106 protein-coding genes and 1 pseudogene (1 of these 107 only partly in view) are annotated in these 113,362 nt (G+C 62.1%); 48 read left to right on the top strand and 59 right to left on the bottom strand.

Annotated elements, in window-relative coordinates:
* Positions 1-111: 111 nt before the first annotated feature.
* Both MF4836_RS11215 and pdxR read right to left on the bottom strand, forming a co-directional pair.
* On the bottom strand, positions 112-1,323 hold the full coding sequence (locus tag MF4836_RS11215) for a YeeE/YedE family protein (protein ID WP_078470393.1): 1,212 nt from the start codon (positions 1,321-1,323) through the stop codon (positions 112-114).
* A 40-nt stretch (positions 1,324-1,363) separates the two neighbouring features.
* Entirely contained in the window at positions 1,364-2,914 is a 1,551-nt protein-coding gene (pdxR, locus tag MF4836_RS11210) for a MocR-like pyridoxine biosynthesis transcription factor PdxR (RefSeq protein ID WP_078470392.1), read from the bottom strand.
* A 104-nt stretch (positions 2,915-3,018) separates the two neighbouring features.
* On the opposite strand from pdxR, the gene MF4836_RS11205 reads away from it, so the two are divergent.
* The 3 genes from MF4836_RS11205 to MF4836_RS11195 are packed head-to-tail and all read left to right on the top strand — an operon-like array spanning position 3,019 to position 4,783.
* On the top strand, positions 3,019-3,654 hold the full coding sequence (locus MF4836_RS11205; protein WP_078470391.1) for an FMN-binding negative transcriptional regulator: 636 nt from the start codon (positions 3,019-3,021) through the stop codon (positions 3,652-3,654).
* Positions 3,651-4,097 (top strand): GNAT family N-acetyltransferase, encoded by a 447-nt coding sequence (locus tag MF4836_RS11200; RefSeq protein ID WP_078470390.1) that lies wholly within the window; start codon positions 3,651-3,653, stop codon positions 4,095-4,097. Before MF4836_RS11205 ends, MF4836_RS11200 begins: the two co-directional genes overlap by 4 nt.
* A 17-nt stretch (positions 4,098-4,114) precedes the next feature.
* Positions 4,115-4,783 (top strand): GNAT family N-acetyltransferase, encoded by a 669-nt coding sequence (locus MF4836_RS11195; RefSeq protein ID WP_078470389.1) that lies wholly within the window; start codon positions 4,115-4,117, stop codon positions 4,781-4,783.
* A gap of 155 nt (positions 4,784-4,938) precedes the next feature.
* Here the strand turns inward: MF4836_RS11195 and MF4836_RS11190 are convergent, their stop codons facing one another.
* Positions 4,939-5,838: a homocysteine S-methyltransferase family protein gene (locus MF4836_RS11190; RefSeq protein ID WP_078470388.1), complete on the bottom strand. Its 900-nt coding sequence runs from the start codon at positions 5,836-5,838 to the stop codon at positions 4,939-4,941.
* A gap of 109 nt (positions 5,839-5,947) precedes the next feature.
* Here MF4836_RS11190 and MF4836_RS11185 point away from each other — a divergent pair, with 109 nt between their 5' ends.
* Together MF4836_RS11185 and MF4836_RS11180 are read left to right on the top strand one after the other, a co-directional pair.
* Positions 5,948-6,769, top strand: coding sequence for an ABC transporter substrate-binding protein (locus tag MF4836_RS11185; RefSeq protein ID WP_078470387.1), 822 nt, complete (start codon positions 5,948-5,950; stop codon positions 6,767-6,769).
* Positions 6,766-7,596, top strand: a complete 831-nt coding sequence (locus MF4836_RS11180; protein ID WP_078470386.1) for an amino acid ABC transporter permease — start codon at positions 6,766-6,768, stop codon at positions 7,594-7,596. The genes MF4836_RS11185 and MF4836_RS11180 overlap by 4 nt, the downstream gene beginning before the upstream one ends.
* A gap of 97 nt (positions 7,597-7,693) precedes the next feature.
* Here the strand turns inward: MF4836_RS11180 and oadA are convergent, their stop codons facing one another.
* A complete protein-coding gene (oadA, locus tag MF4836_RS11175; RefSeq protein ID WP_078470385.1) occupies positions 7,694-9,502 on the bottom strand; it encodes a sodium-extruding oxaloacetate decarboxylase subunit alpha in 1,809 nt (602 codons plus the stop codon).
* A gap of 102 nt (positions 9,503-9,604) precedes the next feature.
* Positions 9,605-11,020 carry an acetyl-CoA carboxylase biotin carboxylase subunit gene (locus MF4836_RS11170; RefSeq protein ID WP_020294870.1) on the bottom strand — a complete coding sequence of 472 codons (1,416 nt, stop codon included), beginning with the start codon at positions 11,018-11,020 and terminating at the stop codon, positions 9,605-9,607.
* Between the two features lie 190 nt (positions 11,021-11,210).
* Here MF4836_RS11170 and MF4836_RS11165 point away from each other — a divergent pair, with 190 nt between their 5' ends.
* Entirely contained in the window at positions 11,211-12,173 is a 963-nt protein-coding gene (locus tag MF4836_RS11165; RefSeq protein WP_078470384.1) for a LysR family transcriptional regulator, read from the top strand.
* On the opposite strand, the gene MF4836_RS11160 is transcribed toward MF4836_RS11165, so the two are convergent.
* From MF4836_RS11160 to MF4836_RS11150, 3 genes are all read right to left on the bottom strand, one after another.
* Positions 12,115-12,327, bottom strand: coding sequence for a PA3496 family putative envelope integrity protein (locus MF4836_RS11160; RefSeq protein WP_078470383.1), 213 nt, complete (start codon positions 12,325-12,327; stop codon positions 12,115-12,117). The genes MF4836_RS11165 and MF4836_RS11160 overlap by 59 nt on opposite strands.
* A gap of 142 nt (positions 12,328-12,469) precedes the next feature.
* Entirely contained in the window at positions 12,470-13,336 is an 867-nt protein-coding gene (gene hexR, locus MF4836_RS11155; RefSeq protein WP_003177007.1) for a transcriptional regulator HexR, read from the bottom strand.
* A gap of 172 nt (positions 13,337-13,508) precedes the next feature.
* Positions 13,509-16,376, bottom strand: a complete 2,868-nt coding sequence (locus MF4836_RS11150; RefSeq protein ID WP_078470382.1) for a GGDEF domain-containing phosphodiesterase — start codon at positions 16,374-16,376, stop codon at positions 13,509-13,511.
* A gap of 246 nt (positions 16,377-16,622) precedes the next feature.
* On the opposite strand from MF4836_RS11150, the gene uvrD reads away from it, so the two are divergent.
* The 4 genes from uvrD (at position 16,623) to MF4836_RS11130 (ending at position 20,938) form a co-directional block, all read left to right on the top strand.
* The gene (uvrD, locus tag MF4836_RS11145; RefSeq protein ID WP_078470381.1) at positions 16,623-18,806 is read left to right on the top strand and encodes a DNA helicase II; all 2,184 of its coding nucleotides are present in this window, start codon (positions 16,623-16,625) and stop codon (positions 18,804-18,806) included.
* A 100-nt stretch (positions 18,807-18,906) separates the two neighbouring features.
* Positions 18,907-19,347, top strand: coding sequence for an EamA family transporter (locus tag MF4836_RS11140; protein ID WP_078470380.1), 441 nt, complete (start codon positions 18,907-18,909; stop codon positions 19,345-19,347).
* A gap of 176 nt (positions 19,348-19,523) precedes the next feature.
* Complete coding sequence (locus tag MF4836_RS11135) at positions 19,524-20,393, top strand: Tim44 domain-containing protein (protein WP_078470379.1); 870 nt, start codon at positions 19,524-19,526, stop codon at positions 20,391-20,393.
* A gap of 137 nt (positions 20,394-20,530) precedes the next feature.
* Positions 20,531-20,938, top strand: coding sequence for an SMI1/KNR4 family protein (locus tag MF4836_RS11130; RefSeq protein ID WP_020294877.1), 408 nt, complete (start codon positions 20,531-20,533; stop codon positions 20,936-20,938).
* A 114-nt stretch (positions 20,939-21,052) separates the two neighbouring features.
* Here the strand turns inward: MF4836_RS11130 and MF4836_RS11125 are convergent, their stop codons facing one another.
* Positions 21,053-22,816: a cation:proton antiporter gene (locus MF4836_RS11125; protein WP_078470378.1), complete on the bottom strand. Its 1,764-nt coding sequence runs from the start codon at positions 22,814-22,816 to the stop codon at positions 21,053-21,055.
* A gap of 294 nt (positions 22,817-23,110) precedes the next feature.
* Here MF4836_RS11125 and MF4836_RS11120 point away from each other — a divergent pair, with 294 nt between their 5' ends.
* A complete protein-coding gene (locus MF4836_RS11120; protein WP_020294879.1) occupies positions 23,111-23,596 on the top strand; it encodes an acyl-CoA thioesterase in 486 nt (161 codons plus the stop codon).
* A 255-nt stretch (positions 23,597-23,851) separates the two neighbouring features.
* Positions 23,852-25,264, top strand: coding sequence for an APC family permease (locus MF4836_RS11115; protein ID WP_078470377.1), 1,413 nt, complete (start codon positions 23,852-23,854; stop codon positions 25,262-25,264).
* A 45-nt stretch (positions 25,265-25,309) separates the two neighbouring features.
* On the opposite strand, the gene pdxY is transcribed toward MF4836_RS11115, so the two are convergent.
* Positions 25,310-26,182, bottom strand: a complete 873-nt coding sequence (gene pdxY, locus MF4836_RS11110; protein WP_078470376.1) for a pyridoxal kinase PdxY — start codon at positions 26,180-26,182, stop codon at positions 25,310-25,312.
* 118 nt (positions 26,183-26,300) lie between these two features.
* Between pdxY and MF4836_RS11105 the strand changes: the two genes are divergently transcribed.
* Positions 26,301-26,693 carry a DUF3301 domain-containing protein gene (locus MF4836_RS11105; protein WP_020294882.1) on the top strand — a complete coding sequence of 131 codons (393 nt, stop codon included), beginning with the start codon at positions 26,301-26,303 and terminating at the stop codon, positions 26,691-26,693.
* 44 nt (positions 26,694-26,737) lie between these two features.
* On the opposite strand, the gene MF4836_RS11100 is transcribed toward MF4836_RS11105, so the two are convergent.
* The 4 genes from MF4836_RS11100 to dksA all read right to left on the bottom strand — a co-directional run bounded on the left by MF4836_RS11100 (position 26,738) and on the right by dksA (position 30,157).
* Positions 26,738-27,700, bottom strand: coding sequence for a CobW family GTP-binding protein (locus tag MF4836_RS11100; RefSeq protein WP_078470375.1), 963 nt, complete (start codon positions 27,698-27,700; stop codon positions 26,738-26,740).
* 146 nt (positions 27,701-27,846) lie between these two features.
* Entirely contained in the window at positions 27,847-28,509 is a 663-nt protein-coding gene (locus MF4836_RS11095) for a DUF1826 domain-containing protein (RefSeq protein WP_078470374.1), read from the bottom strand.
* Positions 28,509-29,717 carry a zinc metallochaperone GTPase ZigA gene (gene zigA, locus MF4836_RS11090; RefSeq protein WP_078470373.1) on the bottom strand — a complete coding sequence of 403 codons (1,209 nt, stop codon included), beginning with the start codon at positions 29,715-29,717 and terminating at the stop codon, positions 28,509-28,511. Before zigA ends, MF4836_RS11095 begins: the two co-directional genes overlap by 1 nt.
* Positions 29,718-29,752: 35 nt before the next feature.
* Entirely contained in the window at positions 29,753-30,157 is a 405-nt protein-coding gene (gene dksA / locus MF4836_RS11085) for an RNA polymerase-binding protein DksA (protein ID WP_078470579.1), read from the bottom strand.
* A 119-nt stretch (positions 30,158-30,276) separates the two neighbouring features.
* Between dksA and MF4836_RS11080 the strand changes: the two genes are divergently transcribed.
* Positions 30,277-30,657 carry a glutamine synthetase gene (locus tag MF4836_RS11080; RefSeq protein ID WP_078470372.1) on the top strand — a complete coding sequence of 127 codons (381 nt, stop codon included), beginning with the start codon at positions 30,277-30,279 and terminating at the stop codon, positions 30,655-30,657.
* Between the two features lie 13 nt (positions 30,658-30,670).
* On the opposite strand, the gene MF4836_RS11075 is transcribed toward MF4836_RS11080, so the two are convergent.
* Complete coding sequence (locus tag MF4836_RS11075) at positions 30,671-31,891, bottom strand: N-acetylmuramoyl-L-alanine amidase (RefSeq protein WP_043228421.1); 1,221 nt, start codon at positions 31,889-31,891, stop codon at positions 30,671-30,673.
* A 130-nt stretch (positions 31,892-32,021) separates the two neighbouring features.
* Between MF4836_RS11075 and folE2 the strand changes: the two genes are divergently transcribed.
* The 8 genes from folE2 to thrS are packed head-to-tail and all read left to right on the top strand — an operon-like array spanning position 32,022 to position 39,618.
* A complete protein-coding gene (gene folE2, locus MF4836_RS11070) occupies positions 32,022-32,918 on the top strand; it encodes a GTP cyclohydrolase FolE2 (RefSeq protein ID WP_078470371.1) in 897 nt (298 codons plus the stop codon).
* Positions 32,915-33,583: a metal ABC transporter ATP-binding protein gene (locus tag MF4836_RS11065; RefSeq protein WP_078470370.1), complete on the top strand. Its 669-nt coding sequence runs from the start codon at positions 32,915-32,917 to the stop codon at positions 33,581-33,583. The genes folE2 and MF4836_RS11065 overlap by 4 nt, the downstream gene beginning before the upstream one ends.
* Positions 33,583-34,446 carry a metal ABC transporter permease gene (locus MF4836_RS11060; protein WP_078470369.1) on the top strand — a complete coding sequence of 288 codons (864 nt, stop codon included), beginning with the start codon at positions 33,583-33,585 and terminating at the stop codon, positions 34,444-34,446. The genes MF4836_RS11065 and MF4836_RS11060 overlap by 1 nt, the downstream gene beginning before the upstream one ends.
* Before the next feature lie 11 nt (positions 34,447-34,457).
* Positions 34,458-35,336: a metal ABC transporter substrate-binding protein gene (locus tag MF4836_RS11055; protein WP_078470368.1), complete on the top strand. Its 879-nt coding sequence runs from the start codon at positions 34,458-34,460 to the stop codon at positions 35,334-35,336.
* Positions 35,333-35,770, top strand: coding sequence for a phosphoribosyl-AMP cyclohydrolase (gene hisI, locus MF4836_RS11050; RefSeq protein WP_078470367.1), 438 nt, complete (start codon positions 35,333-35,335; stop codon positions 35,768-35,770). The genes MF4836_RS11055 and hisI overlap by 4 nt, the downstream gene beginning before the upstream one ends.
* The gene (locus MF4836_RS11045) at positions 35,767-36,327 is read left to right on the top strand and encodes a gamma carbonic anhydrase family protein (protein WP_078470366.1); all 561 of its coding nucleotides are present in this window, start codon (positions 35,767-35,769) and stop codon (positions 36,325-36,327) included. Before hisI ends, MF4836_RS11045 begins: the two co-directional genes overlap by 4 nt.
* Before the next feature lie 2 nt (positions 36,328-36,329).
* Complete coding sequence (locus MF4836_RS11040) at positions 36,330-37,667, top strand: dihydroorotase (protein WP_078470365.1); 1,338 nt, start codon at positions 36,330-36,332, stop codon at positions 37,665-37,667.
* Positions 37,668-37,722: 55 nt separating this feature from the next.
* Complete coding sequence (gene thrS, locus MF4836_RS11035; RefSeq protein ID WP_078470364.1) at positions 37,723-39,618, top strand: threonine--tRNA ligase; 1,896 nt, start codon at positions 37,723-37,725, stop codon at positions 39,616-39,618.
* Positions 39,619-39,700: 82 nt separating this feature from the next.
* Here the strand turns inward: thrS and MF4836_RS11030 are convergent, their stop codons facing one another.
* Complete coding sequence (locus MF4836_RS11030) at positions 39,701-40,222, bottom strand: DUF3617 domain-containing protein (RefSeq protein WP_020294897.1); 522 nt, start codon at positions 40,220-40,222, stop codon at positions 39,701-39,703.
* 131 nt (positions 40,223-40,353) lie between these two features.
* On the opposite strand from MF4836_RS11030, the gene cls reads away from it, so the two are divergent.
* Positions 40,354-41,793 (top strand): cardiolipin synthase, encoded by a 1,440-nt coding sequence (gene cls, locus MF4836_RS11025; RefSeq protein WP_078470363.1) that lies wholly within the window; start codon positions 40,354-40,356, stop codon positions 41,791-41,793.
* A gap of 3 nt (positions 41,794-41,796) precedes the next feature.
* Here the strand turns inward: cls and cfaB are convergent, their stop codons facing one another.
* The 5 genes from cfaB to hflK (MF4836_RS11000) all read right to left on the bottom strand — a co-directional run bounded on the left by cfaB (position 41,797) and on the right by hflK (MF4836_RS11000) (position 49,172).
* Positions 41,797-42,984, bottom strand: coding sequence for a C17 cyclopropane fatty acid synthase CfaB (gene cfaB, locus MF4836_RS11020; protein WP_078470362.1), 1,188 nt, complete (start codon positions 42,982-42,984; stop codon positions 41,797-41,799).
* 218 nt (positions 42,985-43,202) lie between these two features.
* A complete protein-coding gene (locus MF4836_RS11015; protein ID WP_078470361.1) occupies positions 43,203-45,107 on the bottom strand; it encodes a cation-translocating P-type ATPase in 1,905 nt (634 codons plus the stop codon).
* Positions 45,104-46,165 carry a protease modulator HflK gene (gene hflK, locus MF4836_RS11010; RefSeq protein ID WP_078470360.1) on the bottom strand — a complete coding sequence of 354 codons (1,062 nt, stop codon included), beginning with the start codon at positions 46,163-46,165 and terminating at the stop codon, positions 45,104-45,106. Before hflK (MF4836_RS11010) ends, MF4836_RS11015 begins: the two co-directional genes overlap by 4 nt.
* Positions 46,162-47,211 carry a protease modulator HflC gene (gene hflC / locus MF4836_RS11005; protein WP_078470359.1) on the bottom strand — a complete coding sequence of 350 codons (1,050 nt, stop codon included), beginning with the start codon at positions 47,209-47,211 and terminating at the stop codon, positions 46,162-46,164. Before hflC ends, hflK (MF4836_RS11010) begins: the two co-directional genes overlap by 4 nt.
* Positions 47,208-49,172 carry a protease modulator HflK gene (gene hflK, locus MF4836_RS11000; RefSeq protein ID WP_078470358.1) on the bottom strand — a complete coding sequence of 655 codons (1,965 nt, stop codon included), beginning with the start codon at positions 49,170-49,172 and terminating at the stop codon, positions 47,208-47,210. Before hflK (MF4836_RS11000) ends, hflC begins: the two co-directional genes overlap by 4 nt.
* Before the next feature lie 252 nt (positions 49,173-49,424).
* Here hflK (MF4836_RS11000) and MF4836_RS10995 point away from each other — a divergent pair, with 252 nt between their 5' ends.
* From MF4836_RS10995 to lpdA, 7 genes are all read left to right on the top strand, one after another.
* Positions 49,425-50,048, top strand: a complete 624-nt coding sequence (locus MF4836_RS10995; protein WP_078470357.1) for a CDP-alcohol phosphatidyltransferase family protein — start codon at positions 49,425-49,427, stop codon at positions 50,046-50,048.
* A gap of 10 nt (positions 50,049-50,058) precedes the next feature.
* A complete protein-coding gene (locus MF4836_RS10990; RefSeq protein ID WP_078470356.1) occupies positions 50,059-51,816 on the top strand; it encodes a bifunctional alpha/beta hydrolase/class I SAM-dependent methyltransferase in 1,758 nt (585 codons plus the stop codon).
* Complete coding sequence (locus MF4836_RS10985; protein ID WP_078470355.1) at positions 51,816-53,159, top strand: phosphatase PAP2/dual specificity phosphatase family protein; 1,344 nt, start codon at positions 51,816-51,818, stop codon at positions 53,157-53,159. The genes MF4836_RS10990 and MF4836_RS10985 overlap by 1 nt, the downstream gene beginning before the upstream one ends.
* Positions 53,149-53,604, top strand: a complete 456-nt coding sequence (locus tag MF4836_RS10980; RefSeq protein WP_078470354.1) for a hypothetical protein — start codon at positions 53,149-53,151, stop codon at positions 53,602-53,604. The genes MF4836_RS10985 and MF4836_RS10980 overlap by 11 nt, the downstream gene beginning before the upstream one ends.
* Before the next feature lie 9 nt (positions 53,605-53,613).
* The gene (locus MF4836_RS10975) at positions 53,614-54,234 is read left to right on the top strand and encodes a lysophospholipid acyltransferase family protein (RefSeq protein ID WP_020294909.1); all 621 of its coding nucleotides are present in this window, start codon (positions 53,614-53,616) and stop codon (positions 54,232-54,234) included.
* A 1-nt stretch (position 54,235) separates the two neighbouring features.
* Positions 54,236-55,168, top strand: a complete 933-nt coding sequence (locus MF4836_RS10970) for a phosphatidate cytidylyltransferase (RefSeq protein WP_020294910.1) — start codon at positions 54,236-54,238, stop codon at positions 55,166-55,168.
* Positions 55,169-55,363: 195 nt separating this feature from the next.
* Positions 55,364-56,764, top strand: coding sequence for a dihydrolipoyl dehydrogenase (gene lpdA, locus MF4836_RS10965; RefSeq protein ID WP_078470353.1), 1,401 nt, complete (start codon positions 55,364-55,366; stop codon positions 56,762-56,764).
* 39 nt (positions 56,765-56,803) lie between these two features.
* Here lpdA and MF4836_RS10960 read toward each other — a convergent pair whose 3' ends face one another.
* The 7 genes and pseudogenes from MF4836_RS10960 to MF4836_RS10930 form a co-directional block, all read right to left on the bottom strand.
* Positions 56,804-58,933, bottom strand: coding sequence for a hypothetical protein (locus tag MF4836_RS10960; protein WP_078470352.1), 2,130 nt, complete (start codon positions 58,931-58,933; stop codon positions 56,804-56,806).
* Positions 58,920-60,119: a DUF3142 domain-containing protein gene (locus MF4836_RS10955; RefSeq protein WP_078470351.1), complete on the bottom strand. Its 1,200-nt coding sequence runs from the start codon at positions 60,117-60,119 to the stop codon at positions 58,920-58,922. The genes MF4836_RS10960 and MF4836_RS10955 overlap by 14 nt, the downstream gene beginning before the upstream one ends.
* Before the next feature lie 125 nt (positions 60,120-60,244).
* A pseudogene (locus MF4836_RS10950) lies at positions 60,245-61,141 on the bottom strand (pyridoxamine 5'-phosphate oxidase family protein); the annotation flags it as partial.
* Positions 61,142-61,208: 67 nt separating this feature from the next.
* A complete protein-coding gene (locus MF4836_RS10945; RefSeq protein WP_078470349.1) occupies positions 61,209-61,838 on the bottom strand; it encodes a glutathione S-transferase family protein in 630 nt (209 codons plus the stop codon).
* 131 nt (positions 61,839-61,969) lie between these two features.
* Complete coding sequence (locus tag MF4836_RS10940; protein WP_078470348.1) at positions 61,970-62,872, bottom strand: LysR family transcriptional regulator; 903 nt, start codon at positions 62,870-62,872, stop codon at positions 61,970-61,972.
* A 27-nt stretch (positions 62,873-62,899) separates the two neighbouring features.
* The gene (locus MF4836_RS10935; RefSeq protein ID WP_078470347.1) at positions 62,900-63,223 is read right to left on the bottom strand and encodes a hypothetical protein; all 324 of its coding nucleotides are present in this window, start codon (positions 63,221-63,223) and stop codon (positions 62,900-62,902) included.
* Complete coding sequence (locus tag MF4836_RS10930) at positions 63,224-65,428, bottom strand: OsmC domain/YcaO domain-containing protein (RefSeq protein WP_078470346.1); 2,205 nt, start codon at positions 65,426-65,428, stop codon at positions 63,224-63,226. It abuts the gene before it with no gap.
* A 581-nt stretch (positions 65,429-66,009) separates the two neighbouring features.
* On the opposite strand from MF4836_RS10930, the gene MF4836_RS10925 reads away from it, so the two are divergent.
* Positions 66,010-66,921, top strand: a complete 912-nt coding sequence (locus tag MF4836_RS10925; protein ID WP_078470345.1) for a bifunctional GNAT family N-acetyltransferase/nucleoside diphosphate kinase regulator — start codon at positions 66,010-66,012, stop codon at positions 66,919-66,921.
* A 134-nt stretch (positions 66,922-67,055) separates the two neighbouring features.
* Here the strand turns inward: MF4836_RS10925 and glmS are convergent, their stop codons facing one another.
* From glmS to rpmH, 21 genes are all read right to left on the bottom strand, one after another.
* The gene (glmS, locus tag MF4836_RS10920) at positions 67,056-68,888 is read right to left on the bottom strand and encodes a glutamine--fructose-6-phosphate transaminase (isomerizing) (protein WP_078470344.1); all 1,833 of its coding nucleotides are present in this window, start codon (positions 68,886-68,888) and stop codon (positions 67,056-67,058) included.
* A 10-nt stretch (positions 68,889-68,898) separates the two neighbouring features.
* Positions 68,899-69,666: a DeoR/GlpR family DNA-binding transcription regulator gene (locus tag MF4836_RS10915; protein WP_020294921.1), complete on the bottom strand. Its 768-nt coding sequence runs from the start codon at positions 69,664-69,666 to the stop codon at positions 68,899-68,901.
* A 238-nt stretch (positions 69,667-69,904) separates the two neighbouring features.
* On the bottom strand, positions 69,905-71,272 hold the full coding sequence (gene glmU, locus MF4836_RS10910) for a bifunctional UDP-N-acetylglucosamine diphosphorylase/glucosamine-1-phosphate N-acetyltransferase GlmU (protein ID WP_078470343.1): 1,368 nt from the start codon (positions 71,270-71,272) through the stop codon (positions 69,905-69,907).
* Positions 71,273-71,386: 114 nt separating this feature from the next.
* Entirely contained in the window at positions 71,387-71,812 is a 426-nt protein-coding gene (locus tag MF4836_RS10905) for a F0F1 ATP synthase subunit epsilon (RefSeq protein ID WP_078470342.1), read from the bottom strand.
* A 45-nt stretch (positions 71,813-71,857) separates the two neighbouring features.
* Positions 71,858-73,234, bottom strand: a complete 1,377-nt coding sequence (gene atpD, locus MF4836_RS10900) for a F0F1 ATP synthase subunit beta (protein ID WP_020294925.1) — start codon at positions 73,232-73,234, stop codon at positions 71,858-71,860.
* A gap of 27 nt (positions 73,235-73,261) precedes the next feature.
* Entirely contained in the window at positions 73,262-74,122 is an 861-nt protein-coding gene (gene atpG / locus MF4836_RS10895) for a F0F1 ATP synthase subunit gamma (protein ID WP_020294926.1), read from the bottom strand.
* A gap of 50 nt (positions 74,123-74,172) precedes the next feature.
* Complete coding sequence (gene atpA / locus MF4836_RS10890; RefSeq protein WP_020294927.1) at positions 74,173-75,717, bottom strand: F0F1 ATP synthase subunit alpha; 1,545 nt, start codon at positions 75,715-75,717, stop codon at positions 74,173-74,175.
* Positions 75,718-75,738: 21 nt separating this feature from the next.
* A complete protein-coding gene (locus MF4836_RS10885) occupies positions 75,739-76,275 on the bottom strand; it encodes a F0F1 ATP synthase subunit delta (RefSeq protein ID WP_020294928.1) in 537 nt (178 codons plus the stop codon).
* A 12-nt stretch (positions 76,276-76,287) separates the two neighbouring features.
* A complete protein-coding gene (locus MF4836_RS10880) occupies positions 76,288-76,758 on the bottom strand; it encodes a F0F1 ATP synthase subunit B (RefSeq protein WP_020294929.1) in 471 nt (156 codons plus the stop codon).
* A gap of 57 nt (positions 76,759-76,815) precedes the next feature.
* A complete protein-coding gene (atpE, locus tag MF4836_RS10875; RefSeq protein ID WP_002555987.1) occupies positions 76,816-77,073 on the bottom strand; it encodes a F0F1 ATP synthase subunit C in 258 nt (85 codons plus the stop codon).
* 130 nt (positions 77,074-77,203) lie between these two features.
* On the bottom strand, positions 77,204-78,076 hold the full coding sequence (atpB, locus tag MF4836_RS10870; protein ID WP_078470341.1) for a F0F1 ATP synthase subunit A: 873 nt from the start codon (positions 78,074-78,076) through the stop codon (positions 77,204-77,206).
* A gap of 16 nt (positions 78,077-78,092) precedes the next feature.
* Complete coding sequence (locus MF4836_RS10865) at positions 78,093-78,500, bottom strand: F0F1 ATP synthase subunit I (protein WP_020294932.1); 408 nt, start codon at positions 78,498-78,500, stop codon at positions 78,093-78,095.
* Positions 78,501-78,648: 148 nt separating this feature from the next.
* Positions 78,649-79,521, bottom strand: coding sequence for a ParB/RepB/Spo0J family partition protein (locus MF4836_RS10860; protein WP_020294933.1), 873 nt, complete (start codon positions 79,519-79,521; stop codon positions 78,649-78,651).
* Positions 79,522-79,530: 9 nt separating this feature from the next.
* Positions 79,531-80,328, bottom strand: coding sequence for a ParA family protein (locus tag MF4836_RS10855; protein WP_020294934.1), 798 nt, complete (start codon positions 80,326-80,328; stop codon positions 79,531-79,533).
* Between the two features lie 18 nt (positions 80,329-80,346).
* On the bottom strand, positions 80,347-80,982 hold the full coding sequence (gene rsmG, locus MF4836_RS10850) for a 16S rRNA (guanine(527)-N(7))-methyltransferase RsmG (protein ID WP_177326747.1): 636 nt from the start codon (positions 80,980-80,982) through the stop codon (positions 80,347-80,349).
* Positions 80,983-80,987: 5 nt separating this feature from the next.
* The gene (gene mnmG, locus MF4836_RS10845; protein WP_078470340.1) at positions 80,988-82,880 is read right to left on the bottom strand and encodes a tRNA uridine-5-carboxymethylaminomethyl(34) synthesis enzyme MnmG; all 1,893 of its coding nucleotides are present in this window, start codon (positions 82,878-82,880) and stop codon (positions 80,988-80,990) included.
* A 550-nt stretch (positions 82,881-83,430) separates the two neighbouring features.
* Positions 83,431-84,801: a tRNA uridine-5-carboxymethylaminomethyl(34) synthesis GTPase MnmE gene (mnmE, locus tag MF4836_RS10835; protein WP_078470339.1), complete on the bottom strand. Its 1,371-nt coding sequence runs from the start codon at positions 84,799-84,801 to the stop codon at positions 83,431-83,433.
* Between the two features lie 79 nt (positions 84,802-84,880).
* Entirely contained in the window at positions 84,881-86,584 is a 1,704-nt protein-coding gene (yidC, locus tag MF4836_RS10830) for a membrane protein insertase YidC (protein WP_078470338.1), read from the bottom strand.
* A gap of 2 nt (positions 86,585-86,586) precedes the next feature.
* Positions 86,587-86,832: a membrane protein insertion efficiency factor YidD gene (gene yidD, locus MF4836_RS10825; protein ID WP_010465488.1), complete on the bottom strand. Its 246-nt coding sequence runs from the start codon at positions 86,830-86,832 to the stop codon at positions 86,587-86,589.
* Complete coding sequence (gene rnpA, locus MF4836_RS10820; RefSeq protein ID WP_020294939.1) at positions 86,825-87,226, bottom strand: ribonuclease P protein component; 402 nt, start codon at positions 87,224-87,226, stop codon at positions 86,825-86,827. Before rnpA ends, yidD begins: the two co-directional genes overlap by 8 nt.
* 16 nt (positions 87,227-87,242) lie before the next feature.
* Entirely contained in the window at positions 87,243-87,377 is a 135-nt protein-coding gene (rpmH, locus tag MF4836_RS10815; RefSeq protein ID WP_003213577.1) for a 50S ribosomal protein L34, read from the bottom strand.
* A gap of 565 nt (positions 87,378-87,942) precedes the next feature.
* On the opposite strand from rpmH, the gene dnaA reads away from it, so the two are divergent.
* The 11 genes from dnaA (at position 87,943) to MF4836_RS10760 (ending at position 97,306) form a co-directional block, all read left to right on the top strand.
* A complete protein-coding gene (gene dnaA, locus MF4836_RS10810; protein WP_043228446.1) occupies positions 87,943-89,454 on the top strand; it encodes a chromosomal replication initiator protein DnaA in 1,512 nt (503 codons plus the stop codon).
* Positions 89,455-89,492: 38 nt separating this feature from the next.
* Positions 89,493-90,596: a DNA polymerase III subunit beta gene (gene dnaN, locus MF4836_RS10805; RefSeq protein ID WP_020294941.1), complete on the top strand. Its 1,104-nt coding sequence runs from the start codon at positions 89,493-89,495 to the stop codon at positions 90,594-90,596.
* A 20-nt stretch (positions 90,597-90,616) separates the two neighbouring features.
* Positions 90,617-91,720 carry a DNA replication/repair protein RecF gene (gene recF, locus MF4836_RS10800; RefSeq protein WP_020294942.1) on the top strand — a complete coding sequence of 368 codons (1,104 nt, stop codon included), beginning with the start codon at positions 90,617-90,619 and terminating at the stop codon, positions 91,718-91,720.
* Between the two features lie 4 nt (positions 91,721-91,724).
* Positions 91,725-94,142 (top strand): DNA topoisomerase (ATP-hydrolyzing) subunit B, encoded by a 2,418-nt coding sequence (gene gyrB, locus MF4836_RS10795; RefSeq protein ID WP_020294943.1) that lies wholly within the window; start codon positions 91,725-91,727, stop codon positions 94,140-94,142.
* A 122-nt stretch (positions 94,143-94,264) separates the two neighbouring features.
* Positions 94,265-94,669 (top strand): Imm1 family immunity protein, encoded by a 405-nt coding sequence (locus tag MF4836_RS10790; RefSeq protein ID WP_078470336.1) that lies wholly within the window; start codon positions 94,265-94,267, stop codon positions 94,667-94,669.
* A 22-nt stretch (positions 94,670-94,691) separates the two neighbouring features.
* A complete protein-coding gene (locus MF4836_RS35505) occupies positions 94,692-95,168 on the top strand; it encodes a hypothetical protein (RefSeq protein ID WP_078470335.1) in 477 nt (158 codons plus the stop codon).
* A 6-nt stretch (positions 95,169-95,174) separates the two neighbouring features.
* Positions 95,175-95,687, top strand: a complete 513-nt coding sequence (locus MF4836_RS10780; protein ID WP_078470334.1) for a DUF4265 domain-containing protein — start codon at positions 95,175-95,177, stop codon at positions 95,685-95,687.
* The gene (locus tag MF4836_RS10775) at positions 95,684-96,067 is read left to right on the top strand and encodes an Imm10 family immunity protein (protein WP_078470333.1); all 384 of its coding nucleotides are present in this window, start codon (positions 95,684-95,686) and stop codon (positions 96,065-96,067) included. The genes MF4836_RS10780 and MF4836_RS10775 overlap by 4 nt, the downstream gene beginning before the upstream one ends.
* Positions 96,068-96,123: 56 nt before the next feature.
* Positions 96,124-96,609 carry a DUF4265 domain-containing protein gene (locus tag MF4836_RS10770; RefSeq protein ID WP_078470332.1) on the top strand — a complete coding sequence of 162 codons (486 nt, stop codon included), beginning with the start codon at positions 96,124-96,126 and terminating at the stop codon, positions 96,607-96,609.
* A gap of 23 nt (positions 96,610-96,632) precedes the next feature.
* Entirely contained in the window at positions 96,633-96,974 is a 342-nt protein-coding gene (locus MF4836_RS10765; protein WP_078470331.1) for a hypothetical protein, read from the top strand.
* Positions 96,975-96,985: 11 nt separating this feature from the next.
* A complete protein-coding gene (locus MF4836_RS10760; protein ID WP_178102932.1) occupies positions 96,986-97,306 on the top strand; it encodes an immunity protein Imm33 domain-containing protein in 321 nt (106 codons plus the stop codon).
* 27 nt (positions 97,307-97,333) lie between these two features.
* Here MF4836_RS10760 and MF4836_RS10755 read toward each other — a convergent pair whose 3' ends face one another.
* On the bottom strand, positions 97,334-98,062 hold the full coding sequence (locus MF4836_RS10755; RefSeq protein WP_078470329.1) for a response regulator transcription factor: 729 nt from the start codon (positions 98,060-98,062) through the stop codon (positions 97,334-97,336).
* A gap of 228 nt (positions 98,063-98,290) precedes the next feature.
* On the opposite strand from MF4836_RS10755, the gene MF4836_RS10750 reads away from it, so the two are divergent.
* The 3 genes from MF4836_RS10750 (at position 98,291) to MF4836_RS10740 (ending at position 102,339) form a co-directional block, all read left to right on the top strand.
* Complete coding sequence (locus tag MF4836_RS10750; protein ID WP_078470328.1) at positions 98,291-98,572, top strand: hypothetical protein; 282 nt, start codon at positions 98,291-98,293, stop codon at positions 98,570-98,572.
* Positions 98,573-99,006: 434 nt separating this feature from the next.
* Entirely contained in the window at positions 99,007-100,017 is a 1,011-nt protein-coding gene (locus MF4836_RS10745) for a FecR family protein (RefSeq protein WP_078470327.1), read from the top strand.
* An 18-nt stretch (positions 100,018-100,035) separates the two neighbouring features.
* On the top strand, positions 100,036-102,339 hold the full coding sequence (locus tag MF4836_RS10740; protein ID WP_078470326.1) for a CHASE2 domain-containing protein: 2,304 nt from the start codon (positions 100,036-100,038) through the stop codon (positions 102,337-102,339).
* A 231-nt stretch (positions 102,340-102,570) separates the two neighbouring features.
* On the opposite strand, the gene MF4836_RS10735 is transcribed toward MF4836_RS10740, so the two are convergent.
* The 4 genes from MF4836_RS10735 to glyQ all read right to left on the bottom strand — a co-directional run bounded on the left by MF4836_RS10735 (position 102,571) and on the right by glyQ (position 106,975).
* On the bottom strand, positions 102,571-103,341 hold the full coding sequence (locus tag MF4836_RS10735) for a lysophospholipid acyltransferase family protein (protein ID WP_078470325.1): 771 nt from the start codon (positions 103,339-103,341) through the stop codon (positions 102,571-102,573).
* Between the two features lie 82 nt (positions 103,342-103,423).
* On the bottom strand, positions 103,424-103,957 hold the full coding sequence (gene gmhB, locus MF4836_RS10730) for a D-glycero-beta-D-manno-heptose 1,7-bisphosphate 7-phosphatase (protein WP_078470324.1): 534 nt from the start codon (positions 103,955-103,957) through the stop codon (positions 103,424-103,426).
* Between the two features lie 10 nt (positions 103,958-103,967).
* Positions 103,968-106,025 carry a glycine--tRNA ligase subunit beta gene (glyS, locus tag MF4836_RS10725; RefSeq protein WP_078470323.1) on the bottom strand — a complete coding sequence of 686 codons (2,058 nt, stop codon included), beginning with the start codon at positions 106,023-106,025 and terminating at the stop codon, positions 103,968-103,970.
* Positions 106,022-106,975, bottom strand: coding sequence for a glycine--tRNA ligase subunit alpha (gene glyQ / locus MF4836_RS10720; RefSeq protein WP_003213601.1), 954 nt, complete (start codon positions 106,973-106,975; stop codon positions 106,022-106,024). The genes glyS and glyQ overlap by 4 nt, the downstream gene beginning before the upstream one ends.
* An 81-nt stretch (positions 106,976-107,056) precedes the next feature.
* On the opposite strand from glyQ, the gene tag reads away from it, so the two are divergent.
* From tag to MF4836_RS10705, 3 genes are all read left to right on the top strand, one after another.
* Entirely contained in the window at positions 107,057-107,620 is a 564-nt protein-coding gene (tag, locus tag MF4836_RS10715; RefSeq protein WP_078470322.1) for a DNA-3-methyladenine glycosylase I, read from the top strand.
* A gap of 42 nt (positions 107,621-107,662) precedes the next feature.
* Positions 107,663-108,550, top strand: a complete 888-nt coding sequence (locus MF4836_RS10710) for a lysophospholipid acyltransferase (protein ID WP_078470321.1) — start codon at positions 107,663-107,665, stop codon at positions 108,548-108,550.
* 72 nt (positions 108,551-108,622) lie between these two features.
* The gene (locus MF4836_RS10705) at positions 108,623-108,862 is read left to right on the top strand and encodes a pilus assembly protein PilZ (protein WP_078470320.1); all 240 of its coding nucleotides are present in this window, start codon (positions 108,623-108,625) and stop codon (positions 108,860-108,862) included.
* Between the two features lie 62 nt (positions 108,863-108,924).
* Here the strand turns inward: MF4836_RS10705 and MF4836_RS10700 are convergent, their stop codons facing one another.
* From MF4836_RS10700 to def, 5 genes are all read right to left on the bottom strand, one after another.
* The gene (locus MF4836_RS10700) at positions 108,925-109,242 is read right to left on the bottom strand and encodes a tetratricopeptide repeat protein (protein WP_078470319.1); all 318 of its coding nucleotides are present in this window, start codon (positions 109,240-109,242) and stop codon (positions 108,925-108,927) included.
* Between the two features lie 99 nt (positions 109,243-109,341).
* A complete protein-coding gene (trkA, locus tag MF4836_RS10695) occupies positions 109,342-110,715 on the bottom strand; it encodes a Trk system potassium transporter TrkA (RefSeq protein WP_078470318.1) in 1,374 nt (457 codons plus the stop codon).
* A 22-nt stretch (positions 110,716-110,737) separates the two neighbouring features.
* Entirely contained in the window at positions 110,738-112,063 is a 1,326-nt protein-coding gene (rsmB, locus tag MF4836_RS10690; protein WP_078470317.1) for a 16S rRNA (cytosine(967)-C(5))-methyltransferase RsmB, read from the bottom strand.
* Positions 112,060-113,019, bottom strand: coding sequence for a methionyl-tRNA formyltransferase (gene fmt / locus MF4836_RS10685; protein WP_078470316.1), 960 nt, complete (start codon positions 113,017-113,019; stop codon positions 112,060-112,062). Before fmt ends, rsmB begins: the two co-directional genes overlap by 4 nt.
* Positions 113,020-113,088: 69 nt before the next feature.
* Positions 113,089-113,362: the 3' portion of a peptide deformylase gene (def, locus tag MF4836_RS10680; RefSeq protein WP_020294974.1), read on the bottom strand. 233 nt of this gene lie beyond the right edge of the window; 274 of the gene's 507 nt are visible here — the last part of the coding sequence; the start codon falls outside the window, past its right edge; its stop codon occupies positions 113,089-113,091.

The raw sequence follows: 113,362 nt of genomic DNA, 5'->3' as shown, positions 1-113,362 counted from the left end.
CCTGATGCACCGCGATTACCGCCTCTGCGACCGCTTCGCGCTCGAGCGGGAGCAAGCTCCCTCGCCACAAAAGAGCCAAGCTTGCGGCTTAGGGCTTGGAGCTCGCTGCGCTCAGCAGCCCGTCAGGCCTTGAGGCGTCCGGTCTTCGGCGAAGAACCAGGGGCGCAGGCGTACGCCCACGCCGTTGCCGATAAAGGCGGCTACCAGCCACAGCCAGCCATGCAGGCTGCCGGAGGCGATGCCGCTGAAATAGGCGCCGATGTTGCAGCCATACGCCAGCCGCGAGCCGTAGCCCAGCAGCAATCCACCGAGCACCGCCGCCACCAGGGAACGCCGGGGGATTTTCAGGCTGGGGGCAAAACGCCCGGCCAGCCCGGCCGCCAGCAAGGCCCCAAAGACGATGCCGATGTCCATCACGCTGGTGATGTCCTCCCACACCGGTGCCGCCAGGGCCTTGGCGTTCCCCGGGCTCTGCCAGAACACCCAGCTGCCGACATCCACCCCCAGCCCGCTGGCCACCTTGGCGCCCCACAAGGCAAACGCCGAGGTGATGCCCCAAGGCCGACCCGCCAGGGCCAGGGTGGCGTAATTGAGCAACGCCAGGGCAACCGCGCCCCACACCAGCGGCCAAGGCCCGCGCAGCAGGCGGCGCCAGCCATAGTGATCACTGCTGACAGGGGCTTCCAGGGCGCCGTGGCGGCGTTTTTCCAGGCTCACCGTCAGCCATCCAATCGAGGCGAACACCACCAGGCTCAGCACCAGCGCCGGCAACACGCCCAGACTCTTGACGATGGAAATCGGCGGCAGCGATGGCAAGGCGAACCACCAGTCCACATGCTGGGTGGCGATCAGTGAGCCACAGATGAAAAACAGCAAGGTCACCAGCATCCGCGCATTGCCACCGCCCACGGTAAACAGGGTGCCGGAGGCGCAACCGCCGCCCAACTGCATGCCGATGCCGAAGATAAACGCCCCGAAAATCACCGAGACCCCGGCCGGCGCCACCAGCCCGGTCACCGGCTGGCCGAACAGGGTGCCGGCGCCCAATGCCGGGAAGAACAGCAGCACCGCCAGCGCCAGCATCACCATCTGTGCCCGCAGGCCCGCGCCCCGGCGGTCACGGATAAATACGCGCCAGGCCGAGGTGAAACCAAAGGCGGCGTGATACAGGGTCAGCCCCAGCGCGGCGCCCAGCACCAGCAACAGCACCTGCTGCGCACCGACCCGCGCTTGCAGGAACAAGGCAGCAGCGCTCAGTACCAGCAATGCGCACAAGGGCGCGCCGAACGTGCGTTCGGGCGCCGCGGAAAGAGTCTGACTCATGGGCGTTCTCGGCGAAGGAAATGGCCGCGAGTATAAACCCTCAAGCCTGCCAGGCTTTTCGCAATCGCTGCAGGGCGGCTTCGATCTCCGCTTCCGGCACCGCGGCAAACCCCAGCACCAGCCCGGCGCGCTGGTCCGGCGGTTGTGCGGACTCGGGCAGCCAGTAGTTGCTCAGCCCGCTGATCTCGACGTCGGCACCGGCCGCCTGGGCGAGCAGCTCACGCTCGCGTGCCAGGCTGTCCACCGCCAGCGTCAGGTGCAGCCCCGCCGCTACATTCGGCAACGGCCCGACACCCTGGATATCCACAGGCCAGTGGGCGAGCAAAGTATTGCGCCGGCTCAACGCCGCGCGCCGCATGCGCCGGATATGCCGCTGAAAGTGCCCGGCCGCCATGAACTCGGCCATCACCGCCTGGGTGCTGACCTCCGAATGCCGCACATCCACGGCCCGGCGCCGGGCAAAGGCCTGCACCAGCGTCGGCGGCAGCACCAGGTAGCCCAGGCGCAAGGCTGGAAACGCGACCTTGCCGAAGGTGCCGACGTACAGCACTCGACCCTGGCGATCCAGGGCGGCCAGAGGCGCCAGGGGCGCGCCGCTGTAGCGATACTCGCCGTCGTAATCGTCTTCGATGATCCAGCCCTGGGTCCGCTCGGCCCAGGCCAGCAATTCCAGGCGCCGGGCCAGGCTCATGATGACCCCGGTCGGGTACTGGTGGGACGGCGTCACATAGGCCAGCCGGCAATCCTCCAGAGCCGCCAGTTGCCGGCAGTCGATCCCCTCCTGGTCCACCGCCACGCCGTGCAGGCGCCCGCCCGCCACCGCGAAGGCGTGACCGGCAGCGCGGTAGCCGGGGTTTTCCACAGCCACGCCGGCTCCCGGCTCCACCAGCAGCTGTGCACAAAGGCTTATTCCCTGCTGCGCGCCACTGGTGATCACTATTTGCTCAGCCGTGCACTGCAAGCCACGGGAACTGCGCAAATAGGCAGCGATCAGCCCACGCAGGCGCGCGTCGCCCGCCGAGTCGCCATAACACAGATGGCGCAGGTCCGGCTTGCGCCAGAAAGCCGCATTCAGCTTGGCCCAGATCTCGAATGGAAACAGATCGAAGGCCGGCACGCCCACCCGAAATGCCCGTGGCGGACCACTGGGCGGGGTCGACAAATGATGCTTTTGCAGCAGCTCCAGCGCCTCATTGTGGATAACTTTAGCTGGATGTAAATCCAGTGAAATGGCCGATTTTGTGGATAACCCTGTGGGTAAGCCTGTTGATATCCCTGTGGACAGTTTTGTGGATAGTTTTTTGATCGGCAACTGCGCTTCAGGCAGCAACGCCACGTAAGTGCCATCGCCGACCCGCCCTTCGATAAACCCTTCGGCATACAACTGGTCGTAGGCGCGCACCACGCTGTTCCGGGAAATCCCCAGGGCCTGCGCCAGGTCGCGACTGGCGGGCAACCGGGTGCCACCGGCCAGGCGACCGTCCAGCACGCGCAGGCGCAGGGCCTGGTACAGCTGGCGGCTGAGGCCCTGACGGCGGTCGAGCTCGATACCCGCCGGGTTGAAGGAAAGCGGTAACGCTGGGCTATTCATCGATATGCACCCGGGTAATTGGACCTATGAAATAGACCCAAGATGGCTCTTACAACAGACCATTAGCCTGCCTAGGATGCAGGCATTCGCCAAGGAATTTTTCCATGTACCTACCTCGCGCCTTCGTCGACGACAACCTGGCCAGCCTGCAGCAGCAGATTGCCCAGAGCCGCCTCGCCACCCTGGTCACCCACGGCAAGCTGGGCCTGCAAGCCAGCCATTTGCCGCTGTTGCTGGACCCCGCACAAGGCGCCAATGGCACCCTGTTCGGGCACCTGGCCAAGGCCAATCCGCAATGGCAGGAGCTGGCCGACGGAGCCGAGGCGCTGGTGATTTTCAGTGGCGAAGACGCTTACGTCAGCCCGGGCTTTTATCCGAGCAAGGCCGAGCATGGAAAAGTGGTTCCCACCTGGAACTACCTGGCCGTGCATGCCTACGGCAGGGCCGAAGTGTTCAGCGACGGACCACGCCTGCTGGAGCTGGTCAGCGCCCTCACCGAGCGCCACGAGAGCACGCGCAGCGAGCCGTGGAAGGTCACGGACGCCCCCGCCGACTACATCGAGGGCATGCTCAAGGCGATCGTCGGTTTTGCCCTGCCGATCCAGCGCCTGGAGGGCAAGCGCAAGCTCAGCCAGAACCGCAGCCCGGCCGACATTGCCGGCGTGCGCGACGGCTTGGCGGCCAGTGCCGACGTCCGCGATCAACAGCTTTCCCACCTGATGCGCCAAGGAGACTTATGAGCCAGATTCAGATTCGCCCCGTGACCGCCGCCGACCACGCCGCCTGGCTGCCGCTATGGCAGGCCTACCTGCGGTTCTACAACACCGAACTGGCCGATGAAGTGAGCTACAGCACCTGGCAACGCTTTCTCGACCCGAACGAGCCGACCAACGCGGCCCTGGCCTGGGATGGCGAGCGTGCGGTGGGCATGGTGCATTTCATTTACCACCGCTCCAACTGGAGTATCGAGAACTCCTGCTACCTGCAAGACTTGCTGGTCAGCCCGGAGCAGCGTGGCACCGGCGTCGGTCGCCTGCTGATCGAGTTTGTCTACGCGCAGGCCAAGCACGATGGTGCCTGCAAGGTTCACTGGCTGACCCACGAAACCAACGCCACGGCGATCCAGCTCTACGAGCGCATCGCCGAACGGCCGGGTTTCATTCAGTTTCGCAAAGCCCTTTGAGGTTCAAGGAGAACAGCATGCCGATTTCACCCGCTGACTGGACAGGCGCCCCGGCCCCCTCGGCGACCCTGATCGAAGGGCGCTTCATCCGCCTGGAACGCCTCGACCCGGCGCGCCATGCCGAGCAACTGTGGCAGGCCTTCCAGGGCCCCGGCGCAGACCCCAAGTTGTGGGACTACCTGCCGTACGGGCCTTTTGCGCACGACGCGTTCAATGAATGGCTGAGCAATCATGCGGCCAGCAGCGACCCCTATTTCTTCACCGTGATCGACCGTGCCAGCGGCCAGGCCCAGGGCATGCTGAGCCTGATGTCGATCGTCCCGGCCCAGGGCCGCATCGAGATCGGCCACGTGAGTTTCGGCGCGCCGATGCAACGCTCGCCCAAAAGCACCGAGGCGGTCTACCTGCTGGCCAAGGAAGCCTTCGACCTGGGCTACCGGCGTCTGGAATGGAAGTGCAACAACGACAACGCCCGCTCGCGCCAGGCTGCCGAACGCCTGGGCTTCAGCTTCGAAGGAGTGTTCCGTCAGCACATGGTCGCCAAGGGCAAGAACCGCGACACCGCGTGGTTTTCGATCCTCGACTCGGAATGGCCGACGATTGGCGCAGGGTTCGAGCGCTGGCTGAGCGAAGACAATCAGAGCGGCGCAGGCCAGCGCAAAACCCTGGCCGAATGCCGAGCCTGATGCACGGCGCCCAATAGCCAAACCGACGCTGTCCTGCAGGGCCAGCGCGGCCTCGTACCTCGGCAGCGGCTACACCCTGTAGCCGCTGCCGAAGGCTGCGCAGGCCTTGATGGACGCCGTGATCCGTCAGCCCAATTGGGCTTTGTTTTTCGCGGTCAGCGCAGCTTTTGCGCCAGGACGGCGATGTGCTCCGGGCCGATGCCGCAGCAACCACCCAGGTGGCTGGCGCCGCGTTGTTGCCAATCGGCCGCCCAGCGCAGGTAGCCCGGCGGGTCCAGGTCTTCACGCAGCGGGTCGAGGCCGTCGTTGGCCGTGGCTTCCTCGGGTTGCGGCGGGAAGGCATTGGCGTAGGCACCGATATGGATCTTCACCCCCAGGCGCTCGAAGGTCGCACGCGCAGCATCAATCGCATCACCAATCACTTCCGGCTGGCTGCAGTTGAACAGCAGGGTCTCCACACCCAGCTCGGCGGCTACTGCTGCCGCTTCGGCCACCGGCTCGCCGGAACGCAGGCGCGGCACGGCGTCGGTGTCTTCATCCTTCAAGGTAAAGGACAACCAGAACGGCTTGCCATCTTCAGGCAGGCCGGCATGAATCGCCCGCGCCTCGACGATGGAGCTCTGGGTTTCCGCCAGCCACAGGTCGACGTGGGGTGCCAGGCCGTTGACCAGCGGCGCCAGCAAGTCTGCAGCCCGCGAGGCATCGAACAAGTCCGGACGATAAGAACCAAATAGCGGCGGCAGCGAACCTGCGACCCGCACGCTCTTGCCCGAGGCATCCGCCGCACGCCGCGCCAGCTCGCCGGCCAGGGCCGCCAGCGCCTGCCCTTCAGCGGCAAACCGCTCTTCGCCAATATGGAACGGCACCACCGCATAACTGTTGCTGGTGATGACGTTTGCGCCGCTGTCGATATACGCCGCATGCACGGCTTCCACCGCTTGCGGCGCCTCGCTCAAGGCCAGGGCCGACCACTCGGGCTGCCGAAACGGCGCCCCGCGGCGTTGCAGTTCGCGGCCCATGCCGCCATCCAGAATTACCGTGCTGCCTGCGCCCATATGCCTTTTACTCATATGCTTATGAAAATAACTCACTACCGGAGTGGTTCTTATAACTATTAAATACGCACCATTCGGTTAATCACAACCTTTTTCAGTCAGGATTTCCATGAACTTCAAACCGTTATTGGCCCTGGGCCTGACCTTGCTCGCCGCCTCTTCCCAGGCGTTCGCCGGTGCCACCCTGGACCGCATCGAGCAGAAAAAGGAGTTGGTCGGCGTGTTGATGGAAAGCTATCCGCCCTTTTCCTTCCTCAATGATCAGAACCAGCTGGACGGCTTCGACGTCGACGTGGCCAAGGCCGTCGCCGCCAAACTGGGGGTCAAGCTGCGCCTGGAAACCCCTTCCTGGGACGTGATCGCCGCCGGTCGCTGGAGCGGTCGCTACGACATCTGCATCTGCTCCATGACCCCGAGCAAGGCCCGCGCCGAAGTCTTCGACTTCCCGGTGGAGTACTACGCCTCGCCGGCGGTGATCGTGGTCAACGCCAAGGACGATCGCATCCACGGGGCCAAAGACCTGAGCGACAAGAAAGTCGGCCTCACCAGCGCCTCCAGCTATGAAAGCTACCTGAACAAGAACCTGGTGATCGAAGGCGCCGAAGACACCCAATTGCAGTACCCGTTCGAGAACGTGCAGATCGCCCCGTACGACACCGACAACGTCGCCTTCCAGGACCTGGGCCTGGGTGCCGGCGTGCGCCTGGACGCGATCCTCACCAATCTGGTGACCGCACAACCGCGCCTGACCCAGGACAAACGCTTCAAGCTGGCCGGCGAGCCGCTCTACTCCGAACCCAACTCGGTGGCCATCGAGAAAGGCGACGCCCAGTGGAACAGCAAGGTGCGTGAAGTCTTCGCTCAGTTGAAACAGGACGGCACTCTGAGCAAACTGTCGGACAAATGGATCGGCGCCGATATCAGTAAATGACCTCTCTCTCGCAACCACCTCAGCCACCGCAACCGGTGGCTGAGTCGTTTCTCAAACGCCTGCTGGGTTTTCGCACACGCCTGTACCTGACCTGGGCGTTGCTGTTCTTGCTGTTTGTCGGGTTCTTCCTGAGCTTTGACCTGAAATTCGCGATCATCCTGGAAAAATTCCCCAACCTGGCGGGCTTTCGCCTGGGGCCCAATGGCTTCCTGCAAGGCGCGGCGCTGACCTTGTTCCTGTGCCTGTGCTCGATGCTGGCGTCGGTGCTGCTGGGCTTCGCCGCCGCCCTGGCGCGTCTGTCCAGCAGCGCCGTGCTGTTCGGCATCGCCAGCTTCTACACCTCATTCTTTCGCGGCACCCCGCTGCTGATCCAGATCATGCTGATCTACCTGGGCATGCCCCAGTTGGGCGTGGTGCCGGGCGCGATCGCGGCCGGGATCATTGCTCTGTCCCTGAACTACGGGGCCTATCTCAGCGAAATCTTCCGGGCCGGCATCATCGGCGTCGCCCAGGGCCAACGCCAGGCGGCACTGGCCCTGGGCATGCGCCCGACGACCATTTTCTGGCACGTGACCCTGCCCCAGGCGATGCGCACCATCATCCCGCCCACGGCCAACCAGTTCATTTCGATGCTCAAGGACTCGTCGCTGATTTCGGTGATGGGGGTTTGGGAAGTGATGTTCCTGGCCCAATCCTACGGCCGCTCCAGCTACCGCTACCTGGAAATGCTGACCACCGCGGCGGTGATCTACTGGCTGATGTCCTTCGCCCTGGAACTGGTCCAGGCCCGCCTGGAGCGCTATTACGGCAAGGGCCATCAGCGCTAGGCACTCAACTGAACGGGCATGCGCAGGTTTTTTCCTCGCAAAAAAAAAGGGGAGCAAATGCCCCCCCGAGGTAAAACGTTGCAGATGAAGGCTTAGATCAGCCCTCGATCTCGATCAGGATCTCGCCCGGGTTGACCCGGTCGCCCTTGGCCACGTGGATGGCGGTCACCTTGCCGGCGATGGCCGACTGGACTTCGGTTTCCATCTTCATCGCTTCGGTGATCAATACCGCCTGGCCGGCCTTGACCACGTCACCTTCCTTGACCAGCACGTCGACGATGTTGCCCGGCATGGTGGTGCTGACGTGACCCGGCGCCGTGGCCTGCTTGCGTTTGCTGCTGCCGCCGCCGACAAATTCGTTGAGCGGCTCGAACACCACTTCTTCCGGCATGCCGTCGATCGACAGGTAGAAGTGGCGCTTGCCTTCGGCCTTGACCCCGACCCCGGTGATATCGACGCGGTAGGTTTCGCCGTGGACGTCGATGACGAACTCGGTGGGCACGCCCTCGCCGCCCGCCTTGCTGACGCCACCGGCTTCGGGGATCGGCAGCAGCACTTCCGGAACCAGGGTGCCGGCCTCGCGCTCTTCAAGGAACTTGCGCCCGATATCCGGGAACATGGCGTAGGTCAGCACGTCTTCTTCGGACTTGGCCAGGGCGCCGATTTCACCGCGCAGCTTGGTCATCTCAGGTTTCAGCAGGTCGGCCGGGCGCACGTCGATCACGTCTTCGCTGCCGATGGCCTGGCGCCGCAGTTTTTCGTCGACTTCACCTGGAGCCTTGCCGTAGCCGCCTTGCAGGTAAAGCTTCACTTCGTTGGTGATGGTCTTGTAGCGCTCGCCGGCCAGGACGTTGAAGAACGCCTGGGTGCCGACGATCTGCGAGGTCGGGGTCACCAGCGGCGGGTAGCCAAGGTCGTGACGGACCCGCGGGATCTCGGCCAGCACTTCGCTCATGCGGTTCAGCGCGCCCTGCTCTTTGAGCTGGTTGGCCAGGTTGGAGATCATCCCGCCCGGTACCTGGTTGACCTGTACCCGGGTGTCGACCGCGGTGAATTCGCTTTCAAACTGGTGGTACTTCTTGCGCACGGCGTAGAAGTACAGACCGATTTCCTGCAGCAGCTCCAGGTTCAGGCCGGTGTCGAATTCGCTGCCTTTAAGGGCCGCGACCATGGACTCGGTGCCCGGGTGGCTGGTGCCCCAGGCGAAGCTGGAGATGGCGGTGTCGATATGGTCGGCGCCGTTCTCGATGGCCTTGAGCTGGCACATCGCGGCCAGGCCTGCGGTGTCGTGGGAGTGGATGAACACCGGCAGCGACTGCTCGGCCTTCAGCGCCTTGACCAGCTCGCCAGTGGCATAGGGCGTCAGCAGGCCGGCCATGTCCTTGATGGCCACCGAGTCGCAACCCATGGCTTCCATTTGCTTGGCCTGGGCGACGAAGGCCTCGATGGTGTGGACCGGGCTGGTGGTGTAGGCGATGGTGCCCTGGGCGTGCTTGCCGGCGGCTTTTACCGCTTCGATGGCGACCCGCAGGTTACGCACGTCGTTCATGGCGTCGAAGATGCGGAACACGTCGATGCCATTGACCGCCGCCTTGGCCACGAATGCGCGGACCACATCGTCGCTGTAATGGCGGTAGCCCAGCAGGTTCTGCCCGCGCAGGAGCATTTGCAGACGGGTGTTGGGCAATGCCGCGCGCAGTTGGCGCAGGCGCTCCCACGGATCTTCTTTGAGAAACCGCACGCAGGCGTCGAAGGTCGCGCCGCCCCAGACTTCCAGGGACCAGTAGCCGACCTTGTCGAGCTTGTCGCAGATCGGCAGCATGTCGTCGGTGCGCATGCGGGTGGCCAACAGGGACTGGTGGGCGTCGCGCAGGATGGTGTCAGTAACGAAGATTTTCTTAGTCATATTCGGATCTCCTCATAGCTACAAGATTCAAGCTACAAGCTGCAGGTAAAAGCCAATCTGCTCTTACCGCCGCGTGCAGCTGAAAGCTTGCAACTGCTTCATTCATAGGCCTGCGTGGGCGGCGATGGCGGCGGCGATGGCCAGGGCCAGCTCTTCGGGTTTGCGCTTGATCGAGTAGTTGGTCAGTTCAGGGTGGCTCTCAACGAAGCTGGTATTGAACTGGCCGCTACGGAATTCCGGGTTACGCAGGATTTCCTGGTAATAGGCCGCCGTGGTCTTCACGCCTTGCAGGCGCATGTCGTCCAGGGCACGCAGGCCGCGGTCCATCGCTTCTTCCCAGGTCAGGGCCCAGACCACCAGTTTCAGGCACATGGAGTCGTAGAACGGCGGAATGGTGTAGCCGGTGTAGATCGCCGTATCGGTACGTACGCCGGGGCCGCCGGGTGCGTAATAACGGGTGATCTTGCCGAAGCTGGGCAGGAAGTTGTTTTTCGGGTCTTCGGCATTGATCCGGAACTGCAGCGCGAAGCCGCGATGCTGGATGTCTTCCTGCTTCACCGAAAGCGGCAGGCCGGAAGCGATGCGGATCTGCTCGCGGACGATATCGATGCCGGTGATTTCTTCGGTGATGGTGTGTTCCACCTGCACCCGGGTGTTCATCTCCATGAAGTACACCTCGCCCTCGGCGAGCAGGAACTCCACGGTGCCGGCGTTCTCGTAGCCCACGGCCTTGGCGGCGCGCACCGACAGGTCGCCGATATAGGCGCGCTGTTCAGGGGTCAGTTGCGGGCTGGGGGCGATCTCGATCAGCTTCTGGTTGCGGCGCTGGATCGAGCAGTCACGCTCGAACAGGTGCACCACGTTGCCAAAGCTGTCGCCGAGGATCTGCGCTTCGATGTGCTTGGGATTGACGATGCACTTTTCGAGGAACACTTCCGCCGAACCGAAGGCCTTGGTGGCCTCGGAAATCACCCGGGGGAAGGCTTGTTCAAGTTCTTCACGGCTGTTGCAACGGCGAATGCCGCGGCCGCCACCGCCGGAGGTGGCCTTGAGCATCACCGGGTAGCCAATGCGGTCGCCCTCGGTCAAGGCTTCGGCGATGTCCGCGACGTTGCCTTCGGTGCCCGGGGTCACCGGCACGCCGGCCTTGATCATGCTGCGGCGGGCTTCGGTCTTGTCGCCCATGCGCCGGATCACTTCCGCCGAAGGGCCGATGAATTTGATACCACGCTCGGCGCAGATGTCCGCCAGCTCGGCGTTTTCCGAGAGGAAACCGTAGCCGGGGTGCAGTGCGTCGCAGCCGGTTTCCACCGCCAGGTTCACCAGCTTGCGCGGGTTGAGGTAACCGGCCAGCGGTTCGGCGCCGATGCTATGCGCCTCGTCCGCGCGCTTTACATGCAGGGCATGGCGATCGGCGTCGGAATAGATCGCGACCGAACGGATGCCCATCTCGGCGCAGGCACGCACGATTCGTACGGCAATCTCACCACGGTTGGCGATCAGGATCTTTTTTATCACTTGGAGGTTCCCTTGAGCCGTTGAAACACACGACCTGCTAGACCAGGTCGGCGCGTGACCAAATGTTTCAAGTCAGTCGCTGCGCCACACTATGCCTATGGAGGGATTAACAAAAATCAATAATTATTGGGTCGACCATAAGTAAAGACTTATAGTTGGCCAATCAGCCTGCGGCGCGAGACCTAAAATAATGCGTAAGTCCTTGATGCGTATGACATTACGCCAGCTTCAGATCTTCAATGAAGTCTGTGATTTGCGCTCCTACAGTCGCGCCGCCGAAGAGATGTCCCTGACTCAGCCCGCCGTAAGCCTGCAGATCCGCCAGCTGGAAGAGCTGATCGGCCAGCCGCTGTTCGATTACGTCGGCAAGAAGCTGTACATGACCGAGGCCGCCGAAGCCCTGCAACGGGCCAGTCGCGACATTTTCGGACGCCTGGAAAACCTCGACATGCAGCTCTCGGACATGCAGGGATCGTTGCAGGGCCAGCTGAAACTGGCGGTGGAATCGAGCGCCAAATACTTCGTGCCGCACCTGTTCGCCGCCTTCAAGCGCCAGCACCCGGAGGTCAACCTGCAACTGACCGTGGTCAATCGCGGACAGGTGATCCGCCGTCTTTCGGACAACCGTGACGACCTGGTGATCATGTCCATGGTGCCGCAGGACATGGGTCTGGAGTTTCTGCCGTTCCTCAACAACCCGATCGTGGCCGTGGCGCCCCCCGAGCACCCGCTGTGCCATATGGGGCCGCTGCGCCTGCAGGACCTGGAGCCCTACAACCTGCTGGTGCGTGAACAGGGGTCGGGAACGCGGATGGCCTGCGAGGAATACTTCAAGGAGAAGCGCGTGCACTTCACCCAAACCCTGGAAGTGTCATCGGCCGAGGCCCAGCGCGAATGCGTGCGAGCGGGTCTGGGCGTGGCCTTGTTGACGCGCCACGCCCTGAACCTTGAGTTGGCGACGGGGGGGCTCATCGAGCTGCCCGTCGAAGAGCTGCCGTTGTACCGCAGCTGGTGCCTGGTGCAGGCCAAGGCCAAGCGCCTGTCACCGGTAGCACATGCGTTCCTGGGGTTTATCCGCAGCGAACGGGTGCAGATCAGCGTGCTGGTTGAGCGTTTCGACGGGAAGCTGTCGGTGCCGCCTGCCAGTAGTTGATGGCTTCAAGCTCCGGGTAATCGTTGATCTCCTGCTGCAGTTGACGCAACTCACAGCGGTGTTCGATCGCGCGGCGAAACTCCATGCGGCGCTGGTCTTCCTGCTGACGACGGGTCTTGACTACGCTGTTGCTCTCTTCGTAAGGCCGGGCCATTTCTAGTCTCCCAATGCGAGTACGGGAGTTTCACGATGGACGTCGGGCGTTACGGTTTGGCGGCGGGTCAGTGACAGAGAGATGAATGTTGCCCAGTGGTGGGCCGCGCTTGTGGCGCCCACCTCAGGCGGTGCAGCCAGACTCAGTCGTCCAGCGCTTTGACCGATTTGGGCGACAGGCGCAGGCTGCGCAAGCTGCGTTTGACGCTTTTCAGGTGGTTGACCAGGCTCGGCCCGCGGGCCATGGCCACGCCCATGGCCAGCACGTCGATCACCACCAGGTGAGCGATACGCGAGGTCAGCGGGGTGTAGATTTCGGTGTCTTCATGCACGTCGATCGCCAGGTTGACGGTCGACAGCTCGGCCAGAGGCGTCTGGCTCGGGCACAGGGTGATCAGCGAGGCGCCGCTTTCGCGCACCAGGTTGGCGGTGATCAGCAGGTCCTTGGAACGCCCGGACTGGGAAATGCAGATCGCCACATCGGTGGGCTTCAGGGTCACCGCCGACATCGCCTGCATATGCGGGTCGGAATACGCCGCCGCCGTCAGCAGCAGGCGAAAGAACTTGTGCTGGGCATCCGCCGCCACTGCGCCCGACGCGCCGAAGCCGTAGAACTCCACGCGCTGGGCCTGGGACATGGCGGTCACGGCCTTCTGCAACTCCACCGGGTCGAGCTTCTCGCGCACTTCCATCAGGGTGTGCAGGGTGGTGTCGAAGATTTTCAGGCTGTAGTCGGCGACGGAATCGTCTTCATGGATCGCGAACTGGCCGAAGCTGGCACCGGCGGCCAGGCTTTGCGCCAGCTTGAGTTTCAGGTCCTGGAAGCCCGAACAACCGATGGCGCGGCAGAAACGCACGATGGTCGGTTCGCTGATGCCGACGCTATGGGCCAGGTCGGCCATGGAGCTGTGCATCACAGCCGCAGGATCGAGCAACACATGATCGGCGACCTTGAGCTCCGACTTGCGCAAGAGATGGCGTGACTGGGCGATGTGCTGCAACAGATTCAAAGGGCTGGACTCATTGTTATTGGCAGGCGCCAGGGATGTAGCAGTTTTGTAGTTATACTACATGAATCCGTTTTTTGCCCGCGCAATGCGTAACTGAATCAGCTTTACGTCCCCTATTTTGGCTGGGTCCGCTGTATGTAGCTGCCAGGGCGGCCCGCGCCTGCGGCAGTGGCTACAAAGCGGCGTCGGCTCGGAGTAATGCCGCCAGGCCTTCCGCTTCGACGGGGCGACTGATCAGGTAACCCTGCACTTCGTCACACTGCTCGGCCTTGAGAAATGCCAGTTGCCCCGGATGCTCGACGCCCTCGGCCACCACCTTCAGCGACAGGCCGTGGGCCATGGCAATGATCGCCCGGGTAATCGCCGCATCCGCGCTGCCTTCCGTCAGACCACGGATAAACGCCTGATCGATCTTCACGTAGTCCACCGGGATCCGCTTGAGGTAACTCAGGGACGAATACCCGGTGCCAAAATCATCGATCGCCAGCTTCACCCCCAGGCCTCGCAGCTGCTGAAAGGTCGAGATGATGTGTTCGACGCTGTCGAGCAACTGGCTTTCGGTCAGCTCAAGCTCCAGGTATTGCGGCTCCAGGCCGGTTTCTTCCAGCACCTGGCGCACCAGGCTCACCAACTTGCCCTGGCGCAGCTGATACACCGACAGATTGACCGAGACCCGAATCGGCGCCAGCCCCTGGCGCTGCCATTCACACGCCTGCCAGCAGGCCTGGCGCAACACGAACTCGCCGATCGGCCCGATCAGCCCGGTTTCTTCGGCCAGGCCGATAAAGTCCCCCGGCGGCACCCGGCCCATGGTCGGGTGATCCCAGCGTACTAACGCCTCGGCGGCATTCAGATGGCCGCTGGCCAGGCACAGCTTGGGTTGATAGAAGACTTTCAGTTGCTGTTCGTCGATGGCCTTGCGCAGCTGGTTTTCCAATTGCAGGCGCTCCAGGGTGCTGGCCTGCAGACTCTCGGTGTAAAACTGGAAATTATTCCCCCCCAGGTGCTTGGCGTACTGCATGGCCATGTTCGACTGGCTGATCAGCGCGGAAATCTCCCGCGCACTATCGGGCAGCAGGCTGATGCCCATGGAGGCGCTGACCACCAGCTCGTGACCGTCCACGGTCAGCGGCAGGCGCAGCTTGCTCAGTAAACGGGTGGCGACTCGGGTCAGGCTCGACAGGCTGCCGTAGGCATCGAACAGCACCGCAAACTCATCGCCGGACAAGCGGGCGATGGTGTCGGCTTCCGGCAGCGCATTGATCAGGCGCCGGGCCATTTTCTGCAACAGCTGGTCGGCCACGTCATGCCCGAGGCTGTCATTGAGCAACTTGAAGCGGTCCAGGTTGATGTGAACCAGGGCCAGGCTGCGCCCGCCCTGGCGCACCCGCAGATGGGCGTCGCGCAGGCGCTCGCGAAACAGCGAGCGGTTGGCCAGGCCGGTAAGTTCGTCGTAGTGGGTCAGGTAGCGCATGCGCTCTTCGGACTCGCGCCGCGCCGACAGATCGGCGAAGAAGCCGACGATATGGCTGACCTGCCCGCGCTTGTCGCGGACCATGCTCAGTTGCAGCCACTGCGGGTACAGCTCGCCATTCTTGCGCGCCTCCACTAACTCGCCCTGCCAACTGCCGTGCTGCTCCAGGGCCTGGCGGATCGCCGGGTAGTGGCGACGCGCATCGCGGCTGCACGGCAGCTCCACGACATTGCGCCCGAGCATGTCTTCGATCTGATAGCCGGTGACGCGGCTGAATGCCTGGTTGATCGCGATCAATGCGTAATCCGGGTCGAGAATCACGATGCCTTCGCTGGCGGCCTCGAACACCGTGGCGGCCAGGTTGCGCTGCTCTTCCAGCTCCTTGCTGGTGCTGATGTCGCGCCGGGTACCGACCATGCGCGTCACCCGCCCGCTGGCGCTACGCTCCACCGCTCGGCCACGGTCCTCGATCCAGACCCAATGGCCGGCACCGTGGCGCACCCGGTATTCAACTTGATAATCCTCGCTGCGGCCCTTGAGGTGCTCCACCAGGGCGCGCCTGAGCAGCGGCAGGTCCTCGGGGTGCAGGCGGGGCTTGAGGTGGCTGAGCATCGCCGTGACGTAGTCGGGCTCCAGCCCGAACAGCTCCTTGACCTGGGTGTGGTGCACTTCGTCGGTCTGCAGGTTCCAGTCCCACAGCCCCAACTCACTGGCCTTGAGCGCCAGGGCCAGGCGCGCCTCGCTCTTGCTCAGGGCCTTGTTGGCCGCGTCCAGCTCCAGGCTGCGCTCGGCGACCCGGCCTTCAAGGCTGACCTGGGCTTCGCGCAGTTCATCTTCGGCGCGCCGGCGCTGTTCAATCTCGCGGGCCAGCTCGCTGTTGAGCTGCTCGCTGCGGCTTTGCGCCTGCTGCAGGTGCTCGATCAGCGCCTGATTCTGGAAACGCCGCAGCATGCCACGGTGGATCAGGCGATGAACCTGCCAGGCCACCACACTCAATGACACCAGCAGAATCAACCCCAGCCAGCCCCAGCCGCGCTGTTGCTGGTCGCCGCCCCAGAACAGATAGGCGATGGCCGGCAACAGGCAGGGCAAGGTAAAGGACAGGAAGGCCGGCAGGCTGACGGCATAGGAAACGCTGGCGGAGAGAATCGCTGCGCCGATCAGGCCGAAGACCCAGGCCTGCTGCAGGAAACTGTCGGCGGGCACCAGGGCGATAGCGGCGCAGGCCAGGGTCAGGCCACTGACCGCAGACCCCATCAGAAACATCCGCCGCCACACCGCGTGTGCCTGGCGGCTGGGCATGGCGGAATCGAACGCCGCCACCTGGATCACCCGCAGCGCCACCAGGGCCAGCAGCCAGACCATCCACACACTGACCAGCAAGTACCGCTCGGGGCTCCACAGCAACCAGGCGCAGACCAGACCGTTGAGCAACATGAAGAGTGTGGGCAGCAATGAGCCCTGATAAAGCAGACGCGTGCGCTCGACCGCCATCTCCATGGCGTAGTGCTGGCGGATAACCCGCGGCTCCACAAAAGGACCGCTCAGGTCGGTGCTGAGTGTCATAGGCAGTGTTCTTATAATGGTTGAGCCTGAAACGTCGCCGGAGCATACACAAGCAATAGCCCGTACCAAACTGCTCCAGATCATAAATCGCTAAAACAAATCCCCCGCCGGTACTGCATAAAACCGTACAGGCGAGCACTGCCAACGGCTGCAGCCTGTGACCGACCGGTCGTCATCCACGGTAGTTTTATCGGCTAAACCAACGCCGGGTTTGCCCGGTGTCGCCCGGCCCCCTAGAATGCCCCGATGCGCGATGACCTCTCCCTTCTGCTGAACTCCCTCAACGATGCCCAACGCCAGGCCGTAGCTGCCTCCGTGGGTCGTCAGTTGGTCCTGGCCGGTGCTGGATCCGGTAAAACCCGTGTGCTGGTGCACCGTATCGCCTGGTTGATCCAGGTCGAGAACGCCTCGCCACACTCCATCCTGTCGGTGACCTTCACCAACAAGGCGGCTGCCGAGATGCGCCATCGCATCGAGCAGTTGATGGGGATCAACCCGGCCGGCATGTGGGTCGGCACCTTCCACGGCCTGGCGCACCGCCTGTTGCGTGCCCATTGGCAGGAAGCGGGCTTGAGCCAGACCTTCCAGATCCTCGACAGCGACGACCAGCAACGCCTGGTCAAGCGCGTGATCCGCGACCTGGGGCTGGATGAACAGCGCTGGCCGGCGCGCCAGGCGCAATGGTTTATCAACGGCCAAAAAGACGAAGGCCTGCGTCCGCAACATATTCAAGCCAGCGGCGATCTGTTCCTGGCCACCATGCGCGGCATCTATGAAGCCTACGAGGCGGCCTGCCTGCGCGCCGGGGTCATCGACTTCTCCGAACTGCTGCTGCGCGCCCTGGACCTGTGGCGCGACCACCCGGGCTTGCTCGCGCACTACCAGAAGCGCTTCCGCCATGTGCTGGTGGATGAGTTCCAGGACACCAACGCCGTGCAGTACGCCTGGTTGCGCCTGCTGGCCAAGGGCGGTGACAGCCTGATGGTGGTGGGCGACGACGACCAGTCGATCTATGGCTGGCGCGGCGCGAAAATCGAGAACATTCACCAGTATTCCGAAGATTTCCCGGACGCCGAAACCATTCGCCTGGAGCAGAACTACCGCTCCACGGCCGGCATCCTCAAGGCCGCCAACGCCCTGATCGCCAACAACACCGGGCGCCTGGGCAAGGAGTTGTGGACCGACGGCGGCGAAGGCGAAGCCATCAACCTGTACGCCGCCTTCAACGAGCACGACGAAGCGCGCTACGTGGTGGAAACCATCGAAAGCGCGCTGAAAACCGGCCTGGCCCGCAGCGACATCGCCATTTTGTATCGCTCTAACGCCCAGTCCCGGGTGCTGGAAGAGGCCTTGCTGCGCGAACGCATCCCGTACCGCATCTACGGCGGCCAGCGCTTCTTCGAACGTGCTGAAATCAAGAACGCCATGGCCTACCTGCGCCTGCTCGAAGGCCGGGGCAACGATGCCGCGCTGGAGCGGGTGATCAACGTCCCGGCGCGTGGCATCGGCGAAAAGACCGTCGAAGCGATCCGCGAACACGCGCGCCACAGCGACGTGTCGATGTGGGAAGCCATGCGCCAGCTGGTGGCCAACAAGGGCCTGACCGGTCGCGCTGCCGGCGCCTTGGGCGGCTTTATCGAACTGATCGAGAACCTCGCGGCAAAAACCGCCGAGATGCCGCTGCACCTGATGACCCAGACGGTGATCGAGCAATCCGGGCTGATTGCCTACCACGAGGCGGAAAAAGGCGAAAAAGGCCAGGCCCGGGTAGAAAACCTTGAGGAACTGGTCAGCGCCGCACGCAACTTCGAAAACACCGAAGAAGACGAGGAGCTGACACCACTGGCTGCCTTCCTCGGCCATGCGTCCCTGGAAGCCGGCGACACCCAGGCCGACGAGCACGAGGACGGCATCCAACTGATGACCTTGCACAGCGCCAAGGGCCTGGAATTCCCCTACGTGTTCCTGGTGGGCATGGAAGAAGGCCTGTTCCCGCACAAGATGAGCCTGGAAGAGCCCGGGCGCCTTGAAGAAGAACGGCGTCTGGCCTACGTCGGCATCACCCGGGCGATGCAGAACCTGGTCATGACCTATGCCGAGACCCGCCGCCTGTACGGCAGCGAGACCTACAACAAGGTCTCGCGCTTCGTCCGCGAAGTGCCCAAGGGGCTGATCCAGGAAGTGCGCCTGTCCAACAGCGTCAGCCGTCCCTTTGGCGGTGGCCAGCAGCAGAGTTCCAGCAGCCTGTTTGGTGGCAGTGAGATCCCGGACACCGGCTTCAGCCTGGGCCAGGCTGTGCGCCACGCCGTGTTTGGCGACGGGGTGATCCTCAACTTCGAGGGCGCCGGGGCCCAGGCGCGGGTCCAGGTCAACTTCAGCGAAGGCAGCAAGTGGCTGATGCTGGGTTACGCCAAGCTGGAAGCCATCTGAGCCCAGCGGAAGGCGGTGCGCCGGTGCGAGCCGGCACCCGCTGACCACGGCTGGCGCGCTCGCCCTCAAGCGTCCTTATATAAGGAAGAGGAACATCCCCATGGGCACAGGCTTTTTTTCCTCCTGGACATTCTGGGCCCTGCTATCGGCGACATTCGCCGCGCTAACGGCGATCTTCGCCAAAATCGGTATCGAGAACGTCAATTCCGACTTCGCCACCCTGCTGCGAACCGTAGTGGTTCTGGTGAGCCTGGCCTTGATTTTGTACGCCACGGGCCAATATCAGTCACTGGGATCGATCTCGGGCAAAAGCTACCTGTTCCTGGTGCTGTCCGGCCTGGCCACCGGTGCTTCCTGGCTGTGCTACTTCCGCGCGCTGAAGCTGGGCCCGGCCTCGCTGGTCGCGCCGGTCGACAAACTCAGCGTGGTGTTGGTCGCCCTGTTGGGCGCCGCGCTGCTGGGGGAGAAGCTCGACCTGCGGCAATGGGGTGGAATCGGACTGATCACCGCAGGCGTGGTGATGCTGGCACTACGCCGCTAGGCACGGTTGCACTGAACCCACCCGTCGCCCGCCGGGTCCCAGATATACGTCCTCTTGCCCCGGCTGAAACTGAACCCAGCCTGTCAGGCAAAAGCCCGAAACATTATGCCGCTAGCCAGTGACACTTCACCTGTGCAACATGGCGCGCGTGCCATCCACAAATGGGAATTCCCTTTATGAAACGTTTTCTTAGCATCGCCATGGCGCTGTGCATCGGCCTGACGATGAGCCTCGACGCCAACGCCAAGCGCTTCGGTGGCGGCAAAAGCGCGGGCGCCGCGCCGTCGCACCAAACCAGCCAGATGGCGCCTTCCGCAGGTGCGGGTACTGCCGCAACCGCGGGCGCTGCCGGTGCCGCTGGCGCTGCTGCCAAAGCGGGCGGCGCTTCGCGCTGGCTCGGCCCTCTGGCCGGTATCGCCGCGGGCGGCCTGCTGGCCTCCATGTTCATGGGCGGTGGCTTCCAGGGCATGCAGATCTTCGACATCCTGATCCTCGCCGTCATCGCATTCGTGATCTTCCGCTTCATCGCCGCTCGTCGCCGCAAACAGCAGGAGCAGTTCGCTCCGGCTGGCCACGCGCCCATGCAGCGTGAAGCCTTCCAGCCACAGCAGCCTGCTCCAGGCTCGATCTTCGGTGGTGCTTCGGCTGCCGCCGCCCGTCCGGTGATCAATGCTCCGGCCTGGTTCAACGAAGAGCGCTTCATCGAAGCTGCGCGTAACCACTTCCAGTCCCTGCAGCAACACTGGGACGCGAATGAAATGGACAAGATCGCCGAGTTCGTGACCCCGCAAATGCTGCAGTTCCTGAAAAAAGAACGCGCAGACCTGGGTGATGGCTTCCAGTCGACCTACATCGACAACCTCAATGTCCAACTGGACGGCGTGGATGATCGTGCCGACAAGACCATTGCTACCCTGACCTTCACCGGCGTGTCGAAAACCTCGCGTTTCGACCAGGGCGAAATGTTCAGCGAAAGCTGGAACATGGAACGCGCTCCAGGCGACAACCAGCCTTGGCTGGTTGCAGGTATCCGCCAGAACGGCTGATCCCTTTCGCGGTCACACCAGTAATGCAGAACCCCGACTCAGGTCGGGGTTTTGCATTTCACGATTGCACTTATAGCGAGCTACTGTATAAAACCGCGTCATATAAACCGCGCCATAGAGCTAAGAGGACCCAGGCCGTGGAAGAAGTCATCGAGCAACTGCGTGAAGCAAACGAACCGGTACCCGTGCCCCTGGAGTTACCGGACGAAGACCAACTGGTGGAAGTCGAGGAACAGCTGTTCATCAACATCCCCTTCGTCTTCAAAGAGTTCCTGTTGACCGTGAGTGACGTGGTCTACGGCAGCCTGGAACCGGTGACTGTCACCGACCCGCAGTCCCACACCTATCTGCCGGAAGTAGCCGCTACTGCCTGGGACCTGGGTGTACCGCGCGAGTTGATCCCGATCTGCCAGGACGGCGAAGACTATTACTGTGTCGAGGAAGACGGCACCGTGGTGCTGTGGTCCGGCGAAGAAGAGCTGATCACCGAAGAATCCTGGGAATCGGTGTGGCACTGGGCACGAGACGTCTGGCTGGAAAGCTGAGTCGATCACCCGCACGCCTCATGGCCGGCAAGCGCGCACTTACAGAGGCATGCCCCCTGTAATGGCGCGCGTGACCGCGCCGTTGCCGTCCCTGGCAGCGGCGGGAGTGGGCGATCAATGCCCTGAACTTTCCTTGTGGTTATCCAGGGTTTCCAGCAGCGCAACCTGCATCCGCGTGTGCACCCGGATAAACCAGCGCCACAGCACCGCAGCCACCGCGGCCGCGACCACCGCGATCAGGACCAGCAGCTCGGCAGTCGGCAGAATGCTCGACGACAACGCCGCCAGCAGCAGAAAGATCACCAGCAACGACAAAATCGGAATCACCTCGGCGATCACTCGCCGCACCCTCTGCGTATGGCGCCCGGCCACTTCCGCCTTGACCCCCATCTCCGCCAGCAGCATCGACAGCGCCTTGAGCTTGCGATAGGCGGCGATCAGGAACGGCAGCGACAACAACAGCGCACCGCCCCAGATCAGCGCCTTCTGCCAGCTCGGATCGCTGATCCAGTCCTGCAGATAGCCGGCGATACGGGCCGCGAAGTAGCCGCCAGAGAAGAAGATCGCCACCACCAGCGCCAGGTTGACCCCCACCTGCATCAGGATCCGCCGGATCATCGACGCCAGCAATGCGCCCTCGCCTTGGGGCTGGATGCTGCGTAGCCATTCACCATACATGCCCAGCACCCGACCCAGGCGCTGCGGCATCACTTCGGCCAACTTCAGCGACAACGGGTCGGCGGCGCGAATCAGGTACGGAGTGAGCAAGGTGGTGATGGCCGATACCGCCACAGCCACCGGATAGAGGAAGTCGCTGGTGACCTGCAAGGTCATGCCCAGGGCGGCGATGATGAATGAGAACTCACCGATCTGGGACAGGCCCATGCCGACCCGCAGCGACGTGCGCCCATCGTTGCCGGCGATAAAGGCACCCAGCCCACAGGACAACATCTTGCCCAGGACCACCGCGACCGTGATCACCACGATCGGCCAGGCGTACTGCAGGAGAATCTGCGGATCGATCATCAAGCCAATGGCGACAAAGAAGATGGCACTGAACATGTCGCGAACGGGTTCAATCAGCCGTTCAATTTTCAGGAGCTCGCGGGACTCGGCGATGATCGCGCCAATCAGAAAAGCCCCCAGTACCATGCTGTATTCCAGCTTGACCACCAGCAGGCAAAAGCCGAAACACAGGCCGAGCACGGTGATCAACAGCATTTCGTTGCTTTCAAAGCGGGCCACGTAGGCCAGCAGGCGCGGCACCAGCAGAATGCCGATCACCAGCGCCACGATCATGAACAGCGAGAGCTTGCCGACGGTGGAAAACACTTCGCCGGAGTCGACCGTGCCGCTGACCGCGATGCTTGAAAGCAAGGCGATGATGCCGATGCCGAGGATGTCTTCGACAATCAACACACCGAAGATCAGCTGCGCAAAGCGCTGGTTCTTCATCTTCAGGTCATTGAGGGCCTTGACGATGATGGTGGTCGAGGAAATGGCCAGGATCGCACCGAGGAACAGTGAATCCATGGTGCTCCAGTCGAACCAGCGACCGATTTCGTAGCCGATCCAGATCATCAGCACGATTTCCAGAAAGGCCGCGATAAAGGCCGTGGCACCGACCTTGAACAGCTTGCGCAGGCTGAACTCCAGGCCCAGGCAGAACATCAGGAAAATCACCCCCAGTTCGGCCAGGGTCTTGATGGTCTGCTCGTCATGGATCAGGCCAAAAGGTGGGGTGTGCGGCCCGATAATGAAGCCGGCGACGATATAGCCCAGCACCACCGGTTGTTTGAGCCGGTGAAAAACAATGGTCACCACGCCCGCGACCAGCATGATCACTGCCAGGTCCTGAATAAAGCTGATGGCATGCATGGCGTGGGGCTCCTTGTGGGGTAGGCAAATACGCTCACTCGGCCGCCGAGCATCCGAATGCTCTGATAAGGCCAAGTAAAAATCTGAAAACTTGAGAGAAAAAGCCCTGGGAAAGGGCCTTTCGCAGGTTACCACCGCGACTTCGAGCAAAAAGGCGGTGCAATATAAGGAAACAGATCGATCGGCGCGTGACGGCGAGCGGCGGCCCGGCGTCCCGTTATCGATGGTTTTGAAAGCTGACCAAGCGCCCGCAGAGGTGCTCCCGTAACCCCTGCCTACAACCGTGAGTGTGCTATGGAACCCGGAAACGCCCAGCTGTCGATGACGGTACTGATGACCCCTGACATGGCCAATTTCTCTGGCAATGTCCACGGCGGCACCCTGCTCAAGTACCTCGACGAGGTCGCCTATGCCTGCGCCAGCCGTTATGCCGGCCGCTATGTGGTGACCTTGTCGGTGGACCAGGTGATTTTCCGCGAGCCGATTCATGTCGGCGAACTGGTGACCTTCCTGGCGTCGGTGAACTACACCGGCAACACCTCAATGGAGGTGGGGATCAAGGTGGTCACCGAGAATATCCGCGAGCGCTCGGTGCGCCATACCAACAGCTGCTTCTTCACCATGGTCGCCGTGGACGACCAGCGTAAGCCGGCAGTAGTCCCGCAGTTGCAACCGCAGACCAGCGAAGACAAACGGCGTTTTATCCAGGCCAAGCAGCGCCGGCAGATTCGCCAGGAGCTGGAAATTCGCTATCAGGAGATCAAGGCCGACGCGCCCTGAGCTTCACGCACCACGGAACCATGGACGGTTCCAGCCTCCCGCTTCGCACCTCCCTCCCTGCAATGCCCCTCGGGTATTTCCGTGCCCTCCCCGCGCCAGCCCTTAAAGGCCAGGCAGATTGGCCGCTTTGATCCCTTTTTGACCACATACGCAGTTATGTAGCCGCAGCCCCGCTGCCAGAATCCTCGTGCAAGGCAAAAACGCACTCCCGCTCTCGGGAGCATTCGAACAAGAACGAACGCGTGAGAACCGAACATGCCCAGCACCCGCCCCGCCTCCAGCAGCAACGCCCTCGCCATCAGCGACAGCGGCGTCCCCAGCGAATTTACCCACAGCGCCCAGGGCACCTCCCTGCGACGCATCCTGCGCCTGCCGGCCCTGGTGTTCTTCGGCCTGGTGTACATGGTGCCGCTGACCATTTTCACGACCTATGGCGTGGTCACCCAGCTCACCGGCGGGCGCACGGCCGCCGCGTACGTCATTACCCTGCTGGCGATGTTTTTCACCGCGCTGTCCTACAGCGCCATGGTGAAGAAATATCCGATTGCCGGTTCTGCCTATTCCTACACCAGCCTGAGCTTTGGCCCGAGCATCGGCTTTCTGGCCGGCTGGTCGCTGCTGCTCGATTACCTGTTCCTGCCGATGATCAATTACCTGGTGATCGGCCTGTTCCTGAATATCGCCTTTCCCCAGGTCCCTGCCTGGGTCTTCGTGGTGGCGACCATCGGTGTGGTGACGGTGCTGAACATTCGCGGCATCAGTTCGGTGTCGAGCATGAGCAACCTGATCGTCGGCGCCCAGGTGGTGTTTGTCCTGGTGTTCATCGCCCTGGCCGGCAAGCACTTGCTCGGTGTCGAGGCCCTGGACTTGAGCGCACCGTGGCTGGGTGACGGCAGTCAGGTCGGATTTCTGCCATTGATAGCCGGCGCGGCGGTGCTGTGCCTGTCGTTTCTGGGGTTCGATGCGGTGTCGACCCTGGCCGAAGAGGCCCGCGACCCGCGCAGGGACATCCCTCGGGCGATTGTGATCACTACCCTGGGCGCCGGCGCGCTGTTTATCCTGCTGGCCCTGGTCAGCCAGCTGGTGTTCCCCGGCAGTGCCTTCAAGGACCCGGAGGCGGCCGCCGGCGAGGTCATGCTGCAGGCGGGGGGGCGTTTTCTGGAGATGTTTTTCACCGCGGCCTATGTGGCGGGCGCGGCGGGATCGGCGCTGGCCTCCCAGGCCTCGGTGTCGCGCATTCTCTTCAGCATGGGCCGCGACGGGATCTTGCCGCGCCGGGTATTCGGCGTGCTCTCGGCGCGTTACAAGACGCCCACCACGGCGATTGTCCTGGTGTCGCTGATCTCGCTGCTGGCGGTGGTGATCGACCTGACGACGCTGGCGTCGATGATCAGCTTCGGCGCGCTGGTGGCGTTCTCGGCGGTCAACCTGGCAGTGATCAAGAGCCACCTGTTCGATGGCCAGCCACGCAGCGGCGCCGACCTGCTGCGCTATGGCTTGCTGCCGCTGGTGGGGTTTGCCCTGATTGTCTGGCTCTGGACCAGCCTGTCGCTGCTGACCCTGGGCATCGGCCTGGCCTGGTTCGCCGTGGGCCTGGCCTACCTGGCGTTCCACACCCGGGGCTTCAGCCACAAGGCGCCCGAGGTGCAGTTCTCAGAACCGCTCTAGGGTCGGTTGAGGTGTGGCCCAGCACCGCGGCTTGTGACCAAACCGCTAGAGCTCGATCGGCGTGGCTTCGAAGCGCACCCGCGGATGGGCGATCCGGTCCTGGGCCCGCACCAGTTCCAGTTCATAACTGGCGCAAGCCTGGGTTTCCAGCAGCACTTCATGCACCGCGGCGGCGGTGAATTCGAACGCCGCCAGCAGGCTGTCGCCCAGCAGCACCCGGGCCAGGAACAGGCCTGAGGTCAGGTCGCCCACACCCACGGGCTGACGCGGAAACGCCAGCAGCGGGCGGCGCAAATGCCAGCTGCCCTCGGCGGTGACCAGCAGCATCTCAAAGCCATCGGCGACCTTGCCCGGGTAATCCAGGTGTTTGACCAGCACCGCCTTCGGCCCACGGGCCAGCAGCGCCCGAGCCATGGCCAGGCAATCGAACAGCGACTGCGGCTTGCGCCCGGAGAAGCTGTCGAGCTCCAGCTGGTTGGGGCACAGGATATCTGCCATCGCCACGGCTTCTTCGAGCAGGAAGTCGCTGACTTCTGCGGGCACGCTGCAACCCTTTTCCGGATGCCCCATCACCGGGTCGCACAGGTACAGCGCCTTGGGGTTGGTCGCCTTGATCCGCGCGACACCACTGAGAATCGCCCGCCCCTGGGCGGCGCTGCCCAGGTAACCGGACAGCACCGCGTCGCAGTTGCCCAGCTCGCCGATGGCGGCGATGCCTTCTACCAGCTCGGGAATCCGATGGGGCGCCAGGACTTCTCCGGCCCACTGTCCATACTGAGTGTGGTTGGAGAACTGCACCGTGTTCAGCGGCCAGACGTTCACCCCGACCCGCTGCATCGGAAAAACCGCAGCGCTGTTACCGGCATGGCCAAAGACCACATGGGACTGGATCGCAAGCAGATGAGGTGTACGTTTCATGCGCGGATTTTCCGTAAAACCATTGAAATTCAAGCCGCGCAGTATGCGACTAAACACAGCCTGTACGACAGACCGGAGAGGCAGTTAAGCTGATGGCACTTTGTCGGAGCAAATCTTCATGCTGACCCTTGGAAATATCTTTGTGCTGATGCTGCTGGCGACGGGCGCCGCCTGGATCTGGCACAACCACGGTTTGCGCGAGCGGGCACTGGAGAGGGTCAAGCAGCACTGCGCCAAGCTCGATATCGAGCTGCTGGACGGCAACGTCGCGCTCAAGCGCATCGGCTTCGTCAAGGATGCCAACGGCCGCCGACGCCTGGCGCGAATCTACAATTTCGAGTTCACCGTGACCGGTGAAACCCGGCACGCCGGCACCATCACCCAGTTCGGCGCCCACAGCGCACAGATCGAACTCGCGCCCTACCCCTTTGAAGTCAAAACCCCATTGCCCAGTGCGGAAGTGATCGAGCTGAGCCAATGGCGGGAAGAGCATCAGAAATGGCGGCAGTGAGACGGTGGATCAGGGTCGAGGGCCAGCGCAGCCTTCGGCAGCGGCTACAGGCGGCAGGCTTGTAGGCTGTTCTGCAACGCCGCGACCTCCTGTACCTCGCTGAAAATCAACTCCAACCGCGAATCCTGGCGCCATTCACTGGGCAGCCAGTTGAGGGGCGAGTTGTCGACGCCATTCCCGGAACGCCAGCCTTCGCCGCTGTGGATCACCAGCTTGGCCCGGCGCCAGTCGAGGTTCTGCAACCAATGGTCGATCCGCGTCAGGTCGAATAGCTGGCTTGGATGCCAGCGCCAGCCAATGCTCCAGCCGCCCTCCTGGGCCTGGCTCAGGCAGATCGGCCGAGTCGGATCGGTCCAGATCGCCGGCAGCTGCGCCAGGCCCTGGGGCAGCTCCAACTCGACCTGAGCCGCGTCGGCGCGAGCCAGTAAACCGGGCAACTGTGCCAGCGGCAGATGGGCCTGGTGGGTCCAGTACCGCGGACAATCCGGCAGTTGCTCGATAACCCGCTGCTGCTCGGCCTCGTCCAGATGCTCATCCTTGTTCAGCAACAACAACCCGGCACTGGCCAACGCCTCCTGCTGGGCCCGGGGCAAGGGCTTGCCGGCCGCCAGGGCCTGGGCATCCAGCACCAATACGCAGGGCTGCACAGCCAACACCCCTTGCCACGGCGCCTCGCGCAATTGCCGCAGCAATTGCGCCGGATGGCCGAGCCCCGAGGGCTCGATAAACAGCCGGTCCGGTCGCGCCTTGCGCAGCAAGCGCCCAAGGCCCACCTGAAACGGCGCGCCGTTCACGCAACACAGACAGCCGCCGGCCACCTCCCCCAGGCTAATACCGTCTTCATCCCGGGCCAGCAGCGCCGCATCCAGGCCGATCTGGCCGAACTCGTTGATCAGCACCGCCCAGCGCTCGTTGGCCGGGCGCTGGCGCAAAAGGTCGCGGATCAGGCTGGTCTTTCCGGCACCCAAGGGCCCGGCGATAACGTGAGTGGGGATGTTTTGCAGCATGGGAAGGGAGTCCATAAAACCGGTGAAGCGATGCTACGCCCTTCTCGCCCCAGGCGAATAGCCGCTCGACCTGCAGTCGCTGCCGAGGCACGAGGCGGCGCTGGCCATCAGCAACGCCCCATGCCTGCCTGGCAGAACACGGCCGGTCAGCCCAGCCAGTCCAGGGTCAGGATCAACCGGCGCTCGCCCGGCGCCGGTTGCGGTGAGCGATGGATCAGGCCGAAGCCTTCATTGCCGTGCCATTTCTCACCCTTGAGCAACGCCACCTCGCCGCAGGCCATTTGCTCGATTGACTCTCCGGCATCAGGCTCGGCCTGGGCCTGGCCCAACTGCCGGCGGTCCATGACGCCTTCCTTCAGCCACTGGCTGCCGACGCCGGCGTAGGTGGTGATCAAGCGCACCGGCACATGGTCGACGTGAAAGCGCGGGCACATGGCCTTGTCCAGAACCCGCAGACGCAACCCCACGCGTCGTGCCCCCAACAGGCAGGCAAAGGCGCTGACCAGCCAGGAAACGTCGGCGATAAAGCCGTCATAGCCCTCAAGATCACTGAAGCCCGACGCCAGGCCACGCAAGTTGGGCTCGGCTTCGTCATCGGCCAGCTCCAGGGACAGGGAGTCGGCCAGGGGCTGGTTGAGGGACAGCAACAAGGCGCCGAAATCGGCGATATGCGCCGGCAGCCGGCGCTGCCACAAGGCCAGGTTGACCGGGTCCTGCAGCACCTCGGCCAATACCGAGGGCGCAGCGCCCAGCGCCTGGCGGCGGGTCAGCGACGGCAACGCAATGCCGGGGGCTCTCAGGGCCGGCATCAGGCCGCGACCTCCCCTTGCCAGGGCCCGAAGGGGTCGGGCAATTGCCGCCAGCCTTCGACACCCAGGGCCATCTCCGCGTCGCTCAGCAGGCAGGCGTCGAGTTCGGCGGCAAGTTGTGCGAAGTCGATGTTCTGCCCGATAAATACCAGTTCCTGACGGCAGTCGCCGCTGGCTGGAGTCCAGTTGTTCAAGATCGCCGCGGTGCTTTCCTGATCCTGGGGCCACTGCTGCCTGGGCACGAAACGCCACCAACGCCCGGCAAACCCGTGGCGCATCAAGCCCCCGGCCTGGGACCAACTGCCGGCGTCCCGGTACTTGCTGGCGAGCCAGAAAAAGCCCTTGGAGCGCAGCAGTTTGCCGTTGACCCAGGGCCGGTCGATAAACTGGAAAAAACGCTGTGGGTGAAAGGGCCGGCGCGCCCGGTACGCCGTGGAGGCGATCCCGTACTCCTGGGTCTCCGGCACGTGCTCGCCGCGCAGCTCCTGCAACCAGCCGGGGGCCTGGGCCGCGCGTTCGAAGTCAAACCGTCCGGTGTTGAGGATCGCGTTCAGCGGCACCTGGCCCATGACCATGGGCAGGATCTGCGCCTGGGAATTGAGGCGCTGGAGAATGGCCATCAGTTCCTGACGCTGGTCGCTGCTGATCAGGTCGATCTTGCTGATCAGGAGCACGTCGGCGAACTCGATCTGCTCGATCAGCAGGTCGGTGATCGAACGTTCATCTTCCTCGCCCAGGGTCTCGCCACGGGAAGCCAGGCTTTCGGCGGCCTGGAAGTCGAGCAGGAAATTCATCCCGTCGACCACCGTGACCATGGTGTCCAGGCGCGCTACGTCCGCCAGGCTCTGGCCCTGTTCATCGCGAAAGGTGAAGGTTTCGGCCACCGGCAGCGGTTCGGAGATGCCGGTGGACTCGATCAGCAGGTAATCGAAGCGCCCTTCCCGGGCCAGTTTGCCGACTTCTTCCAGCAGGTCTTCGCGCAGGGTGCAGCAGATGCAGCCGTTGCTCATTTCCACCAGCTTTTCTTCGGCGCGATTGAGGCTGACGTCACGCTGGACCTCGCCGCCATCGATGTTGATTTCGCTCATATCGTTGACGATCACCGCCACTCGCAGGTTTTCACGGTTACGCAGCACGTAGTTGAGCAAGGTGCTTTTGCCGGCGCCGAGAAAGCCGGAAAGCACGGTAACGGGGAGACGGTCGGTCATGGGGGTGGTCCTCATCAGGGCGTACGGTGGCTGGGTCAAGACGCCCGGGTATGGCGTTCGCGCAGCTCTTGGCGTTCTTTGGCTTCGATACACAGGGTGGCGGTTGGGCGCAGCAACAGGCGCTTGAGGCCGATCGGCTCACCGGTTTCCCGGCACCAGCCATATTCGCCACGGGCCAGGTGTTCGAGGGCCTGGTCGATCTTGTCCAGCAGCTTCTTTTCCCGCTCCAGCAGGCGCAGTTGCCACTGGCGCCGCTCTTCGGCGCTGCCGATGTCTGCGGGGTCGCTGCTGGGTTCCTGTTCGCGCAGTTCGCTGAACTCGCCGGCGATGCGCTGTTGCAGGTCGGTGCGCTGCGCCAACAGCAGTTCGCGGAAGAACCCCTGCTGGGCGTCGTTCATGTAGTCGGCCTGGGGTTGGGCAAGCAGTTCTTGTTCAGTCATGGGCATCACGGATCAGGTTTTATTTGATGTTATATTATAACAATACAAATAAGCCAATCCTCTCTTGCCGAGGCTGACGAAGGGCGCGATGCTGGCGCCCTCTTGCGACGAGAACCTTGATGCCCACTTCGTTGAAATACCTGTTGCCGAGCCTGGCGCTGCTGATTGCCGGCTACGCCTGGGGTCAATTGCCGAGCACGCTGGCCAACTGCACCCGCAGTGCCAACCTGCTGGCCTGCGTGGATCCCCAGGGCAATGCCTACAGCGTCGCCACCGCGGGCAGCGACACTTACCTGCGCGGCTTCGAAGTCAGCGGCAAACGCTATTGGGCGCAGACCAACAGCCGCTATGGACAGCTGACCTTCTTCACCGGCCTCGCTTCCAACGGCGAAGCCTGGGTCGGCTACAGCCGCCGCGTGGGCTGGACCACCCTCAATCGATTCTCCAGTTCGGGCGGCAGCAAAGGCGTGTTCACCTGCAGCCGCCTCAGCGGTTGTTAAGCCTGCCAGCGCGTCAGACTCGGGCTTTTTGCTGCTCCTGCTGCCAGGCCATGTAGCTGTTGATGGGTGGGTTTTTCTGAAAGTAGCGCTGCAAGCCCTCGAACAAACCGTCGGCCACTGCCTGCTGATGCCGAGCGGTGACCAGGCGCTGGCTGTCGCGGCTGTTGGAGATGAAGCCGGTTTCCACCAGGATCGACGGAACATCCGGTGACTTGAGCACCGCGAACCCGGCCTGCTCCACGCGCTTCTGATGCAGGGTGGTGATCCCGGACAGGCTGTCGAGCACGGTGCTGCCCAATTGCAGGCTGGCGGCAATGGTGGCGTTCATCGACATGTCCAGGATCACCCCGGCCAGCATCGGATCCTTGTCCTTGAGGTTGAGCAGGCTGGTAGCCCCCAACAGGTCGGCGCCGTTTTCCCGCTGCGCCATGAAGCGCGCGGTCGCCGAGGTCGCGCCGCCTTCGGACAAGGCATACACCGAGGCGCCGGAAGCTGTCAGCCGTGGCGCGGCATCGGCGTGCACCGAGATAAACATGTCGGCCTGATGCTGACGGGCGATCTCCACGCGCTTGCGCAGCGGCACAAAGAAATCGTCGTTACGCACCAGCTTCACCGTAAAGCCCTTCTCGCGCTTGAGCCGTTTGGCCAGCAACTGGGCAATCGCCAGCACCACATCCTTCTCGCGCTCGCCCTTGGCCCCGACCGCCCCCGGATCCTTGCCGCCGTGGCCGGGGTCGACCACCACCATGATGTCGCGCTTGGGGTGGGCCTTGTCCGCTGCCGGCGGCCGTTGCACCAGTGGCGCACTGGCGGCGGCCACCTGCAACGGTGCCTGGCCGACGCGGCTCAAATCCAGCACCAGGCGATGCCCCTGGCCATCCTGGGGCGGCAGCAAAAAGCTGTTGAGCTGCACCGGCTCGGTCAGGTCGAGGACGATGCGCGTGTCGCCGTCACCAAAGCGCCCGGAGCGAATCGCCCGAATCACCGTATTGGCCAGGGCCAACTGACTGAAATCGCCGCTGAGCCTGGCCCCACGCAAGTCGACGATCAAACGTTGCGGCGCACTCAGGGAGAAGGTCTGGTACTGCACCGGCCCGCTGAGGTCGAGCACCAGCCGCAGTTTGTCGTCGGAGCGCCAGAGCCGCGCGTTGCGGATCTGCGTCGCAGACACCCCCAGTGGCAGGATCAGGGCCGCGCTGGCCAGCAGCAGGTTAAGCAATTGACGTCTGTGCATGACATATACCGCTGATTAAGGAGCGTCCGTACTCACGAGGCCGGGTGGTAAGCCGGCTGTGGAAAAAGTTTTCATTCGCCGTATTGTTATAATATAACATGTCGAACTCTTTCCCACGATGGACCTGCTCATGAATGCGCTGACTCTGCCGGATATCGCCGCGCAGGCCGCACGCCAAGCCTTGCCCCTGGAATGGGTGGGCATGTGCGGCATTGCCTTACCTGTGTTGTTCGACGGCCAACGGATCGGCGCCACAGCAGATGCCGGAGTCAGCCTGGATGACGGCGAGGCGCGGGGCATTCATATGTCGCGGCTGTACCTGGCGTTGGAAATGCTCGAAAACGAACCCCTCACGCCGCAGCTGATTCGCAACGTGTTGCAGCGTTTTCTCGACAGCCACCAAGGTTTGTCCCAACACGCCTATCTGCGGATTCACGCCGATCTGTTGCTGAAACGCCCGGCCCTGGTCAGCCCCTTGGCCGGTTGGAAGAGCTACCCGGTGAGCATCGAAGCGCGCCTGAAAAACGCAATGTTCCACGTGGAACTAAAAATCGACGTGGCTTATTCCTCAACCTGTCCATGTTCGGCGGCGCTTTCACGGCAGTTGATTCAACAGCAGTTTGTCGACGACTTCGCCAATCAGCCGTTGCAGCACGCCGATGTACTGGCTTGGCTTGGCTCGGCCAAAGGCATAGTCGCCACCCCTCACAGCCAACGCAGCAGCGCGCAATTGCAACTGCGCCTGGTCGACTATCTGGACCAGCTGCCGCTGATAGCCCTGATCAACGACGCCGAAACCGCCCTCGGCACCGCCGTGCAAACTGCGGTCAAACGCGCCGACGAACAAGCTTTTGCCCTGGCCAATGGACAGAACCTGATGTTCTGCGAGGACGCCGCGCGCCGTTTGCACCTGGCCCTGAAACGCTCCCCCGGGATCAATGCCTTCGCCCTGCGAGTGGTGCACGCCGAGAGCCTGCACGCCCACGATGCCGTCGCCGAAAGCCGCTACAACTGGGAGGCGGCATGATCCGCTGCCAGGCCTTGCGCTGGGGTGCCCCGGGGCAGGCGCTGACTCCGGCTCTGGATCTGCACCTGCCCAAAGGCAGCCTGACCGCCATCATCGGCGCCAATGGCTCGGGCAAGAGCAGCCTGCTCAAAGTCATCGCCGGCCTGCAAAAGCCTCTGGCCGGCAAGGTCCTGCTGGAGGTTCCACGGCGTGGCGGCCTGGCGTTTCTGGCACAACAGCAGCATCTGGATCGACAGTTCCCCATCAGCTTGCAGGAGTTGGTGGCTGCCGGTTTCTGGGGCAGCAAGCTCGACGCCCAGACCCGCGCGCAGCAGTTGCACAAGGCGCTCGAAGACTGGTGCCTCGGTGGCCTGGAACAGCGGCCGTTGATGGCGCTGTCTGGCGGCGAATTGCAACGCGCCCTGCTCGCCCGGCTGAGCCTGGGCCAGGCCCCGGTGCTGTTGCTGGATGAACCCCACGCCGCGCTGGATGAGTTGGGCCAGGCCCTGCTGTGGAAACACATCCACACCTGGCACGCCGAAGGCCGGACCCAGGTCCTGGTGTGCCATGACCTCGCCGCCGTACGCCAGCACATTCCCCAGACCCTGTTGATCAACAGCAGCGGCTGCCTGTTCGGCCCCAGCCCGCAACTGATCAAACCGCAAGCACAAGCGCAGGTGGCTTGATGGTCGTCGCCCAGCTCTGGCAACCCTTCAACGAGTTTGTGTTTATGCGCCGGGCCTTGCTCGGCGGGCTGGTGCTGGCGTGCAGCACCGCACCGTTGGGCGTGTTTCTGATTCTGCGCCGCATGAGCCTGATCGGTGACGCCGTGGCCCACGGCATCTTGCCCGGCGCCGCCCTGGGCTTCTGGTTCGCCGGCTTGAGCCTGCCGGCCCTGACCCTCGGTGGACTGGGCGCTGGCTTGAGCATGGCCGGCCTCGCCGCCTGGATCACTCGCCGTACCGGCCTGCGCGAAGATGCCAGCCTCGCCGCCATCTATCCGATCTCCCTGGCCAGCGGCGTGCTGATTCTTGGCCTGGCCGGCAAGCGCCTGGACCTGTTGCACCTGCTGTTCGGTTCGGCACTGGCCGTGGACGGGCCGACCCTGAACGGCATGCTCTGGGTCAGCGGCTTCAGCCTGCTGGCCATGGTCCTTATCTATAAACCGCTGCTGCTGGACACCCTCGACCCGCTGTTCCTGCAAACCGTCAGCCGCCTCGGCCCCCTGGCCCACGGGCTGTTCCTGACCCTGGTGGTGCTCAATCTGGTGATCGGTTTCCAGGCCATCGGCGCCTTGATGGTGGTCGGCTTGATGATGCTGCCGGCCGCCGCCTCGCGTTTCTGGAGCCGGCGTCTGCCACTGTTGATCACCCTTGCCGCCGTGCTCGGGTGCCTCTCGGTGTGGCTCGGCCTGCTGCTGTCGTTTTACTACTCGCTGCCCAGCGGCCCGGCCATCGTGCTGGTGGCTGGCGGCCTGTACCTGCTGTCCGTGGTGTTCGGTCCGGTGCACGGTTTGCTGCGCCGCCCGCCTTTGCTCACATCCCAATGAGGTGTTTCCCGATGCGCGTTCTATTCGTGCTGTTCAGCCTGCTGCTGTCACTGTCGACCGCCCAGGCCGCCGACAAGCTCCAGGTGGTCACCAGTTTCAGCATCCTCTCTGACATCACCCACCAGGTGGGCGGCGACCATATCCAGATCACCAACATGGTCGGCGCCGATGCCGATGCCCACACCTACGAGCCGACCCCGGACGATGCCAAGGCCCTGCTCAAGGCCCGGTTGATCATCAAGAACGGCCTGGGTTTCGAACCCTGGCTCGATCGTCTGGTGGCCAGCACCGCGACCAAAACCCCGGTCATTACCGCCAGCCGTGGGGTGATTCCACGCGCCCTGGAAGAAGACGGCGAAACCGTGCCCGACCCCCACGCCTGGCACAACCTGGCCAACACCGAGCTGTATGTGAACAACATCACCAAGGCCCTGGTGGCAGCCGACCCGGCCAACAAGGCCGACTATGAGCGCAACAGCCAGGCCTACCTGAAACAGATCTACCGCCTGCTGGCCGAAGCCAAGGCCAAGCTCGGCTCGCTGCCGCCGGGCAATCGCAAGATCGTCACTTCCCACGATGCCTTCGGCTACCTGGGCCAGGCCTATGGCATCGACTTTATGGCGCCCCAGGGTTTGTCCACCGAGCGCGAACCTTCGGCCGCCGAAGTCGCGGCGCTGATCACCCAGATCCGCAATGCCAAGGTCAAGGCGGTGTTCATGGAAAACATCAAGGACGCACGCCTGCTGCAACAGATCGCCGAAGAGAGCGGCGCCCATATCGGCGGCACCCTGTATTCCGATGCCCTGGCCGCCACAGGTCCGGCCAGTACCTTCGCCGGGTTGTTCGAATACAACCTCAACACCCTCTACGACGCCCTGAGCCAACCATGAACCCGTGCGCCCCGCTGTCGCTGCTGGACCTGGAGCACGCCGCCCTGGGCAGCCGCTGGCCACTGAACGCAGTGCTCGATGGGCTGCCGTGGAACGACGCCGGGCTGATCACCGCCATCGCCCAACAACACGACAGCGGCGAGGTGCTGATGCTGGCCTGGATGAACCGCCAGGCCCTGGCCCTGACCCTGGAGAGCCGTGACGTCTGCTACTGGTCGCGCTCGCGCCGGCAACTGTGGCGCAAAGGTGAAAGCTCCGGTCATCGCCAACGCCTGGTGGAGGCGCGCCTGGATTGCGACGGCGACGCCATTCTGCTGCTAGTGGAGCAACAGGGCCCGGCCTGCCACACCGGGCGCCGCAGCTGTTTTTACAACGCCATTCGCCAAGGTGCGGTGCAGGTCATCAGTGCACCGCTTGAGGAGCCCGTTCCATGATTCGCAAAAACCCTTCCGGCGACCTGCCGTTGATTGCCGAGTCGGCCTACGTCGATAAAACCGCGATCATCTGCGGCAAGGTGGTGATCGGTGAAAACGTGTTCGTCGGCCCCTATGCGGTGATCCGCGCCGACGAAGTCAACGCTCTGGGGGAAATGGACCCGATCACCATCGGCGCCAACTCCAACATCCAGGATGGGGTGGTGATCCACTCCAAGTCCGGGGCGGCGGTGACCATCGGCGAATTCACCTCCATCGCCCACCGCTCCATCGTTCACGGCCCCTGCCAGGTGGGTAACCGGGTATTCATCGGTTTCAACAGCGTGCTGTTCAACTGCGTGGTCGGCGACGGCAGCGTGGTGCGCCACAACTCGGTGGTCGACGGTCGCGACCTGCCCGATGACTTCTACGTGCCCTCCACCACCCGCATCGGCCCCAACACCGACCTCTCGCAATTTCCCCCGGTGAGCATCAGCGCCTCGGAGTTTTCCGAGGATGTGGCGCGCACCAACGTCGATCTGGTGCGCGGCTACAAAGCCTTGCAGAACGAGTTCTGAACATGAGCCAGATCCTTATTCGCAACGCCCGCCTGGTCAACGAAGGCCGGCAGGTGGATGCCGACCTGCTGGTGCGCGGCGGCCGGATCGAGACCATCGCCAGCAGCATCAGCAATCAAAATGCCGCGCTGGAAATCGACGCCCAGGGCCAATGGCTGGTGCCAGGGATGATCGACGACCAGGTGCACTTTCGCGACCCCGGCGCACCGGACAAAGGTAGCTTCTACACCGAGTCACGGGCGGCGGTGGCCGGTGGCATCACCAGCTTCATGGACATGCCCAACACCCAGCCGCCGACCCTGAGCCTGTCCGCGCTGGAAGACAAACAGCGGCGTGCGGCGATCAATTCGGTGGCCAACTACGGCTTTCACTTTGGGGTCAGCCAGCACAACCTCGACACCGTGGCCGCTCTCGACCCGAGCCTGGTGGCCGGGGTCAAAGTCTTCATGGGCGCCTCGACCGGCAACATGCTGGTGGACGATCCGCAGGTGCTGGAGCGCTTGTTCGCCGAAGTCCCGACCCTGCTCCTGGCCCATTGCGAACATACCCCCAGCATCCAGGCCAACGAACGCCTGTGGCGCGAGCGCTATGGCGAGCAGATTGGCCCTGGCGCTCACCCGCTGATCCGCGACGCCGAGGCCTGCTATCGCTCCTCGTCCCTGGCGGTGGAACTGGCCCGGCGTCACGGCACCCGTCTGCACGTGCTGCACCTGACCAGCGCCCGGGAACTGGCATTGTTCGAGGACAAGCCCCTGGCCGAGAAACGCATCAGCGCCGAGGTCTGCCTGCACCACCTGCTGTTCGATGATCGCGACTACGCGCAGCTGGGCAACCTGATCAAGTGCAACCCGGCGATCAAGACCCAGGCCGACCGCGACGCCCTGCGCCAAGCCCTGCTCACTCAGCGGCTGGACGTGATCGGCAGCGACCACGCGCCCCACACCTGGGCGCAAAAACAGCTGCCGTACCACGCCGCACCCAGCGGCCTGCCGTTGGTGCAGCACGCCCTGCCCGCGCTGCTGGAACTGGTGGCCGATGGCGTCTTGCCGCTGACCACCCTGGTGGAAAAAACCAGCCACCGGGTCGCCGACCTGTTCGCCATCCCCGACCGAGGCTACCTGCGCGAAGGCTACTGGGCCGACCTGGTACTGATCCAGCCCGAGCCCGACGGCAAGGCCGTGGACCGCCAGCAGATCCTCGCCCAATGCGGCTGGACCCCGTTCGCCGGGCGCAGTTTTCGCCACAGCATCGCGACCACGCTGGTCTCCGGGCAACTGGCCTGGCACGGCGAACGCCTGTACGACGGCTGCCAGGGATTGCCGTTGCGCTTCAATCGCTGAGCCGCGCCCCCTGTCTTTTTGCAGTCGTTTTTTACACCTCCAAGGACCGCCACAGATGATCCGCATCACCCTGCCCGATGGCTCGCACCGTGAGTACAACCAGCCGTTGTCCGTGTTCGAGGTGGCTGCCAGCATCGGCGTCGGCCTGGCCAAGGCGGCCGTTGCCGGTCGCGTCGACGGCCGCCTGGTGGACTGCACCCACCTGCTGGAGCAGGACGCCAGCGTGAGCATCGTCACCGGCCGTGATCCCGAGGGCCTTGAGATTCTGCGGCACTCTTGCGCCCATCTGCTGGCGATGGCGGTCAAGCAGTTGTATCCCTCGGCGCAGGTCGGCATCGGCCCGGTGATCGACGACGGCTTCTTCTACGACTTCGCCCATGACCGGCCGTTTACCCCCGACGACCTGGCGCTGATCGAGGCCCGCATGCGCAGCCTCGCCGCCACCAATCACAGCCTGCGTCGCCGCGAGTTATCCCGCGCCAATGCCTTGGCATACTTCAGCGCCCTGGGTGAGTCCTACAAAGTCGAGCTGATCCGCGCCCTCCCCGAGGCCGAGGTGCTCTCGCTGTACCGCCAGGGCGATTTTGAAGACCTGTGCCGCGGGCCCCATGTGCGCTCCACCGGCATCCTCCAGGCCTTCAAGCTGACCAAGGTCGCCGGGGCCTACTGGCGCGGCGACGCAGGCAATGCACCGATGCAGCGGATCTACGGCACCTGCTGGGCGCAGCACAAAGACCTCGACGCCTACCTGTTGCGCGTCGAAGAAGCCGGCAAGCGCGACCACCGCAAGCTCGGGCAGCAGTTGGACCTGTTCCATTTCGACGACTGCGCGCCGGGCTCGGTGTTCTGGCATGCCAAGGGCTGGGCGCTGTTCCAGCAGTTGCTGGGGTACATGCGCACACGTCAGGAGCGGGCTGGTTACCAGGAGGTCAACACCCCGGACGTGATGGACCGCAGCCTCTGGGAAGTCTCCGGGCACTGGCAGAACTACCGCGACCATATGTTCACCTCGCGCACCGAGGACGATCGGGTGCTGGCCCTCAAACCCATGAATTGCCCGGGGGCGCTGTCGATTTTCGGCCATGGCCTCAAGAGCTACCGCGACCTGCCACTGCGCATCGCCGAGTTCGGCAAGGTGCATCGCTACGAGCCCTCCGGCTCGTTGCACGGCCTGCTGCGGGTGCGGCACTTCACCCAGGACGACGCGCATATCTTCTGCACCGTGGCGCAGATGCAGGCCGAATGCGAGACCACCATCGCCCTGGTGTTCGATATCTATCGCGACTTCGGTTTCGACGATATCCAGGTCAAACTCTCGACCCGGCCGGCCGAGCGCATTGGCAGCGATGAAGTCTGGGACCAGTTGGAAGGCGCACTGTCCGGGGCGCTGGCGAACATGGCGATCGACTATCAGCTCAACCCGGGCGAAGGCGCGTTCTACGGGCCCAAGCTGGAGTTCGTGCTGCGCGACGCCATTGGCCGCGACTGGCAATGCGGCACGCTGCAGGTCGACCTCAACCTGCCGCGGCGTTTCGATATCGGCTACATCGACGAGGGCGGCGAACGTCGGCAGCCGGTGATGTTGCACCGTGCGCTGTTTGGTTCACTGGAGCGTTTTATCGGGATACTGCTGGAGCACTACGGCGGCGCCCTGCCGTGCTGGCTGGCGCCGCAACAAGCGGTGGTGCTGAACATCAGCGAAGGCCAGGCGCAGTACGCGCAAGCCGTCAGCGACGCCCTGCGCCAGCGCGGACTGCGCGCCAGTGCCGACCTGCGCAACCAGAAGATCAGCTACAAAATCCGCGAACACAGCCAACAGAAAGTGCCCTACCTGCTGGTGGTGGGCGACAAGGAAAAGGACGGAGGCTTCGTCAGCCTGCGCAGCCGCAACGGCGAAGACCTCGGGCGTCTGACCCTGCCAGAGGCCATTGAAAAAATAGCGGCCTTGTAAGCGGGCCGCCGAGGTCGGTCAGGTAGACGTTAATGTTGCGCAGGGCCCGCGCAGCCTCGTGCCTCGGCGGTGGCTACAGGGCTCAGGCCCGAGGCTTGACTGTGCCGCAATCCTGCCCCAGCCAGACGGCACGGGTGTCCATGCTGCCCTTTTGCTGGACCCCGGTGGCATTGAAGGTGCCGAGGACATTGGTGGTGAATTCACGATCGCTGAGGAACTTGGCAACGCCGGTGCCCTGGGCTTTCGGGCAGTTGAAGCGGAACTTCCACTGGTTGCCGGTCCGGTCGGTGACCTCCTGCTTGCAGCCCGATTGCGGGTCTGTCAGCGGGATGCTGTCCGATTGCACCTGGGCCTGGGTCAGGCACACCCGGATCCCCTTGCCGCCCATGGTCACGCCCTGTTTCTCCAGCATGGCCCGTTGTTCCGGGGTCATCTGCTGCTGCAACTGACCAAGGATCAACGACAGGTCCGGCAGGTTCTGATCATCGACCTTCATGTTGCTGCTGGTCAGTTCCCATAGCCCGGGCTGCAGCATCTGCGCCTGAGCGGCCAGCGGAAGTGCAACACCCATCACCATGGCCAAACCCAGTAAACGACGTTTCATCGAGAAGCTCCTAGACAGTAGTGGCCGTTAGACGTCAAAAATCGACTTGCGTTGCATGGCCAATTAAATAGCGACATTCGCCGTGGAACATGGTCTGTTACGCATTGAGTCTTCAGGAGCAAGGCTGCCCCATGGATTATTTCGGTCCGCATATCTTCGGTTATTTGATCGCACTGTTGCACTTCCTCGGATTGATCGCCGCCATCCACGCGGTGCTGACCGTGCGTACGGCCCAAGGCGCGATTGCCTGGGCACTGTCGCTGATGTTCATCCCCTACCTGACCCTGATCCCCTACCTGGTTTTTGGCCGCAGCACCTTCGACGCGTACATCAAGGCGCGACGCCAGGCCAACCTGGAAATGCGCAAAGCCATCAACGAACTGAACTGGCGTCCCTGGATCGAAGAGGCCCTCAGCGCCCGCGCCTCCGCCGCCTATGCGTCGCTGCGGGCGATGCCCAAGCTGGGGCGCATGCCGTGTCTGGCGAGCAATCAATTGCAGTTGTTGATCAATGGTGACGCCACCTTCGCGGCGATTTTCGATGCCATCAGCCGGGCACGGACGGCGGTGCTGATCCAGTTCTTCATCATCCATGACGACGATTTGGGGCGCCGCCTGCAAAGCCTGCTGCTGAAGAAAGCCGCCGAAGGCGTGGCCATTCACCTGCTGTACGACCGCATCGGCAGCCATTCCCTGCCCCATGCCTATGTGCAGACCCTGCGCGACGCCGGGGTCGAAGTGCACGCCTTCGCCACCCGTAGCGGCTGGCTCAATCGTTTTCAGGTCAACTTCCGTAATCACCGCAAGATTGTCGTGGTCGACGGGCTGCTGGGGTTTGTCGGCGGGCATAACGTGGGGGACGAGTACCTGGGCAAAAAATCGCCCCTGGCACCGTGGCGCGATACCCACGTGCAAGTCAGCGGCCCGGTGGTGGCCTGCCTGCAGGAGTCGTTCGCCGAAGACTGGTACTGGGCCTCGCGGCAATTGCCGCCGCTGATCCTGCCGGACACCTACCCCGATGAAGGGGTGCTGTGCCAGGTCCTGGCCAGCGGCCCGGCCGACCCTTATGAGACCTGCTCGCTGTTCTTTGTCGAAGCGATCCACGCCGCCACCGAGCGGGTGTGGATCACCAGCCCATACTTCATCCCCGACGAAGCCGTATTCGCCGCACTGCGCCTGGCGGCCCTGCGCGGAGTCGATGTGCGCATCCTGCTGCCCTCACGGCCCGACCACCGCATTGTCTACGCCGCCTCCAGCCTGTACGCCTTCGAAGCGGTGCGGGCCGGGGTGCGGGTGTTCCGTTATCAGCCGGGGTTCCTGCATCAGAAAGTGGTGCTGGTGGACAACGAGATCAGCGCCATCGGCAGCGCCAACCTGGACAACCGCTCGTTCCGGCTCAATTTTGAGGTGATGCTGCTGACCGTCGACCAAGCGTTCGCCGCTGAGGTCGAAAGCATGCTGATCGCCGATTTCGCCCAGGCCCACGAGATCGCCCAGGAAGAAAGCCGGGAAACCCACCGCCTGCAACAACTGGGCATGCGGGTCGCCCGGCTTATCTCACCGATCCTCTAACGCTCAGGGGTAGTAGAGGTCGTCACGGGTCCAGGGCAGCTCATGGCTGCCATCGGCCCGGGCCTTGACCGCAAGGATCTGGTGCAGATTGATCCAGCCCCGGGCGAACGCATAGGCGCAGCCGGCCAGGTACAGGCGCCAGATCCGCAGGGCCTGTTCGGGCACCAGCTTGCCGGCGGCCTCCAGGTTGTCTTCCAGGCGCTCGCTCCAGTGGTCCAGGGTCCGCGCGTAATGCAGGCGCAGGCTTTCGACGTCGACCACTTCCAGGCCGGCCTCGCTGATCTCGGCCGAGATCATCGCCAGGTGCGGCAACTCGCCATTGGGGAATACATAACGTTCGATAAAGTCCCCGGCCCCACGTCCGACCGGACGGCCGTCGGTGTGCTTGGCGGTGATGCCGTGGTTCATCACCAGACCGCCTTCACGCACCGCGCCGAACAGGGTCTTGCAGTACTGGGCCAGGTTGGCGTGGCCGACGTGCTCGAACATGCCGACGCTGACCACCTTGTCGAAGCGCCCGTCCTGGGGCAGATCGCGGTAGTCGAGCAGTTGCAGCTCGACCTGGTCTTCCAGGCCTTCGGCGATCACTCGCTCGCGGGCCAGGGCCAACTGTTCCTTGCTCAGGGTGATGCCGAAAACCTTGACCCCGAATTCCCGCGCCGCATAGCGCGCCAGGCCCCCCCAGCCGCAGCCGACATCCAGCAGATACTCGCCGGGCTGCAGGCGCAGCTTGCGGCACAGATGGCGGAATTTGGCTTGCTGAGCTTGTTCGAGGGTTTCGCTGCCAGTCTCGAAATAGGCGCAGGAATAGGCCATGTCACTGTCGAGCCAGAGCTGGTAGAACGCGTTGGACAGGTCGTAGTGGTAGGAAATGGCGGCGGCATCGGTGGCCTTGTCATGCTCGGCGCGGGCCGGCTGCACAGCGTCGTCCTCGTCCAGCAGGGCCTGGCTCCACTCGTCACACACTCGGATCACGTCGCTGATCGAGCCCTCGAGCTCCAGCTTGCCTTCAACGAAGGCACCCCCCAGCAGGTCCAGGCTGGGGTGGGTGAATTGGGCAACCAATTGCGGGTCCTTGACCACAATAGTGACGCTGGGGGCTGGCCCCAGATTGAACTCGTGGCCATCCCAGAGCCGCAAACGAAGCGGTAGATGCAGATTCTGTAAGGCCGGTGGAAGTTGCGCGAGCATGGAATAACCCCCTGGTTTCAGACGTCTGAAATGAGGGTAGACCATCAGCGAAAATTAGCAGGCTATCGATCTGATAGCCGGTTTCTATAAGACTCGACGCGGCAAACCGCCATCAAGTACCCGAAATTCCCGCCAATGATCACCTGAAAAGCCACGCCCTCTGGACAGAGGACGTCGTGCAGTTCGGCAAAGTTCCAAGCGCCGCAGCCGCCTGCCCCTTAGAGTTTGAGCAGCGGCTCCTGGAAGCGCAGCAAGCGCCCGGCGTTACCCAGCACCAGCAATGTGCTGAGGTTGTGCAGCACTGCCGCAATCATCGCCCCTGCCGCACCGAGCCAGCCGAACGCGGCAAAGGCGACAATGGCCAGGGTCCAGCCCAGGCCGATGATCACATTGACCTGCAAGGTCTGCCGGCATTGCCGGCTCAAGCGCACACAGGTGCCGAGGCGCCGCAGGTCGCTGCCGATCAGCACCACATCCGCCGAAGCCAGGGCGATATCGGCACCGCCCGCGCCCATGGCCACGCCGACCACGCCGGCCTTGAGTGCCAGGGAATCGTTGATCCCGTCCCCCACCACCATCGGCCGGAAGCCGCTGTCGATCTCTTGCAGCACCCGGTTGAGTTTGTCTTCGGGCAAGGCCTGGGCTTGCACATCGCGGATCCCCACCTCCAGCGCCAGGCTGTCGGCCACGCTCTGTCGGTCGCCGGTCAGCAGCAACTGGCGGCCCAGGCCCAACTCACGCAGTTCATCGAGGGCCGCGCGCGCTTCGGGTTTGACGCTGTCTGCCAGCAGCAGCCAGGCCAGAAACTCCCCATTCAAGGCCAGTCCGGCAATCGGCCCCTCATGGCCCGGCACCGGGGTGGTGCTGATGCCCAACTGCTCGAACAGCTCGGGGCGACCCAGGGCTGCTTCGCCTTCAAGGGTTTGCGCGACCACGCCCAGCCCCTGGCGCTCACGAATATCGCTCAGTGCCTGGAGCTGTTCCTGACCCACCAACCCGGCCAAGGCGCGGCTTACCGGGTGACTGCTGGCGGAACCGAGGCTGGCCGCCAGGCTGAGCAATGCGCCGTGGTCTGCCTGCGGGCTGTCGATGGACTGCAAACGCAGGGTGCCGTAAGTCAGGGTCCCGGTCTTGTCCACCACCAGCGACGTCAGGTCGGCCAACTCCTCGAGGAAAGCCGAGCTGCGGATCAATATGCCGTGGCGGGCCGCCACCGCGATTCCGGCAATGGCCGTGGCCGGGGCCGACAGCACCAGCGCACAAGGGCAGGCCGCCACCAGCACCGCGAGCATGGCCTGCGCGTCGTTGGTGACAAACCAGGTCACCGCCGCCAGCAGCAACACCAGCACCATATAGCTGCCGGCATAACGCTCCAGCAGACGGGTGATGGGCGGCTTGGAACGTTCGGCGCTTTGCATCAGGGCGATGACCTTGCCCAGGGTCGACTCATTGCCGGTGCGGGTGACCTCCAGGCGCAACAAGCCATCGAGATTGATCGCCCCGCCAAATACCAAAGTGCCGACGCTGGCCTCCAGCGGCACCGACTCACCGGTAATCGGCGCGGTGTCCAGGCTCGCCTGCCCGGACAACACCAGGCCATCGGCGGGCACCCGGTCGCCGGCGCGCACCTCCACAATATCGCCGGCCTTGAGGATCGAGTTATCCACTTCGCGCACACTGCCATCGGCCTGCACCAGGCGTGCATGACTGCGGGTCAGGCGCCCCAGGGCATGGATCGCTTCCTGGGAGCCGATGACACTGCGCTCTTCCAGCACATGGCCGAAGATCATGATGATCGGCAGCAGCGCCGCCGTCAGCAGGTCGCCGGTCGCCCAGGCACCGAGCATGGCCAAGGCGATCAGTTGATCGGTGATGCCGTGCAGGCTCGGGTAGCGCAGGCTGTACCAGGCCGAACGCATCACCGGCACCGCTACCAGCAACGAGGCCACACCCAGCAGCAATTGGCTGACACCCTCCTGCTCCGGCGCCAGCCAGCGCCAGGCCAGGCCCAGGCCGAGCAAGCCCAGGGCCAGCATGGCCAGGGTCAGTTGCCGGGCGGCACTGCGTTGTTCGACGGAAGTCAGCATGCTCGCGGGCGGAGCGGCATGAGTGTGTGCGGTCATTGTTCGGCTCCCTGAATGATCAGGCGGGAATCATCTTTAGGGTTGACCGTGGTCACCGAGGCGGCCTGGCCGAGAATCTTCGGCAGGCGCTCGCGGTAGATCCGCAGCAGCATCTCCGGGTCGGTGCCCTGCTGCTGGGCCACCGCCAGGCTCTGGATGGTCGCGGTGTCGGCCTGGGCCTTGGCCAGCCGTTCGCCGGCTTGGGCGTGGGCCACTTGCAACGCCCGGTCGGCCTGTTCGTTGGCACCCTGGATGAGTTTTTCGGCGTCGGTGCGGGCATTGGCCACGGCTTTGTCAGCCTGCTGGCTGGCCGTCAGCACCGCATTGAAGGCGCTGACGGCGGGCCCGGGCAGGCTCGATTGCACATCGACCCGGGTCACTTCGATACCGATGCCCTGACCGGTGGCGGTCAGCTCTGTCAGGCGCTGGTTGATGCCCTGCACCAGATCACCGCGCAATCGCTCGCGGCGTTCGGCGGCCAGGTTGTCGGCACCGATCAGTTCCGGCCGCGCGACCAGGATAGTGTCCAGGTCGCGGGCGGCGGTCAGGGCCACGGCGCTGCGGGTCACCAGCCGGTCGAGGGCCGGCAGCACGTGTTCGCCCTGCAAGACAAAGGCATAAGGCTCGTTGACCTTGTAGAACACCCGCACATCCAGTTGCACCACCCCGGCATCGCCGGTCAGCAGGTAACCGGACCCGGCCAGGGTATCGCTCAGGGGCGTGGCAAAACTGGCGACCCGGTCGCCTTGCAACGCCGCATCGGAGCGCAGCAGGCTGGTCACCCGACGCTCGATCACCCGATCGGCCGCTGGTAGCAATACCACCTGCTCAAAGGGACGCGGCCAGGCCAGGAGCAGCCCGGCATTTTGAATCCGTTCCAGAGCACCAAAGTGCACGACCACCGCGCGGTTTTGCGGATCGATTTGCCGCACGTTGGAAAACGCCCAGGCCACTGCCGCGAGGATCGTGACGCCGTACAGCGCCAGAAACGCCAGGCGGCCGGCCTGAATCCAGGGGCTGGCCAGTTCATTTGTTCCACGTGGAACCTTATCGCTCATGGCTGCGACCCGGGCGCTTTGTTGCCCAGGCTCGGCGGCCCATCCACCAACACCCGGAACGGCGCCGCATCGGTGCGCAAAATCAGCTTGGTTCCGGGGGTGACCACCGTGCCCAAGGTGTCCAGGGAGCGCAGCAGGTTGTACAGCTGGGGCGAACCGGCGTAGGCGCGGCCATAAATCTGCGCCGCTTCAACCCGCGACTGAGCTTCGATATCGGCCGCTTTCACTGTGGCGTCGGCCTGCACCATGCGCGCTTCGCGCTCGGCAGCGGAGCGAATCTGCGCCGCTTCGCGCTTGCCGATAGCGGTGCGTTCGGTGGCGATGGTTTCACGCTCGGCGCGCATGCGATCCACGGTGGCGGTCAGGGTCACCGAGGGCAAGGTCAGGCGTTCGACCCCAACCTGCAACACCCGCACGCCGTAGGTACTGAGCAACTGCTGCTCGATCTGCTTGCGCAACTGCGCCTCGAAGTCGGCGATCTGCACGTTGCTCGCGTCAGTGTTGATCAGGTTGGCCAGATCAAAACTGCTGGCGGTGGTTTCCAGTGCCGAGCCGACAAAGGTGCGAATCTGCCGCGCCGCCTCATCCGGCTGGTTTTGCACCGCGCGCATAAAGCGCTTCACGTTTTCCGGGTCACCTTGCACCTGCCACGCCACATAAGCCTGGACGATGATGCGCAAGCCATCGCGGGTGCCCACATCCTGCAAACCGCTGGAGGTGGTACGCAGCCGCAGGTCGACCGGAATCGCCGCCTCGAACGGTGCCGGCCAGCGCCACCCCAGGCCCGGGTCGAGCAACACCCGGGCCGGGTTGCCGAAGCGGGTGATCACCGTGGCCTCGCCGGAACGCACTTGCACCAGGCTCGCGGCAGCCAATGCAAACAGCACCAGCAACAGCGCCCAGCCCATACGCCGCCAAGGGAAGGGCCCCGCCTCTGCCGGCTCGCCATGATGATGGTGGTGGTGCCCGTGATGGTGACCGCCATGACTGTGAGCGTGACCGGGGTGATCGTCGTGATGCTCGTGGGTAGGGGAAGACTGGCTCACTGGGCGGCTCCTGGCTGAGCGGTTTTACGCGGCACCGAAAGCTCGGTCGGTAGAGTGAAAGGACGCAGGTCAATGGTCGGCGCGCTGTCGCCGCCCAGACGGTGATCGAGAATCAGCAACTTGGCGTGCGCCAGGCCCTGGGTCAGTTGGCTCAGGTACTGCTCCAGCACAAACGCCTGGCCGGCGCTGGCATAGGCCTTCTGCTCGGCAGTGAAACGCAGGTCGGCAGCCTGGGCCGCAGCCTGCACTTCATGGGCCGTGGCCTGGGCCTGATCGCGCACCACACTGGCTTGCAAATGAGCCTGGTTGGTCTGCTCACTGGCCGCACCCCGCTCCCGGGAAATCAGCGCCTGGGCGCCGATCTGCGCAGCCTGAACGCCGTGATAGGCATTGGCAGCGCCAGCCGGTGGATGAATGGCTTCGACCACGGTGGCGAGGATTTCCACCCCGCTGTCGAGCTGCGCCAGGTCGGCCTGCACCGCGCGCCCGATATCATCGGCCAGGTTGCCGCGGTCTGCGCCCAGCAGGCCATCGAGGGTCCGCGAAGCAAAGTCATGGACCAGCACCCGGCTGGCGGTGCTGCGGATCAGGGTCGGCACATCGGCGCTGTTATAGGTGGCCGCGAGCGCTGACTTGTCATCGAGGCCGATACGGTAGACAAACCGCACGTCCATGTTGACGATCTGGAAGCTCTGCTTGTCGCCACTGCCACTGGCAATCACCTGGGACTTGTCGTTGATGTGGCTCGCGTCCCACAGCCGATTGGCGACCACGGGCGCCGGGCCTTCCGCCGGCTCGGCCTGGGCCGGTTGCGCGGCCTCGCCGACGCTGGTGGCCAACTCGTGCACCACGCCGTTTTCCACACTCAGCACCCGCCCCAGCGGCCAGGGCAGCCCGGCATGCAGGCCAGGCCCGAACACCGCCACCGGTTTGCCGAAACGCTCATAAATGCCGCGATTGTGGAGGGATATTTCATGAATGCCGGTCAATAGCCAACCCACGGCGGCCACCACCAACGCCACCGGCAGCAACGCCCGACGCATATAGGTAAAGGCCCAGATCTGCCGCAGGTCGATACCAAAGCGGTTGTGCAGCTCGTGTTGCAGGGCTCGCAGCGGTTGCGGTGGCCAGCGCAGCATATCGGCGACCACGCTGTGGGCCAGCAGCCGGGGCTCCAGGCGCGCGCGATGGGGGCTGAACAGGGACAACAGCGCCCTCAGCAGCAGTTCAACCGCCACCAACCCGGGCAACGCGCCCAGCAGTACCGCCAGACGCACCGGCCAGACGGCGGATTCGCCGGCAAACAACAGGCACAGCGCGCCCAGCATCAGGCAGATGATTGCCACCCGCGCCAGCTGTGCCAAGGCCCCGGCCTCCGGCCATTCGGCGGGGTGTTCCTGGGCCAGTTGCCGCTCGAATACCAGCAGGGCGAACGCCAGCAACAAGGCCAGCACCGCACCCACACTGGCGGACACACCGAGGGCCGCGCCTGGCAACTCCAGGTTCCAGAACTGCTCGATGGCCCACAGCGCCAACAAGGCGCCGGCCGCCAGCCACAAGGTCGGCGCGCCGATCTGCGATAACAGCCCACGACCACGCCGACCCACGCCTTCGACCAAACGCTCGTAGGCGGCAGGGGTTGCCGCGTCAGGAGGAGTGGTCTGCTGAACAATCAGGGGCGGTGCGTTTTCCATCGCCTCGGCACGCCAATGCGCCACCCACCAGGCCGATTGCAGGCCGCAGACCAGCACCGTCAGTGCCGCCGCCAGGTTCATCAGCAGCACCGGCCAGATCGACTGCGTTGCAAACAGCACCACAAACAACGCCAGCACCATCGCACTCGCTGCGACTGCGGCCAGGCCACCCCCCCAGCGTTTCAAGCGGCGAGCGTGAAACCCCGCGCGCTGAAACCGTGGCAAGGCCTGGACGCCCTCCCCTTCAGCATCAAGATCGACTTGCATACCACCCCAACAGGTACAGTTGTTCAAACCGGGCCTGTGGATAATTTCCAGGCCGCTGAAATCGAAACAATTGGTTACGATATAACAATAGTAGTGAAATTTTTGTCACGCCCTATGCCTTTTCGTCTGTGCGGTGCGTCAAAAAATCACTAGGCAACCCGGGGCCTCAAGGGAAGTACTGATGTCGGCGCCCCGGGATTTATGGCAATAATCCAACCCGGCTTCCCCAGCGTGACAAGGAACTGTCCCACCATGCTCTCGATTTATCAGCTCAAACCGCGCTTTCAGAACCTGCTGCGGCCTCTGGTACAGCGTCTTTACGACAACGGCACCACCGCCAACCAGATCACCGTGCTGGCCGGGCTGGTCTCGGTGCTGGTGGGCGTGGTGATCGCCTGTTTCGCCAGCCACCTGTGGCTGTTCGCCCTGATCCCCCTGTGGATGATCCTGCGCATGGCGTTGAACGCCATCGACGGCATGCTGGCCCGGGAGTTCGGCCAGCAATCGCGCCTCGGCGCCTACCTCAATGAACTGTGCGACATAGTTGCCGATTGCGCGCTGATCCTGCCGTTTGCCGTGATCCCCGGCGTCAGCCTGCTGCTGGTGCTGGCGGTCACGCTGTTGGCGCTGTTCAGCGAATACGCCGGCGTGCTCGGGCCGATGGTCGGCGCCACCCGGCGTTACGACGGGCCAATGGGCAAAAGCGATCGGGCGTTCATCCTCGGCGTCATGGCCACCGGCATTGCCCTGGGCTGGCTCGCCGCCGCCTGGATCAACGGCGTCCTGGCGATCGTCGCCGCACTGCTGCTTTACACCCTTGTGAACCGGGTCCGCCAGGGCCTTAAAGAAGTGCAGAACAACGCTCCCTCAGCATAAGGAAATTGCAATGCGCGATGCTCAACACCAGACGTTCACTACCCACGATGGCGTAGAACTGTTTTACCGGCACTGGCCAGCCACTGCCGCCACACCCGGCGAGCCGCGCCAGGCCGTGCTGTTGTTCCACCGCGGTCACGAACACTCCGGACGCATCGCCCACCTGGTGGACGAACTGGACCTGCCCGGCTTCGACTTCTTCGCCTGGGACGCCCGTGGCCATGGCCAGTCCCCGGGTGCACGGGGCGACAGCCCGAGTTTCGCCACCAGCGCGCGAGACGTGCAGACCTTTTGCGACCACTTGAACGCCACCTACCAGATCGACGAAGAGAACATCGCGGTCGTCGCCCAGAGTGTCGGCGCGGTCATCGTCTCGACCTGGGTCCACGACTACGCGCCACGCATCCGCTCCCTGGTGCTCGCGTCGCCGGCGTTCAAGGTCAAGCTCTACGTACCCTTTGCCCGCAGCGGCCTGGCCCTGATGCGCAAGTTTCGCGGCAACTTCTTCGTCAACAGCTACGTCAAGGCGCGCTTTCTCAGCCATGACCCGGAACGCGTCGCGTCCTATGACAGCGACCCGCTGATCACCAAGGCGATTTCGGTCAACGTCTTGCTCGGCCTGTATGAGGCTGCCGATCGCGTGGTGGCCGACGCCCAGGCAATCCAAGTGCCGACCCAACTGCTGATTTCCGGCGCCGACTTCGTCGTGCACCGCAAACCCCAGGAGCAGTTCTTCGAACGCCTGGGCAGCCTGCACAAGGAAAAACACATCCTGCCGGGCTTCTTCCACGACACACTGGGCGAGAAGAACCGCGCCCCTGCGGTCGCCAGCGCACGACGCTTTATCCTGCAGACGTTCGCCCAGCCCCTGGACCGCCCTTCCCTGCTCGATGCCGATCGCCTGGGCGCTACCTGTGCCGAATCCGAATCCCTGGCCGCGCCGCTGCCGCACAACTCGCCCCGTGACCTGTACTGGCGCATGACCCGCGCCAGCATGCGCCTGGGCAGCCAGCTGTCGGCCGGGGTCAAGCTGGGCTTCGACACCGGTTTCGATTCCGGCAGCACCCTGGACTACGTGTACCGCAACAAACCCACCGGCACGTCGGCCCTGGGCCGCATGATCGACCAGAACTACCTCAACTCCATCGGCTGGCGCGGCATCCGCCAACGCAAGCTGAACGTCGAGGAGCTGCTGCGCCTGGCCATGGGCAAGCTGCGCGAACAGAACAGCGAAGTGCGCATCGTCGACATCGCCGCCGGTCACGGGCGTTACATTCTCGAAGCCCTGCAAGGGGTCAGCCCGCTGCCGGAATCGATCCTGCTGCGCGACTACAGCGACATCAACGTGCGCGACGGCAGTGCGCTGATCGGCGAGAAAGGCCTGGGCCAGATCGCCCGCTTCGTCAAAGGCGATGCCTTCGATCGTGCCGACCTCGCGGCACTCGACCCGAAACCGACCCTGGCGGTGGTCTCGGGCCTGTACGAGCTGTTCGCCGACAACCAGATGGTCGGCGGTTCGCTGTCCGGCCTGGCCGAGGCCGTGGAACCCGGCGGTTACCTGGTGTACACCGGGCAGCCGTGGCACCCGCAGCTGGAACTGATCGCCCGCGCCCTGACCAGCCACCGCCAGGGCCAGGCCTGGGTCATGCGCCGCCGGACCCAGGCGGAGATGGACCAACTGGTGGAAGCCGCCGGTTTCCGCAAAGTGACCATGCGCGTCGATGAGTGGGGCATTTTCAGCGTATCCCTGGCCCAACGGGTGCAATGATGACCCACGCCGCAACGCCGGGCCGCGAGCCCGGCTTGCTGAAACCCGCGGTGCTCTGGTTGTTGCTGCTGGCACCGCTGTTTTTCAGCACCTACGGTTTCGCCACCTGGTACACCTCCCAGCGTGACGATGTCGGCAGCCTGGTGTTCGGCTGGGAAAGCCATATGCCGTTCTGGGCCTGGACCATCGTGCCCTACTGGTCCATCGACCTGCTGTACGGCCTGTCCCTGTTGCTGCCCAACAGCCGCGAAGAACTCAAGCGCCACGCCCTGCGCCTGCTGACGGCGCAGTTGATCGCGGTCAGTTGCTTCCTGCTCTGGCCGTTGAGCTTCACCTTTGCCCGGCCGGAGCTGGACGGGGTGTTTGGCTGGATGTTCGAGGTCCTGGCCGGGTTCGACAAACCGTTCAACCAGGCACCGTCGCTGCATATCGCCCTGCTGGTGATCCTCTGGGTCTGCTATCAACGGCATAGCCAAGGGATGTGGCGCTGGCTGGTGCACGGCTGGTTCGCGCTGATCGGGATCTCGGTACTCACCACTTATCAACACCACTTTGTCGACTTGCCCACAGGCGCCCTGGCCGGCTGGCTGTGCGTCTGGCTCTGGCCCCTGGACCGACCCAGCCCGCTGCTGCGCCTCAAGCCCGCCCAGGACCCCAAGCGCTGGCAACTGGCCGTGCGCTACGGGATTGCCGCGGCGCTGCTGGGCTACCCCGCCCTGACCCTGGGCGGCACCTGGCTATGGCTGGTGTGGCCGGCTGTGGCCTTGCTGCTGGTGGCCCTGAACTACGCCCTGATTGGCGCCGAAGGCTTCCAAAAACGCGCGGACGGGCGCTTGACCCCCGCCGCGCGCTGGCTGCTGGCGCCCTACCTGGCGGCGGCCTGGATCAATTCTCGGCTGTGGACGCGCAAGCATCCACAGCCGGACCAGGTTGTGGATAACGTCTGGCTGGGGCGGATTCCGACCCCGGCCGAGCTGCAGGACAGTCCATTCAGCGCGGTGGTCGACCTGTGCGCCGAGCTGTCCCTGGACGCCCGGCACCTGGCCTACCGCTCGATCCCTGTACTCGACCTGACCGCGCCCAGCCCCGAACAGTGCCTGTCCGCCGCACAGGCCATCGAGAGCCTGCGCCAGCACGGACCGCTGCTGGTGTGCTGCGCCCTGGGTTACTCCCGCAGCGCCACCGCCATCGCCGCCTGGCTGCTGCACACCGGGCGCGCGGCCAACGTCGATGCCGCTATCGTGCAGATTCAGCGCGCACGGCCGCAGATCGTCCTGCACCCGGCGCACCGTCAGGCCCTGGAGCAGTTATCCACAGTCGAGGGTGCGGTTTATGGCCACTGACATGCAATTGCACGCGGTGGCCAGCCTGTTGCGCCGCGGGCGCAGCCTGGATCAGTTATCCACAGGGCTGAGCCTGTTCGGTGTCGCCCTGGGGCTCAGCCCCTGGTGGCTGGCAACTTTCAATCCATGGCTGCTGTGTTTCGCGGCGACCCTGTTGGTAGTGGGCCTGCTGGAAAAATACTGGGCGCTGCGCGTGGCCTTCGATGCCGACCTGTTTCAACGGGTCGCCGACGACCCACAGCCACTGGCCGAGCGTACCCAGGCGCTGGACCTGGCCCTCAGCGCGCTGGGCCTGCAACCCGCCGCACGCGCTGGCCGGCCCTGGCCCGAACGTACCCGTGGTGCCCTGGGGCTGTTGCGCCGCCAGGCTCTGCTGCTCGCTGTACAAGTTTTGCTGACATTGGGCTTCATCCTGGCCAGCCCCTGGCTGGCCTTTGCCGGATAAGGAATTCTCATGTTCGAACCCGTGGTCTCCACCCTCATCACCTCTGCCGCGCGCAGCATCACCGGGGCCCGCAGCCTGTGGCTCGGCTGCGCGCCGGAAGCGACCCAGCGCATCTACTTCGCCAACCACAGCAGCCACGGCGATTTCGTGCTGCTCTGGGCCTCGTTGCCCCCGGCCCTGCGCAAATTGACGCGACCGGTGGCTGGCTCCGACTACTGGCACAAGAGCACCCTGCGCCGCTACATCATCAACCGCGTGTTCAACGGCGTGCTGATCGACCGCGAGCGCAAAGAGCCTGTGGATAACCCCTTGCAGCCCATGCTCGATGCCCTGGAGAACGGTGATTCGCTGATCATCTTCCCCGAAGGCACGCGTAACCTCGAAGACGGCCTGCTGCCGTTCAAAAGCGGGATCTACCACCTGGCAAAAAGTTACCCACAGGCGCAATTGATCCCGGTGTGGATCGCCAACCTGAACCGGGTCATGCCCAAGGGCCGGTTCCTGCCGCTGCCGCTGTTATGCACCACCAGTTTCGGCGCCCCGCTGAACCTTGAAGAAGGTGAAAGCAAAGAGCACTTCCTTGAACGCAGCCGCGAAGCGCTGCTGGCCCTGGCCCCGGAGCATTCCTGACATGGATAAGCAAACCCTGATGTTGTTCGGCGGCATCGGTGCCATTTTGGTGCTGGCCTCGCTGATCGGTTTCATCCTCAAGCTGCGCACCCGCGGCACGCCCAACTCGGTGATCGACAACCTCAACGCGCGGATCAACGCCTGGTGGGTGATGGTGGTGGTGATCGGCCTGGCCTTCTGGCTCGGCACCAGCGCGGTGATCCTGCTGTTCTACGCGGTGTCGTTCTACGCCCTGCGTGAATTCCTGACCCTGACCCCGACCCGGCGCAGCGACTACCCGGCGCTGGTGGCGGCGTTCTACCTGGCGCTGCCCCTGCAATACCTGCTGATCTACTCGGACTGGTACGGGCTGTTTTCGATCTTTATCCCAGTCTACGTGTTCCTCCTGCTGCCGATCCTGGCGTCCTTGGGCGGCGACACCACGCACTTCCTGGAGCGCGCCTCCAAGGTCCAGTGGGGCTTGATGATCGCAGTGTTCTGCGTGTCGTTCGTACCGGCCCTGCTGACCCTCGATATTGCCGGCTATGAGGGCCGCAACCTGCTGCTGATCGCCTACCTGGTGATCGTCGTGCAGTTGTCGGACGTGCTGCAGTACGTCTGTGGAAAACTCTTCGGCAAACGCAAGATCGCGCCCAACCTGTCACCGTCCAAGACGGTGGAAGGCTTTGTCGGCGGCATCCTGCTGGCCTCGCTGATCGGCGGCGCGCTGTTCTGGATCACCCCGTTCAATATCTGGCAGTCGTTCCTGATCGCCCTGCTGATCAACCTGCTGGGCTTCGCCGGCGGCATCGTCATGTCGGCCATCAAGCGCGACCGTGGGGTCAAGGACTGGGGGCACATGATCGAAGGCCACGGCGGCATGCTCGATCGCCTGGATTCGGTGTGTTTCGCCGCGCCGATCTTCTTCCACCTGGTGCGCTACTGGTGGACCTGAGGTAACGACGCTCTATCGCTCGGGCGGGGGCATTGACCTCCCCCGAGCAACCTCCCTCCTGCTCTCCCCGCCTTCCTTCCTCGAAACCCGGCCCTTGACCGGTAGGCTTTCGAGGCTTCATATTACGACCGTAATTTTTTATCCGGCCATCCTTCAACGGTCTTCCTTTCCCATCCCTTGTGCAGGAGTAACGCCATGAGTACCTACGACGTCGTGATTCTGGGCGGCGGCCCCGGTGGCTACAACGCGGCCATCCGTGCCGGCCAGCTGGGGCTGAAAGCCGCCTGTGTCGAAGGCCGCGCCACCCTCGGCGGCACCTGCCTGAACGTGGGCTGCATGCCGTCCAAGGCGTTGCTGCATGCCTCGGAACTGTACGACGCGGCCATGGGCCAGGAATTCGTCAACCTGGGCATCGAGGTCAAGCCGACCCTCAACCTGGCGCAGATGATGAAACAGAAGGACGAAAGCGTGGCCGGCCTGACCAAGGGCATCGAGTTTCTGTTTCGCAAGAACAAGGTCGACTGGATCAAGGGCTGGGGCCATATCGACGGGCCGGGCAAGGTCACGGTGACCGACAACCAGGGCGCCAAGACCTCATTGCAGGCCAAGGACATTGTGATCGCCACCGGCTCCGAGCCGACGCCCTTGCCCGGGGTGGAGATCGACAATAAACGCATCCTCGATTCCACCGGTGCCCTGTCCCTGGGCGAAGTGCCCAAGCACCTGGTGGTGATCGGAGCCGGGGTCATCGGCCTGGAGCTGGGCTCGGTCTGGCGCCGCCTGGGGTCCGAGGTCACCGTGATCGAGTACCTGGACCGGATCTGCCCCGGGGTCGACGGCGAAGCCGGCAAGACCCTGCAGCGCGCCCTGGGCAAACAGGGCATCACCTTCAAGCTCGGGGCCAAGGTCACCCGCGCCACCACCTCGGCCAACGGCGTGCAGTTGAGCGTCGAACCGGCGGCCGGCGGCAGCGCTGAGCTGATCGAGGCCGACTACGTGCTGGTGGCCATCGGGCGCCGGCCTTACACCCAGGGCCTGGGCCTGGAAAACCTCGGCTTGAGCACCGACTCGCGGGGCATGCTGGCCAACGAACGCCACCGTACGGCGGCTGCCGGGGTCTGGGTGATCGGTGACGTGACCTCCGGGCCGATGCTCGCCCACAAGGCCGAGGACGAAGCCATGGCCTGCATCGAGCAGATCGTCGGCAAGGCCGCCGAGGTCAATTACGCGCTGATCCCCAACGTCATCTACACCCGGCCGGAACTGGCCAGCGTCGGCAAGACCGAGGAGCAGCTCAAGGCCGAAGGCCGGGCCTACAAGGTCGGCAAGTTCCCGTTCAGCGCCAACAGCCGGGCCAAGATCAACCATGAGACCGAGGGTTTCGCCAAGGTACTGGCCGACGAGCACACCGATCAGATCCTCGGGGTGCACCTGGTGGGCCCCAGCGTCAGTGAAATGATCGGCGAGTACTGCGTGGCCATGGAGTTCTCGGCCTCGGCCGAAGACATCGCCCTCACCTGCCACCCCCACCCCACCCGCTCCGAAGCCCTGCGCCAGGCGGCAATGGATGTGGAAGGTGCGGCAACGCAGTTCTAAGCTGCAAGCCTCAAACGTGTAGCTCGCCGCTGAGGGGGCTTAGGCTCTCCTGCGCCAGAGCAGGTAGCCGGCGCCCAGCACCAGCAAACCGGCGCCCAGCAGCACACCGGTCTTGTGGGCCCGCAGTGTGGAATACAGCCCGTCCAGCCACTGGGTCAGGTAGCGTTTATTGGCGGTGTCGAAATTCGGCTCTTCACAGTTCATGCCGAAGTTGCCGGCCCACTCCACATAGGGGCCGTGTTCCACATAACGCTGGTAGTAGTCGATCTCGACATCGCTGCCCCGGGTCCAGCGCGCCGCCTTGCACAGCACCGCGGCGAAGGCCTGGCTGCTGTGAGGCAGGAAATCGGCGGCGGTGTTGGCCAAGGCTCCCGCCACATAGCGGTAGTGATAACGCACGTCGGGCTCGGCCTGGCTGGCCTGCTGGCGTTCGACTTCCGCCGCACTGACAAAGGGCCCGACCGTGGTCGCGGGGATCTCCAGGCTGTAGTCCCCCCACAGGGTGCGGTAGTCCGGCCCCATCTCATACCCGAGGATCTCCATCCCCGACTTGCGCGCCAATTGCCCGGCCCGGTAGTAGGCTTCGGCACGGCCGGTGGGCAGCCAGGCCGATTCCGCCTGGCGCCGGTAATCGCCATAGGCCTTGGCAGTGGCCTGCAACTCGGGGCTGTCGAAGTAGCCCGGCGCTTCGGCGTAGCGGCCTTCGCGCAACAACCTGCGGCCGAGCAGCTCACGCAGCTGCGCGGCAATCGGCAGGGTCTGGTAGTAGCCCTGTTCCTGCTTCGGCGTCGGCGGTGGCGCCGGGACCTGGGTGTCGACGAACTGCTTGAGTTCATCCACGGTCAGCACGCGCTCGGCCACGGTGGCCGCGTCCTGCCAGTAGATGTCGTCGCTGTGATACAGCTGCTCGAACGCCTGCAGGTAATCGCCACGCTCCAGCGCCAGCACCGCACTTTCACCCTCGACCCGGCAGCCGGGCCTGAGGGTTTCGTAGTTGCCGTCCTCGCCGGTGCGCTCACCCCAGCTTTCGCCCTGGGGGAAAGCCTTGGCCGCCTTGGCATAGGCGCTGGCCGCCGCGGCCTTGTCACCGTCGCGCAGCGCCAGCTTGGCCCGCAGCCACCAGGCCAGGCCGCCATCGCCAGCCCGTTCGAGCAGCAGCTTGGTGGTGGCGTAGTCGCCGATCTGATAATTCAGCGCCGCCAGGCGGTCGGCGTTGTCCAGGCTGCCGCTGGCCGAATGGCTGAGCAGTTTGATCATTTTCTGATCAGACTCCGAGCGCTGCGTGGGTTCGCCAGTCATGCGACTGATCAGGCTCGCCGCCAGCAAACGCGGGACGGCGGGGTGACTGAACAAGGCCTGCAACTGCTCTTCAGGCAGTGCCGCGAGCTCGCCCGCCAGCTCACGCAGGGAGCTGGTGCCGATCGACGAACCCAGGCGACTCTGGCTGGCATACAGCTCGATGGCCTGCTGCCAGTCGCCGGCCATTTTCGCCACGCGGGCTTCTTCGCCCAAACTGGCGATGCCCAGTTCCAACGGGTCGCCAAAGCCGTCGATGCTCAATTGCCGCGCTTGCTGAAAGGCCTGCCGGGCCTGCTGCATCAGTGCCTGGCGGCCCTGTTCGTCGAGATCGCCAGCCTCCTGGCCCATGGCGTACAACGCCCGCCCCAGGGAATAGGCCGCCCAGGTACTGCGCAGTGCGCGCTGCGGCGCCGGTAAGGCCAGCACCTGGCGGAAATACTCCGCCGCCTGGGCGTTGTCGCCGGCCTTGAAGGCCACGGCCCCGGCCAGGTACAGGTTGATTTCCAGCGGCAGGCTGGCGCCCTGTTGCTGCGCCTGATGCGGGTCCTGCAGTTGGCGCAACTGGGCCACCAGCGTGCGCTGGGCGTCAGTCAGGCCGTCCTGCTCGGCTTTGTCCCGCTGCTCCTGGTACGGCTGCTCGCCACCGTCGTAATAGGGCGACAGCGAAGCCTCGGTCGCTGGCTTGAGCCCGGCGGTCACCTGCCCCAGGCGGCTGACCTCGAACTGAAAGCTGCCCTCGGGCAACACGGCCAGGGTCTGCGCCCGGTCACCCAGCAGGCGCGCCGGAAAGAACGGCCCGCAGGCCAACGTCGAGGTCAGCGGCAGGCACAGGCTCAGGCACAACAGGTGACGGGGTTTAGGGACGAACATGGGACGCTCCTTGATCAATTCTTGAACAACGCGCCCAGCCCAGGGCTCGCGCGCTTCCTGCCTGCAAACGGCCTTCACTGCGCCGGGTGAACAGCAACTGCCCGGGGCGCTGTTGCACCCCGTAACCGGCCAGGGCGTCGCTGGCCTGGCAGCCTTCCACCGCCAGGCTGACCTGCTCGGGCAAGGGGCTGTCGAGATTGCCCGTGTTGCCCAGGCGAATATCAAACAGACCGTCTTTTTCGCTGAATGTCAGCTGCCACCGGCTGATCAGTTCATCACCACGGGCCACCGCGCCCAGGGTTTCGACACTCCAGGCCCGCCGATCGCCCTGGAGCGGCAGGCGAAACCAGATCAGCCCCGCCAGATGGGGCGGCCGATCCCCGCGCAATTCACGAGCCAGTTTGGCCAGTTGCACCGGGTCGGCCATCAGCTCGCGGCGCTGGCCAAGGCCTGGCACCGGCACTTCGCTTTCAATCACCGGCGCCCCGCCATCACTGGGCAGCAGGGCCACGCCGTAGGCCGGCAAGGCCAGGTAGAACGGTTTGTCGCTGACCTTGGCCCAGCGCTCGGCCCATTGCCGGGCCTGCTGTGGATCGAACAGGCCGTGCCGCGGATCGCTGACGGCATGCACCTGCAACACGCTGCTGTCGACCGTGGCCAGCAGCGCCGGCAACTCGCGGCTGCCCAGCCACGACGGCAAGGCGGTGATGCTGAGCTTGAGGGAGGCCGGCAATACGCCGCGCAATTGAGTGAGGAACCCGGCATAGGCCGGCAGCCGCGCACTGCCAGCGTCGTGGTCGATCTCCACCCCGACCGGGGTCAAGCCCTGGGCCTGCCAGTCGGCGAGCAATTGCAGGATCTGCGCGCTGACCTCGGCCTGATCCAGGCTCTTGAGTTGGCCATCGAGGCGAATCACCGCAATCAGCGGGCGCCCGTCGGCCTTGAGCAGCGGCGCATCGATGCGTGCGCGGCTCCAGCCGGCACCGGGGAAGGCCTGCAGCGCCAGCACGCGCAAGGTGGAGAAGTCGGCGCGGGTCCGGGACAGTGCATCGCCATGGGCCGGGGTCCATTGCCGTTGCCAGATATAGAGCTGCTGGTCGAGCGCGGTCGTGTCCCTGGGCTCGCAGCCGCCGAGCAACAGGGCGAACAGCAACACACAAAGGCGGACGCAGACGGAAGCGGACATGAATCGCGGGTATCCCTTGACGCAAAAAGGGCCGGTTCAAGGCCCTGTTTTCAGATCCGCCAGCCTACGCAGGCCCAGGCTTGGGAGCAATGCGCGCCGGGTATTTTTAGACGCTCCGGTCAAACCGAGGGCGCCGGGAAATGCCCGCGCAAACCCAGGGCCGCCGGGCGTCGTACCAGGTGCTCGACCTGCAGTTGCCAGACTCGCTCGGCCCCCGGCAAGGCCTCGACCTGCGGGCCCTCAAGGATGATCTGCGTACGGCCGCTGAGTTGCAGCAGATCGCCCCGGGCAAAGTCGATAAACAGCAAGCCGGCGCGGGGATTGAGCAACAGGTTACCCAGGGTGTTGAAGAAACGGTTGCCCGAGTAATCCGGAATCGTCAGGCAATTACCCTCGACCCTGACGAACCCGGGCGGCCCGCCACGATGGGAAACATCCACCGAACGGCCCTCGGGCTGGTCCAGGTAACTGGCGACAAACAGCGTATCGGCGGCGCTGATCAGGGCCGTCGCGGCCGCGTCCAACTGTTCCAGCCGTTGCACCGCAGGCAAGGCCGAGGTGATGGCTGGCGCCTGCTCGAACTCGCGGCGCTGGATGTATTGCGGGCAATTGCCGAACGCCTGCTGCACTGCAACGCTGAAACCGTCTGCAGCGTAAGCCTGGAGGCGGCCATTGAGCCGATTCCGGCGCCGCGTGTGCAGCTCGATCCCGAGCAAGCCGATGGCGGCGCCCGCAGCCAGCTGCGCCGGGTCTTCGGGCGCTGGCAACCGCTCAATGTGCAACAGGTCCGGCGCCGGGCTATGGGCGAAGCCGGGCGGCCCTTCAAGGAGGCTGGCCCAAGGGTTGCCCGCAGCATCCACCGCGCCAAACAGCAGGAAAGGCAACTGCTGATAGAACTGGCGGTGCTGATCGGGCATTGCCTGGCGGATCACCTTGCTGCCAAGCGCTTGCATGCGCTCGACCACCCCCATGTGCGCCTGCAACTGTTGTTCACCGGCGTGCCAGGGCGATTGTGGGTTCATGACGATGGCTCCCTTGTGCCCGAGGCACAGTCAACAGGGGCGCCAGCCGGGCTGGGCCCTCAATGGTTTACGCGGTGTACAGGCCGGCCACGGTACGCGGCATCGGGACAAAACCGGGCCAGGCTTCGATGCGCGCCAGCCAGGTGCGGACCTGGGGGTAATCGGCCAGGGACACGTTGCCTTCCGGGGCGTGGGCGATATAGCTGTAGCACGCCACATCGGCGATGGTCGGCTCGGCACCTGCCAGGTAAGGCTGCGGCGCCAGTTCCTGATCGAGCACCTTGAGCAACGCGTGAGAACGGGCAATCACTTGCGGGGCATCGCCCGGCGCGCCAAACACCGTAATCAGGCGTGCCGTGGCCGGGCCCGAGGCCAACGGCCCCGCCGCCACCGACAGCCAACGCTGAACCCGTGCCGCGCCTACCGGGTCACTTGGCAGCCAGCGGCCCTGGCCATAGCGCTGCGCCAGGTACACCAGAATCGCGTTGGAGTCGGCCAGGATCACCCCCTGGTCATCAATCACCGGCACCTGGCCGAATGAATTCAATGCCAGGAACGCCGGCTGTTTGTGTGCCCCCTGGGTCAGGTCGACCAACAGGGTCTCGACCGGCAGGTGCAGCAGCGACAGCATCAACTCGACGCGGTGCGCGTGGCCAGAACGGGGGAAGTTGTAAAACTTGATCGGGGACTGGGACACAGGAACTCCGCAAGGTAACGACGGCTCACGGGAGCCGCACTGACGGGAGCCATCTTCCACCCTGTGTGAAAACTGCAGAATCACCAGAAAACACAATCCATTATTTCATTGGCTGCAATAAAGCCTGATGGCTAGCGGCTCAACGCCGGGTGCTCGCGCAGCCCCTGTACCGCCAGATCGACAAAACTGCGCACCCGCGCCGGCGCCTTGCGCCCGCCCTGATACACCACATGAATCGGCAAGGGCGCCAGCTCGAAGGCCTGCAAGACGATTTCCAGCTCGCCAGCCGCCACTCTGCTCGCCACCTGGTACGACAGCACCCGGGTCAGGCCCAGCCCCAGGCACGCCGCGCTGATCGCCGCCTGGTTGGCGGAAACCAGCAGCCGTGGCTCCAGGCGAATATTCAGTGCGGTGCCGCCCTGCTCAAACTGCCAATGACGCGACTGGCCGACCGCAGACGGGGCAATGATCGGCGCCTGACGCAAATCCTCCGGGTGCTGGGGCCGACCATGGGCCGACAGAAAGGCCGGCGAGGCACACACCACCCGGCGCACTTCGCCAACCCGGATCGCATGCTGGCCGCTGTCCGGCAGCTCGCCGATGCGCACCGCGACGTCGATGCCCTCGTCGACCATGCTCGCTACCCGATCCACCAGCAACGCGTTGATGCTGACCTCGGGAAACTGGCGCAGGTAATCGACCACCAGCGGCGTGACAAACAAATCGCCAAACAACACCGGCGCGGTGATCGTCAGTTGCCCACGGGGCTGGGCATGCACCCCGGCGGCCGAGGCTTCGGCGTCCTGCAATTCGCCAAGGATTCGCCGGCAGTCTTCCAGGAAACGCTGGCCGGCATCGGTCACGTGCACGCTGCGGGTGGTGCGGGTCAGCAGCAGGCTGCCAATGCGCTGTTCGAGTGCCGCCACCGCGCGGGTCACACTGGCCGCCGACAGGTTCAAGCGCCGGGCCGCCGCCGCAAATCCCTGCTCTTGAGCAACGCAGACGAACACCTGCATTTCCTGGAATCTATCCATGGATCAACCTCGGCGGCGGTGGTTGTTCTAGCGAATGCACCAGGTGGTGACGTCATGCTTGTCAAACGCCACGCAGCCGTTGTTCTTGGCGATCAACCGATAAGGCGCATCCGGCGTGTAGGAGAAATAGAAATAGTGCTGTCGGTCTTCGCCGTACAGCCAATAGGACGACGAACCCTGATTGATCACCGTGGGTTCGAAGGTCCAGATCGATGACTCGGCCGGGATGAAGTTGGAGCGCTCCAGCAGCATCAGCAGACCGTTGGACAGTACCGGCGTCAGGGCCCCCAGCAACAGGAGCGTGGCCGCGCCGGCCAAGATCAATGGGTACAGCAGGCGCGACCTGGGCATTTAACGAGCTGACGCCGCGACATTGGCCCGCGCCGTGTGCAGCTTCTTGTAGCTGTCGATCAGCCGCAGGTGCCGGTCGAGCCCTTCCAGCTTCATGCTGGTCGGTGTCAGGCCGTAGAAACGCACGCTGGAATTGACCGAACCGATCGCGGCGTCCATCCGCTCGTTGCCGAACATGCGGCGGAAATTGACCTCGTAGTCTTCCAGCTCCAGGTCTTCGTCCAGTTCCATTTCCAGCACTGCGTTCACGGCCTGGTAGAACAGCCCGCGCTCGACCGTGTTGTCGTTGTACTGGAGGAAGGTTTCGACCGCCTCCTTGGCTTCTTCAAATTGCTGCAGGGCCAGGTAAATCAGCAGCTTCAGCTCAAGGATGGTCAACTGGCCCCAGGCCGTGTTGTCGTCGAACTCGATGCCGATCAAGGTGGTGATATCGGTGTAGTCGTCCAGCTCACTTTCCACCAGACGCTCGACCAGGTCTTTCAGGGCCTCCTCGTCCAGGCGATGCAGGTTGAGGATATCGGCGCGGAAGAACAGCGCTTTGTTGGTGTTATCCCAAATCAGATCGTCCACCGGATAAATTTCCGAGTAGTCCGGCACCAGGATGCGACAGGCCGGGGCGCCGAGATGCTCGTAGACCGCCATGTAGGCTTCTTTACCCATGCCTTCGAGAATGCCGAACAGCGTCGCGGCCTCTTCGGCATTGGCGTTCTCACCCTGGCTGGTGAAGTCCCACTCCACAAACTCGTAGTCCGACTTGGAGCTGAAGAAACGCCACGACACCACGCCGCTGGAGTCGATAAAGTGCTCGACGAAGTTGTTCGGCTCAGTGACCGCATGGCCTTCAAAAGTCGGCTGGGGCAAATCGTTGAGGCCTTCAAAACTGCGGCCTTGCAGCAGTTCAGTGAGGCTGCGCTCCAGCGCCACTTCCAGGCTTGGGTGGGCGCCGAATGAAGCGAATACACCGCCGGTGCGCGGGTTCATCAAGGTTACGCACATCACCGGAAACTCACCGCCCAGGGATGCGTCCTTCACCAGCACCGGGAAACCCTGGGCTTCCAGACCCTGAATCCCCGCCAGGATCCCAGGGTATTTGGCCAGCACTTCCTGGGGCACATCCGGCAGCGCGAATTCACCTTCGATGATTTCGCGTTTCACCGCACGCTCGAAGATCTCCGACAGGCACTGCACCTGGGCTTCGGCCAGCGTGTTGCCGGCACTCATGCCGTTGCTGAGGAACAGATTTTCGATCAGGTTCGATGGGAAATACACCACCTCGCCATCGGACTGACGCACAAAGGGCAGCGAAACGATGCCGCGCTCTTCGTTGCCGGAGTTGGTGTCGTACAAATGCGAACCGCGCAACTCGCCATCGCGGTTGTAGATCTTCAGGCAATACGCATCGAGAATGCCGGCCGGCAGTTCATCTTTACGGCCGGGCTTGAACCAGCGCTCATCCGGGTAATGCACAAACGCCGCGTTGGCGATGTCCTCGCCCCAGAACTGATCGTTGTAGAAGAAGTTGCAGTTGAGGCGCTCGATAAACTCGCCCAGGGCCGACGCCAGCGCACCTTCCTTGGTCGCACCCTTGCCGTTGGTGAAACACATCGGCGAATGCGCATCGCGGATATGCAGCGACCACACATTGGGCACGATATTGCGCCAGGAGGCGATCTCGATCTTCATCCCCAGGCCCGCCAGAATGGCCGACATATTGGCGATGGTCTGCTCCAGCGGCAGGTCCTTGCCCACAATGTAGGTGCCTGCATCGCTGGCCGCATTGGGCATCAACAATGCCTGGGCATCGGCATCCAGGTTTTCCACTTCCTCAATCACAAACTCCGGCCCGGCCTGCACCACCTTCTTCACCGTGCAACGGTCGATGGAGCGCAGGATGCCCTGACGGTCTTTGTCGGAAATATCAGCCGGCAACTCAACCTGGATCTTGAAAATCTGGTTGTAGCGATTTTCCGGGTCAACAATGTTGTTCTGCGACAGGCGGATATTCTCGGTAGGAATACTGCGAGTGTCGCAATACAACTTCACGAAATAGGCCGCACACAGCGCCGACGAAGCCAGAAAGTAATCGAATGGACCCGGCGCCGAGCCATCGCCCTTATAGCGAATAGGCTGATCGGCCACTACCGTGAAGTCATCGAACTTGGCTTCAAGTCGAAGGTTGTCGAGAAAGTTGACCTTGATTTCCATGGGGGATTACCAGAATAACGAGCCACAAATTTGGCCGGTATTATCCGGTTTTTCGGTCGGAAGTCTTGTGCTTTTCCGTGAGGGCCGCTGGCCGGCCCTAGGCCGCTCCCCGTGCAGCAGGGCTACGGGCGATCAATAGACCGCGTTATTTTCAACCCGGTCTTATATCGGCTGAAAAGCCGCAGCCATGTTGCTTATACCCAGTAGTTACGGGCGAATAATGGCCAGCCGAGATTAATACACTTGCCAATTAAGCAAGATATCGTCGCCAAGTTAGCGGTACATAACTCTTGTCGTTGTTTTTATGCGATCAACTAGCGGGACGTAGAATTCTTCGGCCAATGCATATCAAGAGAAAGAACTGGCCTGTGCCAAGCCAAAAAATCACCACGCTGTTTCCCGTGGGAAGAGAAGCCGACGTGGCGGTGTTTATTTACGGGCAGTGACCAGACGCTGAATCGTCAAACGCCCCAGGCAATTCGGCATTCCTCGCGTTATGTCTTAACATAGCCGGTTGCCGAAAGAACCGTCATGGCCATAGCCATGAAGGGCTTTCATCCTTTGCGATAAGTGTGGTGAAGATGAACAAGCCTTTCATTTCGTTGTGCCCTGAAATTACTCGGGCGCACGCGCTGACGCTGATGGATTGGTTGGAAGACGAACGCGTCACCTGCTATCTGAGCGATTCGCGTGATGTCTCGCGCTCCATCGAGCAAGCCATCGATCGGACTCAATCGCCGATCCTGACCCATCTCTTCAACCAGGGCGGCCGATTCTTCATGGCCTATGACCGGCACGACGCCCCGGTGGGCTTTGTCCGTCTGATCAAGACCGACTCAAATTGCGAGATAGTCCTGGTCATCGGAAACAGCGACAAATGGGGCCGCAACCTTGGCGCCCGCACGATCCGCGAAGGCATGAAACTGGCCTTCCTCGACATGCGGGCCAAGAAGCTCATCGCCAAGATCCACCCGGACAACGCGCGCTCGCTGAAGGCCTTTCTGCGCAGCGGCTTTGTGCTTGAGAGCGAAACGCCGACATTGAAGTCATTTTCCATGACGGCGGGGCGCTATCGCCAGTTCTTGCGCGAAGGTGCTGCTGGCGACTCCACCAGGATCTACATCACTGAAATCGACAAGGCCAGGCTCGAAAGTCTAATCGTGCTCGAGCAAGGCCCGGCCGTTGTTGAACTCGAACATGAGCTTGAGCGAGCCATTGTGGTCAAGCCACAGCAGGTGGCGCGCAATGTCGTCACGATGAACTCCAGGACCTTGCTGCAGCTGGACGACGAAGAGATGGAAGTGGCCTTGGTCTACCCTGAAGACGCGGATAGCAACGCAGGGAAGCATTCCGTGTATTCCGATATCGGCGCCGCCATCCTGGGCTATCAGGAGGGGGACGCCATCGACTGGCGAATTTCAGATCGGACCCGTCGGATTGAGATCAGGAAAGTGCTTTACCAGCCGGAGGCTGCGGGCGATTTCCACCTTTAACTGCGCCCTTTGCTCAGTGTTGGACCATCAGGCGCGAGGTGGTTGCGAAAGGCAGGAGGCGGTAGGACAGACCTAGCCGGCTCCTGCGACACTTTTAAGCCTCTCAATCCACGCGATTTACGCCTGTGGATAACTCACTCCACTGTCACCGACTTGGCCAGGTTGCGCGGTTGGTCGACGTCGGTGCCCTTGAGCACGGCGACGTAGTAGGACAGCAGTTGCAGCGGGATGGTGTAGAGGATCGGCGACAGGATGTCGTGGATGTGCGGCATGTGGACCACGTGGGTGCCTTCGCCATTGGTCATGCCTGCCTGTTCATCGGCGAACACGATCAGCTCGCCGCCACGGGCGCGCACTTCCTGCAGGTTGGACTTGAGCTTCTCCAGCAACTCGTTGTTCGGCGCCACAGTCACCACCGGCATGTCGTTATCCACAAGCGCCAGCGGGCCGTGTTTCAACTCGCCGGCCGGGTAGGCTTCAGCGTGAATGTAGGAGATTTCCTTGAGCTTGAGCGCTCCTTCCATGGCCACCGGGAATTGCGCACCGCGACCCAGGAACAGGGTGTGGTTCTTCTCGGCGAACAGCTCAGCGATTTTTTCCACCGTGCTGTCCATGGCCAGGGCTTCGCCCAGGCGGGTCGGCAGGCGGCGCAACTCTTCTACCAGGGTCGCTTCGACGCCCTTGGCCAGGGTGCCACGGACCTGGCCCAGGGACAGGGTCAGCAGCAGCAGGCCGACCAGTTGCGTGGTGAACGCCTTGGTCGAGGCTACGCCAATTTCACGGCCGGCCTGGGTCAGCAGGGTCAGGTCGGATTCACGCACCAGCGAGCTGATGCCGACGTTGCAGATGGCCAGGCTGGCGAGAAAACCCAGCTCCTTGGCATTGCGCAGGGCGGCCAGGGTGTCGGCGGTTTCCCCGGACTGGGAAATGGTGACGAACAGGGTGTCAGGCTGCACCACCACCTTGCGGTAGCGGAACTCGCTGGCAACTTCGACCTGGCACGGGATGCCGGCCAGCTCTTCGAGCCAGTAACGGGCAACCATGCCGGCGTGGTAACTGGTGCCGCAGGCGACGATCTGGACATTGCGCACTTTGGCGAACAGCTCGGCGGCCTGTGGACCGAAGGCCTGGACCAACACCTGGTTCTGACTCAGACGGCCTTCCAGGGTGCGTTGCACCACGGCTGGCTGCTCGTGGATTTCCTTGAGCATGAAGTGGCGGAACTCGCCCTTGTCGGCAGCTTCGGCACCGTCGCGGTACTGCACGGCTTCGCGCTCGACCGGGTTCCCCGTCACGTCCCAGATCTGCACGCTGTCGCGGCGGATCTCGGCGATATCGCCCTCCTCCAGGTACATGAAGCGGTCGGTCACCTGGCGCAGGGCCAGTTGGTCGGAAGCCAGGAAGTTCTCGCCAAGGCCCAGGCCGATCACCAGCGGGCTGCCGCTGCGGGCGGCAATCACGCGGTCAGGCTGGGAGGCGCTGATCACCGCCAGGCCGTAGGCGCCATGCAACTCTTTGACGGTGGCCTTGAGGGCCACGGTCAGGTCACCCAGCTCCTTGAGCTTGAGGTTCAGCAGGTGGGCGATGACTTCGGTGTCGGTGTCGGAGGTGAACACATAACCCTGGGCCTTGAGCTGTGCGCGCAGGGCTTCGTGGTTCTCGATGATGCCGTTGTGCACCACGGCCAGGTCGCCGGAGAAATGCGGGTGGGCGTTGCGCTCGCAAGGGGCACCGTGGGTGGCCCAACGGGTGTGGGCGATACCCAGGCGGCCAACCAGAGGTTCAGCCTCCAGGGCCTGTTCCAACTCGCTGACCTTGCCCGGGCGACGCACGCGCTCTAGGGTGCCGGCGTTGGTGAAAACGGCTACACCGGCGCTGTCATAGCCACGGTATTCAAGGCGTTTGAGGCCTTCGAGCAGGATCGGCGTGATATTACGTTCAGCAACGGCGCCAACAATTCCACACATGGTTTTTCTCCTAAATGACAGCCGCGCATATCAGCGTAATGCCACGGGCCTGGATCTGGTCGCGGGCCTCGAGCGGCAGGCGATCGTCGGTAATAAGGGTATGGACACTGCTCCATGGCAGCTCCAGGTTGGGAATCTTGCGGCCGATCTTGTCAGCCTCCACCATCACCACCACTTCCCGGGCCACATCGGCCATCACTCGGCTCAAGCCCAGCAACTCGTTGAAGGTGGTGGTTCCTCGCACCAGATCGATACCGTCGGCGCCGATAAACAACTGGTCGAAGTCGTAGGAGCGTAGTACCTGTTCGGCGACCTGGCCTTGAAAGGACTCGGAGTGCGGGTCCCAGGTGCCACCGGTCATCAACAGCACCGGCTCGTGCTCCAGTTCGCTCAGGGCGTTGGCCACGTGCAGGGAGTTGGTCATGACCACCAGGCCTGGCTGCTGGCCAAGTTCGGGAATCATGGCGGCGGTGGTACTGCCGCTGTCGATGATGATCCGCGCGTGCTCGCGAATGCGTTTGACCGCAGCGCGGGCGATAGCCTGCTTGTACTTGGAGACCGGCTGGCCAATCTCGCTGACCAATTCCTGGGGCATGCTGATAGCACCGCCGTAGCGTCGCAGCAGCAAACCGTGGCTCTCAAGTGCAGCCAGATCCTTGCGGATCGTAACTTCCGAAGTTTCGAAGCGCTTGGCCAGCTCGTCCACGCTCACTTCGCCCTGTTCATTGAGCAAGGCAAGAATATTGTGGCGTCGTTGGGGTGTATTGCGTTTCGACATGGGGGCTTAAGTTTCGATTCGAAAGATAACGGAAGCAATCAAAACCTATCGGCTGAAATTCGTCAAGCGGGCGATGGAAAAAACCATGGGTGTTGGCGGGTGGAAAGTTATCCACAGAACGGGTCTAGCTACGATCGGCGCTACCCGGTGCATGCCTCTCGGGTGGGAGTCGGAAGCTCACTTGTGCCCGACATCTATGCAACAACAGCCCGGGCATTGCACCCGGGCTGTGGATAACTCAGTTCTTTTTGATCTTCTCCGGACGTTTCCAGCCGTCGATGTTCTTTTGCCGGGAGCGCGCCACGGCCAACTGGGATTTCTCCACCTTCTGGTTGATCGTCGAACCGGCCGCAGTTGTCGCGCCGTCCAAGATATCCACAGGCGCCACCAGGGAGTTGTTGGAACCGATGAATACATCCTGGCCCAGCACCGTCTTGTGCTTGTTGGCGCCGTCATAGTTGCAGGTGATGGTGCCCGCACCGATGTTGGTCCGTGCGCCGATTTCGGCATCGCCCAGGTAGGTCAGATGACCGGCCTTGGCGTCTTCGCCGAGGTGAGCATTCTTCAGTTCGACAAAGTTACCCACATGGGCCCGGGCATCCAGCACCGTGCCCGGACGCAGGCGGGCGAAAGGACCGGCATCGCTGCCCTCGCCCAACACCGCGCCATCGATGTGGCTGTTCGCCTTGATCACCACCCCCTTGCGCAGGGTGCTGTCCTTGATCACGCAGTTAGGGCCGATAACCACGTCGTCCTCGATCACTACCCGGCCTTCAAGAATCACGTTGATATCGATCAGCACGTCGCGGCCGACCGTGACGTCACCGCGGACGTCAAAACGTGCCGGGTCGCGCAGGGTCACGCCCTGGGCCATCAGACGACGCGCCGCGCGCAACTGGTAGTGCCGCTCCAGTTCCGACAGTTGCTTGCGATCGTTGGCGCCCTGCACTTCCATGGCGTCATGGGGTTGCTCGGTGGCCACGGTCAACCCGTCGCTGACCGCCATGGCAATCACATCGGTCAGGTAATACTCGCCCTGGGCGTTGTTATTCGACAGCCGACTCATCCAGTCGCCCAGACGCTTGGCCGGGACCGCGAGAATACCGGTGTTGCCTTCGGTGATAGCACGCTCGGCTTCGTTGGCGTCCTTCTGCTCGACGATGGCGGTAACCTTGCCTTCGCCGTTGCGCACGATGCGCCCGTAGCCGGTCGGGTCCGCCAATTCAACCGTCAACAGGCCTAACTGCTCGGGGCCGGCCTGCAATAGCAGGCGTTGCAGGGTCTCGACCTCGATCAACGGCACGTCGCCATAGAGGATCAGCACCGTATCGGCACTGATGAACGGCACCGCCTGGGCAACCGCATGGCCGGTACCGAGCTGCTTGTCCTGCAGCACGAAATTCAGATCATCCGCTGCCAGGCGCTCGCGCACGGCATCGGCACCGTGGCCGATGACCACGTGAATCCGCTCCGGGCTGAGCTGGCGGGCACTGTGGATAACATGGCCGAGCATGGAGTTGCCCGCCACCGGGTGCAGAACCTTCGGCAAGGCCGAGCGCATGCGCGTGCCTTGACCGGCAGCGAGAATAACGATTTCGAGAGACATGACTGGCTACCAATCCTGGGAGGTCAGGCTACGACCAAGAAGTGAGAGTTGCAGAAAAAGAAAAAGGGTAGCCGAGGCTACCCTTTTTAATCAATCACACATAAAGCTCAGGGCTTAGCCGCCAAACTTTTTGCGGATCTGCTGGACGGTGCGCAGCTGAGCTGCAGCCTCGGCCAGACGTGCAGCAGCAGAACCGTAGTCGAAATCTGCGCCCTTTTCATTCAGGGCCTTCTCAGCGGCCTTGACGGCTTGCTGAGCGGAGGCTTCGTCCAGGTCGGCAGCACGTTGCACGGTGTCGGCAAGAACCTTGACCATGTTCGGCTGAACCTCGAGGAAACCACCGGAGATGTAAAACACCTCGGTTTCCCCGCCCTGCTTGATCAAGCGGATCGGACCTGGCTTCAAATTGGTGATCAGCGGTGCGTGACCCAGAGCGATACCAAGATCACCCAGCTCACCGTGCGCAATTACCATTTCAACCAGACCGGAGAAGATTTCCCCTTCCGCGCTGACGATATCGCAATGGACTGTCATAGCCATCTGCTTGCCTCAACCTAAATTAGCGCCCGTTGCCGGGCGCCGGGATTACAGTTTCTTGGCTTTCTCGATCGCTTCTTCGATGCCGCCGACCATGTAGAACGCTTGTTCTGGCAGGTGGTCGTAGTCACCGTTGAGGATGCCTTTGAAGCCAGCAATGGTGTCTTTCAGGGAAACGTATTTACCCGAAGCACCGGTGAAGACTTCAGCCACGAAGAACGGCTGCGACAAGAAGCGCTGGATCTTACGAGCGCGGGATACCAACTGCTTGTCGGTTTCCGACAGCTCGTCCATACCCAGGATCGCGATGATGTCCTTCAGCTCTTTGTAGCGCTGCAGCACGTACTGAACGCCGCGAGCGGTGTCGTAGTGCTCCTGGCCGATCACGTTCGGGTCCAGCTGGCGCGAAGTCGAGTCGAGTGGATCGACCGCTGGGTAGATACCCAGGGAAGCGATGTCACGGGACAGAACGACGGTGGCGTCCAAGTGGGCGAAGGTGGTCGCTGGCGACGGGTCGGTCAAGTCATCCGCAGGTACGTATACCGCTTGGATCGAAGTGATCGAGCCTTCTTTGGTCGAAGTGATACGTTCTTGCAGAACGCCCATCTCTTCAGCCAGGGTCGGCTGGTAACCTACTGCGGAAGGCATACGGCCCAGCAGTGCGGATACTTCAGTACCGGCCAGGGTGTAACGATAGATGTTGTCGACGAACAGCAGAACGTCGTTACCTTCGTCACGGAACTTCTCAGCCATGGTCAGGCCGGTCAGTGCTACGCGCAGACGGTTACCCGGCGGCTCGTTCATCTGACCGTAAACCAGTGCCACTTTGTCCAGAACGTTGGAATCCTTCATCTCGTGGTAGAAGTCGTTACCCTCACGAGTACGCTCACCCACACCGGCGAACACGGAATAACCGCTGTGCTCGATGGCGATGTTACGGATCAGTTCCATCATGTTTACGGTTTTGCCTACACCGGCACCACCGAACAGACCGACTTTACCGCCTTTGGCAAACGGGCAAACCAGGTCGATAACCTTGATGCCGGTTTCCAGCAGATCGTTGCCGCCAGCTTGCTCGGCGAACGAAGGTGCTGGACGGTGAATGCCCCAACGCTCTTCGGTGTCGATCGGGCCAGCTTCGTCAATCGGGTTGCCCAGTACGTCCATGATCCGGCCCAGGGTCGCTTTACCGACCGGTACGGAGATGGCTGCGCCAGAGTCGATAACGTCCAGACCGCGCTTCAAGCCTTCGGTGGAACCCATCGCAATGGTACGAACTACGCCGTCGCCCAGCTGCTGCTGAACTTCCAGAGTAGTTTCCGCGCCTTGTACTTTCAGCGCGTTGTAGATGCTCGGTACGCTGTCGCGTGGAAATTCCACGTCGATAACGGCGCCGATGATTTGAACGATACGTCCGCTACTCATAGCTGGATCCTCTGAATATTTGAACCGTTAAACCGCGGCAGCGCCGCCGACGATTTCCGAGATCTCTTGGGTGATCGCAGCCTGACGCGCCTTGTTGTAGATCAGCTGCAAATCGCTGATCAAATCACCGGCGTTGTCGGTAGCGTTCTTCATTGCGATCATCCGCGCGGCTTGTTCAGCTGCGTTGTTCTCGACCACCGCCTGGTACACCTGCGACTCCACGTAGCGCACCATCAAGCCGTCTAGCAGCTCTTTGGCGTCTGGTTCGTAGAGGTAGTCCCAGTGGTGCTTGAGTTCTTGATCCGGGGTTGCCTCCAGCGGAATCAACTGCTCCACCTTAGGCTGCTGCGTCATGGTGTTGATGAACTTGTTGGACACCACGGACAGGCGATCAATACGGCCTTCCAGATAAGCATCCAGCATCACCTTGACGCTGCCGATCAGATCATTGATCGACGGCTCTTCACCCAAGTGGCTGATGGCTGCAACGACGTTACCGCCGAAGTTGCGGAAGAATGCCGCACCTTTGCTGCCTACCACGCACAGATCGATCTCGACGCCGTTTTCGCGGTTTACCGCCATGTCCTTGACCAGGGCCTTGAACAGGTTGGTGTTCAAGCCACCGCACAAACCACGGTCACTGCTCACGACGACATAACCAACGCGCTTGATTTCGCGGTCGATCATGAACGGGTGGCGATATTCCGGGTTGGCGTTGGCCAGATGCCCAATTACCTGGCGGATACGCTCCGCATAAGGACGGCTAGCAGCCATGCGCATTTGTGCCTTGCGCATTTTGCTGACCGCCACTTTTTCCATGGCGCTGGTAATTTTTTGCGTGCTTTTGATGCTCGCAATCTTACTGCGAATCTCTTTTGCGCCTGCCATGTAACACCTATCAGGTTAGCAAGCGGGAGCCTTGCGGCTCCCGCTGCGGCTTACCAGGTTTGGGTGGCCTTGAACTTCTCGATACCGGCTTTCAGGCCAGCGTCGATTTCGTCATTGAAGTCACCCTTCACGTTGATCTTGGCCAACAAGTCGGCATGATCGCGGTTGAAGTAAGCAATCAGCGCTTGTTCAAAGCTGCCGACCTTGGTGATTTCGACGTCAGTCAGGAACCCGCGCTCAGCGGCATACAGCGACAGCGACATGTCGGCGATCGACATTGGCGCGTATTGCTTCTGCTTCATCAGCTCGGTAACGCGCTGACCATGCTCAAGTTGCTTACGGGTCGCTTCGTCCAGGTCAGAAGCGAACTGGGCGAATGCCGCCAGTTCACGGTACTGAGCCAGAGCGGTACGGATACCACCGGAGAGCTTCTTGATGATCTTGGTCTGAGCAGCACCACCTACACGGGATACCGAAACACCGGCGTTCACAGCAGGACGGATCCCGGAGTTGAACATGGCCGATTCCAGGAAGATCTGACCGTCAGTGATGGAAATCACGTTGGTCGGAACGAACGCGGAAACGTCGCCAGCTTGAGTTTCGATGATCGGCAGAGCAGTCAGGGAACCGGTTTTGCCGGTTACCGCGCCGTTGGTGAACTTCTCTACGTACTCTTCCGAAACGCGGGATGCGCGCTCCAGCAGACGGGAGTGGAGATAGAACACGTCGCCTGGGTAGGCTTCACGGCCTGGTGGACGACGCAGCAGCAGGGAAATCTGGCGGTAAGCCACTGCTTGCTTGGACAGATCGTCATAAACGATCAGCGCGTCTTCACCGCGGTCGCGGAAGAACTCGCCCATGGTGCAACCGGAGTACGGTGCCAGGAATTGCAGCGCAGGAGATTCCGAAGCACTGGCAGCCACGATGATCGTGTTGGCCAGGGCGCCGTTTTCTTCCAGCTTGCGAACCACGTTGGCGATGGTCGATTGTTTCTGACCGATAGCAACGTAGACGCAGAAGATACCGCTGTTCTTCTGGTTGATGATCGCGTCGATCGCCAGAGCGGTTTTACCGATCTGACGGTCACCGATGATCAGCTCACGCTGGCCACGGCCGACTGGGATCATGGCATCGACAGCCTTGTAGCCAGTCTGTACAGGCTGGTCTACCGACTTACGCCAGATCACGCCTGGAGCAACTTTCTCGACCGCGTCGGTCAAGGTGTTGTTCAGCGGACCTTTGCCGTCAACTGGGTTACCCAGTGCGTCGACTACGCGACCCAGGAGTTCCTTACCAACTGGAACCTCGAGGATGCGGCCGGTGCACTTGGCGCTCATGCCTTCAGCCAGACTGGTGTATGCGCCCAATACAACGGCACCTACGGAGTCTTGCTCCAGGTTGAGGGCCATACCGTAGACGCCGCCCGGAAACTCGATCATCTCGCCGTACATGACGTCGGCCAGACCGTGAATCCGCACGATGCCGTCAGATACGCTGACGACAGTGCCTTCGTTACGGGCTTGGGAGGTCACATCGAGCTTGTCGATGCGGCCCTTGATAATTTCACTTATTTCGGAAGGATTGAGTTGCTGCATTGCTCTGCTGCCCCTTCAAACTCAAGATTTCAATGCTTCGGCTAGGTTCGCGAGTTTGCCGCGAATCGAGCCATCGATAACCAGGTCGCCGGCGCGGATTACGACGCCACCAATCAGGCTGGCATCCTCCGCAGCGTGCAGGCGCACTTCCCGGCCGAGCCGTGCACTGAGAACCTTGGCGAGTTTGTCTTGCTGTTCTTGGTTCAATGCGAAAGCACTGGTGACATCCACATCTACCGATTTCTCTTGTTCAGCCTTGTACAGGTCGAACAGAGCGGAAATCTCCGGCAACAGCAGGAGACGATCGTTTTCGGCGGCAACGTGAATGAAATTCTGTGCCTTGGCATCAAACTTGTCGCCACACACGTCGATAAACGTGGTGGCCTTTTCTGCGCTCGTCAGTCGCGGGGCCTTGAGCACGCGCTGCATGGTGTCATCTTGTGACACCGCTGCAGCCAGGCCGAGCATGGCTGACCAAGAGGCCAGTTGCTGGTGGGCCTGAGCGTGCTCGAAGGCCGCCTTAGCGTAAGGTCGGGCCAACGTGGTCAGTTCTGCCATGATCGCCCTCGCTTAAATTTCAGCAGCCAGTTTGTTAACCAGCTCTGCGTGCGCGTTTTGATCGATTGTGGCACCCAGGATCTTCTCTGCGCCGTTGACTGCCAGGCTACCCAGTTGGGCACGCAGCGCGTCTTTGACACCGTTCAGTTCCTGTTCGATCTCGGCCTGAGCCTGAGCCTTCACACGGTCAGCTTCGACACGAGCCTGTTCACGGGCCTCGTCGACGATCTGAGAGCCGCGTTTCTTGGCTTGCTCAATGATTTCGGCTGCCTGAGCTTTTGCATCGCGCAGTTGCTGACCCGCTTTATCTTGGGCCAGTTCCAGGTCACGAGCTGCTCGGCTGGCAGCGTCCAGTCCATCCGCGATCTTCTTTTGGCGTTCGTGCAAAGCTGCAATGACCGGAGGCCAAATGAACTTCATGCAGAACACTACAAAAATTAAGAACGCAACGGACTGACCAATCAGGGTTGCATTAATGTTCACGCCAACACCTCGCTCGTTCGTTGTCCATCACACCAATCAACTCGAAGAATCGAGTGATTAGCCAGCGAGTTGGCCAACGAAGGGGTTTGCGAAGGTGAAGAACAGAGCGATACCAACGCCGATCATGGTTACGGCGTCGAGCAGACCGGCAACGATGAACATTTTAACTTGCAGCATTGGAACCATTTCTGGCTGACGCGCTGCGCCTTCCAGGAACTTGCCGCCCAACAGGCCGAAACCAATTGCGGTACCCAGTGCGCCCAGGCCGATCAACAGTGCAACAGCGATAGCGGTTAGACCAACTACAGTTTCCATCTTTCCTCCCGACTTTTACGTCGTATGGTTTAGGTTTTTTAGATTAAAGCGGTAAAACAAATCGTTTCATGCCCTGTAAGGGCCCCCTCTCACCGAGGCGAGAGGGACATCAGACTAGTCGAAACCGGTCTTAATGGTTCTCTTCGTGCGCCATCGACAGGTAGACGATGGTCAGCATCATGAAGATAAACGCTTGCAGGGTGATGATCAGGATGTGGAACACAGCCCACGCCCATTGCAGCACCACGCCCAGGCCGCTGAGCCAGAGCAGGCCGCTGCCGAACATCACGGCGATCAGGATAAACACCAGCTCGCCAGCGTACATGTTGCCGAACAGACGCAGAGCCAGAGAGATCGGCTTTGCAATCAGGGTCACGAATTCCAGCAGGAAGTTCACCGGGATCAGCAGGGCTTGAACGAAGATGTTCTTGCTGCCGAACGGGTGCAGGGTCAGTTCGCCGATGAAGCCGCCGAAGCCCTTGATCTTGATGCTGTAGAAAATGATCAGCGCGAACACCGACAGGGCCATGCCCAGGGTGGCGTTCGGGTCAGTGGTCGACACTGCGCGGAATGGGATGTGCTGATCGCCAGAGATCAACATGGCCAACTGTGGAATCCAGTCCACGGGTACCAGGTCGATGGCGTTCATCAGGAACACCCAGACGAAGATGGTCAGTGCCAGAGGTGCAATCACCGGGCTACGACCGTGGAAGCTATCCTTCACGCTGCCATCGACAAAGCCGACCATCACTTCAACGAAGTTCTGCAGCGCGCCAGGCACGCCGGAGGTGGCCTTCTTGGCCGCCATGCGGAACAGAAGAACGAAGATCACACCCAGTGCGACAGACCAGCCGAGGGTATCGACGTGGAATGCCCAGAAGCCCATTTCCTTGGCTTCTGCGGCGGTGTGGGCAAAGCCCCAGCCGCCATTGGGTAGCTGCCCGAAGGTCAGGTTCTGTAAGTGGTGCTGGATATAGCCCGAAGCGGTTGTTTCTGCTGACATGGTTGCCTCAAACGCCCTAAGGTCTCGAAAGTCTTGTTGTCATAAGCAGGGGAGCGAACCAGCTGACCAGTTGGGTCAGCACGAAGGCGCCGAATACAGCCAGCGGCGCCAATGGCTTCACACCTGCAAACGTCAATGCAAACAGCACTGCCGTCAAAATCAGTTTGCCCGCCTCGCCGGCATAAAAAGACCGGACGATAGCCTGAGCTGCTCGGGCGCCGGAAAACCGAAATGCCCTATGAGCGAAGTACACATTGGGCAGCAAGGCTATCAGTCCTCCGCAGAGGCCTGAATATCCGGCTACGACTCCATGCCATTGCCAGAGCGCCAAGGCGGCCAGCAATACGACGACAAATTGAGCCAGTAATACCGGAAAAACTGCCAGGCGATGGAACGGCAAGCGGTTTGGCGTGCGGGTTTCCATCACGGTTGCTCCTCAATGGTCGGCTGCCAGAATTCAATAACTTGGCATAATTTGTGCCGACAAAATGCGCGCAGAGTATAGGGGCGGTTCAGCCCCTATTCAACTGCCAGGTAGTGATTTCCGACTGCGCGCTACATGAGGAAATGTTTCAGCGGATGTGTGCGAGGACGCCCTGGAGCTCATCAAGGGAGTTGTACCCAATCACCAACTGCCCTTTGCCCTTCTTCCCGTGGCGGATCTGCACCGCAGAGCCTAGGCGCTCAGCCAGACGCTGTTCGAGTCGGGCGATATCCGGGTCCGGCTTGACCGGTTCAGCGGGCTCCTGTTTGCCACTCAACCACTGGCGAACCAGGGCCTCGGTCTGGCGTACGGTCAGCCCCCGTGCGACAACGTGTCGCGCCCCTTCAACCTGTTGATTTTCCGGAAGACCGAGCAAGGCTCGGGCATGACCCATCTCCAGGTCGCCATGGGACAGCATGGTCTTGATCACTTCCGGCAGCGCGATCAGGCGCAGCAGGTTGGCCACGGTCACGCGGGACTTGCCCACGGCTTCGGCGACCTGTTGCTGAGTCAGCTGGAACTCCTGCTGCAAGCGCTGCAGGGCCACGGCTTCTTCGATCGGGTTGAGATCTTCGCGCTGGATATTCTCGATCAGTGCCATGGCAATGGCGGTTTCATCCGGTACGTCGCGGACCATCGCCGGGATGGTTTCCTGACCGGCCTGCTGGCTGGCGCGCCAACGGCGTTCACCGGCGATGATTTCAAAACGCCCGGAGCCGATGGGGCGAACCACGATCGGCTGCATCACGCCCTGGGCCTTGATCGACTGCGCCAATTCTTCCAGCGCCTGGGGGTCCATGTCACGACGCGGTTGATACTTGCCGCGCTGGATCAGGTCCAGCGGCAGGTGTTGCAACTCGCGCTGGTCGGCTTGGGTCGCCTGTTCTTCCAGAGAACTGACGGTCGGACCACTCAGCAGTGCATCCAGTCCACGTCCGAGACCTCGTTTCTTGACGGCCATGGGGATTCCTTAAGTTGCCTGAGCGGCGGCTGCGCGTGAATTTTTACGCTGGCGACGAACCATCTCGCCGGCCAGGGCCAGGTAAGCCAGGGCACCGCGCGATTGTTTATCGTAGGCCAACGCCGGCATGCCGTAGCTTGGCGCTTCGGCCAGACGGATGTTGCGTGGAATGACCGTGTCGTACAGCTGCTCGCCAAAGTGTTCCTTGAGCTGGGCCGAAACGTCGTTCATCAGGCTCAACCGCGGGTCATACATGGTCCGCAGCAGGCCTTCGATCTTCAGGTTGGGGTTCAGCAACTCGGCGATGCGCTTGATGTTATCCACAAGGTCGCTCAAGCCTTCCAGGGCGAAGTACTCGCACTGCATGGGGATAATCACCCCATCGGCGGCCACCAGCGCATTGAGGGTGAGCATCGACAGCGACGGTGGGCAGTCGATCAGGATGTAGTCGTAATTTTCGCGGATGGGTGCCAAGGCGCTGCGCAGACGGCTTTCTTTCATCTGCATTTCCAGCAGGACGACTTCTGCCGCGGTCAGGTCGCGGTTGGCCGGCAGCAGTTGATAACCGCCGTGTTCGGAGAAGTGCATCGCCTGGGCCAGATCGCATTCGCCGATCAGCAGGTCATAGACCGAGTTTTCCAGGCCGTGTTTATCCACACCGCTACCCATGGTGGCGTTGCCCTGTGGATCAAGATCGATCAACAGCACCCGGCGCTTGGTCGCGACCAGGGATGCTGCGAGGTTGATGCAGGTGGTGGTCTTGCCCACGCCACCCTTTTGGTTCGCTATCGCGAATACCTTAGCCATTCTTGCTTGTGTTCCCAATCATGCCGTGCGGCGCAGTATCAGCAGATGGCGTTGGCCTTGGCAACCGGGTACGGCCAGGGCCTGTTCGCTATCGAGGTGGAAGTCCGTCGGCAATGCTACCAGCTCATCCGCGGGATGAACGCCCTTCATTGCCAGCCAACGTGTATCGCGGTCGCCAAGATGGCGAGTCCAGTTGGTGAAGTTCTCCATGCTGCTGAACGCCCGGGAAATGATCCCGTTGAACGGCTGCTCAGGCTGGAACGCTTCAACGCGACTGTGGATAACTTGAAGGTTATCCAGTTTGAGTTCGAGTTTGACCTGGGTCAGAAAGCGGGTTTTCTTGCCGTTGCTGTCCAGGCAGGTCACTTGCGACTCGGGAAACAGGATCGCCAGCGGGATCCCAGGCATCCCTCCACCGCTACCGACGTCGAGCCAGCGACCGTTTTCGATGAACGACATCACGCTCAAGCTATCGAGCAGATGACGCGAGACCATTTCGTCCGGATCGCGCACGGCGGTCAGGTTGTAGGCCTTGTTCCATTTGATCAACAGGGCCAGGTACGCCAGCAATTGCGCATGCTGGGTTTCTGTCAGAGTGACACCGAGCTCGCGAGCACCTGTGGATAACTCTTCTGCATGTTGCGAGGTGACCATTGAGCTCAAGCGCTTTGCTCCAACTGACGGCCGGCGCCGCGTTTTTTCAAGTAAATCATCAACAGGGAAATCGCCGCCGGCGTCACGCCCGGAATGCGCGAAGCCTGGCCCAGGGTCTCTGGACGGGTGACGCCAAGCTTGCTCTGGATCTCTTTCGAGAGCCCGGAAATCTTGGTGTAGTCGATATCCACAGGCAATTTGGTGTCTTCGCTGGCCCGCAGGCGAGCGATTTCGTCCTGTTGGCGATCGATGTAGCCGGCGTATTTGGTCTTGATTTCAACCTGCTCGGCGACTTGTGGATCTTCTGCGCCCTGCCCGGTCACTTCCACCAGTCCGACGTAGTCGATTTCCGGACGGCTCAACAGGTTCAGCAGGTTGTATTCGTGCGTCAGCGGGGTGCCGAATTTTTCGGCAATCGCATCGCCCTGTGGGGTGCCGGGGCGAACCCAGGTGCTCTTCAGGCGTTGTTCTTCCAGCTCGATGCTCTCGCGTTTTTTGCAGAAAGCAGCCCAACGGGTGTCATCCACCAGGCCCAATTCGCGACCTTTCTCGGTCAGGCGCAGGTCGGCGTTGTCTTCGCGCAGGATCAGGCGGTACTCGGCACGGGAAGTGAACATCCGATACGGTTCTTGAGTACCCAGGGTAATCAGGTCGTCGACCAACACCCCGATATAGGCCTCATCGCGACGCGGGCACCAGCTGTCTTTGCCCTGGGCGCGCAGCGCCGCGTTGGTGCCGGCCAGCAAACCTTGGGCGCCGGCTTCTTCGTAACCGGTAGTGCCATTGATCTGGCCAGCGAAAAACAGGCCGCCGATGACTTTGGTTTCCAGGCTGTACTTCAGGTCCCGCGGGTCGAAGTAGTCGTACTCGATGGCGTAACCCGGACGAACGATGTGCGCGTTTTCCATGCCGCGGATCGATTGCACGATCTGCAACTGCACATCGAACGGCAGGGATGTGGAGATCCCGTTCGGGTACAGCTCATGAGTGGTCAGGCCTTCGGGTTCGATAAAGACCTGATGGCTTTCCTTGTCGGCAAAGCGATGGATCTTGTCTTCAATCGATGGGCAGTAACGCGGGCCAATACCTTCGATCACACCGGAATACATCGGCGAGCGGTCGAGGTTGGAGGCGATGATTTCGTGAGTCCGGGCGTTGGTATGGGTAATCCAGCAGCTGACTTGCCGTGGATGCTGCTCTTTTGAGCCCATGAACGACATGACCGGGATCGGGGTATCGCCCGGCTGCTCGGACATCACCGAGAAATCCACCGAACGCCCGTCAATGCGTGGCGGCGTACCGGTTTTCAGGCGTCCGACACGCAGAGGCAGTTCGCGCAGGCGCTGTGCCAGAGCAATCGACGGCGGATCGCCGGCGCGACCACCGGAGTAATTCTGCATACCGATGTGGATAAGTCCGCCAAGGAAGGTCCCGGTGGTCAGCACCACGGAATCGGCGAAGAAACGCAGGCCCATCTGAGTCACAACACCGCGAACCTGGTCCTGTTCCACGATCAGGTCATCAGCGGCTTGTTGAAATATCCACAGGTTCGGCTGGTTTTCCAGTATTTCGCGGACAGCCGCCTTGTACAGAATGCGGTCGGCCTGGGCACGTGTCGCTCGTACCGCCGGGCCTTTGCGGCTGTTCAATACGCGAAATTGGATACCACCTTTATCGGTGGCAATGGCCATCGCGCCGCCAAGGGCGTCGATTTCCTTGACCAGATGGCTTTTGCCAATGCCACCAATGGCTGGGTTGCAGCTCATGGCACCGAGGGTTTCCACGTTATGCGTCAGCAACAGGGTTTTTGCCCCCATGCGTGCTGATGCAAGTGCTGCCTCGGTACCGGCATGACCGCCGCCGATGACGATCACTTCAAAACGGGAAGGGAAATCCACCACGCACCTCGTGCCTGCTTCAGTTAGGTAATTAGGAATAGGTCTGGGTTCAGGTTTTTGAACCAGGTCGACAAGTATAGGGACTTCCCCACCTCTAAAGAACCCTTTGCACAAAATTTAACCAGCTGTGGATGAATCACAGTCAATAGAAATTAAAAGAGAGAAAGTTATTAAATCTTTGTTTTTATGTTTATTCTTACTGAGCACCTTTTCTGTGGATAGATTGATACAGGCCTTTATTTACGTGATGTACAGAGGTTTAAAAGTCTGTGGTCATGTGCTCATGAGGCCATTGGATAACCGGTTTAAGCCTGTGGATTAAAGCAGTGGTTATCCACAGAGGGGTTTTTCCTCAGTTTTAAGGCCCTGTTATCAACCGAGCACAGGGGCAGTTATTCACAGGGCTTAATCCACAGAAAATGGTCTTTCAGGCAAATGCCGGGCACGAGAAAGCCGCCAGAACGAAAGATTTCATCTGGCAAGAACGTGGTTTTTTTAAAAGAAGGGAAGCAGACAGGCGCGAACGGCCTGTCTGGGTGCAACGCAGGAGCTATTTACCGATGCAGAAACTGGAGAAAATTCGCCCTAACAGGTCATCCGAGCTGAACGCTCCGGTAATTTCTCCCAACAGTTGCTGAGCCTGACGTAAATCTTCGGCCAGGAGCTCGCCAGCACCGGCCAGGGTCAGTTGAGCTCGTCCGTGCTCAAGGGCGGCACTGGCATGGCGCAGGGCTTCCAGGTGACGCCTGCGTGCGCTGAAGCTGCTTTCCGAGGTCTGCTCAAAGCCCATGCAGGCCTTCAGGTGCTCGCGCAGCAGTTCCAGGCCCATGCCGGCAGACTTGGCACTGAGGCTGATGGTGACGTGGCCATCATCGCTGACCTCGAGGGCAATCGCTTCCCCGGTAAGATCTGCCTTGTTGCGGATCAGCGTGACCTTTGACGGATCCGGGCGCTGCTCGAGGAACTCCGGCCATAGGGCGAAGGGATCCGCAGCCTCGGGCGCCGTGGCGTCCACCACCAGCAGGACCCGATCCGCCTCGCCAATGGCCTTGAGCGCACGCTGCACGCCGATTTTCTCCACCTGGTCATCGGTATCGCGCAAGCCTGCGGTGTCCACCACATGCAGTGGCATGCCATCGATGTGGATATGTTCGCGCAGGATGTCCCGGGTGGTGCCGGCGATCTCAGTAACGATGGCGGCTTCCCGTCCGGCCAATGCATTGAGCAGGCTGGATTTACCGGCATTTGGCCGGCCGGCGATAACCACGGTCATGCCGTCACGCAGCAATGCGCCTTGCCCGGCTTCGCGCAACACGCTGGCCAACTCGTCGCGCACCTTATCCAGCATGCTCAGCACGTGGCCATCGGCGAGGAAGTCGATTTCCTCTTCAGGAAAATCAATCGCGGCCTCGACGTAGATACGCAAGCCGATCAACTGCTCAGTCAAGTTATGCACACGTTGGGAAAACGCCCCCTGCAACGAGCGCAAGGCATTGCGCGCGGCCTGGGTTGAGCTGGCTTCGATCAGGTCGGCGATCGCTTCGGCCTGGGCCAGGTCGAGCTTGTCATTGAGGAAGGCCCGTTCGCTGAACTCCCCGGGCCGGGCCAAGCGACAGCCCAGCTGCAGGCAACGCTGCAACAGCATGTCGAGCACGATCGGGCCTCCGTGCCCCTGAAGTTCCAGGACATCTTCGCCGGTGAACGAGTTCGGACCTGGGAAATACAGGGCGATCCCTTCATCCAGTACTTCGTCGAGCTCACCGAAAAAGGGTCCGTAGTGGGCAAAGCGTGGTTTCAGTTCGCGACCGCTGATGGCGTTGGCGGCGACGCTGGCCAGCGGTCCGGAAATTCGCACGATGCCCACGCCACCGCGACCTTGAGCGGTGGCGACGGCAGCGATGGTTTCACGAGGGATATTCATAACCCGAGATCCAGACAAAAGTGGCAGATAGCAAAACGCCCCACTAGGGGGCGTTTTGAGTGGTTATCCACAGAGTAAGTTACGCCTCGGCTTTTTTGGTAGCCGCTTCGATCTTACGAGTGATGTACCACTGTTGAGAGATCGACAACACGTTGTTGACCACCCAGTACAGAACCAGACCAGCCGGGAACCACAGGAAGAAGAAGGTGAAGATGATTGGCATCATTTTCATGACCTTCGCCTGCATCGGATCCGGAGGTGTCGGGTTCAGACGCTGCTGGATGAACATGGTCGCGCCCATGATGATCGGCAGGATAAAGAACGGGTCTTTGATCGACAGGTCGGTTATCCACAGCATGAACGGAGCCTGGCGCATTTCCACGCTTTCCAGGAGTACCCAGTACAGCGAAAGGAATACCGGCATCTGCACCAGAATCGGCAAGCATCCACCCAGCGGGTTGATCTTCTCTTTCTTGTACAGCTCCATCATGGCTTGCGACATTTTCTGCCGGTCATCGCCATGTTGTTCTTTCAGCGCAGCCAGTTTCGGGGCTACGGCACGCATGCGCGCCATGGATTTGTAGCTGGCAGCCGACAGTGGGAAGAAGATCCCCTTGATCAGCATGGTCAGGAAAATGATCGACCAACCCCAGTTACCCACCAGGCTGTGGATATGTTGCAGCAACCAGAAGATCGGTTGAGCAATGAACCACAGGAAGCCGTAATCCACAGTCAGTTCCAGACCTGGGGACAACTCTTTGAGTACGGCCTGGCTTTTCGGACCGGCGTAAAGGGTGGCGCTGGTTTCAGCCTTGGCACCTGGAGCGACGGTCAACGCCGGGCCAGTGAAGCCAATGATGTAGTTGCCTTTGCTGTCTTTACGGGCCAGAACGACGTTATTTTCGTCTTTTGGCGGAATCCACGCCGTTACAAAGTAGTGCTGAAGCCATGCAACCCAACCACCTTTCACGGTTTCCGTGATCGGCGCCTTGGTTTTGTCTTCGTTCACTTTGTCCATGTCCTTCATGGACACTTTTTTGTACGGCTCGGAACTTGTCCACAGGGCAGCGCCCAGGTAAGTCGCGGTGCCGGTGGCGGTGCTCGACGATGGATCGGCGCTGGAGTCACGCTTCAACTGCGCGAACATTGCACCTGTCCACGGTTGGGCGCTCTGGTTGTCGATGATGTAGGTGACAACCACGTCATACAGACCGCGTTTCAAGGTGAAACGCTTGATGTAGTTGACGCCGTCCTTGCTGAACTTCAGGTCAACGACCAGTTGATCCTGACCGTCAGCCAGTTGATAACTTTTCTTCTCCGAAGAGAACACCGGGCGACCTGTCGAGCTGGCGTCAGGGCCGTTGGTGCCAATCAGACCACTTTGAGCCTGATAAACACGTTCGCCACCGTTATCGAACAGTTGGAACGGAATTTCCGGGTGATCTTGACGGCGTGGATACAGCGGCAGCTTCAGCTGGGCAACATCACCGCCTTGTGGATCGATAGCCAGATCCAATACATCCGTCTTGATTTGGATGAGGTCTTTGCTGACCGCCACTGGAACTTCGGCGGGGGCACTGGTATCGCTCGCAGCGCGTGGAATGTCGTCACTGGCGGAAGTGTTGTTGCCATTTACCGTGTCGGGAAGACCCGCAGGGGTAGTGTTGGCAGCAACATTCTGAGTCGGCAGGGCAGCCTGGCCATAATCCTGGTTCCATTTAAGGACCATGACATAAGCCACGATTGCCAGGGCGACGATCAGGATCGTGCGTTTAATATCCATGATTACTCGGCCATCGAAGAAGAACGGGAGGTAGGGATAGGTGGAACCGGGTCATAACCACCGGGATTCCACGGATGACAGCGACCTAAACGACGAAAGGTCAGCCAGCCACCGCGTAGAAGGCCATGATTTTCGATGGCTTCATACGCGTAGCAGGAACAACTGGGGTAGAAACGACAGTGACTGGCCATCAGAGGACTAATGGCATAGCGATAAAACTGGATCGGAACGAGCGCCAGTTTACGCATCAGGACTGTCTACCCCTGCAGTTTCGGTTTTGACTGCTGGTACCGGCTTGTTACGAGCCAGACGTTTCCAGAGCTTATCGAAATGCTGAATCAATTCGGGGCTTTCTACATCGCCCAAACCTTTGCGCGCGACGATAACGATGTCCCAGCCGACCAGAGAATCCTGGTGCAGGCGAAACGATTCGCGCATCAAACGTTTCAGACGGTTGCGCTCAACGGAGAGCTTTACGCTCTTCTTTCCGATAACCAGCCCCAGACGGGGGTGATCAAGGTCGTTGTTGCGCGCAAGGAGCAGGAGATTTTTCCCCGGAACCTTGCCGGTAGGGGAGTCAAAGACTGCCTTGAAATGCCGGGGAGTAAGCAGACGCTTTTCCCGACTGAAGTCCTGACTCACCTCCAGTGCCGGATTATCAAACTGCCAGACGCGCACGACCTTTGGCGCGACGACGCGACAGGACGGCACGGCCGTTCTTGGTAGCCATGCGAGCACGGAAACCGTGAGTACGAGCGCGTTTGATAGTGCTTGGTTGGAAAGTACGTTTCATGTCGTGTTACCTGGTTCGTCCACAACGGGCCGGAATGGCCCCCGTTTTAAGAGACCGGCGATTCTAGAGAATGCAAGCCTCTAGGTCAATTTCCAACCAGCTTTTCCTTGTAAACAGATATGGGCGGCTGTTGGTTCGAGACACCGGTTACCTAGATATAGAAATAAAGAAGGGAATTATTTAAAGCTTTTCTGTAAAGCTTATAAAAGCTAGGCAGCCACTCTTCTGTGGATAAGTACCTTAAGCCCTTGAACGACGTACTGTACAGGGAATGACAACACTGTCGAGAAGCGGTGCTCTGCCTGTGCTGCGCTATCGGATAAGCTGTGTGTGGAATGGGTAGTTATCCACAGCCAGGTTATCCACCGAGTTTAGCCCCCACTTGTACAACGACCTTAAGTGGGGTTATCCACAGAGCTTATGCACATACCATTGGTCGTGTTTTTTCCGGTTAAGACATTGATTCTTAGTGGTCTGTGAGCAACCTACGTGTGGATAAGTCTGCGTGCGGCCGCTACAATGGCGGCTGTTTTTGCCTCACCGGCTTTCAACTTAGGGGATATCCGTGTCAGTGGAACTTTGGCAGCAGTGCGTGGAGCTTCTGCGTGATGAGCTGCCTGCCCAGCAATTCAACACTTGGATCCGTCCGCTACAGGTCGAAGCCGAAGGCGACGAGTTGCGTGTCTACGCACCGAATCGTTTTGTTCTCGATTGGGTCAATGAAAAGTACCTGGGTCGTGTGCTCGAGCTGCTCGATGAGCACGGCAATGGTTCAACACCTGCGCTCTCCTTATTAATAGGCAGCAAACGCAGTTCGGCACCCCGGGCCGCGCCTAACGCGCCTTTGGCGGCTGCCGCTTCCAAAGCCCAGGCGGCTGAACCTTCCAGTGCGCCAGTAAGTGCCCCGCCACCGACCAAGGCTTCTGCGAAGAAAGTCGCCCATGTCAGTGAGGAGCCTTCACGTGACAGCTTCGACCCGATGGCTGGCGCCAGCTCGCAGCAGGCACCGGTGCGGGCTGAACAGCGGACGGTCCAGGTCGAAGGTGCGCTCAAGCACACCAGCTACCTGAACCGCACCTTTACCTTTGAGAACTTCGTCGAAGGTAAATCCAACCAGCTGGCGCGTGCCGCCGCCTGGCAGGTCGCGGACAACCCGAAGCATGGCTACAACCCGCTGTTCCTGTATGGCGGTGTAGGTCTGGGTAAGACGCACTTGATGCACGCTGTGGGTAACCACCTATTAAAGAAGAATCCGAATGCCAAGGTCGTGTACCTGCATTCCGAGCGTTTCGTGGCCGACATGGTCAAGGCCCTGCAACTGAACGCCATCAACGAGTTCAAGCGCTTCTACCGCTCGGTGGATGCGTTGCTGATCGATGACATTCAGTTCTTCGCCCGCAAGGAGCGTTCCCAGGAAGAGTTTTTCCACACCTTCAACGCCCTGCTCGAAGGTGGGCAACAGGTGATCCTCACCAGTGACCGCTACCCGAAAGAGATCGAGGGCCTCGAAGAGCGTCTGAAATCGCGTTTTGGCTGGGGCCTGACGGTGGCCGTGGAGCCGCCGGAGCTGGAAACCCGGGTCGCGATCCTGATGAAGAAGGCCGACCAGGCCAAAGTCGATCTGCCGCACGATGCCGCGTTTTTCATTGCCCAGCGCATTCGGTCCAACGTGCGTGAGCTGGAGGGTGCGCTCAAGCGTGTCATCGCTCACTCGCACTTCATGGGGCGCGACATCACCATCGAGTTGATTCGCGAATCCCTGAAGGACCTGCTGGCCTTGCAGGACAAGTTGGTCTCTGTGGATAACATTCAGCGCACCGTCGCCGAGTACTACAAGATCAAGATTTCCGACCTGCTGTCCAAGCGTCGCTCGCGCTCCGTTGCGCGTCCACGCCAGGTGGCCATGGCCTTGTCCAAAGAGCTGACCAACCACAGCCTGCCGGAAATCGGCGATGTGTTCGGCGGCCGCGATCACACCACGGTCTTGCACGCATGCCGCAAGATCAATGAACTTAAGGAATCCGACGCGGACATCCGCGAGGACTACAAGAACCTGCTGCGTACACTGACCACTTGATGACACCAGCGCAGCTTATTAAGGCAAGGGACTAGACCATGCATTTCACCATTCAACGCGAAGCCCTGTTGAAACCCCTGCAACTGGTCGCAGGCGTCGTCGAACGCCGCCAGACCTTGCCGGTGCTCTCCAACGTGCTGTTGGTCGTCGAAGGCCAGCAGCTGTCGCTGACCGGTACCGACCTGGAAGTCGAGCTGGTCGGTCGCGTGCAACTTGAAGAGCCAGCCGAGCCTGGCGAAATCACCGTGCCGGCGCGCAAGCTGATGGACATCTGCAAAAGCCTGCCCAACGACGCCTTGATCGATATCAAGCTCGATGAGCAGAAGCTGGTGGTCAAGGCCGGCCGTAGCCGTTTCACTCTGTCGACTCTGCCAGCCAATGACTTCCCGACTGTCGAGGAAGGCCCGGGCTCGCTGACCTGCAGCCTGGAGCAAAGCAAGTTGCGTCGTCTGATCGAACGCACCAGCTTCGCCATGGCCCAGCAGGACGTGCGCTACTACCTCAACGGTATGCTGCTGGAAGTATCGGCCGGCATCATTCGTGCCGTGGCCACCGATGGTCATCGTCTGGCCATGTGCTCGATGCAAGCCGATATCGGCCAGCCGGATCGCCACCAGGTGATCGTGCCGCGCAAAGGTATCCTGGAGCTGGCACGCCTGCTCACCGAGCCGGATGGCAACGTCAGCATTGTCCTGGGTCAGCACCACATCCGCGCCACCACCGGCGAGTTCACCTTTACCTCAAAGCTGGTCGACGGCAAGTTCCCGGATTACGAGCGTGTGCTGCCTAAAGGTGGCGACAAGCTGGTACTGGGCGACCGTCAGGCGCTGCGTGAAGCCTTCAGCCGTACTGCGATTCTCTCCAACGAGAAGTACCGTGGTATCCGTCTGCAATTGGCCAATGGTCAATTGAAGATCCAGGCCAACAACCCGGAACAGGAAGAGGCGGAAGAAGAAGTCGGCGTGGAATACAACGGCGGCTCCCTGGAAATCGGCTTTAACGTCAGCTATCTGCTCGACGTGCTGGGGGTGATGACCACCGAACAGGTGCGCCTGATCCTCTCCGATTCCAACAGCAGCGCCCTGGTCCAGGAATCCGACAACGACGACTCGGCTTACGTTGTCATGCCGATGCGCCTGTAACCATGCTCAGCAGAAGCTAGATGTCCCTCAGTCGCGTCTCGGTCACCGCGGTGCGCAATCTGCACCCGGTGACCTTCTCCCCCTCCCCCCGCATCAACCTTCTCTACGGCGCCAATGGCAGTGGCAAAACCAGCGTGCTCGAAGCCATCCACTTGCTGGGGCTTGCTCGCTCGTTTCGCAGTGCTCGTCTGTTGCCGGTAATCCAGTACGAGCAGTTGGCGTGCACCGTGTTTGGCCAGGTCGAACTGGCGGAAGGCGGGCATAGCAGCTTGGGGATTTCCCGGGACCGGCAGGGAGAGTTTCAGATTCGCATCGACGGGCAGAACGCTCGCAGCGCAGCTCAGTTGGCGGAAATCCTGCCGCTGCAACTGATCAACCCCGACAGCTTTCGCCTGCTGGAAGGGGCTCCTAAAATTCGCCGACAGTTTCTCGACTGGGGTGTGTTCCACGTGGAACCCCGCTTCATGTCGACCTGGCAGCGCTTGCAGAAGGCCCTGAGGCAGCGGAACTCATGGCTGCGGCATGGTACACTTGACGCCGCTTCGCAAGCAGCCTGGGACCGGGAACTGTGTCAGGCCAGCGCTGAAATTGATGAATACCGCCGCGCTTATATCAAAGCCTTGAAACCAGTCTTTGAGCGGACCTTGGGCGAACTGTTGGAGCTCGAGGGCCTGACGCTTAGCTATTACCGTGGTTGGGATAAAGACCGGGAGCTCAGTGATGTGCTCGCGACGTCCCTGCACCGTGATCAGCAGATGGGTCATACCCAGGCCGGTCCCCAGCGTGCTGATTTGCGCCTCAAGTTGGGTGCGCATAACGCCGCGGATATCTTGTCCCGCGGCCAGCAGAAGCTGGTGGTCTGTGCCTTGCGCATTGCCCAAGGGCACTTGGTCAGCCAGGCCCGGCGCGGGCAGTGTATTTATCTGGTGGATGACTTGCCGTCCGAGTTGGACGAGCAGCATCGCCGCGCACTTTGTCGCTTGTTGGAAGACTTACGCTGCCAGGTGTTTATCACCTGTGTAGACCACGAATTATTGAGGGAAGGCTGGCAGACGGAAACGCCAGTCGCTCTGTTCCACGTGGAACAGGGCCGTATCACCCAGACCCACGACCATCGGGAGTGAAGGCATGAGCGAAGAAAATACGTACGACTCGACCAGCATTAAAGTGCTGAAAGGTTTGGATGCCGTACGCAAACGTCCCGGTATGTACATTGGTGACACCGACGATGGCAGCGGTCTGCACCACATGGTGTTCGAGGTGGTCGACAACTCGATCGACGAAGCACTGGCTGGCCACTGCGACGACATCAGCATCATCATCCACCCGGACGAATCCATCACTGTGCGCGACAACGGTCGCGGCATTCCGGTTGATGTGCATAAAGAAGAAGGCGTTTCCGCAGCCGAAGTCATCATGACTGTGCTGCACGCCGGCGGTAAGTTCGACGACAACTCCTACAAAGTATCCGGCGGCTTGCACGGTGTGGGTGTGTCGGTAGTGAACGCCTTGTCTGCTGAGCTGATCCTGACTGTTCGCCGTAGCGGCAAGATCTGGGAACAGACTTACGTGCACGGCGTACCGCAAGAGCCGATGAAGATCGTTGGCGAAAGCGAAACCACCGGTACCCAGATTCACTTCAAGCCTTCGGCTGAAACCTTCAAGAACATCCACTTCAGCTGGGACATCCTGGCCAAGCGGATTCGTGAACTGTCCTTCCTCAACTCCGGTGTCGGCATCGTCCTCAAGGATGAGCGCAGCGGCAAGGAAGAGCTGTTCAAGTACGAAGGCGGCCTGCGTGCATTCGTTGAATACCTGAACACCAACAAGACTGCGGTCAACCAGGTGTTCCACTTCAGCATGCAGCGTGAAGACGGCATCGGCGTGGAAATCGCCCTGCAGTGGAACGACAGCTTCAACGAGAACCTGTTGTGCTTCACCAACAACATTCCACAGCGTGACGGCGGTACCCACCTGGTGGGCTTCCGTTCGGCCCTGACCCGTAACCTGAATAACTACATCGAACAGGAAGGCCTGGCGAAGAAGCACAAAGTCGCCACCACTGGTGACGATGCCCGTGAAGGCCTGACCGCGATTATCTCGGTCAAGGTGCCGGATCCGAAGTTCAGCTCCCAGACCAAAGACAAGCTGGTGTCTTCCGAAGTGAAGACCGCGGTCGAACAGGAAATGGGCAAGTACTTCTCCGACTTCCTGCTGGAAAATCCGAACGAAGCCAAGCTGGTGGTCGGCAAGATGATCGACGCTGCCCGTGCCCGTGAAGCGGCGCGCAAGGCTCGTGAAATGACCCGCCGTAAAGGCGCGCTGGATATCGCCGGCCTGCCGGGCAAACTGGCGGACTGCCAGGAAAAAGACCCTGCCCTCTCCGAGCTTTACCTCGTGGAAGGTGACTCTGCTGGCGGTTCCGCCAAGCAGGGTCGCAACCGTCGTACCCAGGCCATCCTGCCGTTGAAGGGCAAGATCCTCAACGTCGAGAAAGCTCGCTTCGACAAGATGATTTCCTCGCAAGAGGTTGGCACCCTGATCACCGCCCTGGGCTGTGGTATCGGTCGCGACGAGTACAACATCGAGAAGCTGCGTTATCACAACATCATCATCATGACCGATGCTGACGTCGACGGTTCGCACATCCGTACCCTGCTGCTGACCTTCTTCTTCCGTCAGTTGCCGGAGCTGATCGAGCGCGGCTACATCTACATCGCTCAGCCGCCGCTGTACAAGGTGAAGAAAGGCAAGCAAGAGCAATACATCAAAGACGACGACGCCATGGAAGAGTACATGACGCAGTCGGCCCTTGAAGACGCTAGCCTGCACCTGAACGAAGAAGCCCCGGGCATCTCCGGCGAGGCGCTGGAGCGCCTGGTAAACGACTTCCGCATGGTGATGAAGACCCTCAAGCGTCTGTCGCGCCTGTACCCTCAGGAACTGACCGAGCACTTCATCTACCTGCCTGCCGTCAGCCTGGAACAGCTGGGCGATCATGCCGCGATGCAGGATTGGCTGGCCCAGTACGAAGTGCGCCTGCGCACCGTCGAGAAGTCCGGCCTGGTCTACAAGGCCAGCCTGCGTGAAGACCGTGAACGTAACGTCTGGCTGCCAGAGGTCGAACTGATCTCCCACGGTCTGTCGAACTACATCACGTTCAACCGCGACTTCTTCGGCAGTAATGATTACAAGACCGTCGTCACCCTGGGCGCGCAGTTGAGCACCCTGTTGGACGAAGGCGCGTACATCCAGCGCGGCGAGCGCAAGAAAGCCATCACCGAGTTCAAGGAAGCCCTTGAGTGGCTGATGGCTGAAAGCACCAAGCGTCACACCATCCAGCGCTACAAAGGTCTGGGTGAAATGAACCCGGATCAGCTGTGGGAAACCACCATGGACCCAAGCCAGCGCCGGATGCTCAAAGTGACCATCGAAGACGCCATTGGCGCAGACCAGATCTTCAACACCCTGATGGGTGATGCGGTCGAACCTCGCCGTGACTTCATCGAAAGCAATGCCCTGGCCGTGTCCAACCTGGATTTCTGATCCCGGGACACAGCTGAAAATAAAAAGGCCGACGCTTAGCGTTGGCCTTTTTTATTGGCAAATTGTTCAATCCCTCATCTATAACGATTTACGTGTTTATCCAGCCAAGGCAGCCATGGCGAATGCTCAAGAAAATCATTGAAGATGAATATGCCGGTAATCGTTGCCACCCTCGTGAGTGGTTAAACCCCGACTCGGCGCAGGTGCTGTCCGCGTTCAACCGCCTGGACGGAAAGGCTTTCAGCTCGACGGTTTTTTTCTTCAGCGACGAGACCCTGATGCATATCGGGGGCGGTGCGGCCGAGCAGTATGTGGTTTTTATCGCCCAGGACATCGACCAATCGTTGCAGACCCTGCTCAGCGCAGACAGTCCTGACGATCAGCAGATTGAACTGGTCGCGGGCGGCCAGTCCGGCAGTTACCCTCGGCATCAGTGTGTGGCTAAAGAGCGGGCGAGGCAGGCCCTGGCTTATTTCTCGGACTATGGCTCGGCCGATCCCGATCTGGCTTGGGAAGTGGAAGGCTAACTGGACAATAAGGACGTTGACCTTGGCAGGTACAAGCAGCCACCTATTCGATGAAGCACGCTACCCCATCGCCTGGCGTTTCAATGCCGCGGATTGTGCTCTGAGTGCGGACGACAAACAGCGAGTCGTGCTGTTTGATCAGGCAGCGTCACAGGCGCTATGGGACCGATTCATTCCAGTACCCTGCCTTATCACTGAGCTGCCCAGCCTGTTTCAATGCCATGAAAAAACCACACTGGATTTTGCCCGGCGCGCAGAGTCGTCATTGTTCTTCGAGCGGCGGCTAAGCCCGGAGTCAGACCTGCTCTGGCTGTTCTGGGGCAGACGCTGCGCGGTGCAGGTGCCCAGGGATATTTTTATAAAATGTTGGGACGACTTTTTCTATCCGTCCGATGAGAATACGGCCCTGGTGATGCCGGGCAGTGCAGAGGTCATATTTTCCTTCGAGGAAAACTTCTTTTACGGACAGTTCGTGAGGCCCATGGCGGCGCCTCTGTGAGATGGAATGGATAACTCGACAGCACAGTTTCACAAGATCATTTTCAAACTCACCATCGACGCCGACGGTTTCCCACCGGTGGAGTACGAGTCGCTGTGGGGCATCCAACGGGGCGCAGGTGTCTACGAGTTGGACAACACGCCCTATTACCTCTACGGCGTGAGCAAGGGGGACTGGGTACTGACTCGCGCCGATGCCCATGAGCTGATCGCTACCCGCGTGGTGCGGCAATCCGGGCACTCGACGCTGCGGGTTTTTGCCGAGCGCGAGTCAGAGCGCTCGAGCATTGTGCAGCACCTGCGCAGCCTCGGCGCCAGGTGTACGGTTACCCGGGGCCTGTCGCTGTTCACTGTGGATATCGCGCCCGAGGTCGGTTTTTCCGTAATCGACCACTACCTGTCCTCCATCACCGACGACCAACATATCGCCTATGAAGATGCCTGTTTACAGCACGGGGCCATTGAGCCTGCGCGCATGAGCGAGTGCTCTTCACTGGCTTCACTTGAGGTTCAAGCATGACTGTTGAATGGCCTGCCAGTTTTTTCAGCGCAACCCTGGAAGACGATGTATGGCTTGTGGCTTTTGCCGATGCCGCCGATGAGCCCGAGCACTACCTGGTGTTGCAACGCAGCACCGAGTGCGACGAACAGGACGCAGCCCTGGGCCAGGACACCTACCACCTCGAAATCTCCAGCCCTGCCCTCTCCGGCTATGGCGGGGTTGCACAGGTGCGTATCGAACAGGACCGCATCATTTTCAGCATGGCCAGCTCCGTCACCTGGTGTATGGGCCTGGATCAGCTGGTGCTGTTGCTGGCACCTGAGCTGCAAGACGATCCGGCCATCGAACAGGCGCTTCGAGAGGTGTTTGTCGAGCAGTTGACCCCGATCCGGGGCTGAGCCCGGCTCGGCTCTTTTCACCCTTTGTAAAAACAGTAATCGCTCGGAAGTTTGTTATGGATGATGAAAACCAGGAAATATCGATCCGGGTCGTCGCGGGGCAGAATGACCATGGCCCAGTCTATGAGCCGCTGCATGTACGGCGGATCGATGCGGACAGTTACGAGATTCTCTACTCACCGGGGCTGACGCTGAACCTGGCCAAGGGCGATATTATTTCGATCAAGGACCCGCATGTCCCCGCCGTGGTGCTCAAGCGTGGCGGTAACTTCTGCATCCATATTTATTCGAATCACATCCCGGAAGAACACATCATCGCCCTGGGGGCGGATGTGGCGACCGAGTTGGGCGGCATGCTCGACGGGCGCTATAAGGGCAATCTGACATTGTCGGTGCCGGCGCGAAACGGCATGGACAACATCGCCCTGTTCTTCAACCGTTTCCGCGAGACCACGGGCATCGAGTGGTACTACGCCAACATCTATAAAAACCTCGATGACACCAATGACGAGACCTTGCTCAATTGGTGGCTGGATAGCTGACCGCGAACGGAGTGAAGACGAGCATGAGCTATGAATATCGTCTGGTGTTTGATGAGCCGCTGGACGTGCGGCAGGTCATGGATCAGCTGCGCGGCAGTGCGAATTGTGTGCGGGCTGCCGAGCAGGTGGTCGAGTTCAAGGACCCTGGCCTGGGCAGCCGCGCCGACTATGATCTGCGCCTGACCTTCGAGAGCGAGCAGACGCTGTGGATGGAGTTGCTGTTTCGGACCGCGGCGTTGCACGAGTGCCTGGAGCCGGCACTGCGGGGGCGTCGTTTCAGGTGTTTCGAAGACGGTGACAGCGATGACGAGGTGGCACTCGAACAGGTCTTTGCCTTGGGCAGGACTCTCCCTATTTTCCCTTGATGGCTGGGCCAATGAACGAACGACAGCAGCTTATCTGTGAACGCTACGACCTCGCTCCCCAGGCGCCGGAGCCGATGATTGCACTGGCCACCGGCTCCCTTGCGCAGTCGCCCATCTATGGTACCCGGGTCGAGTTGCCCGAGAACGGCACGGTCAGTTGGTTTATCCACTGCGGCGAACATTCCACCGCCGTGGATTTCTACCAGCCCCTATGCGCCGAGCACCTGGTCGAGCTGCTGCCGGAGGTGATCGATTACCTGTACCTGCCGAGCGGGACGCGTTTCATCATCGACCGCGCCGGCTATGAAGATGTCTGGCAGGACCCGCACTGATATCAAGCCGCTATTAACGGCCAGCAGTCAGTTGCCCTGCTCGCCAGGCGACGCGACACTTTCCAGCCGGTAGCCGTAACCATAGATGGTCAGCAACTGCCAGCCACGGTCGGTGGTCAGCCCCAACTTGTTGCGCAGGCGGTAGATGTGGGTGTCCAGCGGCCGTGAGGACACGATCTCTTCGTGGGTCCAGAACCGCTGGTACAGGTATTCCCGTGACAGCGGTCGCCCCAGGTTGTCGAACAGGCAGCGCGCCAGGCGGTATTCGCGGTCGGTAAGGCTGATGGGTTGACCTGCCCGGGTCACGGTCAGCTCCGCATCATCGAAGGTCAGGTCATTGAAGCTCAGCACTTCGGTGGCGGTGCTGCGCTGCAAACCGTGGCGGCGCAGTACCGCCATGACCCGAGCCTTGAGTTCGTTGGGGCGGAAGGGTTTGCTGACGTAATCGTCGGCCCCGGCATTCAGCGCCTGGACGATATCGCTTTCGGCATCCCGGCTGGTGAGCATAATCGCGGCCGGCGGCGCTTCCATGTGTTCGCGGGTCCAGCGCAGCAATGACAGGCCGCTGAGGTCGGGCAGTTGCCAGTCGAGCACCAGCAGGTCAAAGGTCTCTCGACGCAGCTGGCGCAGCAGGTCCTCACCACGTTCGAAGCTGTGCAGGGTCCAGGGCTGGTCCCCCGGCCCGGGGATCTGTCGCAGTGTCTGTTCCACCCGGGCCAGTTCGGCGGGCTCGTCATCCAGTATTGCGACACGCATGCGGGGCAGTTCCTTGATTGCAGGGGGGAGCACTGTGGCCGTTTTTACGGCGTCTGAGTGGAGGTGAGTTTAGGCCGCCAAGGTGAATCTGAACAATTGTGGCGATTTGCTCTGACGCGATTGCGGGCTCGGTACGCTGATGTCAAATAGCCGGTAGGCGACAGGAGCACTGTCACGGCCTGCCGTGCGGCAGAACCATACCGACTGCAACCCGCAAGGAAAAGGATCATGGGGAAGATGTTTCGTACAGGCCGTGGGCTGCTGGTGAGGGCGGTGCAGGGTAAGGATCTTGGGTGTTTCGGTGCCTTGGCACTGGCTGTCTATCTCAGCCTGGGGTCGACGGTGTTGTCGCCTGCCAGCCCCCACCCTGGGCAACTGCCGGTTCAGCGCAGCCCGCAAGCGAGTGCCAGTGTCACGGGCTTTGCTGATTCGAACCAGGTGGCTCCCAGTACCCTGCATTACGTCGAGCAAAGTGCCCTGCACCAGGAGCAGCAACGCTGGGTGTTCTAGAACCCAAGGATTCTGAACAAATCTTGCAAATCGGCCAGCCGAGCCTTGTGGGCGGTAGATTCCTACTCGCTGAGTGGCACACGGGGCATCAGGAAGTGCTCCGACACAGGGAGTGTCAACCGCCAGGCTGGCGGGACACGGGTTGCTCGCAAGCCGTGTTGAAGGGGAATAAAAGGAGTGCCTCCTCAGGATGATCACCGGGCGATCTGTCGCCACGGTGCCGACACACGGAAGTGTCACCCTCCCCTTGTGTCGGCATGCCTGGATCGCCACGCACTTTTACCTGCGCTTTGTACCGCATACCCTGACCAGCACCGCACGCGTTGGCTGGCGATTGAAAGGGCAGCTATCGGCTCAGGATCGGCCTCAGGTATGGTGCACAGGTTCGATAACAGGGTTTACCCGTCGGTTTGCCACAGGTCCAAGCACACTCCATGACTCAAACGACCCCTTTGCAGCCCACGTTATCCTGGCCTTTCCCGGGCCGTCGCCTGCTGGTTCTGAGTGGTGTGCTCGGGTGTCTGCTCCTGCCGCTGATGGACGCCGGCGCCGCGCCTCGGCGTTTGCCCTATATCGATGACAATCTGCAATGCCGCGGCCAGCCCTTGCCGGCAACGGTGGAGCATCTGACGGGCGAAGCCTGGAAGGTGGATGCCCAGGGCCGGGAAACCCTCCTCGAAGAGGGCATGAATATTGATGAGCAGGAGGGGGTGAAGACCTCGCCTTCAGCCTTCGTCAGCCTCTCGTTGGGAGACGGTTCGCGGGTGGTGCTGCCCTCCAGTTCGAAGATCACCCTGCGCCTGAACCAGGAGTACGGGGTGCCCCAGGTCAGCCTGGAACAGGGCCAGATCGAATCCTATGTGATCAAGCGCAGCAGTGACCACGATCGCTTCCAGATCCTCACGCCAGTAGGTGTCCTGGGGGTACGTGGTACTCATTTCCGAGTGCGCAATGACGATCAGCAGGCGTTGGTCGAAGTGCTTAACGGGCAGGTGGCGGTGAGTCGGGAGGATGATCCGCCCCAGGCTAAAAAGCCGGTTAGGAACAAGCCTGTGGATAAACCGGTGGGCCCGCTCCCCGGCGAGGTGCAGGTCATGGCCCGCCAGGGCCTGCGCATTCAGAAACAAGGCACCCTGACCCCGATCGACCTGCTGCCGGCGCCGCGACTGCTGGGCCAGGCCGGACAGACAGGCAGCGCGCCGGTCTGGCAGTTGATCTTCAAACCCTTGCCGGGCGCCAGGCGCTACCGTGCCCAGGTGGCGACCGACAAGGAGTTCCTGAACATCAAGCAGGAGCAGTTTTCCAGCACCCCCGAGGTCAACTTCAGCGGCCTGAAGGCCTTTTTCTACCATGTGCGTCTCTCTGCTTTCGATGAGCACGGGCTGGAGGGCGAGACGGGTGTGTATGACATTTTCTATTACCCGCGCACCAGCAATGTTCAATAAGCCTGCGGCCTGCTGCCGATGAAGCGCTGGCGCCGTGTGGAAGGTCGGGAGCCGACCCAGGCTCAGCGCCTGTTTCGCGGCCTGGTACGGGAATGGCTCTGGGTCAGCCTGATCCTGCTGCCCCTGACCGCCCTGTTGTCCCTGACCCCGGGGCTGGCGCTGAACAACCTGCTGTACGACAGCCTGAACCGGCTCAGCCCCCTGCCCGTCGACCCGCGAATCCTGATCGTCACCATCGACGACTACAGCCTGCAACAACTCGGCCGATGGCCCTGGCCGCGGTCGCTGCATGCGGATCTGCTGGACCGCTTGCGCGAGGCCGAGGTTCGGGGCGTGCTGTTCGATGTGATTTTCAGCGAGCCCGACAGCCAGCCGGATAACGATGTGCGCCTGGCCCAGGCCCTGTGTCGCTCGGGCAATGTATTGTTGCCGTTGCTGCGCGAAAGCGTCGCCCGCTATGGGCAACCCCTGGGTGAGATCGAACCGGTGGCCGTGTTGCGCGACTGTGCCAAGGCCGTGGGGCATATCAATGCCCAGGCTGATGCCGATGGCATTGTGCGCAGCGTGTATTTGCGTGAGGGCTTGGCGCAGAGCCCCAAGGCGCAACTGGCGTGGCTGCTGTATGAAATGACGCGGCCGGCCGGCTCGTCTGCGACCCTGCCCGGCTCTGCCGAGCCTCAGCTGGCCCAGGGCTGGCTGCGAGCCCATGAGGTGCGGATTCCCTTCATCAGCGCGGCGGGCGGTTTTCCCAGCGTGCCCTATGTCAGTGTGTTGCGTGGCGACGTGCCGCCGGAGTTGCTGCGTGACCGCTTGATCCTGATCGGTTCCACGGCCCCGGGCCTGGGTGATCGCTACGTCACGCCGCAGTCGGCCAGCCTGGGGACCACTCCCGGCATCGAGATCCAGGCCAACCTGCTTAACGGTTTATTGCAGCAGCGCAGTATCGTGGCGCTGGGCAACTGGCCGGCGACCCTGCTGTCGGCGGCCCTGGTGGCCGCCCTGCTCGGCCTGCTGCTGTGGCGCCCACGCCATGCGCTGTGGTTGACCCTGGGGTGCATGGGCCTGGCATTGCTGGGCTCGGCACTGTTGCTGCGGGCGGGCGGCTGGTGGTCGCCCGCAGCCAGCCTGCTGGGGATGCTGCTGGCGTACCTGATCTGGAATTGGCGGCGCCTGAGCGTGATCCTGGCTTATTTCGGCTGGGAGCTGGCGCGCCTGGACAGCGAACCCAAGGTTCTGCCCGAGCGCCGCCATACCCCGGTCGCGTCCGGCGATGTATTGCAGGGGCAGATTGTCGCCCTGGAACAGGCCATGAGCCGCACCCGCGACACTCGCCGGTTTATCGCCGATGGCCTGGAGTACCTGCCGGTGGCGACGCTGATCAGCAACCCCGATGGCAGGATCCTGCTGGCCAATCGCAAGGCCCGCGAACTGTTCGCCAACCTGCTGCTGGGCACTGAACTGCTCGCCCAGTTGGCGGAGCTGGGTTATCCACAGGGTTCGTCGCCTGACCTGTCGCAACTGCAGTGCCTGGAGTTTCGCGATACCCAAGAGCGCAGCCTGCGCCTGGATCGGGCCCCGTTGCTGCCAGCTGACAGCGATACACCGATCGGCTGGCTGCTGAGCTTCACCGACCTCAGCGTCGAGCGCGATGCCGAGCAGCAGCGCGCGGTGCTGCTGCGGTTTCTGTCCCATGACTTGCGCGCGCCCCACTCGGCGATCCTCGCCTTGCTCGATGTGCAGCGCCATCAGGCGCCCGGTGAGAACCAGGTGTACCTGCAGATCGAACAGCAGGTACGCCGCGCACTGAGCCTGACCGAAGCCTTTGTGCAGTTGGCCAAGGCCGAGTCCGAGGCTTATCAGTTCCAGCCGAGCATCTTCGCGATGCTGGTGCTGGATGCGTTCGACCTGGCGGCGACCATTGCCCAGTTGAAGCGCATCACCCTGGTCCACGACCTCGACGAAGATGCCGAAGGCATGGTCCTGGCCGATCAGTCCCTGCTCACGCGGGCGTTGTTCAATCTGCTGGAGAACGCGATCAAGTACAGCCCCGAGGGCTCTGTGGTGAGCGTGCATGTCAGTTGCCGCGAGGGCTGGCTGAGCTGTGAGATCAGCGACCAGGGCAAAGGCATCGCCGCCCAGGATCTGCCGCAGCTGTTTGGTCAGTACCAGAGATTTTCCTCGGCCCAGGGCATTGATGGGCTGGGGCTGGGGTTGTCGATGGTCAAGGCCGTGGTGGAGCGCCATCAGGGGCGGATCATCTGCCGCAGTCAACTGGGGCAAGGCTCGACCTTCACCCTGCAACTGCCACTGCTGGAAGAGTAACCCGTGGCCGCTGCTGCCAGGCTGCTGGCCGCCGTGGGGGTGTCAGGTGCATGGACGGCGTGTTACAGGTCCAGCGCAGCCTCGCGAGTTCGGCCCTCGCGAGGGGCTGCGAAAAACTTATGCACGTTTTTCGGCGTTTTATGAGCTTCGGAAATATGTATATAAATCATAAATTTACGAAGCTATTTCGCCGATTAGACAGAAAACCGTACACAGGTTATCCACAGATACTCAGGACGCCAGCGACTCCGCTTCGGCGCTCACTGGCGGCAGTGAACCCATGTCCCGTTGTGCCTGTTCGTTCCAGGCCTGTACCCGGTCGTTCAGGGTGGCAATGGCCCGTGGTCCCGAGCCTTCGGCATACATCGGCTCGCCAATCACCACGGTGATGGTGCCGGAGCGCTTGGCCCAACCGGTCTTCGGCCAGAACTTGCCCGCGTTGTGGGCAATCGGCAGGACCGGCAAGTTGGCATTCACCGCCAGGGCGCTGCCACTGCGGGAAAATTTGCCGATCTGACCGTAGGGGACCCGGGTGCCCTCGGGGAAAATCAGTACCCAGACGTTGTCCTTGAGCAGTTCATCGCCCTTCTTGGCGACCACTTTCAAGGCGGCCTTGGGGTTGTCGCGGTCGATGGCGATCGGCCGCAGCATGGCCATGGCCCAGCCGAAGAACGGCACAAACAGTAACTCGCGCTTGAGCACCTGGCTCAGAGGTTCGAAGTACGCCGAGAGAAAGAACGTCTCCCAGGTGCTCTGGTGGTTCGACTGAATCACGCAGGGGCGGTCCGGGATGTTTTCGGCGCCTTTGACTTCAAAACGGATGTCGAGAAAAACCTTGGTCAGCCACAACGCGCAGCGGCACCAGTAAACGTTGATAAAGCGGTAGCGCGCCTTGAACGGCAAAAAAGGCGCGATAAAAAAGCTCAGGGAACACCACAGCAACGAGCTGGTGCCCAGCAGCAGGTAAAAGAAAAAAGTTCTGATGGCCTGCACGATCGACATAGCGGCATTTACCGTTGCGGGCACTGCCCGCCTATTAAAAGCGCACCCCCGAACAGTCCTTGATCAGGATTTCAGAAGAGCTTTAGTGGTGGATAAGTTCAGCGGCAACAGCCGCCAGGTCGTCAAAAATCAAGGTGCCAACCGGCAGGTTCAAGCCCTGGGTCTTTGTGCCTTTCCCGGTTTTTACCAAAACTGGCTGAGAGTCGACGGCCTTGGCCGCTTCCAGGTCACCGAGACTGTCGCCTACAAACCATAGACCGGTCAGGGGCACCTGATAGTGCTCGGCAATGGCGTGCAGCATTCCCGGCTTGGGTTTGCGACAGGCGCAACCCTCATCGGGACCGTGTGGGCAGTAGACGATCAGCCCGACCTCGCCACCCTGCTCGGCCACCAGCGCCCGCAGGCGCTCATGCATGGCGTCGAGGGTGGCGATATCGTAGTAGCCGCGAGCGATGCCCGACTGGTTGGTAGCGACCGCTACCGTCCAGCCGGCCTTGCTCAACTGCGCGATGGCCGCGATCGATCCGGGGAGTGGGTGCCACTCCTCCACCGACTTGATGTAAGCGTCGGAGTCGTAGTTGATCACCCCGTCCCGATCGAGAATCAGCAGTTTCACCAGCAGCCCCTCAGCCCAGCAGCGAGATGTCGGCAACGCCCAGGAACAAGCCTCGCAGACGCGCCAGCAGCGCATAGCGGTTGGCCCGTACATTGGCGTCTTCAGCGTTGACCATCACCGCTTCGAAGAACGCATCCACCGGCTCGCGCAAGGCGGCCAGGCGGGCCAGGGTCTCGCTGTACTGACGCGCTGCGGCCATTGGCTGCACCGCCTGATCCGCTTGCTGGATCGCCGAATACAGGGAGAACTCGTTGGCGTTGTCGAAGTACTTGGCTTCCACGGTACTCGGCACGTTGCCTTCGACCTTGCTCAGCAGGTTCGATACGCGCTTGTTCACGGCGGCCAGTGCGGCGGCTTCCGGCAGTTTGCGGAAGGCCTGCACGGCTTGTACGCGCTGGTCGAAGTCCAGCGCCGAGCCCGGCTTCAGTGCACGCACCGAGAGGTAGGTGGCCACGTCCACGCCTTCATCTTCATAACGCGCACGCAGGCGGTCGAAGACGAATTCCAGCACCTGGTCGGCCAGGCCGGCGGTCTTGATCTTGCTGCCGAAAGCGTTGACGGCGAAGGCCACGGCTTCGGTCAGGTCCAGGTCGAGCTTCTTGTCGATCAGGATACGCAGTACGCCCAGGGCCGCACGGCGCAAGGCATAGGGGTCCTTGCTGCCGGTCGGGAGCATGCCGATGCCGAAGATCCCCACCAGGGTGTCAAGCTTGTCGGCAATGGCCACCGCCGCACCGGTCAGGGTGCTCGGCAGTTCGGCCGCGCCGGCGCCACGGGGCATGTACTGCTCGTTCAGCGCCAGGGCAACGTCTTGCGGCTCGCCGTCATTGAGGGCGTAGTAGTAGCCGGCAACGCCTTGCATCTCCGGGAACTCGCCGACCATTTCGGTGGCCAGGTCGCACTTGGACAGCAGGCCGGCACGGGCCGCGCGCTGGGCGTCGCCACCGATGCGTGGGGCGATGAAGGCGGCCAGCTTGGAAACCCGCTCGGCCTTGTCGTAGACGCTGCCGAGTTTTTCCTGGAAGACCACGTTCTGCAGGCGCAGGTTGAAGTCTTCGAGCTTCTGCTTTTTGTCCTGCTTGAAGAAGAACTCGGCATCGGTCAAGCGCGGACGAACGACTTTCTCGTTACCGGCGATGATCTGCTGCGGGTCCTTGCTTTCAATGTTGGCCACGGTGATGAAGCGCGGCAGCAATTTGCCGTCGACGTCCAGCAGGCAGAAGTACTTCTGGTTGTCCTGCATGGTGATGATCAGGGCTTCTTGCGGCACGTCGAGGAAGCGCTCCTCGAACGAGCACACCAGCGGTACTGGCCATTCGACCAGGGCGGTCACTTCATCGAGCAGGGCTGGCGGCACGATGGCGGTGCCTTCCTGCAGGCGCGCCAGTTCTTCGGTGCGCTTGCTGATCAGCGTGCGACGCTCATTGGCGTCTGCCAGCACGTAGGCGGCGCGCAGGTCGTCGAGGTAGCTGGCCGGCGAGCTGATACGCACGGTTTCCGGGTGATGGAAACGGTGGCCACGGGATTCACGACCGGCTTTCTGGGCCAGGATGGTGCAATCGATGACCTGGTCACCGAGCAGCATCACCAGCCATTGGGTCGGACGCACGAACTCTTCCTTGCGGGCACCCCAGCGCATGCGCTTGGGGATCGGCAGGTCGTTCAGCGAGTCTTCGACAATGGTCGGCAGCAAGCTGGCGGTCGGCTTGCCCTTGATGCTCTGGCTGTAGCGCAGTTTCGGGCCGCTCTGGTCGATTTCGCTGAGCTCGACGCCGCATTTCTTGGCGAAGCCCAGGGCCGCCTGGGTCGGGTTGCCTTCCGCGTCGAACGCCGCCTGGCGTGGCGGGCCGTCGAGGTTGATGCTGCGATCAGGCTGCTGGGTGGCCAGCGCGGTGATCAGGACCGCCAGGCGCCGTGGCGCGGCATAGACCTGTTTGGCTTCAAAGCCCAGGCCAGCGGCCTGCAGGCCTTTCTCGATGCCGGCCAGGAAGGCTTCGGCCAGGGTATTCAGGGCCTTCGGTGGCAGTTCTTCAGTGCCCAGTTCAACCAGGAAATCTTGCGCACTCATTGTGCCGCCTCCAGCTTAGCCAACACTTCGTCACGCAGGTCCGGGGTCGCCATCGGGAAGCCCAGCTTGGCACGGGCCAGCAGGTAGGCTTGCGCAACGGAACGCGCCAGGGTGCGGACTCGCAGAATGTATTGCTGGCGCGCGGTTACCGAGATGGCACGGCGGGCGTCCAGCAGGTTGAAGGTATGGGAAGCCTTCAACACCATTTCGTAGCTCGGCAACGGCAGCGGCTGATCCAGCTCGATCAGGCGCTTGGCTTCGCTTTCATAGAAGTCGAACAGTTCGAACAGCTTCTCGACGTTGGCGTGTTCGAAGTTGTAGGTCGATTGTTCCACTTCGTTCTGGTGGAACACATCGCCATAGGTGACCTTGCCGAACGGGCCGTCGGCCCACACCAGGTCGTACACCGAGTCCACGCCCTGCAGGTACATGGCCAGGCGTTCCAGGCCGTAGGTGATTTCGCCGGTGACCGGGTAGCACTCGATGCCGCCAGCTTGCTGGAAGTAGGTGAACTGGGTGACTTCCATGCCGTTGAGCCAGACTTCCCAGCCCAGACCCCAGGCGCCGAGGGTCGGCGATTCCCAGTTGTCTTCGACGAAACGGATGTCGTGCACCAGCGGGTCGAGGCCCACGTGCTTCAACGAACCCAGGTACAGCTCCTGGAAGTTGTCCGGGTTGGGCTTCAATACCACCTGGAACTGGTAGTAGTGCTGCAAGCGGTTGGGGTTTTCGCCGTAGCGGCCGTCAGTCGGGCGACGACTGGGCTGCACATAAGCGGCGTTCCAGGTTTCCGGGCCGATAGCCCGCAGGAAGGTGGCGGTGTGGAAAGTGCCGGCGCCTACTTCCATATCGTAGGGCTGAAGTACCACACAACCTTGCTCGGCCCAGTATTGCTGGAGGGCGAGGATCAAGTCTTGGAAGGTACGCACGGCTGGCGTAGGCTGGCTCACGAAATTCACCTGTTACTTGGGCTGCGATTTAAGGAGCGGGAGTATACCCGATTCGGTCGTGCGCACGCCCCCTGGAGCCTTATGCCACGCTGCTTTTGGTGTTCCGATGATCCGCTGTACATGGCTTATCACGATCAGGAGTGGGGCGTGCCGCTACGCGATGCGCAGCGCTTGTTCGAGTTGTTATTGCTCGAAGGGTTCCAGGCCGGGCTGTCATGGATCACCGTTTTGAAGAAGCGCGAGCGCTATCGCCAGGTGCTGTTCGGCTTCGATGTGCAGCGGGTGGCGCAGATGAGCGATGCCGAAATCGACGAGCTGATGCTCGACCCCGGGATCATCCGCAACCGCCTCAAACTCAACGCCGCCCGGCGCAATGCCCAGGCCTGGCTGGAGCTGGAAGACCCGGTGGGGCTGCTCTGGTCGTTTGTCGGCGGGGTGCCCAAAGTCAATCATTTCAAGGACCGCAGTGAAGTGCCGGCGGTCACGCCCGAGGCCCAGGCAATGAGCAAGGGCCTGCAGAAAGCCGGCTTCACGTTCGTCGGACCGACCATCTGTTATGCCTTGATGCAGGCCTCGGGCATGGTCATGGATCACACCCGTGACTGTGATCGCTACGCCTTCCTCGCCAACGCGCGGTTAGAATAGCCGGCTGCGACTAGGTCATGACCAACAGCTCAGGAGTCACTTGTGGATAAGTTCAAAGGCGCCCTGCTGGTGGGCGCTCTGCGGTTGTTTGCCCTGCTGCCGTGGCGCGCAGTGCAGGCCGTCGGTTCGGCCATTGGCTGGATCATGTGGAAAACCCCCAACCGTTCCCGCGATGTGGTGCGGATCAACCTGGCCAAGTGCTTCCCCGAAATGGACGCCGCCGAACGCGAGCGTTTGGTGGGACAGAGCCTGAAAGACATCGGCAAGTCCCTGACCGAAAGCGCCTGCGCCTGGATCTGGCCGGCCCAGCGCTCCATCGACCTGGTGCGTGAAGTCCAGGGCCTGGAGGTGCTGAAAGAGGCTCTGGCGTCGGGCAAGGGCGTGGTCGGCATCACCAGCCACCTGGGCAACTGGGAGGTGCTCAACCACTTCTATTGCAACCAGTGCAAACCGATCATTTTCTACCGTCCGCCCAAGCTCAAGGCGGTGGATGATCTGCTGCGCAAACAGCGGGTGCAGTTGGGCAATCGCGTTGCCGCGTCCACCAAGGAAGGCATCCTCAGTGTCATCAAGGAAGTGCGCAAAGGGGGGGCAGTGGGGATTCCCGCCGACCCGGAACCGGCCGAATCCGCCGGGATCTTCGTGCCCTTCTTCGCCACCCAGGCGCTCACCAGCAAGTTCGTGCCGAACATGCTGGCCGGGGGCAAGGCGGTGGGTGTATTCCTGCACGCCCTGCGCCTGCCTGACGGTTCAGGCTACAAGGTGATCCTCGAAGCGGCACCCGAAGCGATGTACAGCACCGATACCCAGGTGTCCTGCGCGGCCATGAGCAAGGTGGTCGAGCGCTATGTGGCGGCGTATCCGAGCCAGTACATGTGGAGCATGAAACGCTTCAAGAAACGTCCGCCCGGCGAAGAGCGCTGGTACTGACAAGAGCTGGCATGATCTGTGGATAACTTCATGCCTGAAGTTATCCACACCTGACGAGCAAGGGCGCAACAGATGTCCGATCAGCGTAAATCCTTCCGCATCACCATCCAGCACGAGAGCTTCGGCGAGTGCTTGGAGCAGACGCGCAACCTGTCGTCCAGCGGCGTGTATGTACAAAACCCGATCCTGGCCGCCCTGCCCAAGGGCGCGGTGGTCTATGGACAGGTCCAGGGTTTGCCGGTCATTGCGCCGCGAGTGCGCATGGAAGTGGTGCAGGTCGACGCGCAAGGCATTGCGCTGCGCTATCTCTGAACCCTCCAACCGCCCCTCAACCCTGTAGCCGCCGAGGCACGGGTTGGGACGGTCGGGGGGATTTACGGTTGGGAGTGGCGCTCGAGCTTTTTGAGGAAGACGGTCATTTCCTTTTCTGCCTGCTTGTCGCCATGAGCGCGGGCGGCTTCCAAGCCCTGTTCCCAGGCCTGGCGTGCGGCCGGATAGTCGGCCTTGGCCTGGAAGGCCTTGCCCAGGAGCTTCCACGCGGCCGAGTACTTGGGGTCGAAGGTCACGCAGCGTTGCAGGTGCTCGGCGGCTTTGGCGGGCTCACCGAGGTCCAGGTAGCCCTTGCCCAGGCCGAAGCGCAACAGGGCGTTATCCACACCCTTGGCGAGCATTTTTTCCAGGGAATCCAGCATGGTCTTGTGTCCTGTGGATAGTTTTGGTTGTGCAAGAAGCACAGCGGCTGTGGCAACGCGCTCGAGCCTGGGGCAGCCGCCACAGGCGAGCGCGAGGGGTTAGAAGAAGCTCAGGCCGACGTGGAACAGTTTTTCCACGTCGCGGATGTGCTTTTTATCCACAAGGAACAGGATCACGTGATCGCCGGCCTCGATCACGGTGTCATCGTGGGCGATCAGCACTTCTTCATCGCGAATGATCGCGCCGATGGTGGTGCCCGGCGGCAGGCCGATGTTCTCGATGGCGCGCCCGATCACCTTGCTCGACTTGGCGTCACCATGGGCGATGGCCTCGATCGCCTCTGCCGCGCCCCGGCGCAGGGAGTGCACGCTGACGATATCGCCGCGGCGCACGTGGGCCAGCAGGGTGCCGATGGTGGCCAACTGCGGGCTGATGGCGATGTCGATATCGCCGCCCTGGATCAGGTCGACGTAGGCCGGGTTGTTGATGATGGTCATGACCTTCTTCGCCCCCAGGCGCTTGGCCAGCAGCGACGACATGATGTTGGCTTCGTCGTCGTTGGTCAGGGCCAGGAAGATGTCGGCGTCGGCGATGTTCTCTTCCAGCAGCAGGTCGCGGTCCGAGGCGCTGCCCTGCAGCACCACGGTGCTGTCCAGGGTGTCCGAGAGGTAGCGGCAGCGCGCCGGGTTCATCTCGATGATCTTCACCTGGTAGCGGCTTTCGATGGCCTCGGCCAGACGCTCGCCGATCTGCCCGCCACCGGCGATGACGATGCGCTTGTAGGTTTCATCAAGGCGGCGCATCTCGCTCATCACCGCTCGGATGTGGGCCTTGGCGGCAATGAAGAACACCTCGTCGTCGGCTTCGATCACCGTATCGCCCTTGGGCATGATCGGCCGGTCACGACGGAAGATCGCCGCCACCCGGGTATCGACGTTGGGCATGTGCTCACGCAACTGGCGCAGTTGCTGGCCCACCAGCGGGCCGCCGTAGTAGGCCTTGACCGCCACCAGCTGCGCCTTGCCTTCGGCGAAGTCGATCACTTGCAGCGCGCCGGGGTGTTCGATCAGGCGCTTGATGTAGTTGGTCACCACCTGCTCGGGGCTGATCAGCACGTCCACCGGGATCGCGTCGTTGTCGAACAGGCCGGCGCGGGTCAGGTACGCGGCTTCGCGCACCCGGGCGATCTTGGTCGGGGTGTGGAACAGGGTGTGGGCGACCTGGCAGGCGACCATGTTGGTCTCGTCGCTGTTGGTCACCGCCACCAGCATGTCGGCGTCGTCGGCACCGGCCTGGCGCAGCACCGTCGGGAACGAGGCGCGGCCCTGCACGGTGCGGATGTCCAGGCGGTCGCCGAGGTCCCGCAGGCGTTCGCCGTCGGTGTCGACCACGGTGATGTCGTTGGCTTCGCTGGCCAAGTGTTCCGCCAGGGTGCCACCCACCTGCCCTGCGCCGAGGATGATGATCTTCATCCAGTCACTCCCTTAAACCCGGTTAACCGCGCGCGGCGGCGATCTTGATCAGCTTGGCGTAGTAGAACCCGTCATGGCCGCCTTGCTGAGCCAGCAACTGGCGACCATGGGGTTGCTTCAAGCCGGCCGCAGGCTGCCCGTTTTGCCCGGCGATGTCCAATTCGCGAGCTCCCGGGGTGCGCCCCAGGAACGCTTCGATCACTGCGGTGTTCTCGGTGGGCAGGGTCGAGCAGGTGGCGTAGAGCAGGATCCCGCCGACGTCGAGGGTTGGCCACAGCGCGTCCAGCAGCTCGCCTTGCAGCTGTGCGAGGGCGGCGATGTCGTCGGCTTGGCGGGTGAGTTTGATGTCCGGATGGCGGCGGATGACCCCGGTGGCCGAGCATGGCGCGTCCAGCAGGATCCGCTGGAACGGCTTGCCGTCCCACCAGGCCTGGGTGTCGCGGCCATCGGCGGCGATCAGTTCGGCGGCCAGCCCCAGGCGTTCGAGGTTTTCCCGCACGCGCACCAGGCGCTTGGCTTCCAGGTCGACGGCGACCACGCCGGCCAGCTTGGGCTCGACTTCAAGGATGTGGCAGGTCTTGCCGCCCGGTGCGCAGCAGGCGTCCAGCACCCGTTGGCCGGGGGCCAGGTCCAGCAGGTCGGCGGCCAGTTGCGCGGCTTCGTCCTGCACGCTGATCCAGCCTTCGGCAAAGCCCGGCAGGCCGCGCACATCGGCGGCGGCGTCGAGGACGATGCCATCCTGGCTGTACACGCAAGGCGTGGCCGCCACACCGGCGGCGCTCAGCAGCCCGAGGTAGGCATCACGGGAATGGTGACGGCGGTTGACCCGCAGGATCATCGGCGGGTGCGCGTTATTCGCCGCGCAGATGGCTTCCCACTGCTCGGGCCAGAACGCCTTGAGCGACTTTTGCAGCCAGCGCGGGTGGGCTGTGCGCACCACCGGGTCATGTTCCAGCTCGGCCAGCAGCGTTTCGCTTTCACGCTGGGCGCGGCGCAGCACGGCATTGAGCAGGGCCTTGGCCCAGGGTTTTTTCAGCTTGTCGGCGCAACCCACGGTTTCGCCGATGGCGGCGTGGGGTGGAACCCGGGTGTAGAGCAGTTGGTAGAGACCGACCAGCAGCAGGGCCTCGACATCGGCATCGGCTGCCTTGAACGGCTTCTGCAGCAGTTTGGCCGCCAGTGCCGACAGCCGTGGCTGCCAGCGCGCAGTGCCGAAGGCCAGGTCCTGGGTAAAGCCGCGATCGCGGTCTTCGACCTTGTCCAGCTGGGTCGGCAGCGAGCTGTTGAGCGATGCCTTGCCGTTGAGTACGGCTGCCAGGGCCTTGGCGGCGGCCAGACGCGGGTTCATTGGGCGTCTACCGTTTGACCGAGGAGCGTGCCGATGGCGAATTTCTCGCGGCGGCTGTTGAACAGGTCACTGAAGCTGAGGGCCTTGCCGCCGGGCAATTGCAGGCGGGTCAGGCACAGCGCCTGTTCACCGCAGGCGACGATCAGGCCGTCCTTGCTGGCGCCGAGGATTTCACCCGGTGCGCCCTGGCCTTCAGCCAGTTGCGCGGCCAGGACTTTCAAGGCTTCGCCATTCAAGCTGCTGTGGCAGATCGGCCACGGGTTGAAGGCGCGCACCAGGCGCTCCAGCTCAACGGCCGGGCGGCTCCAGTCGATACGCGCCTCGTCCTTGTTCAGCTTGTGGGCGTAGGTGGCGAGCGTGTCGTCCTGCACTTCGCCGTGCAAGGTGCCGGCAGCCAGGCCGGCGATGGCCTGCACCACGGCCGGTGGGCCCATGTGCGCCAGGCGGTCGTGCAGGCTGCCACCGGTGTCTTCGGCGGTGATCGGGGTGCTGACCTTGAGCAGCATCGGCCCGGTGTCCAGGCCGGCTTCCATGCGCATCACGGTCACGCCGCTCATCGCGTCGCCGGCTTGCACCGCGCGCTGGATCGGCGCCGCACCACGCCAGCGTGGCAGCAGCGAAGCGTGGCTGTTGATGCAGCCCAGGCGCGGAATATCCAGCACCACCTGCGGCAGGATCAGGCCGTAAGCCACCACCACCATCAGGTCGGGCTTGAGCGCCGCCAATTCGGCCTGGGCTTCGGGAGCACGCAGGGTCGGCGGTTGCAGCACCACGATGTCGTGTTCCAGGGCCAGCTGCTTGACCGGGCTCGGCATCAGTTTTTGCCCGCGCCCCGCCGGGCGGTCCGGCTGGGTGTAGACCGCAACGATCTCGTACGGGCTTTCGAGCAGGGCCTTGAGGTGTTCGGCGGCAAATTCCGGGGTGCCGGCAAAGACGATGCGCAGTGGCTCAGTCATGGGAATTCTCGGTGGTAAACATGCGGAAAAGAAAAAGGCTTGCTGCTGCAAGCCTTTGGAAGAAGGGCATCAAGCGTTCTGGCGATGCTGTTTTTCCAGCTTCTTCTTGATCCGGTCACGTTTGAGCGTGGACAGGTAGTCAACGAACAACTTGCCGTTGAGGTGGTCGCATTCATGCTGGATGCAAACCGCGAGCAGGCCTTCGGCGATCAGCTCATACGGCTTGCCGTCGCGGTCCAGGGCCTTGATCTTGACGCGTTGCGGGCGATCGACGTTTTCGTAGAAACCCGGCACCGACAGGCAGCCTTCCTGGTACTGCTCCATCTCGTCGGTGAGGACTTCG

Origin of the sequence: Pseudomonas sp. MF4836 (assembly GCF_002018875.1) — a bacterium.
GTDB lineage: Bacteria > Pseudomonadota > Gammaproteobacteria > Pseudomonadales > Pseudomonadaceae > Aquipseudomonas.
The sequence above is the reverse complement of the archived record's forward strand: the minus strand, read 5'-3'. Positions and strand labels throughout refer to the sequence as shown.

What these genes read in the sequence shown, in the direction of transcription:
- MF4836_RS11215 (WP_078470393.1), bottom strand. Translation starts at nt 1,323, where the DNA reads ATGAGTCAGACTCTTTCCGCGGCGCCCGAACGCACGTTCGGCGCGCCC.
- pdxR (WP_078470392.1), bottom strand. Translation starts at nt 2,914, where the DNA reads ATGAATAGCCCAGCGTTACCGCTTTCCTTCAACCCGGCGGGTATCGAG.
- MF4836_RS11205 (WP_078470391.1), top strand. Translation starts at nt 3,019, where the DNA reads ATGTACCTACCTCGCGCCTTCGTCGACGACAACCTGGCCAGCCTGCAG.
- MF4836_RS11200 (WP_078470390.1), top strand. Translation starts at nt 3,651, where the DNA reads ATGAGCCAGATTCAGATTCGCCCCGTGACCGCCGCCGACCACGCCGCC.
- MF4836_RS11195 (WP_078470389.1), top strand. Translation starts at nt 4,115, where the DNA reads ATGCCGATTTCACCCGCTGACTGGACAGGCGCCCCGGCCCCCTCGGCG.
- MF4836_RS11190 (WP_078470388.1), bottom strand. Translation starts at nt 5,838, where the DNA reads ATGGGCGCAGGCAGCACGGTAATTCTGGATGGCGGCATGGGCCGCGAA.
- MF4836_RS11185 (WP_078470387.1), top strand. Translation starts at nt 5,948, where the DNA reads ATGAACTTCAAACCGTTATTGGCCCTGGGCCTGACCTTGCTCGCCGCC.
- MF4836_RS11180 (WP_078470386.1), top strand. Translation starts at nt 6,766, where the DNA reads ATGACCTCTCTCTCGCAACCACCTCAGCCACCGCAACCGGTGGCTGAG.
- oadA (WP_078470385.1), bottom strand. Translation starts at nt 9,502, where the DNA reads ATGACTAAGAAAATCTTCGTTACTGACACCATCCTGCGCGACGCCCAC.
- MF4836_RS11165 (WP_078470384.1), top strand. Translation starts at nt 11,211, where the DNA reads ATGCGTAAGTCCTTGATGCGTATGACATTACGCCAGCTTCAGATCTTC.
- MF4836_RS11160 (WP_078470383.1), bottom strand. Translation starts at nt 12,327, where the DNA reads ATGGCCCGGCCTTACGAAGAGAGCAACAGCGTAGTCAAGACCCGTCGT.
- MF4836_RS11150 (WP_078470382.1), bottom strand. Translation starts at nt 16,376, where the DNA reads ATGACACTCAGCACCGACCTGAGCGGTCCTTTTGTGGAGCCGCGGGTT.
- uvrD (WP_078470381.1), top strand. Translation starts at nt 16,623, where the DNA reads ATGCGCGATGACCTCTCCCTTCTGCTGAACTCCCTCAACGATGCCCAA.
- MF4836_RS11140 (WP_078470380.1), top strand. Translation starts at nt 18,907, where the DNA reads ATGGGCACAGGCTTTTTTTCCTCCTGGACATTCTGGGCCCTGCTATCG.
- MF4836_RS11135 (WP_078470379.1), top strand. Translation starts at nt 19,524, where the DNA reads ATGAAACGTTTTCTTAGCATCGCCATGGCGCTGTGCATCGGCCTGACG.
- MF4836_RS11125 (WP_078470378.1), bottom strand. Translation starts at nt 22,816, where the DNA reads ATGCATGCCATCAGCTTTATTCAGGACCTGGCAGTGATCATGCTGGTC.
- MF4836_RS11120 (WP_020294879.1), top strand. Translation starts at nt 23,111, where the DNA reads ATGGAACCCGGAAACGCCCAGCTGTCGATGACGGTACTGATGACCCCT.
- MF4836_RS11115 (WP_078470377.1), top strand. Translation starts at nt 23,852, where the DNA reads ATGCCCAGCACCCGCCCCGCCTCCAGCAGCAACGCCCTCGCCATCAGC.
- pdxY (WP_078470376.1), bottom strand. Translation starts at nt 26,182, where the DNA reads ATGAAACGTACACCTCATCTGCTTGCGATCCAGTCCCATGTGGTCTTT.
- MF4836_RS11105 (WP_020294882.1), top strand. Translation starts at nt 26,301, where the DNA reads ATGCTGACCCTTGGAAATATCTTTGTGCTGATGCTGCTGGCGACGGGC.
- MF4836_RS11100 (WP_078470375.1), bottom strand. Translation starts at nt 27,700, where the DNA reads ATGCTGCAAAACATCCCCACTCACGTTATCGCCGGGCCCTTGGGTGCC.
- MF4836_RS11095 (WP_078470374.1), bottom strand. Translation starts at nt 28,509, where the DNA reads ATGCCGGCCCTGAGAGCCCCCGGCATTGCGTTGCCGTCGCTGACCCGC.
- zigA (WP_078470373.1), bottom strand. Translation starts at nt 29,717, where the DNA reads ATGACCGACCGTCTCCCCGTTACCGTGCTTTCCGGCTTTCTCGGCGCC.
- dksA (WP_078470579.1), bottom strand. Translation starts at nt 30,157, where the DNA reads ATGACTGAACAAGAACTGCTTGCCCAACCCCAGGCCGACTACATGAAC.
- MF4836_RS11080 (WP_078470372.1), top strand. Translation starts at nt 30,277, where the DNA reads ATGCCCACTTCGTTGAAATACCTGTTGCCGAGCCTGGCGCTGCTGATT.
- MF4836_RS11075 (WP_043228421.1), bottom strand. Translation starts at nt 31,891, where the DNA reads ATGCACAGACGTCAATTGCTTAACCTGCTGCTGGCCAGCGCGGCCCTG.
- folE2 (WP_078470371.1), top strand. Translation starts at nt 32,022, where the DNA reads ATGAATGCGCTGACTCTGCCGGATATCGCCGCGCAGGCCGCACGCCAA.
- MF4836_RS11065 (WP_078470370.1), top strand. Translation starts at nt 32,915, where the DNA reads ATGATCCGCTGCCAGGCCTTGCGCTGGGGTGCCCCGGGGCAGGCGCTG.
- MF4836_RS11060 (WP_078470369.1), top strand. Translation starts at nt 33,583, where the DNA reads ATGGTCGTCGCCCAGCTCTGGCAACCCTTCAACGAGTTTGTGTTTATG.
- MF4836_RS11055 (WP_078470368.1), top strand. Translation starts at nt 34,458, where the DNA reads ATGCGCGTTCTATTCGTGCTGTTCAGCCTGCTGCTGTCACTGTCGACC.
- hisI (WP_078470367.1), top strand. Translation starts at nt 35,333, where the DNA reads ATGAACCCGTGCGCCCCGCTGTCGCTGCTGGACCTGGAGCACGCCGCC.
- MF4836_RS11045 (WP_078470366.1), top strand. Translation starts at nt 35,767, where the DNA reads ATGATTCGCAAAAACCCTTCCGGCGACCTGCCGTTGATTGCCGAGTCG.
- MF4836_RS11040 (WP_078470365.1), top strand. Translation starts at nt 36,330, where the DNA reads ATGAGCCAGATCCTTATTCGCAACGCCCGCCTGGTCAACGAAGGCCGG.
- thrS (WP_078470364.1), top strand. Translation starts at nt 37,723, where the DNA reads ATGATCCGCATCACCCTGCCCGATGGCTCGCACCGTGAGTACAACCAG.
- MF4836_RS11030 (WP_020294897.1), bottom strand. Translation starts at nt 40,222, where the DNA reads ATGAAACGTCGTTTACTGGGTTTGGCCATGGTGATGGGTGTTGCACTT.
- cls (WP_078470363.1), top strand. Translation starts at nt 40,354, where the DNA reads ATGGATTATTTCGGTCCGCATATCTTCGGTTATTTGATCGCACTGTTG.
- cfaB (WP_078470362.1), bottom strand. Translation starts at nt 42,984, where the DNA reads ATGCTCGCGCAACTTCCACCGGCCTTACAGAATCTGCATCTACCGCTT.
- MF4836_RS11015 (WP_078470361.1), bottom strand. Translation starts at nt 45,107, where the DNA reads ATGACCGCACACACTCATGCCGCTCCGCCCGCGAGCATGCTGACTTCC.
- hflK (WP_078470360.1), bottom strand. Translation starts at nt 46,165, where the DNA reads ATGAGCGATAAGGTTCCACGTGGAACAAATGAACTGGCCAGCCCCTGG.
- hflK (WP_078470358.1), bottom strand. Translation starts at nt 49,172, where the DNA reads ATGCAAGTCGATCTTGATGCTGAAGGGGAGGGCGTCCAGGCCTTGCCA.
- MF4836_RS10995 (WP_078470357.1), top strand. Translation starts at nt 49,425, where the DNA reads ATGCTCTCGATTTATCAGCTCAAACCGCGCTTTCAGAACCTGCTGCGG.
- MF4836_RS10990 (WP_078470356.1), top strand. Translation starts at nt 50,059, where the DNA reads ATGCGCGATGCTCAACACCAGACGTTCACTACCCACGATGGCGTAGAA.
- MF4836_RS10985 (WP_078470355.1), top strand. Translation starts at nt 51,816, where the DNA reads ATGACCCACGCCGCAACGCCGGGCCGCGAGCCCGGCTTGCTGAAACCC.
- MF4836_RS10980 (WP_078470354.1), top strand. Translation starts at nt 53,149, where the DNA reads ATGGCCACTGACATGCAATTGCACGCGGTGGCCAGCCTGTTGCGCCGC.
- MF4836_RS10975 (WP_020294909.1), top strand. Translation starts at nt 53,614, where the DNA reads ATGTTCGAACCCGTGGTCTCCACCCTCATCACCTCTGCCGCGCGCAGC.
- MF4836_RS10970 (WP_020294910.1), top strand. Translation starts at nt 54,236, where the DNA reads ATGGATAAGCAAACCCTGATGTTGTTCGGCGGCATCGGTGCCATTTTG.
- lpdA (WP_078470353.1), top strand. Translation starts at nt 55,364, where the DNA reads ATGAGTACCTACGACGTCGTGATTCTGGGCGGCGGCCCCGGTGGCTAC.
- MF4836_RS10960 (WP_078470352.1), bottom strand. Translation starts at nt 58,933, where the DNA reads ATGTTCGTCCCTAAACCCCGTCACCTGTTGTGCCTGAGCCTGTGCCTG.
- MF4836_RS10955 (WP_078470351.1), bottom strand. Translation starts at nt 60,119, where the DNA reads ATGTCCGCTTCCGTCTGCGTCCGCCTTTGTGTGTTGCTGTTCGCCCTG.
- MF4836_RS10940 (WP_078470348.1), bottom strand. Translation starts at nt 62,872, where the DNA reads ATGGATAGATTCCAGGAAATGCAGGTGTTCGTCTGCGTTGCTCAAGAG.
- MF4836_RS10935 (WP_078470347.1), bottom strand. Translation starts at nt 63,223, where the DNA reads ATGCCCAGGTCGCGCCTGCTGTACCCATTGATCTTGGCCGGCGCGGCC.
- MF4836_RS10930 (WP_078470346.1), bottom strand. Translation starts at nt 65,428, where the DNA reads ATGGAAATCAAGGTCAACTTTCTCGACAACCTTCGACTTGAAGCCAAG.
- MF4836_RS10925 (WP_078470345.1), top strand. Translation starts at nt 66,010, where the DNA reads ATGAACAAGCCTTTCATTTCGTTGTGCCCTGAAATTACTCGGGCGCAC.
- glmS (WP_078470344.1), bottom strand. Translation starts at nt 68,888, where the DNA reads ATGTGTGGAATTGTTGGCGCCGTTGCTGAACGTAATATCACGCCGATC.
- MF4836_RS10915 (WP_020294921.1), bottom strand. Translation starts at nt 69,666, where the DNA reads ATGTCGAAACGCAATACACCCCAACGACGCCACAATATTCTTGCCTTG.
- glmU (WP_078470343.1), bottom strand. Translation starts at nt 71,272, where the DNA reads ATGTCTCTCGAAATCGTTATTCTCGCTGCCGGTCAAGGCACGCGCATG.
- MF4836_RS10905 (WP_078470342.1), bottom strand. Translation starts at nt 71,812, where the DNA reads ATGGCTATGACAGTCCATTGCGATATCGTCAGCGCGGAAGGGGAAATC.
- atpD (WP_020294925.1), bottom strand. Translation starts at nt 73,234, where the DNA reads ATGAGTAGCGGACGTATCGTTCAAATCATCGGCGCCGTTATCGACGTG.
- atpG (WP_020294926.1), bottom strand. Translation starts at nt 74,122, where the DNA reads ATGGCAGGCGCAAAAGAGATTCGCAGTAAGATTGCGAGCATCAAAAGC.
- atpA (WP_020294927.1), bottom strand. Translation starts at nt 75,717, where the DNA reads ATGCAGCAACTCAATCCTTCCGAAATAAGTGAAATTATCAAGGGCCGC.
- MF4836_RS10885 (WP_020294928.1), bottom strand. Translation starts at nt 76,275, where the DNA reads ATGGCAGAACTGACCACGTTGGCCCGACCTTACGCTAAGGCGGCCTTC.
- atpE (WP_002555987.1), bottom strand. Translation starts at nt 77,073, where the DNA reads ATGGAAACTGTAGTTGGTCTAACCGCTATCGCTGTTGCACTGTTGATC.
- atpB (WP_078470341.1), bottom strand. Translation starts at nt 78,076, where the DNA reads ATGTCAGCAGAAACAACCGCTTCGGGCTATATCCAGCACCACTTACAG.
- MF4836_RS10865 (WP_020294932.1), bottom strand. Translation starts at nt 78,500, where the DNA reads ATGGAAACCCGCACGCCAAACCGCTTGCCGTTCCATCGCCTGGCAGTT.
- MF4836_RS10860 (WP_020294933.1), bottom strand. Translation starts at nt 79,521, where the DNA reads ATGGCCGTCAAGAAACGAGGTCTCGGACGTGGACTGGATGCACTGCTG.
- MF4836_RS10855 (WP_020294934.1), bottom strand. Translation starts at nt 80,328, where the DNA reads ATGGCTAAGGTATTCGCGATAGCGAACCAAAAGGGTGGCGTGGGCAAG.
- rsmG (WP_177326747.1), bottom strand. Translation starts at nt 80,982, where the DNA reads ATGGTCACCTCGCAACATGCAGAAGAGTTATCCACAGGTGCTCGCGAG.
- mnmE (WP_078470339.1), bottom strand. Translation starts at nt 84,801, where the DNA reads ATGAATATCCCTCGTGAAACCATCGCTGCCGTCGCCACCGCTCAAGGT.
- yidC (WP_078470338.1), bottom strand. Translation starts at nt 86,584, where the DNA reads ATGGATATTAAACGCACGATCCTGATCGTCGCCCTGGCAATCGTGGCT.
- yidD (WP_010465488.1), bottom strand. Translation starts at nt 86,832, where the DNA reads ATGCGTAAACTGGCGCTCGTTCCGATCCAGTTTTATCGCTATGCCATT.
- rpmH (WP_003213577.1), bottom strand. Translation starts at nt 87,377, where the DNA reads ATGAAACGTACTTTCCAACCAAGCACTATCAAACGCGCTCGTACTCAC.
- dnaN (WP_020294941.1), top strand. Translation starts at nt 89,493, where the DNA reads ATGCATTTCACCATTCAACGCGAAGCCCTGTTGAAACCCCTGCAACTG.
- recF (WP_020294942.1), top strand. Translation starts at nt 90,617, where the DNA reads ATGTCCCTCAGTCGCGTCTCGGTCACCGCGGTGCGCAATCTGCACCCG.
- gyrB (WP_020294943.1), top strand. Translation starts at nt 91,725, where the DNA reads ATGAGCGAAGAAAATACGTACGACTCGACCAGCATTAAAGTGCTGAAA.
- MF4836_RS10790 (WP_078470336.1), top strand. Translation starts at nt 94,265, where the DNA reads ATGCTCAAGAAAATCATTGAAGATGAATATGCCGGTAATCGTTGCCAC.
- MF4836_RS10780 (WP_078470334.1), top strand. Translation starts at nt 95,175, where the DNA reads ATGGATAACTCGACAGCACAGTTTCACAAGATCATTTTCAAACTCACC.
- MF4836_RS10775 (WP_078470333.1), top strand. Translation starts at nt 95,684, where the DNA reads ATGACTGTTGAATGGCCTGCCAGTTTTTTCAGCGCAACCCTGGAAGAC.
- MF4836_RS10770 (WP_078470332.1), top strand. Translation starts at nt 96,124, where the DNA reads ATGGATGATGAAAACCAGGAAATATCGATCCGGGTCGTCGCGGGGCAG.
- MF4836_RS10765 (WP_078470331.1), top strand. Translation starts at nt 96,633, where the DNA reads ATGAGCTATGAATATCGTCTGGTGTTTGATGAGCCGCTGGACGTGCGG.
- MF4836_RS10760 (WP_178102932.1), top strand. Translation starts at nt 96,986, where the DNA reads ATGAACGAACGACAGCAGCTTATCTGTGAACGCTACGACCTCGCTCCC.
- MF4836_RS10755 (WP_078470329.1), bottom strand. Translation starts at nt 98,062, where the DNA reads ATGCGTGTCGCAATACTGGATGACGAGCCCGCCGAACTGGCCCGGGTG.
- MF4836_RS10750 (WP_078470328.1), top strand. Translation starts at nt 98,291, where the DNA reads ATGGGGAAGATGTTTCGTACAGGCCGTGGGCTGCTGGTGAGGGCGGTG.
- MF4836_RS10745 (WP_078470327.1), top strand. Translation starts at nt 99,007, where the DNA reads ATGACTCAAACGACCCCTTTGCAGCCCACGTTATCCTGGCCTTTCCCG.
- MF4836_RS10740 (WP_078470326.1), top strand. Translation starts at nt 100,036, where the DNA reads ATGAAGCGCTGGCGCCGTGTGGAAGGTCGGGAGCCGACCCAGGCTCAG.
- MF4836_RS10735 (WP_078470325.1), bottom strand. Translation starts at nt 103,341, where the DNA reads ATGTCGATCGTGCAGGCCATCAGAACTTTTTTCTTTTACCTGCTGCTG.
- glyS (WP_078470323.1), bottom strand. Translation starts at nt 106,025, where the DNA reads ATGAGTGCGCAAGATTTCCTGGTTGAACTGGGCACTGAAGAACTGCCA.
- tag (WP_078470322.1), top strand. Translation starts at nt 107,057, where the DNA reads ATGCCACGCTGCTTTTGGTGTTCCGATGATCCGCTGTACATGGCTTAT.
- MF4836_RS10705 (WP_078470320.1), top strand. Translation starts at nt 108,623, where the DNA reads ATGTCCGATCAGCGTAAATCCTTCCGCATCACCATCCAGCACGAGAGC.
- MF4836_RS10700 (WP_078470319.1), bottom strand. Translation starts at nt 109,242, where the DNA reads ATGCTGGATTCCCTGGAAAAAATGCTCGCCAAGGGTGTGGATAACGCC.
- trkA (WP_078470318.1), bottom strand. Translation starts at nt 110,715, where the DNA reads ATGAAGATCATCATCCTCGGCGCAGGGCAGGTGGGTGGCACCCTGGCG.
- rsmB (WP_078470317.1), bottom strand. Translation starts at nt 112,063, where the DNA reads ATGAACCCGCGTCTGGCCGCCGCCAAGGCCCTGGCAGCCGTACTCAAC.
- fmt (WP_078470316.1), bottom strand. Translation starts at nt 113,019, where the DNA reads ATGACTGAGCCACTGCGCATCGTCTTTGCCGGCACCCCGGAATTTGCC.